Source organism: Streptomyces sp. NPDC047017, from assembly GCF_040644175.1.
Lineage (GTDB): Bacteria > Actinomycetota > Actinomycetes > Streptomycetales > Streptomycetaceae > Streptomyces.
In genome coordinates this window covers 475,014-588,426 of the sequence record NZ_JBEYVW010000001.1, presented here as the reverse complement: position 1 = coordinate 588,426, position 113,413 = coordinate 475,014, and the positions used below count along the sequence as shown (strand labels likewise).

The window sequence follows — 113,413 nt, the reverse complement described above, 5'->3', positions numbered from 1 at the left end:
GCCGCCGCCCAGGGCGACCACCTTGGGCTGGGCGCCCCGGCGGCGCGGCTTGGCGCCGCGCGCCTCGACGGGGCGGTTGGCCCGCCCGTCGGCCGCCGGGCGGCCGGCACGCGACTCGGGCACCACCCGGCGCAGTCGGCTCAGCCGCGGAGTACGTCCGGTCACTCGCGCCCCATGTCCCGGTGGACGACGACGGTCTCCACGCCCTCGGCCGCGAGCCGCGCCGCGAGCTTCTCCGACATGGCCACCGAGCGGTGCTTGCCGCCCGTGCAGCCGATGGCGATGGTGACGTACCGCTTGCCCTCGCGGCGGTAGCCGGCCGCGACCAGCCGGAGCAGCTCGGCGTAGCGGTCGAGGAACTCCTTGGCGCCGGGCTGGTTGAAGACGTACCCGGCGACCTCCTCGTTGATCCCGGTGTAGGGGCGCAGCTCGGGGACCCAGTGCGGGTTGGGCAGGAACCGCATGTCCGCGACGAGGTCGGCGTCGACCGGCAGGCCGTACTTGAAGCCGAAGGACATGACGGTGGCCCGCAGCTCGGGCTCCTCCTCACCGGCGAACTGGGCGTCCATCTTGGCGCGCAGCTCGTGCACGTTGAGGCTGGAGGTGTCGATGACGAGATCGGCGTCGCCGCGCAGCTCGCGCAGCAGCTCCCGCTCGGCGGCGATGCCGTCGACGATGCGGCCGTCGCCCTGGAGGGGGTGGGGGCGGCGCACCGACTCGAAGCGGCGCACCAGGGCCTCGTCGGAGGACTCCAGGAAGACGATCCGCCGGGTGACGTGCCGGGCCTCCAGGTCCGCGAGGGACTCGCGGAGGTTGTCGAAGAAGCGGCGGCCGCGGACGTCGACGACGACCGCGATGCGCGCGACATTGCCCTGCGAGCGGGCGCCCAGCTCCACCATGGTGGGGATCAGCGCGGGCGGCAGGTTGTCGACGACGAACCAGCCGAGGTCCTCCAGGCACTTGGCGGCCGTGGACCGGCCCGCCCCCGACATGCCGGAGATGATCACCAGTTCGGGGATGGCGGCGTCGGAGACGCCGTTCGAGTCGCTGCCCGTACCCACCTGTGCTCCGTGTTCCTGGACCGGCTGCTGTCCCTGGTCCTCGTGCGTGTGCTCGTGCGCCTGATCTCGTGGCGCCGTGTGCTGCGTCTCGTGCTCGGTCATGTCTCCTGCCCCCGTCGGTCGTCCGGGGCTCCCGCGGGTACGGGTTCCCCTGCGGCGTCCGCCGTCGCTGCGGGCGCCGTCTCTTCCACGTCTTCCATGATCTCTCCGGTCGCCGTGTTCACGGCGGGTGCGGCCGGGGCCGCCCGGGCCAGGGCCAGGGCGATCGTCTCGGCCGTCTTGCGGCCTATGCCGGGCACCTCGCAGATCTGGTCGATTGTGGCGGACCGCAGCCTCTTCACCGAGCCGAAATGCTTGAGCAGCGCCCGCTTTCGTGTCTCGCCGAGGCCGGGCACCTCGTCCAGGGGGCCGGCCCGGAAGCGCTTGGCGCGCTTGGTGCGCTGGTAGGTGATGGCGAAGCGGTGCGCCTCGTCGCGGACGCGCTGGAGCAGGTACAGCCCCTCGCTGCTGCGGGGCAGCACCACCGGGTCGTCGTCGCCGGGCAGCCACACCTCCTCCAGGCGCTTGGCCAGGCCGCACACGGCGATGTCGTCGATGCCCAGTTCGTCCAGGGCCCGCCGGGCGGCGGCGACCTGCGGCTGCCCGCCGTCGACGACGACGAGCTGCGGCGGGTAGGCGAAGCGCTTGGGGCGGCCGTCGTCCTCGGTGAGGGCGGCCGCGGGAGCACCGGGCGCGCCGTCCGGCGATCCGTCGGGGGTGATCCCGTCGGAGGCGGTCCCGTCGGCCGGGGCGGGCTGCTCGCCGTCGGCCCACTCGCCGGTCCGCTCCTTCTCGGCCAGATAGCGCCGGAAGCGGCGGGAGATCACCTCGTGCATGGAGCGGACGTCGTCCTGGCCCTCGAAGCCCTTGATCTGGAAGCGCCGGTACTCGCCCTTGCGCTGCAGGCCGTCCTCGAAGACGACCATGGAGGCCACCACGTCGTCGCCCTGGAGGTGGGAGATGTCGTAGCACTCGATCCGCAGGGGGGCGCTGTCCAGGCCGAGGGCGTCGGCGATCTCCTCCAGGGCGCGCGAGCGGGTGGTCAGGTCGGAGGCGCGCCTGGTCTTGTGCAGGGCGAGCGACTGGAGGGCGTTGCGCTGCACCGTCTCCATGAGGGCCTTCTTGTCGCCGCGCTGCGGGATGCGCAGGGAGACGCCCGAGCCGCGGCGGTCGGTGAGCCACTGCTGGACCGGTTCGAGGGGGTCGGGCAGGGCGGGGACGAGCACCTCCTTGGGCACGGCGTCGCCGCGCTCCTCGCCGTACAGCTGTTGCAGGGCGTGCTCGACGAGGGCGCCGGTGGTGATCTCCTCGACCTTGTCGGTGACCCAGCCGCGCTGGCCGCGCACCCGTCCCCCGCGCACGTGGAAGATCTGTACGGCGGCCTCCAGCTCGTCCTCGGCGACGGCGATGAGGTCGGCGTCGGTGGCGTCGGCGAGCACGACCGCGCTCTTCTCCATGGCCTTCTTCAAGGCGCCGATGTCGTCGCGCAGGCGGGCGGCCCGCTCGTACTCCATCTCCTCGGCGGCCTCCGTCATCCGCTGCTGCAGGCGGCGCAGGTAGGTGCCGGTGCGGCCGGCCATGAAGTCGCTGAACTCCTCGGCCAGCTCCCGGTGGTCCTCGGCGGAGATCCGGCCGACGCAGGGCGCGGAGCACTTGCCGATGTAGCCGAGCAGGCAGGGGCGGCCGGTGCGGGCGGCGTTCTTGAAGACGCCGGCCGAGCAGGTGCGCACGGGGAAGACGCGCAGCAGCAGGTCGACGGTGTCGCGGATGGCCCAGGCGTGCCCGTACGGCCCGAAGTAGCGCACGCCCTTCTTCTTGTGGCCGCGCATCACCTGCACGCGCGGGAACTCCTCGTTCATCGTCACCGCGAGGTACGGGTAGCTCTTGTCGTCGCGGTACTTGACGTTGAACCGGGGGTCGTACTCCTTGATCCAGGAGTACTCCAGTTGCAGCGCCTCGACCTCCGTGGACACCACCGTCCACTCCACGGACGCGGCCGTGGTGACCATGGTGCGGGTGCGCGGGTGGAGGCCGGCCAGGTCCTGGAAGTAGTTCGCCAGGCGCTGGCGCAGGCTCTTCGCCTTTCCGACGTAGATCACCCGGCGGTGCTCGTCGCGGAATCTGTACACCCCGGGGGAGTCCGGGATGTCTCCCGGCCTGGGGCGGTAGCTGGAGGGGTCGGCCATGTCTCACACCCTACTGGCGAGGTGTGACAGGGCGGCGAGCCTGTGGACAACGGGCGCGACGCCGCCACCACCCGCCGTACACGCGTACGACTACCTGCTGTGACCAGCCGTCTTCGGTCCGTGCCGCGCCCGGTCCGGCGGCCTTCGGATCGGCCGGCCGACGGGTACGGACTCGGCCAGCGGTGAGCCGTCGCCGGGCCGCGGGTGTTGTCGGGACTTGGTCAACACGCTTCAATGCGGGGGAAGTCGGGGCCCCGAACGACGGCGTACGGATGTGAAGGCGCCCCCTTCCGCCCGGCCGGCGGACGGCCCCGGCGACCCGCGTGCACGGCCTGACCAGCCGTTGTGCACCTTTCACAGAGAGGCCCGTGCAATGCCGCACGCCCCACAGCAGGCGGACGTCGCCACCGCGGAACTGGACACGGCCCTGCGGGGCGGCCCGTTCCATGTGGCGCTGCGCGCCGCGATCGCCGCCCGCGGGCTGCCGTTGCAGCGCGTGCAGCACCACCTGTCGCGTCAGGGGGTCAAGGTCGGCGTCACCAGCCTCAGCTACTGGCAGCAGGGCGCGCGCCGCCCGCAGCGCCCGGAGTCGCTGCGGGCCGTGCGGGCGCTGGAGGAGATCCTGCGGCTGCCCGAGGAGTCGCTGATCCGGTTGCTGGCCGACACCGCCGGCCCCCCGGCCGACCGGCGGCCCGCCGCCCGTTCCTACCGGTCGATCGTCGAGGCGTCGGACGTGCTGCGCCGGCTGCTGGCGGAGCTGGACGCCCCGCTCGACGGCGGGCTGCAGACCCTCGGGCACCACGAGCGGGTGCGGATCGGCCCCCGCCGGGAGCTGGCGGGGCGCGAGTCGCAGCACATCGTGCGCGCCCCCCGCGACGGCGCGGACCGTTTCGTGGCCGTCCACCACGGCGACCCGGAGTGCGCGCCGGAGCGCATGCGGGTGCACGCACTGGAGAACTGCCGCACCGGGCGCATCCGCCGGGATCACGAGACCGGGGTGCTCGTGGCCGAACTGCTCTTCGACACCCGGCTGCGGGCCGGCGGCACGTTCCTGTTCCGGTACGGCGTCGAGGACGGCACCGCGGGGGTGTCGCGCGAGTACGGGCGGGCCTTCGGCTCGGCGGGCGGGCAGTACGCGCTACAGGTGCGGTTCGACGCCGGCGCGCTGCCGGTGCGCTGCCGGCGGTTCACCCAGCAGTCGGTGGCGGCGCCGCGCAGCGGCAGCCAGGAGCTGGCGGTGAGCGAGCGGCACCGCTCGGTCCACCTCGTCGAGCCGCGGGTGCGCGCCGGCATCGTGGGGATCGGCTGGGACTGGGAGTGAAGGACGGCGGCGGGCGGCCGCCGGTGCTCAGGCGCCGGGGCCCGCGACGACCTTGCCGCCCTTCACCCGCACCGGCAGCTCGGGCAGCGGCCGGGTGGCCGGGGACTGCACCACCTTGCCGGTCGTGGCGTCGAACTGACTGCCGTGGCACGCGCACATCAGCGTCGTGCCCTCCAGCTTGCCGATCGGGCACCCCGCGTGCGTGCAGATCGTGCTGAACGCCTTCAGGGCGCCCTTGCCGTCCCGGCTGACGACCACGTTGTGGTCCCTGAAGAGCTTGGCGCCGCCCGCGGGGATCTCGCTCTCGGCCCCCAGGTCGACCGGTGCCGTCGGGGTGGCGGGGGCCGCCGAGCCGCCCCCGGGGCCGCAGGCGGCGAGCCCGAGTCCGGCGACGGGCGTGAGGGCCGCTCCTCGAAGGATCGTACGGCGGCTCGCGGAGGAACGGCCTGGCATGGGGACTCCAGTGGTCAAGGGGCTGTGCACCGCCGACGATACCCAGCGCCGCCGCCCGGCCGGTGGGCGGGTGGCGGCGCTGGATGAACGTCTGCGTGAGCGGGTCGCCGGGCCGCGTAAACGCTTGCGCAAGCGTTTACGCGGCCCGGCGGATGCGATACGGTCCCGGCCACGAGCACCGACAGGGGTGCCCGGGGAGGGTGCCCCGGGGAGGGGACGCGATGCCGACCATGGCCGATGTCGCACGGGGCGCGGGCGTCTCCGTGGCGACCGTCTCGCACGTACTGAACGGCACCCGCCCGGTCCTCCCGCACACCCGCCAGGCGGTGCTCGACGCGGTGGAGCGGCTCGGCTACACGCCCAACGGCCTCGCCCGCTCCCTGGTCACCTCCCGCACCCGCTCCATCGGGCTCGCGGTGTCCGCCGTCAGCAACCCCTACTTCACCGAGATCCTCCAGGGAGTGGAGGCCCGCGCCTTGGAGCACGGCTACAGCCTGCTCATCGCCGACCCGCACGACGACCCCGCCCACGAGCGCACGGTGGTCCAGCTCCTGCATGAGCGCCGCGTGGACGGCGTGATCGTCGCCGCCTCCGCCCAGCCGCGTGAACTCGTCGCCTACCTCACGCGGCACGGCGTACCGACCGTGTTCCTCGACCGGCTGGTCGGCACCGGCCCGGACGCCGGTCGGGGGACACCGGGTTTCGACCAGGTCTGCGCCGACAGCGCCGAGCCGACCGCCCTGCTCGTCACCCATCTCGCCGGTCTCGGGCACCGCAGGATCGGCCTGGTCGCGGGCCTGCCCGGGCTGAGCACCACCGCCGAGCGGATCACCGGGTACCGCCACGGCCTGGCCGCCGCCGGACTCCCCCACGACGAACGGCTCGTGGTGCACGGCGACTCGGCCGCGGACGGCGCGCAGCGGGCCACCGCCGCCCTGCTGTCCCTCGCCGTGCCGCCCACGGCCCTGATCACCGCCAACAACGCGATGACCATCGGCGCCCTGCGCGCCCTGCGCGCTCACGGCCTGTCCGTGCCGCACGACATGGCGCTGTGCTGCTTCGACGACTTCGACTGGGCCGACCTGTTCTCCCCCGGGCTGACCGCGATCGCCCAGCCCGGCCGGGACCTCGGCTCCCGCGCCGTCCAACTGCTCCTGGAGCGGCTGGCCGCGCCGGAGCGGCCCGCCCGCACGGTGCGCCTGCCCTGCGCCTTCGTCCACCGCACGTCCTGCGGTTGTCCCCCGCAGCCCGAGAGAGGAACCGACCCGTGATCGTCGTCGCCGGTGAGGCCCTGATCGATCTGGTACCGCAGGGCACGGGCGCCCTCGCGGACCTCAAGCCGGCGCTCGGCGGCGGCCCCTACAACACGGCCGTCGCACTCGGCCGCCTCGGCTCGCCCACCGCCTTCTGCTCCCGGACGTCCTCCGACGCCTTCGGCCGGGTCCTGCTCGACGGGCTGCGGCGGGCCGGGGTGGACGTCTCCGGGGTGCAGCGCGGCAGCGAGCCGACCACGCTGGCCGTGGCGACGGTGGGCGCCGACGGCTCGGCCGCGTACGCGTTCTACGTGGAAGGCACCGCCGACCGGCTGTTCACCGTGCCCGAAGCGCTGCCCGCCGGGACCCGGGCGGTGTCCTTCGGCACCTGTTCGCTCGTGCTGGAGCCGGGGGCGAGCGCCTACGAGAAGCTGCTGCGGACCGCCGCCGCCCAGGGCCTGTTCACCGCGCTGGACCCGAACATCCGGGCCGGGCTGATCCCGGACCCGGACGCCTACCGGGCGCGCTTTCGGGGCTGGCTGCCCTCGGTGTCGCTGCTGAAGCTCTCCGCGGAGGACGCGCGGTGGCTGGGCGGCACCCCGCGCGACTGGCTGGCCGCGGGACCCTCGGCGGTGGTGATCACCCATGGGGGCGACGGGCTCACCGCGTACACCCGGGACGGCGCGGAGCACTCGGTGCCGGGCAAGAAGGTGGAGGTCGTCGACACGATCGGTGCGGGCGACACCGTGAACGCGGCCCTGCTGCACGGCCTCACCGTGCGCGACGCGCTCTCGCCGGAGGGGCTCGCCGGGCTCGGCGCGACGGGCTGGACCGCGCTGCTGCGGTTCGCGGCCCGCGCGGCGGCGCTCACCTGCTCCCGGGCGGGCGCGGAGCCGCCGTACGCGTCGGAGCTGGCCGGGGCGTGACGGCGGGCGTCCTTTTGCTGTGAGCGGTTGATGTGAGCGGTTGACATGAGCGGGCGCCCCGCCGGAGAGTCCCGGCGGGGCGCCCGCTCGTGCCGTGCGGTGTCTCAGCTCTTGCGGGCCCGCGCGGTCTTCTTCGCGGCCCCGGTCTTCTTGGCCGCAACGGCCCCGGCCTTCTTGCTCGCCGTGCCGTCGGCGGCGGCCTTGGCGGTGGCCGTCCTGCGGGCCGTCGACGCGGCCGCCACCGCCTTCTTGGCGGCGGCCTTGCGCGGGGCCTTGACGGCCTTCACCGGCTGCGCGTCGCTGATCCGGTCGGCGCCCAGGACCTCCCGCAGGAACTTGCCCGTGTGGCTGGTCGGAACGCCGGCGACCTCCTCGGGCGTGCCCTCGGCCACGACGAGACCGCCGCCCGCGCCGCCCTCCGGACCCATGTCGACGATCCAGTCGGCGGTCTTGATGACATCGAGGTTGTGCTCGATGACGATGACCGTGTTGCCCTTGTCGACCAGGCCGGAGAGGACCGTCAGCAGCTTGCTGATGTCCTCGAAGTGCAGGCCGGTGGTCGGCTCGTCCAGGACGTAGACCGTGCGTCCGGTGGAGCGGCGCTGCAGCTCGCTGGCGAGCTTGACGCGCTGCGCCTCACCGCCGGACAGGGTGGTCGCGGACTGGCCGAGGCGGACGTAGCCGAGACCGACGTCCTTGAGGGTGTTCAGGTGCCGGGCGATGGCCGGGACCGCCTCGAAGAAGTCGGTGGCCTCCTCGATGGGCATGTTCAGCACGTCGGCGATGGACTTGCCCTTGTAGTGGACCTCCAGGGTCTCCCGGTTGTACCGGGCACCGTGGCAGACCTCGCACGGGACGTAGACGTCCGGGAGGAAGTTCATCTCGATCTTGATGGTGCCGTCGCCCGCGCAGTTCTCGCAGCGGCCGCCCTTGACGTTGAAGGAGAAGCGGCCGGGCAGGTAGCCGCGGACCTTCGCCTCGGTGGTCTCGGCGAACAGCTTGCGGACGTGGTCGAAGACACCGGTGTACGTCGCCGGGTTGGACCGCGGGGTGCGGCCGATGGGCGACTGGTCGACGTGCACGACCTTGTCGACGAGGTCGTCGCCGTCCACGCGCGTGTGCCGCCCGGGCACATTGCGCGCGCCGTTCAGCTCGCGGGCCAGGTGCGTGTACAGGATGTCGTTGACCAGGGTCGACTTGCCGGAACCGGACACGCCGGTGACGGCCGTGAAGACGCCCAGCGGGAAGGAGACGTCGATGTCCTGGAGGTTGTTCTCCCGGGCGCCGCGCACCGTGAGCTGGCGGGAGAGGTCCAGCGGGCGCCGCACGTCCGGCAGCGGGATGGACTTCCGGCCCGAGAGGTAGAGCCCGGTCTGCGACTCGGCGTTGTCGAGCAGTTCCTTGACGGAGCCGCTGTGCACCACCTTGCCGCCGTGCTCGCCCGCTCCGGGGCCGATGTCGACGATCCAGTCGGCGACCTTGATGGTGTCCTCGTCGTGCTCGACGACGATGAGCGTGTTGCCCATGTCGCGCAGCCGCACCAGGGTCTCGATCAGCCGGTGGTTGTCGCGCTGGTGCAGGCCGATGGACGGCTCGTCCAGGACGTACAGGACGCCGACGAGGCCGGAGCCGATCTGGGTGGCCAGGCGGATGCGCTGGGCCTCGCCGCCGGACAGGGTGCCGGCCGCGCGGTTCAGCGAGAGGTAGTCCAGGCCGACGTCGACGAGGAAGCGCAGCCGCTCGTTGACCTCCTTGAGGACGCGCTCGGCGATCTTCTTGTCGCGGGCGGTCAGCGTCAGCTCGCCGAGGAAGTCGGCGCAGTCGCTGATCGACATCCCCGAGACCTCGGCGATGGACTTGCCCATGACGGTGACCGCGAGGACGACCGGCTTGAGGCGGGTGCCCTCACAGCTCGGGCAGGGCACCTCGCGCATGTAGCCCTCGAAGCGCTCGCGGCTGGCGTCGCTCTCGGCCTCGCTGTGCCGGCGCTTGACGAAGGGCACCGCGCCCTCGAAGGGGGTGGTGTACACGCGTTCGCGGCCGTACCGGTTGCGGTAGCGGACCTCGATCTGGGTCTTGTGGCCGTACAGCAGGGCCTTCTTGGCGCGCTGGGGCAGGCCGGCGAAGGGGATGTCGGTGCGGAAGCCCAGCGCGTCGGCGAGGGCGCCGATCAGGCGGCTGAAGTAGTCCTTGGTGTGCCCGTGCGACCAGGGGTGGATGGCGCCCTCGTCCAGGGACTTGTCCGGGTCCGGGACGATCAGCTCCGCGTCGACCTCCATGCGCGTGCCGATGCCGGTGCACTCGGGGCAGGCGCCGAAGGGCGAGTTGAAGGAGAAGGAACGGGGCTCCATCTCCTCGAAGGACAGGTCGTCGTGCGCGCAGTACAGGTGCTCGCTGTACATGCGCTCGCGCTCGGGGTCGTCCTCGGGGAGGTCGACGAAGTCGAGGACGACCATGCCGCCGGACAGGCCGAGCGCGGTCTCCACGGAGTCGGTGAGGCGGCGCTTGGCGGAGTCCTTCACCGTGAGGCGGTCGATGACCACCTCGATGGTGTGCTTCTCCTGCTTCTTCAGCGTGGGCGGGCTGGACAGCTGGACGGTCTCGCCGTCCACGCGCGCGCGGGAGTAGCCCTTGGTCTGCAGGTCGGCGAAGAGGTCGACGAACTCGCCCTTGCGCTCGCGCACCAGCGGCGAGAGCACCTGGAAGCGGCTGCCCTCCGGCAGTTCGAGGACCTTGTCGACGATGGCCTGCGGCGACTGGCGCGAGATCGGGCGGCCGCACTCGGGGCAGTGCGGCTTGCCGATGCGGGCGAACAGCAGGCGCAGGTAGTCGTAGACCTCGGTGATGGTGCCGACCGTGGAGCGCGGGTTGCGCGAGGTCGACTTCTGGTCGATCGAGACGGCCGGGGACAGTCCCTCGATGAAGTCGACGTCGGGCTTGTCCATCTGGCCGAGGAACTGCCGGGCGTACGAGGAGAGTGACTCCACGTAGCGCCGCTGGCCCTCCGCGAAGATCGTGTCGAAGGCCAGGGAGGACTTGCCCGACCCGGACAGACCCGTGAAGACGATGAGCGAGTCCCGAGGCAGGTCGAGCGAGACGTTCTTCAGGTTGTGCTCGCGCGCGCCACGGACGATGAGACGGTCGGCCACGCCGGTCCGCACCTTTCTTGAGAGAAGTGACAGGGGCGGGGCCCCCGTGCTTCTTCAGACTAGGGGGAGCCACTGACAACGCCGGGCGGGATTCCCGGATGCGCCCGAGTGGGACAACAATCCCCGGCTCTCCAGCATGCCCGATGCCGCGTCCGAGCCTATAGCACGTGTATTCGATTTACGGCCTCGATCCGTCACCTTCACCCGAACGTGTGGCAGGGCTAGGGTCAGGCGCATGATGGATCACGCTCGTGACCTGGCGTCGGTACGTGACGCCACCGATCGACTGCTCACCGCTGTCGCCGCTCTGGACAACGCGGCTGTGACCGACCAGTCACGGTTGCCCGGCTGGACCCGCGGCCATGTCCTCGTCCACCTCGCCCGCAACGCCGACGCGCTCGTGAACGTCCTGGAGGGGCGCCCCATGTACGTCTCCGCCGAGGTGCGGGACGCGGACATCGAGCGGGGCGCCGCGCGCCCCCTGGCAGCCCAGCTCGCCGACGTCCGGGAGAGCGCGGCCCGCTTCCAGGCGACCGGGGACACGCCCGCCGACTGGTCGCGCACGGTGGAACTGCGCAACGGCGTCACCGACTCCGCGTCCCGGGTGCCGTTCCGGCGCTGGGCCGAGGTGGAACTGCACCACGTGGACCTGGGCATCGGCTACGAGCTGGAGGACCTCTCGGCGGAGTTCACGGAACGGGAGACCGACTTCCTCGCCGCGCGCTTCACCGGGCACGAGGACGTGCCGCCGACCGAGCTGCGGGCCGAGGACGGCCGGACCTGGACCACCGGGGGCGGCGCCGAGGGAGCCACGGTCGCGGTCGAGGGAACGGCCGCCGACCTGCTCGGCTGGCTCGCCGGCCGCCGCGAGGGTTTTGGGCTCACGGTGAAGGGCGGCACGCTGCCGTCACTGCCTCCGCTCTAGCCGCGCACGGCCCTCGGACCGGCGCGTCCAGCCCATGCGCGGCCCCCGGAGTGGCCCCTCGAAGCCCGTGCGCGGCCTCCGGGGCGGCTCGGAGACTGTCCGGCGGATCGGGCCCCGGCGGCGATAGGCTGATCACCATGACGTACAGCGGAGAGGTGACGGTCGGCGGCCCGGCGGACGTGCACGAGCTGAAAGACCTGATGATCACCAAGATCGCGGTCGGCCCGATGGACAACAACGCCTATCTGCTGCGCTGCCGGGCCACGGACGAGCAACTGCTGATCGACGCGGCCAACGACGCGCACACGCTGCTCGGCATGATCGGTGACGACGGCATCGCCTCCGTCGTCACCACCCACCGGCACGGCGACCACTGGCAGGCGCTGGCCGAGGTGGTCGCGGCCACCGGCGCGCGGACGTACGCGGGCCGGGACGACGCCGAGGGCATCCCGGTGCCGACCGACGTCCCCGTGGCGGACGGCGACACGGTCCGGGTGGGCCGGGTGGAACTCACCGCCCGGCACCTGGTCGGCCACACCCCGGGCTCGATCGCCCTGGTCTACGACGACCCGCACGGCCATCCGCACGTGTTCACGGGCGACTGCCTCTTCCCCGGCGGCGTCGGCAACACCTTCAAGGACACCGCGGCGTTCGCGAGCCTGATCCACGACGTCGAGACGAAGATCTTCGAGCCCCTGCCGGACGAGACCTGGGTGTACCCCGGACACGGCAACGACACCACGCTGGGCGCGGAGCGCCCGCATCTCCCCGAGTGGCACGCGCGCGGGTGGTGATCCGGGGCAGAGCGGGACGGGGCGGTGCGTGGGGTGCGGGCGGGTTCGCGCACCCCGTGTGAACGTTTCGCCCGCGCCGACGGCCCGCGCGCGCTCCCGGGCCGCCTCGTGGAGCGGTCGACTGGGACCAGCCCCGCACAGGAAAGACGGCTCCTGCGCGGCACGGGCCGCCGGTCTTCTTTTCCCCGCCCTCGACCGGCGGCCCCGGCCTGTGGGACGCGCACAGACGCCTTGAGGCGGCCGGTCATCCCGCTGTCCCGCTGGGCGCCGTTCCCGTCACCCGGCGGTCAGCGCGGCGATCCGCTCCACCGCGAACGCGTACCCCTGCACTCCGCAGCCGGCGATGACACCGTCGGCGCGCAGCGAGACGTAGGAGTGGTGCCGGAACGACTCGCGCCGGTGGACGTTGGAGATGTGCACCTCCACCACGGGCATCCCGTCGCAGGCGTTGAGCGCGTCCAGGACGGCGACGGAGGTGTGCGAGTAGGCGGCGGGGTTGATCACGATGCCGCAGTGGTCCAGCCGCGCCTCGTGGATCCAGTCGACCAGTTCGCCTTCGTGGTTGGTCTGGCGGAAGTCGACGGTGCCGCCGCGCGCGGCGGCCGTCCGCACGCACAGGGCCTCGACGTCCGCCAGCGTCTCGTGCCCGTAGATCTCCGGCTGCCGCTGCCCGAGCAGGTTCAGGTTGGGGCCGTTGAGGATCATGATCGGGGCGTCGGCAAGGGTGCGGGGCACGGTTCCTCCGGGTCCGTTCGCGGTACGGCGGCCGGCACGGCCGCCGCCGGCCCCGGTCTATCACGGCGTACCGGCCCGGCCTGCGGCTCTCCCCCGTCGTCCGGTGGTCTCAGGGGTTGATCGCCAGCTCCAGGTACGCGGCGAAGATCACCAGGTGGACCCCGCCCTGGAGCGGTGTGGCCCGGCCCGGCACCACGGTCAGCGAGCTGACCACGACCGTGAGGAGGAGCAGCAGCATGTGGGTGGAACCGAGGCCGAGCACCAGCGGCCCGGACAGCCATACGGAGGCCAGGGCGACGGCCGGGATGGTCAGGCCGATGCTGGCCATGGCGGAGCCCAGGGCGAGGTTGAGGCTGGTCTGCACCCGGTCGCGCCGGGCGGAGCGCAGTGCGGCGATGGTCTCGGGCAGCAGCACCAGCAGCGCGATGATCACACCGACGACCGCGTGGTGCAGTCCGGCGGACGCCACCCCGGACTCGATGGTGGGCGAGACGCCCTTGGCCAGCCCGACCACACCGATCAGGGCGAGGGCGAGCAGTCCCAGGCTGGTCCAGGCCGTCCGGGCGGAGGGCCGCCGCGCGTGGTCGTCGGAGTCGATCACGTCGCCCTGCCGGGTGATGGGCAGGAAGTAGTCGCGGTGGCGCACGGTCTGGGTGGTGACGAAGAGGCCGTACAGGATCAGGGAGGACAGCGCGGCGAAGGTGAGCTGGACGCCGGAGAACTCCGGGCCGGGCTTGCTGGTGGTGAACGTCGGCAGCACCAGGCTGAGGGTGGCCAGGGTCGCCACGGTGGCCAGGGCTGCGCCGGTACCCTCGGCGTTGAAGACGGCCGTGCGGTGGCGCAGCGAGGCGACCAGGAGGGACAGTCCGACGATGCCGTTGCAGGTGATCATCACGGCCGCGAACACGGTGTCCCTGGCCAAGGTCGCGCTCTTGGGTCCGCCGTCGAGCATCAGGGTCACGATGAGGGCGACCTCGATGACGGTGACGGCGATGGCCAGGACCAGGGAGCCGAAGGGTTCACCGACCCGGTGGGCGACCACCTCGGCGTGGTGCACGGCGGCGAGGACCGCGCCGGCGAGCACCAGGGTGACCAGGACGACGACCGCGACGGGCAGGCCGCGTCCCCAGGTGAGGGCCAGCAGGACGACCGCGAGCACCGGCACGATGGTCGTCCACGCTCCGGTGAGCGCCCTGAGCCGCGTGATCATGCTGTGATCGTCGCAGAGGTGCGCCCGGTTCGCATGCCGGTCGGTGTCCGGGCGGGCGTCCCCCGCACCGGGGCGGTGCGGGGGCCCGTGGCCGGGCGCGGTGCGGGGGCGGGGGCGGGCCGGCGCCTGGTGGTCAGGCATCGATGCTGTCCTTCCGGGTCTCGTCGTTCGGCTGCGTGCGCACCTCCTCGGCCGCGGCCTGCTTCCTGGTGGCCATCAGGCTGGTGACCGTGGTGACGATCAGGACCGCGCAGATCACGCCGAGGGAGACCGGGATGCTGATCTCCGGGACGTGGACGCCGGCCTCGTGCAGCGCGTGCAGCACGAGCTTGACGCCGATGAAGCCGAGGATGACCGACAGGCCGTAGGAGAGGTGGACCAGCTTCTTCAGCAGGCCGCCTATCAGGAAGTACAGCTGCCGCAGGCCCATCAGCGCGAAGGCGTTGGCGGTGAAGACGATGTACGGGTCCTGGGTGAGGCCGAAGATCGCGGGGATCGAGTCGAGGGCGAACAGCACGTCGGTGGTGCCGATCGCGAGCATGACGACCAGCATCGGCGTCATCACGCGCTTGCCGTTCTCCCGTATCCACAGCTTGGTGCCGTGGTACCGGTCGGCCACGCCGAAGCGGCGCTCGGCGGCCCTGAGCAGCTTGTTCTCCTCGAACTCCTCGTCGTCCCCGCCAGAGCGGGCCTCCTGGACCAGCTTCCAGGCGGTCCAGATCAGGAAGGCGCCGAAGAGGAAGAACACCCACGAGAAGCTCGCGAGGATCGCGGCGCCGGCGGCGATGAACACGGCCCGCAGCACCAGGGCTATGAGCACGCCCACCAGCAGCACCCGCTGCTGGTACTGCGAGGGCACGGCGAACTTCGCCATGATCAGGACGAAGACGAAGAGGTTGTCGACGCTCAGCGACTTCTCGGTGATGAAGCCCGCGAAGAACTCGCCGGCCGGCTGCCCGCCGCCGAATACCAGCAGGCCGAGGCCGAAGAGACCGGCCAGGGCGATCCAGACGGCGGTCCAGATCCCCGCTTCCTTGACGGACACGTCATGGGGCTTGCGGCCGATGAGGAAGTCGACCGCGATCAGGGCGGCCAGCCCGACGATGGTCAGGACCCACAGGGTCATCGAGATGTGCATGGGGTGCCTCCGGCGAGTACGTCACGGCGAATGTGTCAGCGTCGTCGCTGCCGGAGGTCTCTTCCGCCCGGGACGGGCCGGCGCCCCGGGATCCGGTCGGATCCGTAGTGACGGGTACGCCGCAGCAGGTAGGGAGTACTCCCCTCCGTACGGAAAACAGTACCCGAACCACCAAGAGAAGGTAAAGGGCTAGGCAAAGAAAGATTCAAAGCACCTGATCAAGGCCACTTTACCTGTTTTTGATGTTGGTCCGGTGCGCGGTCACCGGCTTCCCTCGCGGCGAGCCGACGCCACCTGCGCGAGCACCTGGTCGAGCACCTGGCTGCCCGGCGGGGCCAGCGGCGGCCGGTACGTCCAGGCGTGGCCGACCCACGGGTCGGCCAGGTGGTCGTCGGCCACGGGCGTGAGGCGCATCAGCGAACGCCACAGCGGGTCGAGCAACGGGCCGTAGGCGGACGCGTCCTCCCGGTCGGCCACCAGCATCAGGTGCACCCCGACGGCCGGACCCTCGTCCGCCAGGTACCGCAGCCGGGTGACCGCGCGGTCGTCGAAGCCGTGCGGGAAGTCGTTGACGATCAGCAGCTGCTCGGACAGGTCGAAGCCGGCCGGCAGCGCGTCGGGCGCACCGCCGCGCACCGCCATCTGCACCAGGTCCACCCGCCCGGTGAGCCGGCCCAGGACGTCCGACACCCCCGCCGCGCCCACCGCAGGCGGCGCGGCGAGCACACCGGCGCGCACCAGCGGGGCGAGCGGCCCCGCGGCGGAACCGGCCGGGTCGATGACGTGGACGCCGAACTCGCCCGCCGGGTACACGGCGAGCAGCCGGGCCGCGTGCGCCACGGCCGCCTCCATCGCGAGCAGCCGCAGGCTCCCCTCGTCGGGGAACGCCTCGCCGGACGGTCCCGAGCGGCCGCTGTCGATCCACAGGCCGCGCTCCAGCGGCAGCCGGACCAGCAGGGGGACGCGCAGGGACGGCGCCTCGGGCAGATGGAGGTCGCCGAGGCGGACCGCCATCGGGATCTCCATGGGCACCCGGTAGCCGTGCCAGACGGGGTTGTCCCAGCCCGCGTACGCCGGTGGCAGCGCCGGCTCGACCACTTCGGACTCGGCGGTGAGCTGGGTGAGGTCGCGGTCGAAGGCGGACGCGGCCTGACCGGTCAGCTGCGCGTGCCGGGCGCGGGCCGCCTCCCGGGCGGCCTCGCCCTGGCCGCCGATGCGGCTGCGCGGGTCGGACAGGGCCTGTTCGAGTTCCTTCTCCATCCGCGAGTCGGCGAAGTCGACGGCGCTGCGGTAGGCGGCGGTGGTGCGGGCCAGGTCCTCGAACATGCCCCAGACCTGGTTGTAGAGCCGTTCGTCCATGGACCATCCGGTCGCGTCCCCGGCGACGGGCCGGGCGGGCTGTCCCGCCGGGGTCTCGGGCGCGGACGGCCGGGGCGGGGGCGGGGCCGTCGTCTGCCGGCGCGGGTGGCTGTAGTCGATGGGGCCGCCTGTGGACGCCGCCGGCCGGGGGTCGGCGGGGGGCTGCGGCGCGTCCTCGCCGCCGAGGCGGGCAGGATGCGGAGTGCCCGGGTCCGGATACGGCGGCTGGACGGCCGGCTGTGCCGGGGCGCCGTCGGTCGGCCCGCCGTGCGGTGCGACGGGCTGCGCCGGGGCGGCCGGGCCCGGGTCCGCCGGGGGCGCGGCGGGTGCGGTGGGCTCGCCCTGGCCGGTGCCGGGGGCCGAGGCGAGGGCCTGCCGGGGCCGGTCGGCGGTCGTGGCACGCGGCGGCGGGGCGGCCACCGAGCGGGCCAGGCCCCCGGCCACCGCGTCGTCGACGGCGCCGGCCAGAGCGGACGCCTCCGGCAGGTGCTGGTCAGCGAGGAGTTCGGCGAGGCCGCCGGCGTAGCCCTGGCCGACCGCGCGCACCTTCCAGGCGCCCTGCCGCCGGTAGAACTCCAGGGCGATGACGGCGGTCTCGGCGTCCAGGCCGGTGAGGGTGTAGCTGGCCAGTTCGGTGCCGTCCAGGCCGGTGACGGCCACGAACGGGGCGGCGACCGAACCGAAACAGGCCGGGCTCTGGCTGCCTCGGGGCAGGGTGAGCAGCACGTCGACCCGGTGCACGGCCTCCGCCAGCGCGTCCAGGTCGACGGCGAGCCGGTGGTCGGCGGCCGCCTGCCGGGGCACTTCCAGGCCCGGCAGGACGGGAGCGCCCGGGTGGGCCACCCCGTCGGTGCCCCGGACCCTGCCCTGCTCGTCACTCGTCGTCAGCACGGCCGTCACCGGTGTGCCGGCCGAGATCCGGATTTCGAGGCGCGCCTCGGGAAGCGGGTGGTTCTGCCCCCGCACCAGCTCGGCCGTCATCGCCTTGCCCCCTGTGCCGTGTGGTGTGCCGCGTCCGACCGCTCTACAGGTGCGGCAGGATCGCCGGCATCAGGTCCTGGAAGGTGCGGCCGTTGGCCGGGGAGCCGAGGGCCGTCATCGTCCAGCCGGTGCCCGCGCGGTGCACCTTCGCCATGACCTGGGCGGTGTAGTTGCCGCCGCCGGCGAGGGTGTAGCGGGCGAGTTCCTGGCCGTTGGTCTCGTCGACCAGGCGGCAGAAGGCGTTCTGCACCTCCTGGAAGGTCTGGCCCGTGAAGGAGTTCACGGTGAAGACGATCTGGTCGATGTGGACCGGGACGCGCTGCAGGTCGACGAGGATCGCCTCGTCGTCGCCGCCCTGCCCGACGCCGCCGACGAGATTGTCACCGGTGTGGCGCACGGAGCCGTCGTCGCTGACCAGATGGCGGAAGAAGACGACGTCGACCGGCTGCTTGTCGGCGAAGAGCACGGCGGAGGCGTCGAGGTCGATCTCGCGGGTGCGCGAGCCGAACAGCCCGCGGCGGGGGGCCGCCTGCCAGCCGAGACCCATGCGGACCGCGGTCAGGCTGCCGCCGTCGTTCTTCTGCAGACTGATGGCCTGACCCTTGGTCAAGTTGACGGTCACGGCTGATTCCCCTCTCGAACTGCTCCCCTGTTGCCACGCGTTCGCGCGGTTGAATCAGAACCCTACGCAGAGGCACCGGCCCCGCCGCACACCGGTCCGCACTTTGTGTCGGTCTTGCAACACAGCGCGCACGCGGGCGTCGGCCGGGGCCGGTCCCGGCACCCGCCGAGGATCAGGCCAGGCCGGCCTCCCGCATCTGGCGCAGTTCCTTCTTCATCTCGGAGACCTCGTCGCGCAGCCGGGCCGCCACCTCGAACTGCAGCTCGGCGGCGGCCGCCCGCATCCGCTCCGTCATCTGCTCGATCTGCTCGGCGAGCTGCGCCGCGGGACGGTCGGTGGGCACCGTCTCGGCCGCCTTGCCCTTGGCGGACTTGCCGGCCTTCGCCGCCTTGGCGCCCTTGACCGCGTGGTCGGCGAGCGCGGGCACCGGGGTCTTCGCGCCCTTGCCGTCCTTGCCCTGGCGGTAGCCGGTGCCGAGCAGCTGCTCGGTGTCGACCTCCTCGCGGGCGATCTGCGCGACGATGTCGTTGATCTTCTTGCGCAGCGGCTGCGGGTCGATGCCGTGCGCCGTGTTGTAGGCGATCTGCTTCTCCCGGCGGCGGTTGGTCTCCTCGATGGCCTTCTCCATCGCCGGGGTGATCTTGTCGGCGTACATGTGGACCTGGCCGGAGACGTTGCGCGCCGCGCGGCCGATGGTCTGGATGAGCGAGGTGCCCGAGCGCAGGAAGCCCTCCTTGTCGGCGTCCAGGATGGCCACCAGGGACACCTCGGGCAGGTCGAGGCCCTCGCGCAGCAGGTTGATGCCGACCAGGACGTCGTACTCGCCCGAGCGCAGCTCGCGCAGCAGCTCGATACGGCGCAGGGTGTCGACGTCGCTGTGCAGGTAGCGGACCTGGATGCCCAGCTCCAGGAAGTAGTCCGTGAGGTCCTCGGCCATCTTCTTGGTGAGCGTGGTGACCAGGACACGCTCGTCCTTCTCGGTGCGTTGCCGGATCTCGTGCACCAGGTCGTCGATCTGGCCCTCGGTGGGCTTGACCACGACCTCCGGGTCGACGAGTCCGGTGGGGCGGATGATCTGCTCGACCTCGCCGTCCGAGCGCGACAGCTCGTACTGCCCCGGGGTCGCCGACAGGTACACCGTCTGGTCGATGCGCTTCTGGAACTCCTCCCACTTCAGCGGGCGGTTGTCCAGGGCGGAGGGCAGCCGGAAGCCGTGGTCCACCAGGGTGCGCTTGCGGGAGGCGTCGCCCTCGTACATCGCGCCGATCTGCGGGACGGTCACGTGCGACTCGTCGATGACGAGGAGGAAGTCGTCCGGGAAGTAGTCCAGCAGGGTGTTGGGCGGGGTGCCGGGCCCGCGGTCGTCGAAGTGCATCGAGTAGTTCTCCACGCCCGAGCAGGTGCCGATCTGGCGCAGCATCTCGATGTCGTACGTGGTGCGCATCCGCAGCCGCTGCGCCTCCAGCAGCTTGCCCTGCTTCTCCAGCTCGGCCAGCCGCTCCTTCAGCTCCTCCTCGATGCCCCGGACCGCCCTCTCCATCCGCTCGGGGCCGGCGATGTAGTGCGAGGCCGGGAAGACGTAGAGCTGCTGGTCGTCGCTGATGATCTCGCCGGTGAGCGGGTGCAGGGTGGACAGCGCCTCGATCTCGTCACCGAACATCTCGATGCGGACGGCCAGCTCCTCGTAGACCGGGAAGATCTCGATGGTGTCGCCGCGCACCCGGAAGGTGCCGCGGGTGAACGCCATGTCGTTGCGGGTGTACTGGATGTCGACGAAGCGGCGCAGCATCTCGTCGCGGTCGATCTCGTCGCCGACCTTGAGCGGGACCATGCGGTCGACGTACTCCTGCGGCGTGCCGAGGCCGTAGATGCAGGAGACGGAGGCGACCACGATGACGTCGCGGCGGGTGAGCAGCGAGTTGGTCGCGGAGTGGCGCAGCCGCTCCACCTCCTCGTTGATCGAGGAGTCCTTCTCGATGTAGGTGTCCGACTGGGGGACGTACGCCTCGGGCTGGTAGTAGTCGTAGTACGAGACGAAGTACTCGACGGCGTTGTTGGGCAGCAGCTCGCGGAACTCGTTGGCCAGCTGGGCGGCCAGGGTCTTGTTGGGCGCCATCACGAGCGTCGGGCGCTGGAGCTTCTCGATCATCCACGCGGTGGTGGCGGACTTGCCGGTGCCGGTGGCGCCGAGCAGGACGACGTCCTTCTCGCCGGCCTCGACGCGCCGGGCGAGCTCGGCGATGGCCTGCGGCTGGTCGCCGCTGGGCTGGTAGGGGCTGACGACCTCGAAGGGCGCCACCGTGCGTTCGATGTGGGAAACGGGCCGCATGTCATCCACCGTACGACCCGCCACTGACAACGGGCCCCGATCAGCGATTTCGCGGGGCGGCGGGACCGCGTCCGGCCGGGACGCGGCCGGCGCCGGCGACCGGGCGCGCGGCGGAATGCGTGAGGAATTCACGCGCCGGTACGCCCGGCTTGTGCTCGACGGTGACCCAGTCGGAACCGCCCGTGACCATCAGCGGGTCGAACAGGACGACGACCCCGGCCAGGAGCAGGAACGCGAGCGGACCGATCAGCATGGGCACGAGCAGGTCGGCCGGTGACTCACCGGACACGGGGCCGCCGCCGCTCGCGCCGTCCACATGGACGCCGAGGGCCGCCATGCCGGTGTAGTGCATGCCGCTGACCGCGAGACCCATCACGAGGCTCGCGCCCACGCTCCACAGCACTCCCCTGACCCGTCCGGCCGCCCAGAGGGCCGCGGTCGCGGCGACGACGGCTATGACGACGGACGCGCCGACGGTGGGGGTGTCGTAGGAGAGGGTGCCGTCGAACCGCATCCCGGCCATGCCCAGGTAGTGCATGGAGGCGATGCCCAGACCGGTGATCGTGCCCCCGGTGAACAGCGCCGAGCCGGTCGCGCCCCGGTAGCCGACGATGAAGACCCCGACGCCCACCATGACGACGGCCAGAACCAGGCTCGCGTACGTCGTCGGCCGGTCGTAGCTGATCGGCGCCCCTTCGACGGTGAAGCCCGTCATGGCGACGAAGTGCATGGTCCAGATGCCCGAGCCGATCGCCGCCGAGCCGAGGGCCAGCCAGCCGGGGCGCCAGGTGTGGGCGACGAGCAGGGCGCGGGTGGTGCAGCGCAGGCCGAGTGCACCACCCAGGCAGGCCATCAGGTAGGCCACCAGCGGGGTGACCAGCCCGTAGCTGAATCCGTCGACCGTGCCGTGCATGCGCGGCTGCCCTTCCGCCCTGTCGAGCCCCGGAATGTGATGACGCCACCCCGCCCTCCGACCCGGCCCCCGCGGAGCAGGGATGACGCAGCGAGTATGACTCCCGCCGGGAGGGGCGGACGATTTTCCGGCAAAGAGGCACGACCCTTCCCCACATGTGCGGCACCGGTGGAGCGGACGCGGGCAATCCCGTTCGATCGGTGACGTCCCGCGCGCGAACATCCGATCGTGACGCTCTGCTGTCATCCTGGCGCTGTCCGCGATCACTCCACATGAGGAGTCCGTATGCACGCGCGCGCAGTCGCCGCCACGACCACCGCACTCCTGGGAGCCTTGCTGCTGTCGCCCACGTCCGAGGTCCGGGCGGCCGGCACCCACGGGCGGCCCTCGGTCGTCGCCCACCGGGCCGGCGCCGCCTACGCCCCGGAGAACACGCTGCCCGCCCTCGACAAGGCGGCCTCGCTCGGCTTCTCCTGGATGGAGAACGACGTGCAGCGCACCAAGGACGGTGAACTCGTCGTCATCCACGACGACAGCCTGCGGCGCACCACCGACGTCGAGCGGGTCTTCCCCGGCCGGGCGCCGTGGAAGGTGAAGGACTTCACCGCCGCCGAGATCGCCCGGCTGGACGCGGGCAGCTGGTTCTCCCCCGCGTACGCGGGCACGCGCGTGCCGACGCTGGCGCAGTACATGCGCCGCGTCGAGCGCGACCACGAGAAGCTGCTCCTGGAGGTCAAGAACCCCGAGCTGTACCCGGGCATCGAACGGCAGACGCTGAAGGTGCTGTCCGACCAGGGCTGGCTGGACCACCGGCACCTGGCGGACCGGCTGATCGTGCAGAGCTTCAGCGCCGGCAGCGTGCGCACCGTGCACGACCTCGACCCGGGGATCACGACCGCCCTGCTGGGCAGCCCGGCCGTGACGGACCTGCCGCGCTGCGCGGGCTTCGCCGACCTGATCAACCCCTCCTACGGGACGCTGTCCGCCGGATACGTCTCCGCCGTGCACGCGGTACGCGGGCCGCACGGGCGCCCGCTGAAGGTGTTCACCTGGACGATCGACGACGCGGCCCGCGCCCGGACCGCGGCCGGGTACGGCGTCGACGGCATCATCACCGACAAGCCGGACGTCGTACGGACGGCCCTGACGGCCGCCTGAGCCGCCCCGCCGCCGCCCCTCGCCTCCGGTCGAACGCGCAGGTCAGCGGGCATTGTCAGTGGTGGGCCGTACCGTATTCACATGGACAGCCGAGAGCAGGACGAACGCGGCGGACAGCCGGTGGTGTGGACCGTGGCGGACACCGCCATCGGCCCGCTGCTGCTGGCCGCGACGCCCGCGGGTCTGGTCAACGTCGTCTTCCACGCCACCGGCCCGATACGCGACCGGGCGCTGGCCAGGCTCGCGTCCCGGCTGGGCACCGAGCCCGTCGAGGCGCCCGGTGCTCCGTTGCTCAGGGAGGCGATACGCCAGCTGGACGCCTACTTCGCGGGCGAGCGCCGGGACTTCGAGCTGCCGCTGGACTGGTCCCTGATCTCCGGCTTCAACCGGCAGGTGCTGCGTGAGCTGGCCGCCGGGGTGCCGTACGGCTCGGTCGTCGGGTACGGCGATCTGGCCGGGCGGGTCGGTCAGCCCGGCGCGGCCCAGGCGGTCGGCACGGCGATGGGCGCCAATCCGCTGCCGGTCGTCGTGGCCTGTCACCGGGTCGTCGAGCGCGACGGGGGCATCGGTGGTTTCGGTGGCGGCCTGGAGACGAAGCGCGCACTGCTAGCGCTGGAAGGGGTCCTGCCCCAGCCGCTGTTCTGAGCGCGGGCGGCCGGTTCCTCCTCGGTGCTACGCGTAGTGCCTGGCCTCGATGACGTTGCCGTCCGGGTCGCGGAAGTAGAAGCTGCGCCGCGCCTTCCCCCGGGCGCCGAAGGAGTCGTAGGAGAAGCCGGACACGGGCACGTCGGCTTCCTCCAGGCGGGTACGCAGGGCGTCGAAGGCGTCGGCGGGCAGGGACAGGCACACATGGTTCACCGGGTGGCCCGCGCTGCCGGCCGCGCCGGGCAGCACGTTCATGCTCCCGGCGGAATCGAGCGGCGCGAGGTCGAAGACGCTCTCGTCGTTGAGGCGCACGGAGGGGAAGGAGACCTTCCCGGCGGCGAACTCGGTGACCCTCAGCGGTTCGAGGCCGACGGTCTTCTCGTAGAAGCCGGCCGCGGCGACCGGGTCGCGCACCCACAGGACGACGTGGTCGAGACGTGTCGTGTTGTCCGTCATGTCTCCAGGCTGATGTCGTGCGGTCCGCACCGCAAGGGTTTGACCGGGTGTGCGGCCCGCCAGAGATGAGGGAGGAGCGACGGACGGAGGCAGGCACGTGCTGGTGGTGTCCGAGGAGGTACGGGAGGCGCTCGCCGCGCGGCGCCCCGTGGTGGCCCTGGAGTCGACGATCATCTCGCACGGGCTGCCACGCCCGCGCAATCTCCAGGTGGCGCTGGAGCTGGAGGAGGCGGTACGGCAGCAGGACGCCGTACCGGCGACCATCGCGGTACTGGACGGGCAACCGCATGTCGGCCTGGACAAGGGCCAGTTGGAGCGGGTCGCCAACGAGGACGGGATCCGCAAGCTGGGCCACCGCGACCTGCCGCTCGCCGTGGCCGCGGGGGCGAGCGGGGCGACCACGGTGTCGGCGACCGCGCTGCTGGCGGCCCTCGCGGGCATCCGCGTGTTTGCGACGGGCGGCCTCGGCGGGGTGCACCGGCAGTGGACGGTGACACAGGACGAGTCAGCCGACCTGGGGCTGCTGGCGCGCACCCGGATCACGGTCGTGTGCGCCGGGGTGAAGTCGATCCTGGACGTGCCGGCCACCCTGCAGCGGCTGGAGACGCTGGGCGTCGCGGTGGCCGGGTACGGCACGGACCGCTTCCCCGGCTTCTATCTGTCCGACTCCGGTCACCCGGTGGACTGGACGCTCAGTACGCCCGAGGAGGTGGCGGAGGTCATGCGGGCGCAGAAGACGCTGCGCGCTCCCGAGTCCGCGCTGATCGTCGCCAACCCGGTGCCGCGGGAGGAACAGCTGGACCCGGGGGTGCACGCGCGGGTGCTCGCCGACGCGCTGCGCGCGTGCGAGGAGCAGGGCGTCACCGGCCAGGCGGTCACCCCGTTCCTGCTGGACCACCTCGTGCGGCACACGGACGGCGCCTCCCTGGAGGCCAACCTGGCGGCCGTGCGCGGCAACGTGCGCCTGGCGGCGCGTATCGCCACGGCCTGGACGCGGGTGTGACGAGGGGCGCGGGCGGGGCGCTCCTGGTGGTCGGGGACGTGGTCACCGACGTCGTGGCACGACACCGGGGGCCGCTCGCGTCCGGCACCGACACGGCCGCCGCGATCCGGCTGCTGCCGGGCGGCGCGGGCGCCAACGTGGCCTGCTGGGCGGCCCACCACGGCTGTGCCGACGTACGGCTGCTGGGGCGGGTGGGCGCGGACACGGCCGCTTGGCACGAGCGGGAACTGGCCGCCTCGGGAGTGCGCCCCCGGCTCGTCGTCGATCCCGACGCGCCGACCGGGACGGTCGTCTGCCTGGTCGACACGGCGTCCGCGGCCGAGCGCACGTTCCTCACCGACAGCGGGGCGTCGCTGCGGCTGGAGCCCGGGGACTGGTCGGACGCCCTGCTCGACGGGGTGGCCCGGCTGCATCTGTCGGGTTATCTGCTGTTCTCCGGGTCCGGCCGGGCGCTGGTGAGGGTCGCCGTCGCCGCGGCCCGCGCGCGTGGTGTGCCGGTGAGCCTGGACCCGGCCTCGGCCGGCTTCCTCACGTCGCTGGGCATGGACCGCTTCCTGGCGCTCACCGAAGGCGTGGACGTCCTGCTGCCCAGTCGTGACGAGGCGTGCCTGCTGACCGGTCTGCCCGATCCGGCGGACGCGGCGGCCAAGCTGAGCCGCGTCTTCCCGCTGGTGGTGGCCAAGCGGGGCGCGGACGGCGCGCTGGTGGCCCGCTCGGGCGCCGTGTCCGCCCGCGTACCGGCGCTCCCCGCGGAACTTCGGGACACCACGGGCGCTGGCGACGCGTTCACGGGCGCGTTCCTCGCGACGCTGCTCACCGGCGCCGACGCCGAGGCCGCCGCGACGGAAGGCTGCCGGGCGGGCGCGCTGGCGGTGGCCCGGGTGGGCGGGAGACCTCCGGTGCGCGGGGCCGATGGTGACCCCTGATGCGGGTGCCGGCGGCCGGGCCGGCAGGTGGGCCCGGCGGGCGGTGAGTCAGTCAGTCAGTCAGGGCCCCGCTTCCCGCCCTTGCCTCATTTCTCATTCCTTATTCCTTGTGCCCCCAGGCCGAGATCATCGGGGCGGTCGCCAGGTCCATGGTGCCGGAGGCCACATGGTGCAGATGGCGGTCGATCTCCTCGTCGGTGGCCAGTCCCGCAGCGACGAGCCGGCCGCGGATCTGGCGGACCGTGGCGGACTCCAGGGCGGTGCAGGCCGCCGAGGTGAGCGGGAAGTAGGCGTCGGCCTCCACCCGGTGCAGCCCGGCCTCGCGCAGCAGGCGCGGCAGCCTGCGGCCGTACGACAGATCGGCTCCCCGGTCGGCGAGCAGCCGGCGGAAGCCGCGGCGCAGCCGGTTGGCCAGTTCCTCCGCCGGCCCGTGCTCGTCGGGGCAGAGCAGGGGCTGCAGGGCGGGGTCGGCGTCCTCCAGCAGCAGCCGCCCACCGGGACGCAACGCCTTGATCATGGAAGCCAACGCCCGTTCCCGGTCCGGCACATGGACCAGTACGAGCCGGGCGTGCACCAGGTCGAAGCCCTCCCCCGGCGGTTCCTCGGCGCCCACGTCGTGCACCCGGACCTCGACCGGCGGGCGGGCGGCCGCGGCGATCCGTGAGGTGTCGATGTCGGTCGCGACGACCCGGCCGGTGGGGCCGACCCGCTCCGCGAGCCAGGAGACGACGGAGGTACCGCCCGCCCCGACCTCCCAGCACCGCCACCCGCGCCGTACACCGAGCGCTTCCAGGTGCCGGAAGGTCGTGGGGTCGAAGAGGTGGGCGAAGGCGTCGAAGCGCTCGCCCGCCTCCGACTGCCGGTTGTCGAGCAGGTAGCCGTCGTCGCCGTGTGTCATGCCGCCATGGTCCCAGCCGCCCGGCGGGTCTCGGCGGGTCCCGGCGCGGCTGTGCGGGGTCTGTCCACAGCCGGGAACAAAGCGGAACATGCTGTTCCCACAGGCTCACTCGGTGTGACCGTCCGCCTGGCAGACTGATGTCGGACCCGGGCCACGAGAGCAGCGAGGAGGCCTTGGCGGCGGGTGCGCCGCGGCCGGGTCAGCCGTTCCAGGCGGGATGGCGCGGGTCGTCGGCACGGACCAGGACGTCCGCCGTGCCGGCCGGGTCGGTCTCGGCCTCGTAGCGCTCGAAGGCGGGCAGCGTCCAGTACTCCGCTTCGGGAGTACGTCGGCGCAGGGCGCCCGGGGAGAGGAGGACATGGACGCTGAAGTCGAAGGGGAACCAGTGCCGCAGGAGGAGGGGACCATGCAGCAACAGCAGCCCGCCGGGCGGGAGTCGGACGTAGGGACTGCGGGTCGCCCGGTCCGTGCCCGGGTCCCGCAGATCGGGCAGGACACGGCCGTCCGCGCCCGGTTCGAGGGGGCCGAAGACCTCACGCCAGAGGGCGCCGGTGTCGAGCCAGCCGTCATAGTACGCGTCCACGTCCCGGTGACCGTGTTCCAGCCGGAGGGAGGCCGGACGCAGAAAACCCTCGGCGCCGACGAGCAGCGACGGCCGGCCGCGCACACGCAGCGCCGCACAGACACGCTCGGCCAGATCACCGGGGCGGGCGGCCGGAGCACCGTCGAAAGCGATCCTCGGCCACGGACCGCCGTCACTCGGCTGGAGTCCGAGCAGCCGCTCGGCCAGGAGATCGCCGAGCCGTTCCCAGGTGATCGCTTCGAGTCGCACACGGACATGATGCGTCAGGGCAGGACACGGGGGTCGCCTCGGTCCCGGCCCCGGGTGCCCCGGGGCACGGTCCGGGGAATGAACCTGGCATGGCCCCGCTCCCCCTGTTCCCGCCCCGGCACGGGCTCCTCGTCATCCAGTCCGTGCGGAAGAAGCACTGCGCCGCGTGCCGTCGTGGACCGCTGCCGCTGCTGGTCCTCGAAGAGGGACGGCCCCGCTGCCTGGACTGCGCGGACCTCGGGCACCTGGTGTTCCTGCCGCGCGGCGATACCGCGCTGACCCGCAGGTCGCGGGAGGAGAGCACGCTGTCCGTCGTGGTCGTGCGGTTCAACCGGCGCAGGAGCCGCTACGAGCGGCAGGGTGTCCTCGTCGAGGAGACGGCGCTCGCCCGGGCCGAGGAACGATGCCTGGCGGACACCGAGGCACGCCGCCGGCGCCGGGCCCGGGACGCGCGGCGGCGGGCCGCACAGGACACGCGGTTCACGGAAGCGTTCGCCACGGAGATCCGGCGGCTGTTTCCCGGGTGCCCGGCCGACCGTGCCAGGACGATCGCCGCGCACGCCTCGGTGCGCGGCAGCGGGCGGGTCGGACGGAGTGCGGCGGGGCGTGCCCTGTCCGAGGAGGCGGTCACCTGGGCGGTGACGGCGTCCGTACGGCATCTGGACACGCCGTACGACCGGCTGCTCATGGAAGGGGTGGGCCGACGAGAGGCACGGCAGCAGATAGCGCCGCAGGTCGCGACCGTGCTGCGGGGGTGGCGGGCGCGGGAGGAGGGGAGGCGGGGGGTGGCTTGAGGTGGGGTGGGTGGCGGGGCCCGGGTCTTCGGCCGAGGCGAACGGGGGCTGCGTTGCCCCCGGAAGCCAGGGCAACATGGCGGAATGGCTGATCTGCTGTGGGACGACGTGAGCTGTTTCTTCGATCCGGAGCTGATGGGAACGTTGCCGGACGTGCATGTCCCGGACGCTTCGGTGGAGGACTGGCAGGAAGTCCTCGATCTCACTGCGGAGAAGGGCTGGAGATTCCGGTATACCGAGGGCCAGACAGTGCTGCCGGCCCCTCGGGCGGAGGCTGTGCTGTCCCGTACGGCGGATGACGATTGCCCGAGCCTGCGTGTCTGGCCGACTGCTGATGTGCTGGCGATCTTCCGTTTCTCTGCGGGTGAGGAGATCGATTTCGATGTCGACCTGCGGGGCTTCAGGGGCAGGAGAGACTCGATGTGTTCTGCGGCTTCTTGCGGGAGATCGGGCGGCGGTTGGGCAAGCCGGTGCTGATGCATCCGGAGGGTGACTCCGGCCACCCGGTGCTCGGCTTCGATGTCCAGGCTGACCGAGTCGTCCTCCTCGCGGAGCCGCTGGGCAGCCGGACATGACCCGAAGCCGGGGATCGCGGAACTGCGGCTCACCCCGCCCCCACGTATCGTGGCCGCAGGAGTGTCGCCCGAGGGCGCGAGTAGGTGACGGAGACGGCCATGGCCGATCCCAAGGGTTTCATGACCACGCCCCGCCGGGAGTGGCCCCGCAGGCCGGTCGGGGAGCGGGTCCGGGACTGGAACGAGGTGTATGTTCCGGGCGCGCTGCTGCCGATCGTCAGCGCGCAGGCCGATCGGTGCATGGACTGCGGTGTCCCGTTCTGCCACGACGCGTGCCCGCTGGGGAATCTGATCCCCGAGTGGAACGACCTGGTCTCCCGCGAGGACTGGCGGGCGGCGAGCGACCGGTTGCACGCCACGAACAACTTCCCGGAGTTCACCGGCCGGCTGTGTCCCGCGCCGTGCGAGGCGGGGTGCGTGCTGGCGATCAACCAGCCGGCCGTCACCATCAAGAACGTCGAGTGCGCCATCGCCGACCGGGCCTGGGAGGACGGTCTGACCCCGCCGCGCCCGCCGGAGCGCCTGTCGGGGCGGACGGTCGCCGTGATCGGTTCGGGGCCGGCCGGGCTGGCGGCGGCGCAGCAGCTGACCCGCGCGGGGCACACGGTCGCGGTGTACGAGAGGGACGACCGGCTCGGCGGCCTGATGCGGTACGGCATTCCCGAGTTCAAGATGGAGAAGCGCCATCTGGAACGGCGGCTGGAGCAGATGCGGGCCGAGGGGACGAAGTTCCGTACGTCCACGGTGGTCGGGCGGGACGTGGGGGCGGCGGAGTTGTGCGCGCGCTACGACGCGGTGGTGATCGCGACGGGGGCGACGGCCTGGCGTGAACTGGATGTGCCGGGGCGTGAGTTGGCCGGTATCCATCAGGCGATGGAGTACTTGCCGCCGGCCAACCGGGTGTGTGAGGGGGACATCGAGGTGTCGCCGCTGTCGGCGGCGGGCCGGCATGTGGTGATCGTGGGCGGTGGTGACACGGGGGCCGACTGCCTGGGTACGGCGGTGCGGCAGGGTGCGGCGTCCGTGACGCAGTTGGACATCTACGCCCGGCCCGGGGCGGAGCGGGACGAGGACAGCGAGCCGTGGCCGACGTATCCGAAGATGTACCGGCTCTCGGCGGCGCACGAGGAGGCCGGGGAGCTGCGGACGGCGCCCGCCGCGGACGCGGACGCACGGCTGTTCGCGGCGTCGACGCTGCGGTTCAGCGGCGACGGGCTGGGGCGGGTACGGGAGTTGCAGCTGACCGGGGTGGACGCGGGGCGGCGCCCGGTGCCGGGTGCCGAGCGGGTGCTGCCGGCCGATCTGGTGCTGCTCGCGCTCGGTTTCCTCGGGCCTGACCGGAAGGACGGGCTGATCGACCAGTTGGGGCTGGATCTCGCGCCGCGCGGCACGATCACGCGGGACGCGGGTTTCGCGACGAACGTTGCCGGGGTGTTCGCGGCGGGGGACGCGGCGCGCGGGCAGTCGCTGATCGTGTGGGCGATCGCGGAGGGGCGGGCGGTGGCGGCGGCCGTCGACCGGTATCTGACGGGGAGTTCGCGGCTGCCGGCGCCGATCGGGCCGTACGACCGGCCGATGGTGGTGTAGCGGCCGGTCCTGCCCGGCCCGTGCGACGTGCTGTGAGCAGTGGTGAAGAGATCGGGGGGTGTGGGGTGAGAGGTGGGGGTTCGTGTCGGTGTCGGTCGGTGTCAGTCTCAGGGGTCGTGCCAGGGAGCAGGCCGGGGGGCGGTCAGGAGAGCAGGAAGTCGGCGTCCCCTGCCTTGGCGCCTTCGATGAAGGCGGTCATCTCGTCGGTGGTGTAGATGAGGGCCGGTCCATCGGGGTCGGTGGACTGGCGTACCGCGATGCGGCCGTCGGCGAGCTTCATCGCCTCCAGGCAGTTGCCCCCGTTGCCGCCGCTCCACGGCTTGTGCCAGCCTTCGCTGCCCAGGTCCCGGGCGGGCATGCCGTTGTATATCCGCTCGCCGTGGATGCGCTCGCCGCGAAGTCGCGGCGCGGGCTTAGACGTGATGCGATCCATTCACAGCTCCTTGCGGAGATCCCGAAGGATCTCCTTCGTGCGATGTGCCGTAGCGGCCTGCGCCGCCATGCGGTCCATGACCTCGAGGTGGGTCGCCACCTCGCTGCGCGCGTCCAGGTAGACGGCTCCGGTCAGGTACTCGCTGTAGACCATGTCCGGGAGTTCGGGCATGGCGAATCGGAACAGCACGAAGGGCCCGTACGTGCCGGGGTGCGGCCCCGAGGAGAACGGGGCGATCTGCAGGGTCACGTTGGGCAGCTTCGTGGCGTCGAACAGTCTGTCGATCTGGGCGCGCATCACCTCCGGGCCGCCGACGGGGCGGCGCAGCGCGGTCTCGTCCAGTACGGCCCAGAAGCGGGGTGCGTCGGGGCGGGTGAGCAGGCTCTGGCGTTGCATGCGCAGCGCGACGTGGCGTTCGATGTCCTCGGGGCTGGTCTGGCCGACGGCGCCGGAGGTGAGCACTCCGCGCGCGTAGTCCTCGGTCTGCAGGAGGCCGGGTACGAAGTGGGGTTCGTAGGACCGTATGAGTGCGGCGGCGCCCTCCAGGCTGACGTACAGGGAGAACCAGCCGGGCAGGATGTCGTGGAACCGTTGCCACCAGCCGGGCCGGTTGGCGTCCTCGGCCAGTTGTACGAAGGCGTCGGCCTCGTCGTCGGGGACGCCGTACGCCTTCAACAGCAGTTGCAGGTAGGGGATTTTGAGGCCGACCTCGGCCGTTTCCATACGGCGGATGGTGGCGGCGGTGACGTGCAGGACGCGGGCGGCGTCCTCGCGCTTGAGTCCCGCGCCTTCCCGCAGGTCGAGCAGGCGTCGGCCGAGCACGACCTGTCCGACGGTCGGCGCGGACCGCGGTTCGCTCACTCTCCACCTCCATCAACGGGCTCCGGCGGGTCCGCACAACCGTGACGCGGCCGCCGGATCCTGACAGCCCTGCGGCGCCATTCGAAGATCTATTCGAAGTCCGGGGCGGATCTTCGTCGATCTCAATTGGCGCCGCGCGTCATGCTGTTGCGAGCAGTGTGCCACGGCCCTTCACCGCGTCATACAGCACTCTGCATTTTTCAGAGTGGCACTTGCCAAGTGTTCACGTCGAAGAGATAGTGGCAAGCGTGACTCCGTCCCCGTCCTTAGGAACAGACGCCGCCGCGGGCCCCCTCGCCCCCGGCGCCACCACGGGAGCGGGCCCTGCCGGGGCCGTTGCCGAGCGCCGGTTCCGGTTCGAACTGGCCGCGCATCCGGGTTCTCCCGCACGGGCCAGACAGCTGACCAGAGCCCGGCTCACCGGCTGGTCGGTGTGCGAGGACACGTGCGACACCGCGGCTCTGGTCGTCTCCGAGCTGGTCACCAACGCCATCGTGCACACCGCGAGCACGCAGGTCGTCTGCGAACTGCACGACGGCGACGATCTGGTGCGCATATCCGTGCACGACGAGGGCTGCGCGCCGGGTGAGCCGCGTCCCTCGCCGCAGCGGCCCGAGGAGGAGCACGGCCGTGGGCTGCTGCTCGTCGAGGCGCTGTGCCACGCCTGGGGCGCGCAGGAGCAGGGCACGGGACTGGTGGTGTGGGCGGACCTCCCGCGCACGACCGGCGCGGAGCAGGGCGCGCTCGGGGCGCTTGGCGCCCAGGAGGACTCGGAGACATACGGAACGCCGAGCGTCCAGGAAGTCTCGCAGACGTGCGGAACGCCGGGCGTCCAGGAAGCCACACAGACGTGCGGAACGCCGGGCGTCCAGGAGGTCCCGGAGACGTACGGAGTGCCGGCTGCCCGTGAGGTGCGGGGTGATCTCGGCTGGGGTGCGCGTCCGAAGCCGGGGCCGGCCCGCCGTCCGGGCCATGAGGACGAACCGCAGGCGGAGCAGGACGCGCACGGACGACAGCACGCACGACAGCACGAACCGCAGGGATCGGGGGCCGTATGGCTGTGAGCGGTGCCTCTGGCTCCGGTCAGATGATCTGCCTGGACACACTTGTGCGCCTGGGGCGCGCGGCGCACACGCCCGGCGCGTCCGGTCGGCCGGGCGGCTCCGGGCCGCCTCGTCGACTGTCCCTTCCCGACGGCATGACGGTCCCGCTGGGCTGCGACGCCGTGGCGGTGCCCGCCCGTTTCGGCTCCGAGCTGATGCCCCGGCTGCCCCGGGTCGGCTGCGTCTACGCCGACGAGACGCACTGGTGGTGGATCGTCCCGTCCGACTCGGACTACGCCCTGCGGTGGCCCGCCCCGGCGCACTACGCGACCGGCGCGATCCTGCCCGACACCGTGCGGGGCCGACTGCCCGTGCTCATCCATCAGCCCGACGGCACGGTCCCCTACACCCCGCCGATCCCGCTGTACCTGGCGCTGTGCCGGGTGACGGGCACGGCACCGGCCTGGTCCCGCCCGGTCAGCGCCTGACCTGAGCGCGGGGGGCTCCGGAGGGCGGCTGCGCGGGACCGCTGACGCAGGCCACCGGAGCGGCCCGGAGACCCCACGCGCCGGCCGATCGCGGCCGGGCGTCGTGCTCACGTCATCCAGAGAGCCCCGGGGAGCCGACGTCACTGTCGGCGCGTACCGTTCAGACGGTCACGGCGGCGGCGCTCTCGCCGCCTCGGACGATCACCAGGAACGTGTCCGTCGCGAGGTCCATCACGACCTCGGCGGGCAGGCCCTCCAGACGCCGCGCCTGTGCGAACTCCTCCGCCGGCCACGAGCCGCGTGGCCCGCCGGCCGGGAAGCGTTCGAGCACTGTTCGCCCGTTCACCCTGGCACCTCCATGTCGTGCTGTACTACTAGAGTTAAACGCCAAGCATGGGGCGTACGTCTCGCCCGGTGACTGTACTGAGACGCAGTTGACACGAGATCACTGCCTGAAGTGCGTCTCACCTCACACTTTCGGCGGATTCGATCGCCGTACGCGTCAACTCACGTACCTACGGTGAACCCCTGCGGGTCAGTGCGAGGAGTCCTTCCAGGCGCTCTCCATGGCCCGGGCGGGAATTTCGCCGGTCCGGGTGACCGCGTCGGCCAGGGTCGCCGGGGAGGTCGTGAGACCGGTCAGGACGTCGTCGATCTCCAGGAGGCCCGCGCGGGTGAGGAGTCCCTTGTCGTTGGTGGTCCACTCCCCTCGTGCGGCCAGGACCGCGTGAGCCGTCTGGGTCGCGGCGAGCGCGATGGCGCCGGCGACCTGTGTGAGGGACCCCTTGGGGGCGTGCCCGGCCCGCGCGTAGGCGAGGGTCGCCGTGGCCCTGCCGTACCAGTGTCCGGGCGCGGTGCGGCGCAGGGCGGGCGGGTAGGCGGCGGGGCGGGGCAGCTCGCCGCGCAGCACCCGGTTGATCGCGAGTTCCGCCACGACCAGATAGCTGGAGATCCCGGCGAGGTGGAAGAGCAGCGGCTCGACCCGGAACCGTCCCTGCTCGGCCTCGGCCGTCTCGTGCTCGCTGTCGGGGGTGTGCGTGCCCTGGGCGCGGGAGCCGCCGAGGGTCACGGCGCGGACTCCGGGGAGGGCGGCGAGGCGGTCGGCGGTGGCGTCGAGGAAGGACCGCTCCGGCTGCTCTGCCGCCTCCGGCCGGTCCGACCCGTCCCCGCTGTGCCGTCAATGCCTCCCCCGGCCCGTGGAGCGGTCGGCTCAACCGGCCGCGAAATCCGGATGCGTCCATGGCTCGGGGGCGCGCATCATCGGCGGGGCGCCGGCGTACGCCGCCGTGACCCGACCGTCTCAGGAGCCCTGTTGATCCAGCGCGTCACAGCCCCCGGTCTCTGCACACCGCCCGTGTACTCCCATGCCTGCGTCGTCGAGGCGGGCACGAAGCTGGCGTTCCTCGCCGGGTCCGTGCCGCTGGACGCCGAGGGGGAGCTGGTCGGGGCGGGGGACGCGGTCCGTCAGGCGGCACAGGGCATAGCCCATCTGACGGAGCAACTGCGGGCGGTCGGCAGCGATCTGACGCAGGTGGTCAGGACCGACGTGTACGTCGTCAGCAGCGAGTCCGCCGTGCTGGCGGACGTGTGGGACGTCGTCAAGGCGTCCGGGCTCGGTACGGGGCCGCACGCGTCGACGCTGATCGGCGTGGCCTGCCTCGGGTACCCCGGCCAGCTGGTGGAGATCACGGCGACGGCCGTCGTCGCGGTGCGGGACGGACGGCAGCAGGACGAACGGGAAGACAAGGAAGGCAAGGAAGGCAAGGAAGGCAAGGAAGATAAGGAAGGCAAAGAAGTCAAGAAGGGCAAGAAGAAGGAAGAGGCGGCGGGCGAGGTGGTTCTGCGGCGGGCGCACGGCTCCGACGCCCTGGCCGCCGCCGATGTCTGGCTGCGGTCCTTCGCCGCCGCGCTGCCCACCGTCGTCCGGCCGCACTCCGACGACGCGGTGCGCGCCTACTTCCGGGACGTGGTGGTGCCCTCGCACGAGACCTGGGTGGCCGAGGAGCCCGATGGGGCCGGGATCGTGGGCGTCATGGTGCTCGCCGACGACACGCTGTCCCAGCTCTACCTCGACCCGCGATGGCGGGGCCGGGGGCTGGGCGACCGGTTCGTCGCCCTGGCCAAGGAGCGCGGCCCGCGGGGGCTGGACCTGTGGACGTTCCAGGTCAACAAGCCCGCCCACCGGTTCTACGAGCGGCACGGTTTCGTCGCCGTCGAGCACACCGACGGCAGCGGGAACGAGGAACGGGAGCCGGACGTGCGGTACGTGTGGCGGCCGTGAGGCCGGTGCGCCCGCCCCGACCGTGAGGCCTGCCTCAGCGGCGGGCGCGGGCGTACGCGTCCGTCGCCGCCACCAGGGCGTCCGCCACGCCCGGGTGGCCCGCGCCGTGCCCGGCCTGGTCCACGACGACCAGTTCGCTGCCCGGCCACGCGTGGTGCAGGCGCCAGACGGTGCCGAGGAGGTTGCCGAGGTCCAGGCTGCCCTGCACGAGCGTGCCCGGGATGCCCGCCAGCAGGTGCGCGTCGCGCAGCACCACGCCCTCGTCGTTGCCCGCGCCGAGGAAGTGGTCGTTGCCGAAGTAGTGGGTGACGGTGCGGGCGAAGCCCATGCGGAACGCCGGGTCCTCGTAGCGTCCGACCGAGCGCGGCGGTGCGGGGATGATCGCGGTCTCCCAGTCGGTCCAGGCGCGGGCCGCCCGCGTTCGCACGGCCGGGTCGGGGGACTCGATGAGCCGGTTGCAGGCGGCCGCCAGGTTTCCGGCGCGTTCGTCCTCGGGGAGTTCGGCGAGGAACCGTTCGAACGCCTCGGGGAAGATCTTGCCCAGGCCGTGGGTGAGGAGGGCCACCTCGGGGTCGGAGCCGGTGGCGACTGCGGCGAGGACGAGTTCGGAGACGACCCCGGGGTGGGTCTGCGCGTACCGCAGGGCCAGCGCCGATCCCCAGGAGAGGCCCCAGACCAGCCACCGTTCGATGCCCAGGTGGTGGCGGAGCAGTTCCAGGTCGGCCATGACGCGCTGGGTCGTGTTGACGCTCATGTCGGTGTCGTACGCGCTCGCGTGCGGGGTGGAACGGCCGCAGCCGCGCTGGTCGAGCACCACGATCCGGTAGCGGGCGGGGTCGCAGTAGCGGCGGTGGTGGGGGGTGCAGCCGGAGCCGGGGCCGCCGTGCAGCATCAGGGCCGGCTTGCCGTCCGGGTTGCCGCAGGTCTCCCAGTACACGTGGTTGCCGTCACCGACGTCGAGCATGCCGTGGTCGTACGGTTCGGTCTCCGGATACACGCCCATGGGGGCACCGTAGTCGCGGCGGTAGGGCCGTGTCGTGTCATTTCGCGCGGTGCTCGTCCTGCGGGCGGGCCGGTGGCCGGGTCGGCAGTCCCGCCGCGTCCGCCGCGGTGCGCAGGACGTCGCGGAGCATGTCCGGGGTGAGCCGGCCGGTGAAGGTGTTGCGCTGGCTGACGTGGTAGCAGCCGAAGACGTCGAGGCCGTCGAGCGGCACCCGGGTGCCGTGGGCGAACGCGGGGCGGGGCCGGGGAACGGTCCATCCGGCGTCGGTGAACGCCGGCAGCGCGGCCTGCCAGCCGAACGCCCCGAGGACGATCACCGCGCGCAGGGTGGGCCGCAGCAGCCTCAGCTCCTGGACCAGCCAGGGCCGGCAGGTGTCGCGCTCGCCGGGCGTCGGCTTGTTGGCGGGCGGGGCGCAGTGCACGGGCGAGGTGACCCGCACCCCGTACAGTTCCAGGCCGTCGTCGGCGGTGACGGCGGTGGGGCGGCTGGCGAGGCCCACCTCGTAGAGCGCCTGGTAGAGCACGTCCCCGGAGCGGTCGCCGGTGAACATGCGGCCGGTGCGGTTGGCGCCGTGCGCGGCGGGGGCGAGGCCGACGATGAGCACACCGGCGTCGGACGGCCCGAAGCCCGGTACGGGCCGGCCCCAGTACGTCCAGTCGGCGAACGCGGCCCGTTTGGTGCGGGCCACCTCCTCGCGCCAGTCCACCAGGCGCGGACAGGCCCGGCATTCGGTGATCCGTCGGTCGAGCGCGGCGAGACTGCTGGTGTCCATGGCTCCACCGTAAATTCCCCCGATGTACGAGGACGAAGAGACTAGGGTCGAAGCCATGGCTTCCGGAGACGACATGGACCGCGACCAGGACAGGAGCGGAGGGGACGCGGAGGTGCCGCAGACATCCGCCGCCGTGGACCCCAAGATCGCCGCGGCTGTCGCCGCCGCTGAGGCGGCCGGTCCCGGCCCGGGTGAGACTGTGCGGATCGACAGCTGGATCTGGGCCGTCCGCCTGGTCAAGACCCGTTCCGTGGGCGCCACCGCCTGCCGGGGCGGGCATGTCCGGGTGAACGGCGAGCGGGTCAAGCCCGCCCATGCCGTGCGCGTCGGTGACGAGGTGCGGCTGCGGGGTGAGGGCCGGGAGCGGATCGTCGTGGTCACCCGGCTGATCCGCAAGCGGGTCGGCGCGCCCGTCGCCGCGCAGTGCTACATCGACAACTCGCCGCCTCCCCCGCCCCGCGAGGCCGTGGCCCCGATCGGGGTCCGCGACCGGGGTGCCGGCCGCCCGACCAAGCGGGACCGCCGCGAGCTGGAGCGGCTGCGGGACCTGGGCGGCCTGGACGGTCCGAGCGGCCCCGCCGGCCGGCCCCGGGACGACTGACGGGCCGTCCGGTCGGGTTCCCTCTGACCGCGCACTCCTTTCTGACCACGCACCCTTCTGACCGCCCCTCCCCTCTGGTCCGACCGCCCCCTCTCCCCTGGCGGTTCCGACCGGTCCGGTTCCGCCGGTCCTCGAACGCGGCGTCCGGTGGTCCGTGGCTCAGGCGTCCTCGCGCACCGCCCGTACCCAGATCCCGTCCTGCGTCAGATACCGGTCGACCCGCAGCCCCTCCTCCTTCAACGCCTCCTCGAACTGCTCTGTGCTCAGCGGGCGGGACAGGAACGTCTGCGTCCATGTGGCGTCCGAGAACTCGTACTCCGCGTGCACCGAGTTGGCGCCGTCCCCGACCGGCTCGGCGGACACGATCCGCACCGTGAAACCGGACGGGTCCACTCGCTCGCGCGGCAGATCGCTGTGGTAGTCCGCGCCCTCCCGCTGGATGAGCACGCAGCCGCCGGCCGCGACATGCCGGGCGCAGGTGCGCAGCAGTGCGCGCCGTGTCTCCGGGTCACCCGCGTGGACCAGGAACGAGGCGAGCATGACCACATCGAAGGTCTCCCCCAGGTCCAGGTCCTCGATGGGGCTGCGTATGGTCCGCGCGCCGCGCACCCGCTCCAGCATCTGCGGGGACTCGTCCACCGCCGTGACGGTGAAGCCGCGCTCCAGCAGCGGGTGGGTGACGCGGCCCACGCCGCAGCCGAGTTCCAGGATGTGCGCACCCGCGGGCACGGCCGCCGCGATGACGTCCGGCTCGGTCCCTACGGGCAGCCGTGTGTACAGCTCGACGGCGCAGCCGTCCGGGGTGATCGCGCCCGGTCCTGTTCCTTGATAGCCCTCACGCATGTTCAGTTCCATGACCCGACAACGCCCCGCGTCCGCACGCCCGTTCCCGCCCCGAACAGGTTCACCCGTCCGAGTGAGGCACGGCGGTCGAGGTGGTCCACAGCGGCGACTTCGTCCCTGTACGGCCGTGGCACCGGCGGTGCGAGTGAGCGCCTGTGGAGAACGTGCTCGCCGAAGAGTACGTTGAGAGAAGGAGTGGTGACCGGCGATGCGTACGGGTAGTGAGCCGACGACCGCGCGCAGTGCTCTGCGGGCGCGGTTCTGGCTGTGCCTGTGGGGGCTGGTCTGGGCGCTGTTCGGCACGGCGGTGTTCGCGCTGGTCGGGCGGACCGGCTGGGCGGTGGCCTGCGGGGTGCTGTGGCTGGTGATCGCCGTCGACTTCACGTTCGTCGTCCGGCACCTGCGCCAGGGCCCGCACTACCAGCCGGGGCCGGATGTCCCGCCGTACCGGCCGGCGGACGTCCCTCCGTACCGACAATCGGACGGCCCTCCGCACCAGCCGCCCGAGGAACACCGGGGCCGACGACCGCCCGACGGCCGAAACCGATAGCCGCCCCCGGCCCCTCGTCCCCCGCCGCCCCGGTCGCGCGCCGGAGCGTGCGCGCAGGAACACGCGCCGCGTGGAGCGCGGTGGCGGGTGACGGATGCGGACGGAGAAGGGCGCGCCTCAGCTGTCGAATCTGGCCCGCTGGAGGTACTCCGGGTTCGGGTCGAGCGCCGCCGCCAGCCGGAAGTGACGTCTGGCCTGGTCGGGGCGGCCCTGCCGCTCGTAGGTGCGGGCGAGCGCGAAGTGCGCGTACGCGTTGTCCGGTTCGCGCTCCAGGACGATGGTGAACTCCAGCTCGGCCGGTCTCAGTTGCGCGGCCGCGAAGAAGGCACGCGCGCGCAGCAGCCGGGCGGCCGTGTTCTCTGGGTGCCCGGCGATGACTGTGTCGAGCAGCTTCACCGCGCCCCGCGGGTCCCGCGCGGCGAGCAGCTGCTCGGCGGCGCGGAAGTCGATGACATGCGTCTCCGGAGTGCGTCCGGTGGAACCGCTGGTGTCGGGCACGGCAGAGTCCTTCCCTTGCTGGGAGGGTTCAACGCCCCGGCCGGGCAGCCGTATTCCTGCCCGCGCCCTTCCTGTCCGCACCACCTGCGCGCCGCCTCCGCACCGCCTGTGCCCTGTCTCCGCACCGCCTCGGCCCTGCCTCCGCACCGCCTGCGCGGCGGCGCGCGCGGCTATCCGCGGGCGCCGGTGCGCGGCGCGTGCGCCCTGCGCACGAGGTCGTCCCAGACCTCCCGCACCCGCCGGCCGAGCCGGTCCAGCGGTACGTCGTTGTCGATGACGATGTCGGCGATCTCCAGCCGCTGCTCGCGCGTGGCCTGGGCGGCCATGCGCGCGCGGGCGTCTTCCTCGGTCATGCCGCGCAGCCGTACGAGCCGGTCGAGCTGGGTGCCGGGGCTCGCGTCCACGACGATCACGAGGTCGTAGAGCGGGGCCAGGCCGTTCTCCGTGAGGAGCGGGACGTCGTGGACGACGACGGCGTCCTCGGCGGCGGCCTCCTCCAGTGCGCGGGAGCGGGCGCCCACCAGGGGGTGCACGATCGCGTTCAGGACGGCGAGCCGGTCCGGGTCGGCGAAGACGATCGAGCCCAGCCGGGGACGGTCCAGGCCGCCGTCCTCGGTGAGGATCTCCTGCCCGAACGCGTCGACGACAGCGGCGAGGCCGGGCGTGCCCGGCGCGACGACCTCGCGTGCGATGCGGTCGGCGTCGATCAGCACGGCCCCGCACGCGACGAGCAGCCGCGACACCTCGCTCTTACCGGCTCCGATGCCCCCGGTCAGGCCCACCTTCAGCATGAGCGGCAGCTTAGGGCCTGGCGGTGGCGGCGCGGACGGCGGGCGTCAGTTGTCGCCCTCCCGTTCGGCGAGGAACTTCTCGAACTCGCGGCCGATCTCGTCCGCGGAGGGGATCTCGACGGGTTCGGCGAGCATGTTGCCCCGGGTCTCCGCGCCCGCGGCGGCGTCGTACTGGTGCTCCAGGCCCTGGACGAGGGCGGTGAGTTCCTCGTCGCCCTCCCGGATCTGCCGGTCGATCTCCGTCTGGGTGCGGTGCGCCTCGGTGCGCAGGGCGTGGGCGACGCCGGGCAGCACCAGGCCGGTGGCGGCCGTGATGGCCTCCAGGGCGGTCAGGGCGGCGTCCGGGTAGGCGGAGCGGGCGATGTAGTGCGGTACGTGCGCGGCGACGCCGAGGACGTCGTGCCCGGCCTCCATCAGGCGGTACTCCACCAGGGCCTCGGCGCTGCCGGGCACCTGCGCCTCCTCGAAGGGGCTGCGGTGGCCCGGGACGAGGTCGCTGCGGTTGCCGTGCGGGGTCAGGCCGACCGGGCGGGTGTGCGGGACGCCCATGGGGATGCCGTGGAAGTTCACCGCGAGGCGGACGCCGAGGCGCTCCACGATCTGCTGGACCGCCGCCGCGAAACGCTCCCACTCCACGTCCGGTTCGGGGCCGGACAGCAGCAGGAAGGGCGCGCCCGTGGTGTCCTGGACGAGGCGGACCTCCAGGGTGGGCTCCTCGTAGGCGGTCCAGCGGTCGCGCTGGAAGGTGAGCAGCGGGCGGCGGGCGCGGTAGTCCACCAGCCGGTCGTGGTCGAAGCGCGCCACGACCTGGTGGGGCAGCGAGTCCAGCAGGCGCTCGACGATCTGGTCGCCGGCTTCCCCCGCGTCGATGTATCCGTCGAAGTGGTAGAGCATGACGAGTCCGGCCGACTCCTGGGCGAGCGCCATGTCGACGACCGCCAGCCCCTTCGGCTCCCATGCGTACAAACCCTGCGGATCAAGCACTGTGACCGCCCCTCCTCGTGTTCGTACGTTCACAACCAGGCGCGGGACGTGGGCATTCCCCCCGGACGGTGGAAGCGGTGAAGTCATCCTGCCGGGTGACGGCGGGCATGCCCGAGGGCCCGTACCTCGGAAGGTACGGGCCCTCGGGGACCATCGGCTCGGCTCAGCGGCCGGCCGTCACGCGGTCAGCTGAGCGGTCAGCTCTGGCCGCCGGCCAGCTTCTCGCGCAGCGCGGCCAGCGCCTCGTCCGACGCCAGGGCGCCGGAGGTGTCGCCACCCTCGGAGGAGTACGAACCGCCACCGGACGCGGCCGGAGCCGCACCCGCGGTGTCGCCACCCTCGGCAGCGGCCTTCTCGTCCGCCTCGCGGGACTTGATGACCTGCGCCTGGTGCTGCTCGAAGCGGGACTGCGCCTCGGCGTACTGGTGCTCCCACGCCTCCCGCTGGGTCTCGTAGCCCTCGAGCCAGTCGTTGGTCTCGGGGTCGAAGCCCTCGGGGTAGATGTAGTTGCCCTGGTCGTCGTAGGACGCGGCCATGCCGTACAGGGTCGGGTCGAACTCGACCGCCGACGGGTCGGCACCGAAGGACTCGTTGGCCTGCTTCAGCGAGAGGCTGATGCGGCGGCGCTCAAGGTCGATGTCGATGACCTTGACGAAGATCTCGTCGTTGACCTGGACGACCTGCTCCGGGATCTCCACGTGGCGCTCGGCCAGCTCGGAGATGTGGACCAGACCCTCGATGCCCTCGTCCACGCGGACGAACGCACCGAACGGCACCAGCTTCGTGACCTTGCCGGGCACGACCTGGCCGATCTGGTGGGTGCGGGCGAACTGCTGCCACGGGTCTTCCTGGGTCGCCTTCAGCGACAGGGAGACACGCTCGCGGTCCATGTCCACGTCGAGGACCTCGACGGTGACTTCCTGGCCGACCTCGACAACCTCGGACGGGTGGTCGATGTGCTTCCAGGACAGCTCGGAGACGTGGACCAGACCGTCGACGCCACCCAGGTCCACGAAGGCACCGAAGTTGACGATCGAGGAGACGACGCCGGAGCGGACCTGACCCTTCTGGAGGGTGGTGAGGAACGTCTGGCGCACCTCGGACTGGGTCTGCTCCAGCCAGGCACGGCGGGACAGGACCACGTTGTTGCGGTTCTTGTCCAGCTCGATGATCTTGGCCTCGAGCTCCTTGCCCACGTAGGGCTGGAGGTCGCGGACGCGGCGCATCTCGACCAGGGAGGCCGGGAGGAAGCCGCGGAGGCCGATGTCGAGGATGAGACCACCCTTGACGACCTCGATGACGGTACCGGTGACGATGCCGTCCTCTTCCTTGATCTTCTCGATGGTGCCCCAGGCACGCTCGTACTGGGCGCGCTTCTTCGAGAGGATCAGGCGGCCTTCCTTGTCCTCCTTCTGGAGGACCAGGGCCTCGATCTCGTCACCGACGGCGACGACCTCGTTCGGGTCGACGTCGTGCTTGATCGAGAGCTCGCGGCTCGGGATGACACCTTCGGTCTTGTAACCGATGTCGAGCAGGACCTCGTCCCGGTCGACCTTCACGATGACGCCGTCGACGATGTCGCCGTCGTTGAAGTACTTGATCGTCTCGTCGATCGCGGCGAGGAAAGCTTCCTCGTTACCGATGTCGTTGACCGCAACCTGCGGGGTGGTGGCGGTGGTCTCGGTGCTGCTCGTCATGTGGGAAAGGGCTCCGGTACGGACATTGAGTCGTAGGTACTGCTTACGCCGGGAGCCCGTTTCGCTCTGCAGAAGCCGGACAGCCAAGGAAGCGCCACCCAGAAACACTGTGGCGCCTCGACAACCGAGGGGACATACAACAGATGCGAGCGCAGCCTGCTACGTCTGAGGTGCGCAGGCCCGCAGCGCAACTTGTAGCATACGGGGGCAGCCGGGCAGGGTCAATGCGCGAAGCCGCACACCCGGGGCGGATCACCGCATACCCGGCACAGAACGTGTCTCCCGAGGCCATGCCGGCACCAGGACGCCCCTTTCGTACGGCGGCGCACCACCGAGGCGGGCCGTATGGAGCCGTACGGAAGAGCCCGCAGACTAGTACGAGGGAGCCGATCATCCAAGAGCCCGAACTGTCCGAACCGGAGGCCACCCGCCGCGCGGCCGGTGTCGCGGAGAGCGCCCGGGCCAACCGGGGCTGGTGGGACCGGAACGCGGACGAGTACCAGACCGAGCACGGCACGTTCCTCGGTGACGACCGCTTCGTGTGGTGCCCCGAGGGCCTGGACGAGGTGGAGGCGGAGCTGCTCGGCCCGCCGGAGGAGCTGAAGGACAGGGACGTCCTGGAGATCGGCGCCGGCGCGGCCCAGTGCGCGCGCTGGCTGGCCGCGCAGGGCGCCCGGCCGGTGGCCCTGGACCTGTCCCACCGCCAGCTGCAGCACGCGCTGCGCATCGGCGGGCCCTTCCCCCTGGTGTGCGCGGACGCGGCGGCGCTGCCCTTCGCGGACGGCTCCTTCGACCTGGCCTGCTCGGCGTACGGGGCGCTGCCCTTCGTCGCGGACCCGCGGCTGGTGCTGCGGGAGGTGCGGCGGGTGCTGCGGCCGGGCGGGCGGTTCGTCTTCTCGGTGACGCATCCCCTCCGGTGGTCCTTCCCGGACGAGCCCGGCCCGCAGGGGCTGTCGGTGTCCGCGTCCTACTTCGACCGCACGCCGTACGTGGAGCAGGACGACGACGGCGAGGCCGTCTACGTCGAGCACCACCGCACCCTCGGGGACCGGGTCCGCGACGTGGTGACCTCGGGTTTCCGCCTGGTGGACCTGGTCGAGCCGGAGTGGCCCGACTGGAACACCTCCGAGTGGGGCGGCTGGTCGCCGCTGCGCGGGCACCTGATCCCGGGGACGGCGATCTTCGTCTGCGAGCGGGACTGAAGCGGGACTGAGGGGGGCCGGACCGCCGGACCGGAGCAGAACTCAGCTGGGCCGGCCGGAGGGACGGTACGGACCGCGGCGGGTCGCGCCGACCCGCACCGGACCCGGTCATCGGATGCCGAAGCGCCCTCCACGCGCGCGTGGAGGGCGCTTCGGCATCCGTACGACACTGGAGGGCGTGATCCGTTACGACGCCCTGGACGCGCTGCCCGTGCGCGGTGCCCTGCCCGACCTGAACGCCGCCCTCGACGCGCACGGGACCGCCGTCCTGGTGGCGCCGCCCGGCACCGGCAAGACGACGCTGGTGCCGCTCGTCCTGGCCGGGCTGGCCGGCGAGGGGCCCGCCCGGCGGGTGGTGGTGGCCGAGCCGCGGCGGATCGCGGCGCGCGCGGCGGCCCGGCGGATGGCGTGGCTGCTGGGCGAGCGGCCCGGGCAGAGCGTCGGCCACACCGTCCGCGGGGAGCGGGTCGTCGGGCCGCACACGCGCGTGGAGGTCGTCACGACCGGTGTGCTGCTCCAGCGCCTCCAGCGCGACCCGGAGCTGTCCGGCGTCGACGTGGTGGTGCTCGACGAGTGCCACGAGCGGCATCTGGACGCGGACACGGCGGCCGCGTTCCTGTGGGACGTACGGGAGACGCTGCGGCCGGAGCTGCGGATCGTGGCCGCGTCGGCGACGACGGACGCGCGGGGCTGGGCGCGGCTGCTGGGCGGGGCGCCGGTGGTCGAGGCGGAGGGCGTCTCGTACCCGGTGGAGGTGGTGTGGGCGCCGCCCGCGCGCCCGGTGCGGCCGCCGCACGGCATGCGGGTCGATCCCGCGCTGCTCGCCCACGTGGGGTCGGTGGTGCGGCGGGCGCTCGCCGAGCGGGCGGGGGACGTGCTGTGCTTCCTGCCGGGCGTGGGCGAGATCGGGCGGGTCGCGGGCGGGCTCGGGGATCTCGGTGACGTGGAGGTGCTCCAGGTGCACGGGCGGGCTCCGGCGGCCGTGCAGGACGCGGTGCTGGCGCCGGGGCGGCGGCGCCGGGTGGTGCTGGCGACGTCGGTGGCCGAGTCGTCGCTGACGGTTCCCGGGGTCCGGGTGGTCGTCGACGCGGGGCTCGCGCGGGAGCCGCGCGTGGACCACGCGCGCGGGCTGAGCGCGCTGGCCACGGTCCGCGCCTCGCAGGCGGCCGGACGGCAGCGGGCGGGCCGCGCGGGGCGTGAGGGGCCGGGGGCGGTGTACCGGTGCTGGGCGGAGGCCGAGGACGGGCGGCTGCCGCGTTTCCCCGCGCCGGAGATCAAGGTGGCCGACCTGACGGCGTTCGCCCTCCAGGCGGCCTGCTGGGGCGATCCGGACGCCTCGGGCCTGGCGTTGCTCGACCCGCCGCCGGCCGGGGCCATGGCGGCGGCCCGGGCGGTCCTGACCGCCGTGGGAGCGGTGGACCGCGCCGGACGGGCCACGGAGCGCGGGCGGCGGCTGGCGCGACTGGGGGTGCATCCGCGGCTGGGACGGGCGCTGCTCGACGCGGACGGTGCGGACGGCAAGGGCGGCGGGGCCGGTGGGGACAGCGGGGCCGGTGGGGACGGCGCCGGTCGGGCAGGACGGGCGGGTGCGGCCGCGGAGGTGGTCGCGCTGCTCAGCGAGGAGGCGCCGCGGGAGTACGGCGACGATCTCGCCACCGCCGTACAAGGTGCGCGGCGCGGGGGTGACGCCTATGCCGGGCGGTGGCGCGCGGAGGTGCGGCGCCTGCGGGCCGCGGTGACGCAGGTGGCCCCCGCGGCCGCCGGGGACTTCGCCGCGCTGTCTGGCGCGGGGGCCGTGAGCGGGGCCGATGCCCGGTCCAGCGCGGGCGGCGGGCGCGGGTCCGGGGCTGGGGCTGGGGCTGGGGCTGGGGCCGAGACTTCTGGCGGACACGGGCCGGACGCGGTCACCGGAATGAGCCCTGGTGCCGGGCGCGAGCCCGGGGCCGGAGTGGGCCCGGGGGCCGAGTGCAGGGCTGGGGCGGAGCCTCCAGGCGGGCGCGGGGCCGACGCAGGCACCGGGGTGGACTTCCACGCCGGGGCGGGCTCGGGTGCCGGGCGCGGAGCCGGGGCAGGGTCTCCGGGCGGCCCCGGGGCCGACGCAGGTGCCGGGGCGGCGGCCTCTCGTGCCGGGCGCAGGCCCGGCGTGGGGGCGGGCTCGGGTGCCGGGCGCGGAGCAGGGACAGAGTCTCCGGGCGGCCCCGGGGCCGACGCAGGTGCCGGGGCGGCGGCCTCTCGTGCCGGGCGCAGGCCCGGCGTGGGAGCGGGCTCGGGTGCCGGGCGCGGAGCCGGGGTGGGGTCCCCAGGCGGGCGCGGAGCCGACGCAAGTGCCGGGGCGGCGGCCTCTCGTGCCGGGCGCAGGCCCGGCGTGGGAGCGGGCTCGGGTGCCGGGCGCGGGGCCGGGGTGGGGTCCCCAGGCGGGCTCGGAGCCGGGGCGGGCGCGGGGGCCGGTCGGGGGGCCGGGGGCGGGGACGGTGGTGTTGTCGGGGTGGTGGCCGCGTTGGCGTTTCCGGAGCGGGTTGCGCGGCTCGACGGTGGGTCGTATCTCATGGTGTCCGGTACGCGGGCCGAACTCGCCGAGGGGTCCGCGCTGCGCGGGGCGCCGTGGCTGGCCGTCGCGGTGGCCGACCGGCCGCTGGGCCGGGGGCACGCGCGCGTGCGGCTCGCCGCGGCGATCGACGAGGACGTCGCCCGGCGCGCGGCCGGTGCCCTGTACGAGGAGCGGGAGGAGGTCCGCTGGGCCGACGGGGACGTCGTCGCCCGGCGGGTCGAGCGGCTGGGCGCGGTGGAGCTGAAGGTACGTCCGCTCACCGGGCCCGATCCGTCGCTGGTCCGCGGGGCACTCCTGGAGGGGCTGCGGCAGGAGGGGTTCGGGCTGCTGCGGTGGTCGGCAGTGGCCAGTGTGCTGCGGCAGCGGCTCGCCTTCGTGCACCGGCGACTCGGGGAGCCCTGGCCCGACGTCTCCGACGACGCCCTGCACGCGCGCGTGGCGCAGTGGCTGGAGCCGGAGCTGGGCCGCGCCCGCAGACGCGCGGACCTGGCGCGGATCGACGCCGGGCAGGGGCTGTCCAGGCTGCTGCCGTGGGCCGGCGGCGAGGCCGCCCGGCTGGACGAGCTGGCCCCGGAGCGCATCACCGTGCCCAGCGGGTCCGCGGTCCGGGTCGACTACACGGACCCCGAGCGGCCCGTGCTGGCGGTGAAACTCCAGGAGATGTTCGGGCTGGACGCCTCGCCGGTGCTGGCCGGGGTGCCGGTCCTCGTGCACCTGCTCTCCCCCGCCGGGCGGCCGGTGGCGGTCACCGCCGACCTGGCGTCCTTCTGGCGCGACGGCTACACGGGCGTACGCGCGGAGCTGCGCGGCCGCTATCCCAAGCACCCGTGGCCGCAGGACCCGGCGACCGCGGAGCCGACCCGGCACACCAACGCCCGGCTCAGGCGCTGACCGGACCGCGGGTGCGCTGCGGCCGGCGCCCGGGCCGGGCGGTCGGGCGGGCCAGGGGCTGCGGCCAGGGGCTAGGAGGACGCGGAGGGGGTGGGCGAGGACGGCTCGGACGGGGCGCCGGTGGCCGCAGCGACCGTCAGCTCCACGGTCAGCGTCGCGCCGCCGGTGGTGGTGACGCGCAGCAGGAAGGTCCCGGTGGTGTCGTCCGCGTACAGCTTCGGCAGCACGAGCATGCCCTTGTCGTCGGTCCGCAGGTCCTTCAGGGTGCGTACGGGCTTGCCGTCGGCGTCCTTGAAGTAGGGGCCCTTGTCGTTCTCCGCCGGGTCGGTGGCGGACTTGACCAGGGTGGCGGTGGCGGCGACCTGGTCCGCGACGGCGCCCTTGTAGCTGGCCTTCACCTCGACCTGATCGGTGAACTCGCCGCCCGGGGTGCAGGTCAGCGGAGTGTCGCCGGTGCGGGTGAGGGTGTCGGCGGCGCGCGCGGTGACGGTGGCCGCGGAGTCGACACCGGCGACGGCACGGCCGACGACCACGGCCCGTACGGTGAAGTCGCCCGTCTTCTCGCCCGCCCGGAGCACCGGCGCGACGGCCGTGCCCGAGGCGTCGGTGACGAGGGTGGCGACCTTCTCGCCGCCGGTGAAGGTGGCGTCGGTGTCCCCGAGGATGGTGAACCGGACCCTGACCTTGGCGACCGCCTTGCCGGCCTTGGTCTCGGCACGGGCGCCGACCTTCTGCGTGAACGCCTTGCCGGCCATCGCGGTGAGCTTGTCCGCGCCCGCGGCCTTCAGGTGGTCCACGGTGTCGGTGGGCGTGGGAGGCGTGGTGGGCGGCGGGGTCGGCTTGGCCGGCGGCTTCGGCTTGGCGGGCGGCGTGGGCGACGGGCTGCCACCGGGCGTGCCCGGCGTGCCCGGCGTGGTGGGCTTGTGCGAGCCGCCGGGCGCGGGGACGGCCGGCGGCGTTGTCGTGGGCCCGGGGTACGTCCCGGCCGTGTCGTCGTTGCGGTGGGAGGGCAGCGTGCCGGCGCCGTCGGGGACCGAGTGGGTGCCCTTGCGGTAGTACTCCAGCCAGGACAGGACGGTGTTCAGGTAGTCCTGCGAGCGGTTGTAGCTGAGGATCGCGCTGCTGAGGTCGTCGTGGTCGGACAGGTTCCAGTTGTCGCGGCACAGGTAGTGGGCGGTGGCGAGGGCGGCGTCGTAGACGTTGTTGGGGTCGCTCCTGCCGTCGCCGTTGCCGTCCCGGCCCGCCCACTTCCAGGTGGAGGGGATGAACTGCATGGGGCCGACCGCGCGGTCGTGGGTGCTGTCGCCGTCGTAGAGGCCGTGGTCGGTGTCGGGGATGTTCGCGAAGCCGTTGCCGTCGAGGACCGGGCCGAGGATCGGTGTGAGCGTGGTGCCGTCGGCGCTCACCCGGCCGCCGTTCGCGTGGCCGGACTCGACCCTGCCGATGGCGGCGAGCAGCTGCCAGGGCAGGTTGCAGCCCGGCTTGGCGGTGCGCAGTTCCGCCTCCGCCTTCTTGTACGCGTCGAGCACGGTGGCCGGTATGCCCGCCTCGGACGGTGTGGTGGGCGCCGGGGCACCCGCCGTGGGCGACGGGTTGGGGCTGTTCAGCGGCGGGAGGTCCGTGAAGTAGTGCGTGTTGCCGGTCGCCGTGTCGTCGCCGGTGGTGACGGGGGCGGGCGCGGCGCCGGCGGCGGGCTGTCTCCCCTGGTCGCCCACGGCCGCCCCGGGACCCTCGGAAGCGGAGAGCGCCGCGACCGCCACCGCGGCCACGGCCGTGGTCGCCGCTCCCTTGTACAGCCTCCTGCCGAAATGCGCCGCCATGGAGTGACCCCCTCCCCGTGGACGCTCGCGCGCCCTTCTGTGCTTGCCCGTTCGCCCTGTTGTGACGGTTGACCCGCCGTACTGGTTGCCTTGGTGGAGCCATTCGGCTCTACGACCCAGGTGACCCTACGACAACTTCCTTTCCGCCGGGAGCGGTTCGTGTCCGGTTTTCACCGGTTGGCCATGTTCCGTTGCTCGGGCCGTCGACTTGGGGTGGCGAAGGGGGCACAGGGGGCGCCTGCGGGAGGGCAGGAGGGTGGGGCAGGAGAGGGGGCAGGAGAGGGGGGCTGGCGGGCCAGGGCGCGGTGATCGGGCGGCGGCGGACCAAGAGGGGGGTGGTTCTGGCCGCGTGGGCCGGGGTGCTGCCGGTGCCTAGCGGTCGCGGTGGCCCGGACGGTTCTGCCGGTCCCGGTCCCGGTTCCGGTCCCGGTGGGACCGCTGGTCGTGGCGGGTCCGCTCCGGGCGGGACTGCCGGCTGCGGCGGGACGTGGAATCCGGGCGGGAGTTCGCGTCGGGGCGGGGCTGTCCGTCGGGGCGGTGCTTCCGGTCCCGGCGGTCCCGCCGGTTGGGGCGGTCCGCGTGGTCCGCACGGCCTGGATGGGGCTCCCTCGGCGGTGGGCCGGCGGGGCGGTCCGGGGCGGGGGGCGGGGCCGCGACGAAGACGGTGACGGTACGGGCGCGGACCGGCCGCGGGATGCGGGCGGCGAGGAGCGCGGCGTAGCCACGGGTCAGGTCGGCCCACAGGCGCCAGGGCAGCGCGTCACCGGGGGTGACCCGGCGGCGGAGACCCGTCGCGGCATGCCGCAGGGTGGCCGCGAGGTCGGTGGGAATGCGGGCGGTGCTTGCGCCGGCCGCGAGGGCCGGGACCGGCGGGGGCGGCACGGCGGGGGCCGCGCCGACGGCTGTCTGGGATACCGCCGGCCGGTGGTTGAGCATGCGTATACCCATGCCCGCATCCTTGCTGGCCGGGAGGGCGAGTGCGTGTCGGCGGGGTCCACGTGAGTGACGGCCCGCACCGGCACCGGGCCGGGGCCCGCTCGCGGGCTCCTGGCCGGAGGGGGCCCGGGTCGCGGCCCGGACGCCTCGCCGTCCCGTTGCGAGACGCCTCGCCGTCCCGTTGCGATCGCTCGCACGGGGACCACGACGGTCGCCCGGCGTCCGGCGTCGGCCGCTCGGGGGTCCCTGGCCGGGCGGCGTCCGGGCCAGGGACCCGGACGCCTCGCCCTCCCCTCGCGGTCGCTCGCGAGGGGAGGGCAACGGTCGTCCGGCGTCCGGCGTTCCGGCGCGGCCCGGTGGTGGGTGCCGCGGGGCGTCTCAGTGGGCCGCCGACTCCCAGTCCCGGCCGACGCCCACCGAGACGTCCAGCGGGGCCCTGAGCCGCACCGCGCCGGACATCTCGCGGCGGACGATCTCCTCGGTCCGCTCGCGCTCGCCCGGGGCGATCTCCAGGACGATTTCGTCATGGACCTGGAGCAGCATCCGGGAGGTGAGGCCGGCCTCGCGCAGCGCCCGGTCCACGTTCAGCATGGCGATCTTGACGATGTCCGCGGCGGTGCCCTGGATCGGCGCGTTCAGGGCCATCCGCTCGGCCGCCTCGCGGCGCTGGCGGTTGTCGCTGTTGAGGTCGGGCAGGTAGCGGCGGCGGCCGAAGAGCGTCGCCGTGTAGCCGGTGGCGCGGGCCTCGTCGACCGCCCGGCGCAGATAGTCCCGTACGCCGCCGAACCGCTCGAAGTAGGCGTCCATCAGGGCGCGGGCCTCGGCGGCCTCGATGTTCAGCTGCTGGGAGAGGCCGAAGGCCGACAGTCCGTACGCCAGGCCGTACGACATGGCCTTGATCTTGCGGCGCATCTCCGCGTCGACGGCCGCGGGCGCGACGGCGAAGACCTGGGAGGCGGCCGTGGTGTGCAGGTCCTCGCCGGAGGTGAACGCCTCGATCAGGCCCGCGTCCTCGGACAGGTGGGCCATGACGCGCAGCTCGATCTGGCTGTAGTCGGCGGTCATCAGCGACTCGAAGCCCTCGCCGACCACGAAGCCGCGGCGGATGGCCCGGCCCTCGTCGGTGCGGACCGGGATGTTCTGCAGGTTCGGGTCGGTGGAGGACAGGCGGCCGGTCGCGGCGACCGTCTGGTTGAACGTGGTGTGGATGCGGCCGTCCGCCGCGATCGTCTTGATCAGGCCCTCGACGGTGACGCGGAGCTTGGCCTGCTCGCGGTGGCGGAGCATGATCACCGGCAGCTCGTTGTCGGTCTGGCCGGCCAGCCAGGCCAGGGCGTCGGCGTCCGTGGTGTAGCCGGTCTTCGTCTTCTTGGTCCTGGGCAGGGCCAGCTCGCCGAAGAGGACTTCCTGGAGCTGCTTGGGCGAGCCGAGGTTGAACTCGTGCCCGGCCGCCGCGTGCGCCTCCTTCACGGCCTGCTGCACCGCACCGGCGAACATCTGTTCCATGGCTTCGAGGTGGGGGCGGTCGGCGCCGATGCCGTGCCGCTCCATGCGGGCGAGCAGCGCGGAGGTGGGCAGCTCCATGTCGCGCAGCAGGTCCGCCGCGCCGACCTCCTGGAGGCGGCCCTCGAACGCCTCGCCGAGGTCGAGGACCGCGCGGGCCTGGATCATCAGCGCCTCGGCCTCGGCGGCCTCGTCGGCACCGAAGGCGAGCTGGCCGTCGGCCGCGGCGGCGGGCGCCAGCTCCCGGTGCAGGTACTCCAGGGACAGCGCGTCCAGGTCGAAGGAGCGGCGGCCCGGCTTGACCAGGTAGGCGGCGAGCGCGGTGTCCATGGTGACGCCCTCGACGGTCCAGCCGTGCTCCGCCATGACCCGCATGGCGCCCTTGGCGTTGTGGAACACCTTGGGCCGGGCGGCGTCGGCCAGCCAGGCCGCGAAGGCCCGCTCGTCGGCCTCGTCCAGCTGGGTGGGGTCGAACCAGGCGGCCGGGCCGCCGGGCGCGGCGAGCGCGACCTCGGCCACCGAGCCCGCGCCCAGCGCCCAGGCGTCGACGGTGGCGACGCCGAGGGTCCCCGTGCCGTGCTCGGTGAGCCAGCCGGCCAGCTCGCCGGCGCCGAGCACGGTGCCGTCCAGCTCGACGCCCTCCGTGGCGATCGGGGTGGTCTCGGCCTCCTCGGCGCCCGGGTCGACGGCGAAGAGCCGCTCGCGCAGCGACGGGTTGCGGATCTCCAGGGTGTCCAGGACGGTGGCGACGGCCTTGCGGTCGTACGCGGTGCGGGCGAGGTCGGTGACGGCCCTGGGCAGTTCGACGCCGCGCTCCAGCTCGGTGAGGCGGCGGTTGAGCTTGACGGACTCCAGGTGGTCGCGCAGGTTCTGCCCGGCCTTGCCCTTGACCTCCTCGGCGCGCTCGACGAGCTGGGCGAACGAGCCGAACTGGTTGATCCACTTCGCGGCCGTCTTCTCGCCGACGCCCGGGATGCCCGGCAGGTTGTCGGACGGGTCGCCGCGCAGCGCCGCGAAGTCGGGGTACTGGGCGGGCGTCAGCCCGTACTTCTCGACGACCTTCTCCGGGGTGAACCGGGTCAGCTCGGAGACGCCCTTGGTCGGGTACAGCACGGTGGTGTGCTCGGAGACCAGCTGGAAGGAGTCGCGGTCGCCGGTGACGATCAGCACCTCGAAGCCCTCGGCCTCGGCCTGGGTGGCGAGGGTGGCGATGATGTCGTCCGCCTCGAACCCCTCGACGGCGAAGCGGGAGGCGTGCATCGCGTCGAGCAGCTCGCAGATCAGCTGGACCTGCCCCTTGAACTCGTCCGGGGTCTTGGAGCGGTTCGCCTTGTACTCGGTGAACTCCTCCGAGCGCCAGGTCTTGCGGGAGACGTCGAAGGCCACCGCGAAGTGCGTGGGCTCCTCGTCACGCAGGGTGTTGGCCAGCATCGACGCGAAGCCGTAGATGGCGTTGGTCGGCTGGCCCGTCGCGGTGGTGAAGTTCTCCGCGGGCAGCGCGAAGAACGCGCGGTAGGCCAGCGAGTGCCCGTCCATGAGCATCAGCCGCGGACGGGTGCCGCCGGGGGAGGTCTCGGTCTTCTTCGATGCTGTCTCTGCCACGTCCCCGATCCTGCCACGTGCCACTGACAGTCGGCGGCGAGGCCGCGCACCGGCGGCCCGCGCCCCCGCCCCACGTCCTCACTCCGCCTCCTCGCGGTCACAGCCGGTCGCGCCCGGTCACACACCGTTCACCGGAGAATGCGCGCCACCCGGGCACGGGTCGGGGACACCGCCCGGCCGGGGGTGCGGTCACACCGGCCGGGATCGCCGTCACGCCCGGCCGGGACCGTTGTCAGTGCCTCGTGGGAGGATCGGAGACATCCGGGAGGACGGCCGGAGAGCACACCGCAGGCGCAGTCGAAGGGGAGGGCGCAATGGCCACGAAGCCGCCCAAGGGCGATCCGGTTCAGGACGCGCCGAAGGTCGCCGAGCCGCAGCACGCGGCGGCGGGACTGCCCGCCATCGGCCACACCCTGCGCATCGCCCAGCAGCAGATGGGTGTGCGCCGCACCGCGCTGACCCTGCTGCGGGTCAACCAGAAGGACGGCTTCGACTGCCCGGGCTGCGCCTGGCCCGAGCCGGAGCACCGGCACGCGGCGGAGTTCTGCGAGAACGGCGCGAAAGCGGTGGCCGAGGAGGCCACCCTGCGCCGGGTCACCCCGGAGTTCTTCGCCGCGCACCCCGTGGCGGACCTGGCCTCCCGCAGCGGGTACTGGCTGGGACAGCAGGGGCGCCTGACCCACCCCATGTACCTGCCGGAGGGCGCCGACCGCTACGAGCCGGTCACCTGGGAGCGCGCCTTCGGGATCGTCGCCGAGGAGATCGCCGCCCTCTCCTCCCCCGACGAGGCCGTCTTCTACACCTCCGGGCGCACCAGCAACGAGGCGGCGTTCCTCTACCAGCTGTTCGCCCGCGAGCTGGGCACCAACAACCTGCCCGACTGCTCCAACATGTGCCACGAGTCCTCCGGCTCGGCCCTGTCGGAGACCATCGGCATCGGCAAGGGCAGCGTCCTGCTGGAGGACCTCCACCAGGCCGACCTGATCATCGTGGCCGGCCAGAACCCGGGCACGAACCACCCCCGGATGCTCTCCGCCCTGGAGAAGGCCAAGGCGAACGGCGCGCGGATCATCAGCGTCAATCCGCTGCCCGAGGCGGGCCTGGAGCGCTTCAAGAACCCGCAGACCCCCAAGGGGCTGGCCGCCGGCGCCGCGCTCACCGACCTGTTCCTGCAGATCCGCATCGGCGGCGACCAGGCCCTCTTCCGCCTCCTCAACAAGCTGATCCTGGAGACCGGGGGCGCCGTCGACGAGCTGTTCGTGCGCGAACACACGCACGGCTTCGAGGAGTTCGCCGAAGCCGCCCGCGCCGCCGACTGGGACCAGACGCTCGCCGCGACCGGCCTGACCCGCGCGGAGATCGACCGGGCGCTGAGCATGGTGCTCGCCTCCAGGCGCACCATCGTGTGCTGGGCGATGGGCCTCACCCAGCACAAGCACTCCGTGCCGACCATCCGCGAGGTGGTCAACTTCCTGCTGCTGCGCGGCAACATCGGCCGCACGGGCGCCGGCGTGTGCCCGGTGCGCGGCCACTCCAACGTGCAGGGCGACCGCACCATGGGCATCTTCGAGCGGCCCGCGCCCGCCTTCCTTGACGCCCTGGAGAAGGAGTTCGGCTTCGCACCCCCGCGCGAGCACGGGTACGACGTCGTACGGGCCATCCGCGCGCTGCGCGACGGCGAGGCGAAGGTGTTCTTCGCCATGGGCGGCAACTTCGTCTCCGCCTCGCCCGACACCGACGTCACCGAGGCCGCCATGCGCCGGGCCAGGCTGACCGTGCACGTGTCGACCAAGCTCAACCGCTCCCATGTCGTCACGGGCGCGCGGGCCCTGATCCTGCCCACCCTCGGCCGCACCGAGCGGGACGTGCGCGGCGGCGGCGAGCAGTTCGTCACCGTCGAGGACTCCATGGGCATGGTGCACGCCTCGCGCGGCCGGCTGGAGCCCGCGAGCCGGCAGCTGCTGTCGGAGACGGCCATCGTCGCGCGGCTGGCCCGCCGGGTGCTGGGCGAGGACAGCGTGGTCCCGTGGGAGGAGTTCGAGCGGGACTACGCCGCGATCCGCGACCGGATCGCCCGGGTGATCCCCGGCTTCGAGGACTTCAACGCGCGCGTGGCCCGCCCCGGCGGCTTCGCGCTGCCGCACGCCCCGCGCGACGAACGCCGCTTCCCTACCGCCACCGGCAAGGCCAACTTCACCGCCGCGCCCGTCGAGTACCCCGAGTTGCCCGAGGGCCGGCTGCTGCTGCAGACGCTGCGCTCGCACGACCAGTACAACACCACGATCTACGGCCTCGACGACCGCTACCGGGGCATTCGCGACGGGCGCCGGGTGGTGCTGGTCAACCCGGAGGACGCCCGGCGGCTCGGGGTGGCCGACGGGTCGTACGTCGATCTGGTCGGCGAGTGGAAGGACGGCGTGGAGCGGCGGGCGAGCGGTTTCCGGGTCGTGCACTACCCGACCGCGCGCGGCTGCGCGGCCTCCTACTACCCGGAGACGAACGTCCTGGTGCCGCTGGACGCCACCGCGGACACCAGCAACACCCCGGCCAGCAAGTCCGTGGTGGTGCGTCTGGAACAATCGGCGGCCGACTGAGCGTTCGCTCAGTGACAGGGCCGGGCAGTGGCCGGCCGACGACGAACGGAACGGGTCCCATGGGCGAGCAGCAGCAGGTGAAGTTCCCGCAGGAGATCATCGACGAGTACGCCGCGCTCGGCGTGGACCTGCCCGCCCTGTTCTCCGCCGGACACCTCGGCACCCGGATGGGCGTCCAGATCGTGGAGGCGTCGCCCGAGCGGGTCGTCGGCACCATGCCGGTGGAGGGCAACACCCAGCCGTACGGGCTGCTGCACGGCGGGGCGTCCGCGGTCCTCGCCGAGACCCTCGGCTCGGTGGGCTCCATGCTGCACGGCGGCAGCTCCAAGATCGCCGTCGGTGTCGACCTGAACTGCACGCATCACCGCGGGGTGCGTTCCGGCCTGGTCACCGGCGTGGCCGGCCCGGTGCACCGGGGACGCTCGACGGCCACGTACGAGATCGTGATCAGCGACGAGGAGGGGCGGCGGGTGTGCACCGCCCGCCTGACCTGCCTGCTGCGGGACGTACGGCCGGAGGACGGCGACCAGGCACCGGCCACGGCCGGCTGAACGCGGCCCGCGGGCCCGGCCCGCCACCCGCGGTCCCGGGCCGCGGCCTCAGCCCACCGAGCACCGAGCACCGAGCACCGAGCACCGAGTCCTGAACTGACCGGCCCGTCAAGCCCGTTGCCCCGCCGCGCCGCGCGTCCTAGCGTCGGGGCATGAGGACGCGAGGTGCCATGCCCCCCGGGGGCTCCCGGGTGTCCCGTACGCGGGCTCCGGCGCCCATGAGCGGCGTCGGCCCCCTCGAACCGGGTGAGGGCACGCGCGCGTGGGGCGACGCGCCCGCCGCGGAGGACCCGCCCCGCGCCCCCACCGCGCCGGGGCAGCTGCCCGCCCGGCTGTTCGACCGGCTCCGGGCCCGGCGCCGCCGTACCGCCCTGGCCGCCGCAGCCGTCCTCGCCGCCCTCCTCGCCACCGGCGGCTACCTGTACACGACGCACGAACACGAGCACGGCCACCAGCACGAGCGCCAACCGCCGCCTCCCGCCGCCCCGTTCCCCTCCCAGGCCGTCGAGCTCACGTACCTGGAACCGGTGGCCACACCCCCCGGCGCCCCGCCCGGGAGCTTCAGCTTCGCCGTCCTGCTGAGTGTGGAATTCGGCCCTCCGGTCACCGTGACCCGGATGAACCAGCCCTATAGGGGACTTTTCCTCTCCTCCTCACCCCGCACCCCTTTCCGCACGCGGGCGGGCGCCGCCCGCAAGATCATCGTCACCATGCATGTCACAGAATGCGGGAAAGTTCCGGAGAACGCCGGATTCCCTTTCCTCGATGTAACCCTGCGTAATATTCGCGCAATACAGGTGCAGAGTTTCATCCTGGGATCACGCTATGCACACGCGCTCTCGGAGGCCCTGCGGGCCGCCTGTGGCAACGATTCCAGGTAATCACCAAAACACCTGACACGCCTGAACGCGGCCGCACGCGTCCTGCGGGTTCTCGAAATGCGGACCGGGCGAATCGGCCTGAATTCCACTGTTCCACCCACCCGGTACCGCTCTGTATTACGCCGTGTCATAACAAGAACGTCACAGCCTTGGCCAGACCCTCCTCCACGTTCCTCACCCACGCTTAGAGTCACGGCCAGTCACCGCGCGGCCGGAATACCCCTTCGGGCCGGCGATCGACTCGGCCGCTTCCAGGGGGGAGGGCCGTGCCAGGGAAAGGACTGATCGTGCGCCAACGTTCGCTCATCGCCATCACCGCCGCTCTGGCGGCCGGGGCACTCACCCTCACCGCCTGTGGCTCCCGGGACAGTGGCGACAAGGACAGCTCCGGCAGCGGTGGCACCACCGTCACCATCGGTGTCGACGCCCCGCTGACCGGCGACCTGTCCGCCCTGGGCCTCGGCATCAAGAACTCCGTCGACCTCGCGGTCAACAACGCCAACAAGAAAAGCTACGTCAAGGGCGTCACCTTCAAACTCGAAGCCCTCGACGACCAGGGCCAGCCCTCTTCCGGCCAGCAGAACGCGAGCAAGTTCGTCGCCGACAAGAACGTCCTCGGCGTCGTCGGACCGCTGAACTCCTCGGTGGCCGAATCCATGCAGAAGGTCTTCGACGACGCCAAACTGGTCGAGGTCTCCCCCGCCAACACCGGCCCCTCCCTCACCCAGGGCCCGGACTGGCGCACCAAGAAGGTCCGCCAGTACAAGTCGTACTTCCGCACCGCGACCACGGACGCCATCCAGGGCCCGTTCGCCGCCCAGTACGTCTTCAACGACGCCAAGAAGAAGAAGGTCTTCGTCATCGACGACAAGAAGACCTACGGCGCCGGCCTCGCCGGGACCTTCACCGACGAGTTCAAGAAGCTCGGCGGCCAGGTCGTCGGCACCGAGCACATCAACCCCGACACCAAGGACTTCTCCGCGGTCGCCACCAAGGTCAAGAACTCCGGCGCCGACGTCGTCTACTACGGCGGTGAATACCCGCAGGCCGGCCCGCTCAGCAAGCAGATCAAGGCGGCCGGCGCCAACATCCCGCTGGTCGGCGGCGACGGCATCAACGACGCCACCTACGCCAAGCTGGCCGGCCCCGCCGCCACCGGCGACCTCGCCACCTCCGTCGGCGCCCCGGTCGAGAAGCTCGACTCCGCCAAGCAGTTCGTCAGCGACTACAAGGCCGCCGGCTACAAGGAGGAGTACGCGGCCTACGGCGGCTACTCCTACGACTCCGCCTGGGCGATCATCGAGGCCGTCAAGAAGGTCGTCGACGACAACGGCGGCAAGCTCCCCTCCGGCGGCCGCGACAAGGTCACCGCGGCCATGCAGAACGTCTCCTTCGACGGTGTGACCGGCAAGGTCTCCTTCGACGAATACGGTGACGCCACCAACAAGCAGCTCACCGTCTACACGGTCAAGGGCGGCGCCTTCGCGCCCGTCAAGTCGGGCACCTTCACCGGCTGACCCGGTCCCCCACCGCTCAACAGCCGCGCGGGGCGCTGTTCCACTGGCGCCCCGCGCGGACTGGCATCCGGTCCCAACCGGTCACCACCGGTGACGACCGGTCACATCCGTCGAACATCCGAACGTCTCGGAGGACATGCGGTGAACGAACTGCCGCAGCAGCTGGTCAACGGCCTGCTACTGGGATCCATGTACGGGCTGGTCGCCATTGGCTACACGATGGTCTACGGCATCGTCCAGCTCATCAACTTCGCCCACGGCGAGATCTTCATGACCGGAGCCTTCGGCGCCCTCACGGTCTACGCGTACATCCTGCCCGACGGCACCACCATGTGGGTCGCCCTGCCCCTCATGCTCGTCGGCGCCGTCATCGTCGCCGTCCTGGTCGCCATCGGGGCGGAACGGTTCGCCTACCGGCCGCTGCGCACCGCCCCGCGCCTCGCGCCCCTGATCACCGCCATCGGCCTCTCCCTCGCCCTCCAGCAGGCCGTCTGGGCCTGGTACCCCGACGCGAAGTCCGCCCGCCCCTTCCCGCAGATCCCCGGCGGCCCCTTCCACATCGGCGACGTCACCATCCAGACCGGCGACATCTTCCTCCTCCTCGCCGCCCCCGTCAGCATGGCCGTCCTCGGCTACTTCGTCATGAAGACCCGCACCGGACGCGGCATGCAGGCCACCGCCCAGGACCCCGACACCGCCAAGCTCATGGGCGTCAACACCGACCGCATCATCGTCGTCGCCTTCGCCCTCGGCGCCGCGTTCGCCGCCGTCGGCGGCGTCGCCTACGGCCTCAAGTACGGCCAGATCGAATTCCGCATGGGCTTCATCCTCGGCCTCAAGGCGTTCACCGCCGCCGTCCTCGGCGGCATCGGCAACATCTACGGCGCCATGATCGGCGGCCTCGTCCTCGGCGTCGCCGAAACCCTCGCCACCGCCTACATCGCCGACATCCCCGGCATGGACAAGTTCGGCAGCAACACCTGGGCCGACGTCTGGGCCTTCGTACTCCTCATCCTCGTGCTCCTGTTCCGGCCCCAGGGCCTGCTCGGCGAGCGCGTCGCGGACAGGGCGTGACACCGATGACCACACAGACCACCGCACCCGAGACCCCCAGCGCCCCCACCACCGGCACCGGCGCCACCGGCCTCATCGCCCTCCCCGAACACATCGGCCGCGCCCTGGCCACCGCCGGCAGCGTCCTCACCCTCGCCGCCACCTTCCTCGCCTGGACCTGGACCACCGAGTTCCCCGGCGACCTCACCGTCTACGGCTACCCCGGCGGCCTGCAGACCCTCGTCCTCATCGGCGCCGCCCTCACCACCCTGCTCGCCCTCGCCTCCTACGGCGTCAAGGGCCTGCGCTGGCTCACCCCCGCCGGCGCCGACGCGGCCGTCAAACTCGCCGCCCTCGCCACCTTCGCCACCGCCTGGTACACCGTCATCGCCATCAGCACCGAACTCGGCGGCGTCGTCAACCTCGAACCCGGCGGCTATATCGTCGCCGTCACCAGCCTGGCCGCCCTCCTCGGCGCCCTCGCACTGCCCTTCCAGCGCCCCGAACCCGACCCCATCGACCCCGACAGCACCGACTGGGACAAGTTCAAGCACCGCCTCGGCCACGCCCGGGACACCACCAAGGCCGCCTTCACCTCCGGCAGCCCCCGCCCCCTGCGCGCCCTGCCGTCCTACGCCGAGATCCTCGTCATCGTCGCCGTCCTCGCCCTCGCCCTCGCCGTCTTCACCTACGGCATCGGCACCGAGTACGACGAACTCTTCGTCGGCTTCCTCATCCTGGCCTGCCTCGGCTTCGCCGCCCTCAACAAAGCCGGCCTCATCGCCCACGCGGCCCAGATCACCGCACGCCACCAGAACATCTCCATCTGCGGCGCCTTCCTCACCGCCGCCCTCTTCCCCTTCACCCAGACCGACGACCAGTACGCCACCCTCGGCGTCTACATCCTCATCTTCGCCACCGTCGCCCTCGGCCTGAACATCGTCGTCGGCCTCGCCGGACTCCTCGACCTCGGCTACGTCGCCTTCCTCGGCGTCGGCGCCTACGCCGCCTCCCTCGTCTCCGGCTCCCCCAACTCCCCCTTCCACGTCCACTTCCCGTTCTGGGCCGCCGTCATCGTCGGCGGACTCGCCTCCCTCGTCTTCGGCGTCCTCATCGGCGCCCCCACCCTGCGCCTGCGCGGCGACTACCTCGCCATCGTCACCCTCGGCTTCGGAGAGATCTTCCGCATCACCGCCAACAACCTCGACGGCACCTCCGGACCCGACCTCACCAACGGCTCCAACGGCATCTCCTCCGTCCCCAACCTCGACATCCTCGGCTTCGACTTCGGCAACCAGCACGACGTCGGCGGCTTCACCATCGGCCGCTTCGCCAACTACTTCTTCCTGATGCTGCTCATCACCGCCGTCGTCGTCCTCGTCTTCCGGCGCAGCGGCAACTCCCGCATCGGCCGCGCCTGGGTCGCCATCCGCGAGGACGAGACCGCCGCCCTCGCCATGGGCATCAACGGCTTCCGCGTCAAACTCATCGCCTTCGCCGTCGGCGCCTGCCTCGCCGGCCTCGCCGGCACCGTCCAGGCCCACGTCACCTACACCGTCACCCCCGAGCAGTACCTCTTCGCCGGCACCGTCCCGCCCAACTCCGCCTTCCTCCTCGCCGCCGTCGTCCTCGGCGGCATGGGCACCATCGCCGGACCCCTCATCGGCGCCTCACTGCTCTTCCTCATCCCCAACAAGCTGCAGTTCCTCGGCAACTACCAGCTCTTCGCCTTCGGCCTCGCCCTCGTCCTCCTCATGCGCTTCCGCCCCGAAGGCCTCATCCCCAACCGACGCCGCCAGCTCGAATTCCACGAAGAGGCCGACGCGCCCGCAGCCCTCGGCAAGACAGGGGCCTGACCACCATGACCACCGACACCACCCCCCAGGGCACCGCGCCCGGCGCCACCGCACCCGGCGCCACCGTCCTCGACGCACGCGGCGTCACCATGCGCTTCGGCGGCCTCACCGCCGTACGCGACGTCGACCTCACCGTCGGCAGCGGCGAGATCGTCGGCCTCATCGGCCCCAACGGCGCCGGCAAGACCACCTTCTTCAACTGCCTCACCGGCCTCTACGTCCCCACCGAGGGCGAAGTCCGCTACAAAGGCAGCGTCCTGCCGCCCAAATCCTTCAAGGTCACCGCCGCCGGCATCGCCCGCACCTTCCAGAACATCCGGCTCTTCGCCAACATGACCGTCCTGGAGAACGTCCTCGTCGGCCGGCACACCCGCACCAAAGAAGGCTTCTGGTCCGCCGTCCTGCGCGGCCCCGGCTTCCACCGCGCCGAAGCCGCCTCCCGCGCCCGCGCCATGGAACTCCTCGACTTCGTCGGCCTCGCCGGCAAAGCCGAACACCTCGCCCGCAACCTCCCCTACGGCGAACAGCGCAAACTGGAGATCGCCCGCGCCCTCGCCAGCGAACCCGGCCTGCTCCTGCTCGACGAACCCACCGCCGGCATGAACCCGCAGGAGACCCGCACCACCGAGGAACTCGTCTTCGCCATCCGCGACATGGGCATCGCCGTCCTCGTCATCGAGCACGACATGCGGTTCATCTTCAACCTCTGCGACCGCGTCGCCGTCCTCGTCCAGGGCGAGAAACTCATCGAGGGCGACAGCGCCACCGTCCAGGGCGACGAACGCGTCATCGCCGCCTACCTCGGCGAACCCTTCGAAGGCGCCCCCGGCGACGAGGAAGCCGCCGAAGTCGAAAGCGCCGAAGCGAACGCCGAGACGGCCGCCGACACCACCACAAAAGCGGCGCCCGGCAAGGAGAACGACCGATGACCACACTCCTCGAAGTCGAAGACCTCCGCGTCGCCTACGGCAAGATCGAAGCCGTCAAAGGCATCTCGTTCACCGTCGACGCCGGCCAGATCGTCACCCTCATCGGCACCAACGGCGCCGGCAAGACCACCACCCTGCGCACCCTCTCCGGCCTCCTCAAACCCGTCGGCGGCCAGATCAAGTTCAACGGCAAGTCCCTCAAAAGGGTCCCCGCCCACCAGATCGTCTCCCTCGGCCTCGCCCACTCCCCCGAAGGCCGGCACATCTTCCCCCGCATGACCATCGAGGACAACCTCCGCCTCGGCGCCTTCCTCCGCAAGGACCGCGACGGCGTCGAGAAGGACATCCAGCGCGCCTACGACCTCTTCCCCATCCTCGGCGAACGCCGCAAGCAAGCCGCCGGCACCCTCTCCGGCGGCGAACAGCAGATGCTCGCCATGGGCCGCGCCCTCATGTCCCGGCCCAAACTGCTCATGCTGGACGAGCCCTCCATGGGCCTGTCCCCCATCATGATGCAGAAGATCATGGCCACCATCGCCGAACTCAAGTCCCAGGGCACCACCATCCTGCTCGTCGAACAGAACGCCCAGGCCGCGCTCTCCCTCGCCGACCAGGGCCACGTCATGGAGATCGGCACCATCGTCCTGTCCGGCACCGGACGAAACCTCCTCCACGACGAATCCGTCCGCAAGGCCTACCTCGGCGAGGACTAGCCCGCCCCGCGCACACGGCGAGGCCCGCACCCCCTTCTCGGGGTGCGGGCCTCGCCGTACGTACGGAAACCCCGCGGCGCGCGCTCAGTCCTTCTCGGGCTTCTCCGACCTCTCGGGCTTCCCGCCCTTCGCCGCCTTCTTCTCCTCGCTGTCCTGGATGACCGCCTCCGCCACCTGCTGCATCGACATCCGGCGGTCCATCGACGTCTTCTGGATCCAGCGGAACGCCGCCGGCTCCGTCAGCCCGTACTCCGTCTGGAGCACCGACTTCGCACGGTCCACCAGCTTGCGCGTCTCCAGCCGCTGGGAGAGGTCCGCGACCTCCTTCTCCAGCTCCTTCAGCTCCGTGAACCGGGAGACGGCCATCTCGATCGCCGGCACCACGTCACTCTTGCTGAACGGCTTCACCAGATACGCCATCGCCCCGGCGTCCCGCGCCCGCTCCACCAGATCACGCTGCGAGAACGCGGTCAGCATCAGCACCGGCGCGATGCTCTCCTCGGCGATCTTCTCCGCCGCCGAGATACCGTCCAGCTTCGGCATCTTCACATCGAGGATCACCAGATCCGGCCGGTGCTCGCGGGCCAGCTCCACCGCCCGCTCACCGTCCCCGGCCTCACCGACGACGCTGTAGCCCTCCTCCTCCAGCATCTCTTTGAGATCCAGCCGGATCAGCGCCTCGTCCTCGGCGATGACGACACGGGTCGTCAGCGGAGGCACGTGCGACTTGTCGTCGTCGGACACGTCTACGGGCTGGGGCGACTCGGGGGCGGTCACGGGGGCGCTCCTTGTTCGGGCAGGCTGGGGGCTGCCTCTAGAGACTACCTAGCTGCGAGCTGATCTGGTCACCCGGTACACTCCTGACGGGTTCGCCAGCCGGGTTGGCGGAATGGCAGACGCTGATGTCTCAAACACATCTGTCCGAAAGGGCGTGCGGGTTCGAATCCCGCACCCGGCACACCGCAAAGCGGAGGATCACGTTCGCGTGATCCTCCGCTTTTTGCTGCGTGTCGCCACGCTCAGTCACGCAGTGTGCTCACATGAACCAGCACAGCACGCAAGTGCGACAGACGGCCCTGACGCTGTTGAGGGACGGCGCAAAGAATGCGGACGTGGCACGTCGGCTGAACGTGCCGCTCGGCACGATCGGCTACTGGAAGCACAGGGACCGGGCCACCCGAGGTGAGTGTCCGGGCAAGCACGACCCTGAGTGTCCACGCTGCGACGAAAGCGACCTGGATTCGGCGGCGTACAGCTATCTGCTGGGCCTGTACCTCGGCGACGGCCACATCAGCCACTACTCAGGGCACCGCGTGCCCAACTTGATGATCACATGTGCCGAGGCGTGGGCCGGGCTCATGGACGATTGCGAGAAGGCCATGCGGGCCGTGTTCCCCAGGAACTCTGTATGCCGGGTCCGTAGGACCGGGTGCCGCAACGTGAAGGTGTATTCCAAACACTTGCACTGCCTGTTCCCCCAGCACGGGCCCGGCAAGAAGCATGATCGCCACATTGCGCTCGAACCCTGGCAGCAGGACATCGTCGATGCTCACCCCTGGGAGTTCATCCGGGGACTCATCCACTCCGACGGATGCCGTATCACCAACTGGACGACTCGTCTCGTCGGCGGGGAGCGCAAGCGTTACGAGTATCCCCGGTACTTCTTCTCCAACAAGTCAGACGATATCCGGAAGCTCTTTACTGACACCCTCGACAAGGTCGGCGTCGACTGGACGACCCTGGCTCGCGGCAGCGACCCCTTCAACATCTCCGTCGCCCGCAAACCCTCCGTAGCCCTCCTCGACGCCCACGTAGGGCCGAAGTACTGAGGCGAGTGCTCTATCGCGGGCTGTCGTCCTCGGCGATGTGGTGGACGCGGACGAGGTTGGTGGAGCCGGGGACTCCGGGCGGGGAGCCCGCTGTGATGACGACCACGTCGCCCTTCTCGCAGCGGCCGTGGCGCAGCAGGAGTTCGTCGACCTGGTCGACCATCGCGTCGGTGGAGTCGACGCGGGGGCCGAGGAAGGTCTCGACGCCCCAGGTGGCGCTGAGCTGGGAGCGGGTGGCCGGTTCGGGGGTGAAGGCGAGGACGGGGATGGGTGAGCGGTAGCGGGACAGGCGGCGGGCGGTGTCGCCGGACTGGGTGAAGGCGACGAGGAACTTGGCGCCGAGGAAGTCGCCGATCTCGGCGGCCGCGCGGGCGACGGCGCCGCCCTGGGTGCGGGGTTTGGTGCGGTCGGTGAGTGGTGGCAGTCCCTTGGCGAGGAGGTCCTCCTCGGCCGCGGCGACGATCTTGGCCATGGTGCGGACGGTGGCGACGGGGTGCCGGCCGACGCTGGTCTCGCCGGACAGCATCACCGCGTCGGTGCCGTCGAGGACCGCGTTGGCGACGTCGGAGGCCTCCGCCCGGGTGGGGCGGGAGTTCTCGATCATGGAGTCGAGCATCTGGGTGGCGACGATCACCGGTTTGGCGTTGCGCCGGGCCAGGGCGACGGCGCGTTTCTGGACGATGGGCACGTGTTCGAGGGGCATCTCGACGCCGAGGTCGCCGCGGGCGACCATGATGCCGTCGAAGGCGGCGACGATGTCGTCGACGGCCTCGACCGCCTGGGGTTTCTCGATCTTGGCGATGACCGGGAGGCGGCGGCCCTCGTCGTCCATGACGCGGTGGACGTCGAGGATGTCCCGGCCGCTGCGGACGAACGAGAGTGCGATGACGTCGGCGCCGGTGCGCAGGGCCCAGCGCAGGTCGTCCTCGTCCTTCTTGGACAGGGCGGGCACGGAGACGGCGACGCCGGGGAGGTTGAGGCCCTTGTGGTCGGAGACGATGCCTCCGTCGAGGACCCGGGTGCGGACGCGGGGGCCGTCGACGGAGGTGACTTCGAGGGTGACCTTGCCGTCGTCGACGAGGATGCGTTCGCCGGGGGTGACGTCGTCGGCGAGGCCGGCGTGGGTGGTGCCGCAGGTGTGGCGGTCGCCTTCGACGCCTTCTTCGACGGTGATGGTGAAGGTGTCGCCGCGTTCGAGGAGTACGGGTCCTTCGCGGAAGCGGCCGAGTCGGATCTTCGGGCCTTGAAGGTCGGCGAGGACGCCGATGCTGCGACCGGTGGCGTCGGCGGCTTCGCGTACGTGCTGGTAGCGCTCCTCGTGTTCGGCGTGGCTGCCGTGGCTGAGGTTGAGGCGGGCGACGTCCATTCCGGCGTCGATCAGGGCTTTGATCTGGTCGTACGTGCCCGTGGCGGGTCCGAGGGTGCAGACGATCTTTGCTCGGCGCATGGTGTGAGCCTATGCCTTACCGATCGGTAGGGGTTTGGTGCGACGTGACTGCTCAACGGCCTTTGGGTGAACGCTGGTTGACAAGTGTTGAAGTGTGCGGGGTGGTGCGCCTCCGAGCGGTCGGCGGGTGGGCGGGTGGTGTCCGGGTGGTCGTGGCGGTGTCCTGACGTGTTTACAGTTTGGGCGGTTTCATGGTGAATCGCGCGTTGAGTTGCGCGGAGACGTGCTGCCGCTGGGGGCGCAGGTCGAGCGGGGCGGGCTCGTCGGGCGGGCCGCCGGGTGCTCCGTAGCCGGCGGCCCGCGACCGCATGGCTCCCGGGGCCGGCGGGAGGGAGGGTGCGCTCTCGGCGCCGATGTCGGCGATCTCGACCAGGGCGGCGAGGGTGGTGCCGAGTGCTTCGGCGTACTCCCTGGCGCGCTGGACGGCCTCGTGCACGGCTTGCCGGCGGGCCTGGCGGTGGGCGGGTGAGTCGGTCCTGAGTGCCCACCAGGGGCCGTCCACCCGGGTGAGGTCCAAGTCGGCCAGTCGGGTGGTGAGTTCGCCGAGGGCGGTGAAGTCGCAGAGTTCGGCGGTGAGGTGGACGGTGCCGTGGTAGGTGCGGACGCGTTCGCCGCGGCCGTGGCGGATGAGTTCGGGGGTGAGGGAGAGGGCGCCGGTTTCGAGGTGTTCGACGGCGGGGCCGTAGGATGTGAGGAGGTCGATGACGGTGGCGTTGCGCCGGTTGAGGTCGTCGAGGGCGGAGCGGCGGTCCCGGCCGCGGGCGGTGACGGTGATGCCGATGCGGGCGATCTCGGGGTCGACTTCGAGGTGGGCCTCGCCGCGGACGGCGATGCGGGGGGCGTCGGGGGTGCCGTAGGGGACGGCGGGGCCGGGTTCCTCGGGTGCGGGTGCGGTCATGGGGTCCATGGCGTCCACTGTGTCACCGGCCGCGGGCGGGTGTCTGCGGGGTGCCGGTCATCAGATCGCAACCTGTGGGGGCTGTTGCGTTTCGCCATGCCCCGGTCAGAATCTACGCGCGTCCATCTACGCGCGTCGTCGATCTCTCGCAAGTCGATCTTTCGTGAGTCGATCTCTCGCAGCCGATCTCTCGCTAGGAGAACCAGACATGGCGTTGAACCGCCGGAAGTTCCTGAAGAAGTCCGCCGTGACGGGGGCCGGGGTCGCGGTCGCCGGGGCGGCGGCTCCGACGGCACAGGCCGCCCAGCCGGTGGGCGCCGCCGCGCACGGGCACGGCCCGGACCGGCACGCCAAGCGGTACGCGCTGACCGTGCTGGGCACGACGGACCTGCACGGCCATGTCTTCAACTGGGACTACTTCAAGGACGGCGAGTACGCCGACGCGGCGGGCAACGCGCAGGGCCTGGCGCGCATCTCGACCCTGGTGAACCAGCTCCGCGAGGAGCGCGGGCGGCACAACACGCTGCTGCTGGACGCGGGTGACACCATCCAGGGCACCCCGCTGACGTACTACTACGCCAAGGTGGACCCGATCACCGCCAAGGGCGGTCCGGTGCATCCGATGGCGCAGGCGATGAACGCGATCGGGTACGACGCGGCGGCGCTGGGCAACCACGAGTTCAACTACGGCATCGAGACGCTGCGCAAGTTCGAGCAGCAGTGCGACTTCCCGCTGCTGGGGGCGAACGCGCTGGACGCGAAGACGCAGCGGCCGGCGTTCGCGCCGTACTTCTTCAAGAAGTTCCCTGTACACGGTGCCCCGCCGGTGAAGGTGGCGGTGCTGGGGCTGACCAACCCGGGCATCGCGATCTGGGACAAGGCGTACGTGCAGGGGAAGTTGACGTTCCCGGGTCTTGAGGAGCAGGCGGCCAAGTGGGTGCCGAAGCTGCGTTCGATGGGTGCGGACGTGGTGATCGTGTCGGCGCACTCGGGTACGTCGGGCCAGTCGTCCTACGGTGACCAGCTGCCGTACATCGAGGACGCGGCGGCGAACGTGGCCCGGCACGTGCCGGGGATCGACGCGATCCTGGTGGGGCACGCGCATCTGGAGATCCCGGAGCTGAAGGTCGTCAACGAGAAGACCGGCAAGACGGTGGTGCTGTCGGAGCCGCTGTGCTTCGCGGAGCGGCTCACCGTGTTCGACATCGAGCTGGCGTTCTCCCGGGGCCGGTGGCAGGTGGAGTCGGTCGCCGCGTCGCTGCGCAACTCGAACACGGTCGCGGACGACCGGCGGATCACCAAGCTGCTGGCCGATGAGCACAAGAAGGTCGTGCAGTACGTCAATCAGGTCGTCGGGCAGGCCACGCAGACGCTGACGACGGTGGACGCCCGGTACAAGGACGCGCCGATCATCGATCTGATCACCAAGGTGCAGGAGGACGTGGTGAAGTCCGCGCTGGCGGGCACCGCGTACGCCGCGCTGCCGGTGATCGCACAGGCGTCCCCGTTCTCGCGGACCTCGCAGATCTCGGCGGGCGATGTGACGATCCGGGACCTGTCGGGCCTGTACGTGTACGACAACACGCTGGTCGCGAAGCTGATGACGGGCGCGCAGGTGCGGGCGTACCTGGAGTACTCGGCGGGGTACTACACGCAGACGGCGCCGGACGCGGCGGTGGACGTGGACAAGCTGACGAACGCCGGGGGCCGTCCGGACTACAACTACGACTACGTCTCGGGGCTGACGTACGACATCGACGTGGCCCAGCCGGTCGGTTCGCGGATCAAGAACCTGACGTTCGGCGGGGCGGCGCTGGAGGACGCGCAGCAGTTCGTGCTGGCGGTGAACAACTACCGGGCCAACGGCGGCGGGGCGTTCCCGTACGTGGCGGCGGCCAAGGAGCTGTGGTCGGAGTCGACGGAGATCCGGACCCGGATCGCCGAGTGGGTGACGGCGAAGGGTGTGCTGGACCCGAAGGACTTCGCGTCGGTGGACTGGAAGCTGGTGCGGGGCGGTACGCCGGTGTTCTAGCGGTTCGGTGGTGAGCGGGCGGCCTCAGACTCCGTCGGCCAGGGGTGTCAGTGCGGTGATCTGGCGCCCGGCCGGGGTCTGGGGCCGTCGCTGGGTCAGGCCGAAGGTGGTGAAGGCGGTGCGGGCGGGCAGCGGGTAGGTGTCCTTGCCGGTGACGGAGTTGAGGATGGTGGCGCTGCGCCAGGCGGCGAGGCCGAGGTCGGGGGTGCCGACGCCGTGGGTGTGGAGTTCGGCGTTCTGGACGTAGACGTGGCAGCCGGTGGCGGTGACGGCGGGGTCGAGGACGAGCCGGTAGTGGTCGTCGATGTGGGGGCGTTCGGCGTCGTCGCGGTGCAGGTAGGGGTCGAGGGAGTCGAGCAGGGGGCTGAGGGGGCGCCGGCGGTGGCCGGTGGCGAGGACGACGGCGTCGGTGGTGAGGCGGGTGCGGGTGCCCTGCTGGGTGTGTTCGAGGTGGAGTTCGATGCGGTTGCCGGCGATGCGGCCCGCGGTGCGGACGCGGACGCCGGGGGTGAGGACGGTGTCGGGCCAGCCGCCGTGCAGGGTGCGGCGGTACAGCTCGTCGTGGATGGCGGCGAGGGTGTCGGCGTCGATGGCCTTGTGCAGCTGCCACTGGGCGGGGACGAGCCGGTCGCGGACGGCTTCGGGCAGGGCGTGGAAGTAGCGGGTGTAGTCGGGGGTGAAGTGTTCGAGGCCGAGCTTGGAGTACTCCATGGGGGCGAAGGCTTCGGTGCGGCCGATCCAGTGGAGCCGCTCGTGGCCGGCGGGGCGGTCGCGGAGCAGGTCGAGGAAGATCTCGGCGCCGGACTGTCCGGAGCCGACGACGGTGACGTGGCCGGCGGCGCGCAGCATGTCGCGGTGGGCGAGGTAGTCGGCGGCGTGCACGACGGGGGTGCCGGGGGTGGCGGTCAGCGGGCGCAGGGGTTCGGGGATGTGGGGTTCGGTGCCGATGCCGATCACGATGTTGCGGGTGTGGGTGCGGCCGAGGGCTTCGGCTCCGCCGTCGGCGTCGAGCTGGGTGAAGTCGACTTCGAACAGGCCGTGGCGGGGGTTCCAGCGGACGGTGTCGACCTGGTGGCCGTAGTGGAGGGCGGGCAGGTGGTCGGAGACCCAGCGGCAGTAGGCGTCGTACTCGGCGCGCTGGATGTGCAGGCGTTCGGCGAAGTAGAAGGGGAAGAGCCGCTCGCGTTCCTTGAGGTAGTTGAGGAAGCTCCAGTGGCTGGCGGGGTCGGCGAGGGTGACCAGATCGGCGAGGAAGGGGACCTGGACGCGGGCGCCGTCGATGAGCAGGCCGGGGTGCCAGCGGAAGCGGGGGCGCTGTTCGTAGAAGGCGGTGGAGAGTCCGGTCAGGGGGTGGGCGAGGGCGGCGAGGGAGAGGTTGAACGGGCCGATGCCGATGCCGACGAGGTCGCGGGGGGCGGTGGGGGCGGGGGCGGGAGTGGGGCCCGGGTGGTTGCCCGGTGGCTGGTCCATCGGTGGCTGGTCCATCGGTGGCTGGTTCATCGGTGGCTGGTTCATCGTGGGGTCGTTCCTTCCACCAGGGCGAGGAGGGCGGCCAGGTCGTCGGGCCGGGTGTGGGGGTTGAGGAGGGTGGTCTTGAGCCAGAGCCGGCCGTCGGGGCGGGCCCGGCCGAGGACGGCCCGGCCGTCGGTGAGCAGGGTGCGGCGTACGGCGGCGACGGTGTCGTCGGCGGCGCCGGTGGGGCGGAACAGGACGGTGCTGATGGTGGGCCGGTCGTAGAGGTCGAAGCCGGGGTGGGCGTCGACGAGGTCGGCGAAGGCGCGGGCGTGGGCGCAGACCTGGTCGACGAGGGCGCCGAGGCCGGTGCGGCCCAGGGTCTTGAGGGTGACGGCGATCTTGAGGATGTCGGGGCGGCGGGTGGTGCGCAGGGAGCGGCCGAGCAGGTCGGGCAGGCCGGCGTCGGTGTCGTCGTCGGCGTTGAGGTAGTCGGCGTGCTGGTGCAGGACGGTGAGGTCGGCGGGGTCGCGGACGGCGAGGAGTCCGGCGGCGACCGGTTGCCAGCCGAGTTTGTGCAGGTCGAGGGTGACGGTGTGGGCGGCGTCGAGGCCGGTGAGGCGGGCCCGGTGGCGGTCGCTGAAGAGCAGGCCGCAGCCGTGGGCGGCGTCGATGTGCAGGCGGGCGCCGTGGGCGGCGCAGAGCCGGGCGATCTCGGTGAGCGGGTCGATCAGGCCGGCGTCGGTGGTGCCGGCGGTGGCGGCCACGAGGAGCTGGCCGCGGGGGCCGGCGAGGTCGGTGAGGGCGGTGTCGAGGGCGGCGGGGTCGAGGGTGCCGGCGGGGGCCGGGACGGTCACGGGGTCGGGCAGGCCGAGCAGCCAGGCGGCGCGGGGCAGGGAGTGGTGGGCGTTGGCGCCGTGCACGAGGCGGACGCCGCCGCCGTGCTTCTCGCGGGCCAGCAGCAGGGCGAGCTGGTTGGACTCGGTGCCGCCGGTGGTGACGACGGCGTCGGCGAGGCCGGCCCGGTGGGCGAGTGCGCGGGTGACGAGGGTTTCCAGCGCGGAGGCGGCGGGGGCCTGGTCCCAGGAGTCCAGGGACGGGTTGAGGGTGCTGACGGCGAGGTCGGCGGCTGCGGCGAGGGCCAGTGGCGGGCAGTGCAGGTGGGCGGCGCACAGCGGGTCGGCGGGGTCGGCGGCGCCTTCGGCCAGCGCGTGCACGAGGACGCGCAGGGCCTGGGGGTCGCCGTGCTCGGGCAGGATGTCGCCGGCGGCGGCGCGCAGCCGGGCGGTGACGGCTTCGGGGCCGCCCGCGGGCAGCGGGCCGCCGCGGGCGCGCCGGCCGCTGTCGAGGGCGGCGAGCACAGTGTCCAGCAGGGGCCGCAGGGCGGCGGCTCCTTCGGGTCCGGAGGCGAGCCGGGTGTGCGGTGCGGGCGGGTGCGGAGTACTCATGGGGTGTCCTGGGGGCTGCGGGGGCGGGGACGTCCAGCGTGTCGGTCCGGTGTCCGGCGCGCCCGCGAAGCTCAACGATCGCAACCCTGGAGTGGGTACTGCCGTGCGGGGGTGAAGGGGGGAGGGTGGTGGGTGCGGGAGTGCGCGTGGCGCGGGCCCGGTCCGCCGGTGGCCGGGGCCGTGCGGGAGCGCGCGCCCGGGGCGGACCGGGCGCGCGGGCCGTGACCGGCGGCGCGGCGCCCTTCGGCGCTCCTGCTGTTCCCCCTTGCTCCCGCTGCTCCCGCTGCTCGCTGTTCCCCCTGCTCCCCCTACCTCCCCCTGCTCCCCCCTCCCCCCTCCCCCTACTGCTCTCGCTGCTCCTGTGCGTCCCGTACGCGCAGGGCCCGTGCGAGGTCGTCGAGTTGGTCGACGAGCCTGCGGCGCAGGGCGGGGACCGGGGCGCTCTCGCGCAGGCGGCTCTCGCCCAGGAGCAGATGGGTGACGTCGATGTCGTGGGCGGGGAAGGCCCAGTGGCCGGCGGCGTCGGCGATGGCGGGGCCGCGGCGGGCGGCGACGGCGATCGCGTCGTCGTAATAGCGCGGTACGTACTCCTGGACGAGGTCGGCCTGTTCGGGCTGCCAGAAGCCCTGCGCGGTGGCGGTGAACAGGTAGTTGGACAGGTCGTCGGAGGTGAACATCGCCTCCCAGGCGGCGCGTTTGGCGGCCGGGTCGGGCAGGGCTGCGCGGCAGCGGGCGGCACCCTCCTGGCCGGTGGCGGAGGGGTCGCGGGCGAGTTCGGCGGCGATGGCGGCCTCGTCGGTGGCGCCGAGGACGGCGAGCCGGGCCAGGACGCGCCAGCGCAGTGCGGGATCGAGTTCGGGGCCGCCGGGCACGGTGCCGTCGGCGAGCCAGGCGGCGATGGTGTCGGGGTGGGCGGCGGTGGCGATGAAGTGGCGTACGGCGATCAGGCGCAGGCCGGGGTGGTCGCCGTCCTCGGTGCGGCGGATGAGGTCGCGGCACAGGGCGGTGAGCGTGGCGAGCGCGGCGGGCCGCCGTCCGGGGCTCAGGTAGCGGTCGGTGAGCTGGGGGCCGGCGAAGGCGAGGACGCCCTGGACGAGGGCGAGGTCGGTCTCCTCGGGCAGGTGGGCGGCGGCCGCCGCCAGGTAGTCGGCGGGGTCGAGCGCGCCGTCGCGGACCATGTCGCGCAGGGTGTTCCAGACCACGGCGCGGGTGATCGCGTCGGGGATGCCGGACAGGCCGCGCAGGGCGGTCTCCAGGGAGGTGGCGTCGAGGCGGATCTTGGCGTAGGTCAGGTCGAGGTCGTTGGGCAGGACCAGGGCGGGCCGGATGCCGGGGCGGTCCTCGGGGGCGCTCTGGGGTACGTCGGTCTCGTAGCGTTCGCGCAGGGTCAGGGTGCGGCCGTCGGAGAGGTCGCGGTCGTAGACGCCGACGGTGACGCGGTGGGGGCGGCCGCCGTCGCGGTCGAGGGTGAGGGTCCACCGGCCGGGGCGGGCGCCGGTGGCCGCGGTGAGGGTGTCGACGCCGGTGGTGCGCAGCCATGCCTCGGCCCAGGCGTGCACGTCGCGGTCGGTGGCGGAGGCGAGGGAGTCGATGAAGTCGGCGAGGGTGGCGTTGGCGAACCGGTGCCGCCGGAAGTGGGTGTTGATGCCGGCGAGGAAGTCCCGCTCGCCGAGCCAGGCGACGAGCTGGCGCAGCGCGGAGGCGCCCTTGGCGTAGGAGATGCCGTCGAAGTTGAGCAGGGCGGAGGCGGTGTCGTGGACGGCGTCGGGGGCGACGGGGTGGGTGGAGGGGCGCTGGTCGGCGTCGTAGCCCCAGGACTTGCGGGCGACGCCGAAGTCGGTCCAGGTGCCGGTGAAGCGGGTGGCCTCGGCGGCGGTCTGGTAGCCCATGTACTCGGCGAAGGACTCGTTCAGCCAGATGTCGTCCCACCACTTGAGGGTGACGAGGTCGCCGAACCACATGTGGGCCATCTCGTGGGCGATGACCATGGCGCGGGTCTGGCGTTCGGTGTCGGTGACGGCGGAGCGGTAGACGAACTCGTCGCGGAAGGTGACCAGGCCGGGGTTCTCCATGGCGCCGGCGTTGAACTCGGGGACGAACGCCTGGTCGTAGGAGTCGAAGGGGTAGGGCTCGTCGAACTTCTCGTGGTAGCGGTCGAAGCAGGCGCGGGTGATGGCGAGGATCTCGTCGGTGTCGGCGTCCAGGTACGGGGCGAGGGAGCGCCGGCAGTGGATGCCGAAGGGCAGGCCGCGGTGTTCGGTGCGCACGGAGTGCCAGGGTCCGGCGGCGACGGCGACGAGGTAGGTGGAGACGCGCGGGGTGGTGGCGGCCTTCCAGACGCCGTCGCCGGTGTGCTCGGTGACGCCGTTGGCGAGGACGGTCCAGTGCCCGGGGGCCGTGACGGTGACGTCGAAGACGGCTTTGAGGTCGGGCTGGTCGAAGGCGGCGAAGACGCGCTGGACGTCGTTCATGAACAGCTGGGTGTAGACGTAGGTCTCGCCGTCGGAGGGGTCGGTGAAGCGGTGCATGCCCTCGCCGGTGCGGGAGTAGCTCATGCGGGCGTCGACACGCAGTTCGTGGGCGCCGGGGGCGAGGTTCTTCAGGGCGAGGCGGTTCTCGGTGAGGGCGCCGGGGTCGAGGGGCTGTCCGTCGAGGGTGGCGGAGCGCAGTTCGGCGGGCTTCAGCTCGATGAAGGTGTCCGTGGCGTCCTGGCCGGCGCGTACGGTGAACCGGACGGTGGTCAGGGAGCCGAAGGTGTCGTCCCCGCCGGTCAGGTCGAGGTCGACGGTGTAGCGGTGGACGTCGAGGAGCTGGGCACGGGTCTGCGCTTCGTCGCGCGTGAGTACGGACATGGACGCCATGCTGCCTGATGGCGGGGGCGGGGCACGAGGGGGTTCCGTGGACCGGCCCGGCGGGGCGGGCGGGTCGGTGGGGCGGTGGGGGGCGGTGCGGTGTGCTCGCGCGCGCCGGGCCGGGTCCGGCGCGCGCCGGGGGTAGTGCGGGACGCGCCAGGGTGGTGCGGGCCGGGCGCGGCCGGGGTCAGTGCGCCGTCGCCGGGCTGTCGCCGGTGTCCTCCGCGATGCGCTCGTGGTGGCGGATGACCTCGGCGATGATGAAGTTGAGGAACTTCTCGGCGAACGCCGGGTCGAGTTTGGCGTCCTCGGCCAGGGCGCGCAGGCGGGCGATCTGGCGGGACTCGCGGGCCGGGTCGGCGGGCGGCAGCTGGTGGGCGGCCTTGAGGTGGCCGACCTGCTGGGTCGCCTTGAACCGCTCGGCGAGCATGTGGACGACGGCCGCGTCGATGTTGTCGATGCTGTCGCGCAGCCGCGCGAGTTCCTGGCGGACGGCGGGGTCGACGCCGTCGTTTCCGGTGCTGCTGGTGTTGCTGGTGCTCATGGGGGTCAACCCTACGGGGTGGGGGCCGGCCCGCTCGTGCGCGGAGGGCGGCCGGACGGCGGGCTCGGCGCCGCGCCCGCCGCCGAGCCCGGGGAATCGGGGTGCGTTCCGCCTACAGTGGAGTGGGGTTCCGGCGTCTTTGGGGGTGCGGGGCGTGGCGAACGGCGGACCGGTCGAGCACGGGTTCCCGCATCTGGAGACGGTGCGGGCCGCGATCACGGCGCTGTACCGGCGGTTGTCGTACGAGTCGGTCCGGACGTTCGCGACCAGTGTGGCCCCGGTCGACGTGGCGTTCTGCGACACGGACGATCTGCATCTGGGCGCGCAGCGGGTGGCCCGGGAGCTGGTGCGGCACTACGGGCTGCCGGACGCGCGGCTGATCGTCGGGTTCCGGGAGATGACGCACGCGGCGAATGTGGAGCTGACGGCGGGGCCGGAGTACTTCGTCGAGCTGAACGACCGGTTCCGTACGCATCGCCGGGACATCGGGGCGGCGCTGGCGCACGAGGTGATGCACGTCTACCTGCACCGCCTGGACCTGTCCTTCCCCGGTACCCGGGACAACGAGATCCTCACGGACACGGCGGCGACGTACCTGGGGGCGGGCTGGCTGCTGCTGGACGCGTTCCGCGAGGACGGGGTGTCCTCGCAGAAACTGGGCTACCTCACGCCGGAGGAGTTCGGCTACGTGCTGGCCAAGCGGTCGCTGGTCTTCGGTGAGGACCCTTCGGCGTGGTTCACCAGTGCGCAGGGGTACGAGGCGTACGTCAAGGGGCTGGCCCGGGCCCGCCGCGACGGGCAGCAGCCGCCGCTGACGGCGGCGGGCTGGGCGGGCCGCCGCCGCTACGCCCGCGACCGGCGGCACGCCCAGGGCCACGGCGGCGAGGCGGAGCGGGAGCCGGGGGCGCCGTACTCCTTCTCGGCGTCCGGGCGGGAGCCGCTGCGGGTGTCGTTCCGCTGCCCGACCTGCCTGGAGCGGATCAGGGTGCCGGTACGGGGGCGGGTGCGGGCGCGGTGCGGGCTGTGCCGGACGGTGCTGGAGTGCGACACCTAGCCGACACCCGACACCCGGCTACCGACACCCGGCTACCGGCTACCGGCTACCGGCGTCAGGTCACGATCCCCTGGGCGCGGGCCGCCGTCAGCCACAGCGGGAACTCGGACAGGAGCCGGTCGCAGAGCCGGGCGTCGGACAGGCGGCGCGGGTCGCGGCCCGCCGGAAAGAATCCCGCGTTGTCGATGACGCTCCCCCATCCTCCGGGCGGGGGGACCCCCATCTCGCTTCGCTTGCCCGGCACGGCGAGTTCGTCGAGCCGGCGCAGGAAGCCGAACTGGTGGCCGCGAGCGTTGCCGAAGCCGATGAACTGCCAGAACAGCGGGAGCCCGGCGGCCTTGCACAGACAGCGCTCGGCGGCGGCCTTGCTGGAGGGGCCGCCGTCGGTCCGGAAGACGACCAGGGCCGGATCGGTGGCGCCGCAGTCGAGGTAGTGGTCGAGCACGGCGTCCATGGCGGCCTCGTAGTGGGTGCGGCCCATGCGGCCGAGGCCGGCGGCGGCGCGGCGGATGCTGTCCTGGTGGTCGTCGAGGGAGATCTCGGTGACCGCGTCGACGTCGGTGGAGAAGAACACCACCGGGACACGGCCGTCGTCGTCGAGGTGCGCGGCGAGGGAGAGCACCCGGTCGGCGAGCGCCCGCACGCTGCCGTCCTTGTCGTACGGGCTCATGGAGCCGGAGTGGTCGAGCACCAGGTAGACGGCGGCCCACAGCTCGTCGAGGCCGTGCTCGACGAGCGAGGTCCCCGCGCTCTTGTAGAGGCTGACCAGCGCGGGCGCGGCCTCCTCCACCCTGCTCAGGCTGATCGCGGCCATGTCCCGCTCCTTCGCTGGGGTCCTGGATCGAGGTCCGGGACGCCGGGGAGGGGCCGCCGGGCGGTTGCCGGACGTGCGGGCGGAGGAATACCGGACACGCGGGCCGGGGGGATGCCGACATGCGGCGGCGCCTGCCCGGTGTCCGGTCGGGGACGGGGCAGGCGCCGTCTCGGGGGGTCTGGAGGGAGTCGTCCCTCCAGATGACCCGCCCGTACGCCGTTGTACGGGACGTTTCGAGCGGCCGTGCGTCAGACCATCAGCGCGCGGTCCGTCGGACGGATCGGGGCCGGCAGGTCGCTGGCGCCCGCCAGGTACCGGTCGGCGCCGCGGGCGGCCGAGCGGCCCTCGGCGATCGCCCACACGATGAGCGACTGGCCGCGGCCCGCGTCACCGGCGACGAACACGCCGGGCACGTTGGTCTGGAAATCGGCGTCACGGGCGATGTTACCGCGTTCGTCGAGGTCCAGACCGAACTGGTCGACCAGGCCGTTGTCCCGGTCGGTGCCGGTGAAGCCCATGGCGAGGGTGACCAGCTGGGCGGGGATCTTGCGTTCGGTGCCCGGCTTCTGGGTCGGCCTGCCGTCGACGAAGGCGACTTCGGCCAGGTGCAGCCACTGCACGTTGCCGTCCTGGTCGCCCTCGAAGTGGGTGGTGGAGGCGGAGTAGATCCGCTCGCCGCCCTCCTCGTGGGCCGAGGTGACCTTGTACAGGAGGGGGAAGGTCGGCCAGGGCTGGTTCGTGGGGTGCCGCTCCTCGCCGGGGCGGGGCATGATCTCCAGCTGGGTGACGGAGGCCGCGCCCTGCCGGTGGGCGGTGCCCACGCAGTCCGCGCCGGTGTCACCGCCGCCGATGACGACCACGTGCTTGCCCTCGGCCGAGATCGGCGGGGTGACGAAGTCGCCCTCCTGGACCTTGTTGGACAACGGCAGGTACTCCATGGCCTGGTGGATGCCCTGGAGTTCACGGCCGGGGACGGGCAGGTCGCGGGCGGTGGTGGCGCCGACGGCCAGGACCACCGCGTCGTAGCGCTTCTTCAGTCCTGTGGCCGTGATGTCACGGCCGACCTCGACGCCGGTACGGAAGCGGGTGCCCTCCGCGCGCATCTGCTCGATACGGCGGTTGATGTGCCGCTTCTCCATCTTGAACTCGGGGATGCCGTACCGCAGGAGTCCGCCGACGCGGTCCGCGCGCTCGTAGACGGCGACGGTGTGCCCGGCCCGGGTGAGCTGCTGGGCGGCGGCCAGTCCGGCCGGGCCCGAGCCGACCACGGCGACGGTCTTGCCGGACAGGCGCTCGGGGATCTGCGGGGCGACGTCCCCGCCCTCCCACGCCTTGTCGATGATCGAGACCTCGACGTTCTTGATGGTGACCGGCTGCTGGTTGATGCCGAGCACGCACGCCGACTCGCACGGGGCCGGGCACAGGCGGCCGGTGAACTCCGGGAAGTTGTTCGTGGCGTGCAGCCGCTCGGAGGCGGCCGCCCAGTCCCCGCGGTAGGCGTAGTCGTTCCACTCGGGGATGAGGTTGCCGAGCGGACAGCCGTTGTGGCAGAAGGGGATGCCGCAGTCCATGCACCGGCCGGCCTGCTTGCTGATGATCGGCAGCAGCGAGCCGGGGACGTAGACCTCGTTCCAGTCCTTCGTGCGCTCGTCGACCGGGCGGGAGGTGGCGACCTCGCGGCCGTGGTTCAGGAAGCCCTTCGGGTCAGCCATTGATCGCCGCCTCCATCATCTTCTCGGTGATCTCGGTCTCGGTGAGACCGGCTCGCTCGGCGGCGTCCTTGGCGGCGAGCACGGACTTGTACGTGCTGGGGATGATCTTGCTGAAGCGGTCGGCGGCCGCGGTCCAGTCGGCGAGCAGCCGGGCGGCGACGGTGGAGCCGGTCTCCTCGGCGTGGCGGCGCACCACGTCGTGCAGCCACTGCCGGTCCGTGTCGTCCAGGGGCTGGACGGCGTCGAGGTTGCCGGCGTTGACGTTGTCGCGGTCCAGGTCGATGACGTACGCGATGCCGCCGGACATGCCGGCCGCGAAGTTGCGGCCGGTCTCGCCGAGGACGACCGCGTGGCCGCCGGTCATGTACTCGCAGCCGTGGTCGCCCACGCCCTCGGAGACGACGGTCGCGCCGGAGTTGCGGACGCAGAACCGCTCGCCGGTGCGGCCGCGCAGGAACATCTCGCCGCCGGTGGCGCCGTAGGCGAGGGTGTTGCCCGCGATGACGCTGTACTCGGCGAGGTGGTCGGCGGCGCGGTCGGGGCGGACCACGATGCGGCCGCCGGACAGGCCCTTGCCGACGTAGTCGTTGGCGTCGCCCTCCAGGCGCAGGGTGATGCCGCGCGGCAGGAAGGCGCCGAAGGACTGGCCGGCCGAGCCGGTGAAGGTGATGTCGACGGTGTCGTCGGGCAGGCCGGCGCCGCCGAACTTCTTCGTCACCTCGTGGCCGAGCATGGTGCCGACCGTGCGGTTGATGTTGCGGATGGCGACCTGGGCGCGTACCGGCTGGGCGTCGGTGGCGCCGGGCGCGGCCAGGGCGTCGGCGGCGAGCCTGATCAGCTCGTTGTCGAGGGCCTTCTCCAGGCCGTGGTCCTGGGCGACGACCTGGTGGCGTGCCGCGCCCTCGGGCAGCTCGGGCACGTGGAACAGCGGCTCCAGGTCCAGGCCCTGCGCCTTCCAGTGGTCGACCGCGCGGGCCACGTCGAGGACCTCGGCGTGGCCGACGGCCTCCTCGATGGAGCGGAAGCCCAGCTCGGCGAGGAGTTCGCGGACCTCCTCGGCGATGAACTGGAAGAAGTTCACCACGTACTCGGCCTTGCCGGCGAAGCGGTCGCGCAGCACCGGGTTCTGGGTGGCGATGCCGACCGGGCAGGTGTCCAGGTGGCAGACGCGCATCATGATGCAGCCGGAGACGACGAGCGGCGCGGTCGCGAAACCGAACTCCTCGGCGCCGAGGAGCGCGGCGATGACGACGTCGCGGCCGGTCTTGAGCTGGCCGTCGGTCTGCACGACGATCCGGTCCCGCAGGCCGTTGAGCAGCAGGGTCTGCTGGGTCTCGGCCAGGCCCAGCTCCCAGGGGCCGCCCGCGTGCTTGAGCGAGGTGAGCGGGGAGGCGCCGGTGCCGCCGTCGTGGCCGGAGATCAGCACGACGTCCGCGTGGGCCTTGGACACACCGGCCGCGACCGTGCCGACGCCGACCTCGGAGACCAGCTTCACGTGGATGCGGGCGGCCGGGTTGGCGTTCTTGAGGTCGTGGATCAGCTGGGCCAGGTCCTCGATGGAGTAGATGTCGTGGTGCGGCGGCGGGGAGATCAGGCCCACGCCGGGCGTGGAGTGCCGGGTCTTGGCGACCCACGGATAGACCTTGTGGCCGGGCAGCTGGCCGCCCTCGCCGGGCTTGGCGCCCTGGGCCATCTTGATCTGGATGTCGTCGGAGTTGACGAGGTACTCGCTGGTCACGCCGAAGCGGCCGGAGGCGACCTGCTTGATGCTGGACCGGCGTGCCGGGTCGTACAGGCGCTCGGGGTCCTCGCCGCCCTCACCGGTGTTGGACTTGCCGCCCAGCTGGTTCATGGCGATGGCGAGGGTCTCGTGCGCCTCCTGGGAGATGGAGCCGTACGACATGGCGCCGGTGGAGAACCGCTTGACGATCTCGGAGACCGGCTCGACCTCGTCCAGGGGGATCGGCTGCCGGCCGGAGCTGCCGTCCTTGTTCGTCTTCAGGGCGAACAGGCCGCGCAGCGTCATCAGCCGCTCGGACTGCTCGTTCACCCGGCCGGTGTACTGCTTGAAGATGTCGTAGCGGCCCGAGCGCGTGGAGTGCTGGAGGCGGAAGACGGTCTCCGGGTCGAACAGGTGCGGTTCGCCCTCGCGGCGCCACTGGTACTCGCCGCCGATGTCCAGGGCGCGGTGCGCCGGGGCGATGCCGGTGGCGGGGTAGGCCTTGGCGTGGCGGGCGGCGACCTCCTTGGCGACGACGTCGATGCCGACGCCGCCGATCTTGGTGGTGGTGCCGTTGAAGTACTTCTCCACGAAGCCGTCGTCCAGGCCCACGGCCTCGAAGACCTGGGCGCCGCGGTAGGAGGCGACGGTGGAGATGCCCATCTTGGACATGACCTTCAGGACGCCCTTGCCGAGGGCGTGGATGAGGTTGCGGATGGCCGGCTCGGGCTCGCTGCCGGGCAGGAAGGTGCCGGCCCGGACGAGGTCCTCGACGGACTCCATCGCCAGGTACGGGTTGACGGCGGCGGCGCCGTAGCCGATGAGCAGGGCGACGTGGTGGACCTCGCGGACGTCGCCGGCCTCGACCAGCAGGCCCACGTGGGTGCGCTGCTTGGTGCGGATGAGGTGGTGGTGGACGGCGGCGGTGAGCAGCAGCGAGGGGATCGGCGCGTGCTCGGCGTCGGAGTGCCGGTCGGACAGGACGATCAGGCGGGCGCCGTTGTCGATGGCGGCGTCGGCCTCGGCGCAGATCTCGTCGATGCGGGCGGCCAGCGACTGGCCGCCGCCGGAGACCCGGTAGAGGCCGGAGAGGGTCGCGGCCTTGAAGCCGGGCATGTCGCCGTCGGCGTTGATGTGGATGAGCTTGGCCAGCTCGTCGTTGTCGATCACCGGGAAGGGCAGCACCACGGACCGGCAGGAGGCCGCGGTGGGTTCGAGCAGGTTGCCCTGCGGGCCCAGCGAGCTGCGCAGGGAGGTGACCAGTTCCTCGCGGATGGCGTCCAGCGGCGGGTTGGTGACCTGCGCGAACAGTTGGGTGAAGTAGTCGAAGAGCAGCCGGGGGCGCTCGGAGAGGGCGGCGATGGGTGAGTCGGTGCCCATGGAGCCGATCGGCTCGGCGCCGGACTTGGCCATCGGCGCGAGCAGGACGCGCAGCTCCTCCTCGGTGTAGCCGAAGGTCTGCTGGCGGCGGGTGACCGAGGCGTGGGTGTGGACGATGTGCTCGCGCTCGGGCAGGTCGCCCAGCTCGATCTCGCCGGCCTCCAGCCATTCGGCGTACGGGTTCTCGGCGGCCAGGGACGCCTTGATCTCGTCGTCCTCGATGATGCGGTGCTCGGCGGTGTCCACGAGGAACATGCGGCCGGGCTGCAGGCGGCCCTTGCGCACGACCCGGGCGGGGTCGATGTCGAGGACGCCGACCTCGGAGCCGAGGACGACCAGGCCCTCGTCGGTGACCCAGTAGCGGCCGGGGCGCAGGCCGTTGCGGTCGAGCACGGCGCCGACCTGGGTGCCGTCGGTGAAGGTGACGCAGGCCGGGCCGTCCCAGGGCTCCATCATCGTGGAGTGGTAGCCGTAGAAGGCGCGGCGGGCCGGGTCCATGGAGGCGTGGTTCTCCCAGGCCTCCGGGATCATCATCAGCACGGAGTGCGGCAGCGAGCGGCCGCCGAGGTGCAGCAGCTCCAGGACCTCGTCGAAGGAGGCGGAGTCGGAGGCGTCGGGGGTGCAGATCGGGAAGACCCGCTCCAGGTTCCCGTCGCCGCCGAACAGCCGCGAGGCGAGCTGGGACTCGCGGGCCACCATCCAGTTGCGGTTGCCCTTGACGGTGTTGATCTCGCCGTTGTGGGCGACGAACCGGTAGGGGTGGGCGAGCGGCCAGCTCGGGAAGGTGTTCGTGGAGAAGCGGGAGTGGACGAGCGCGACGGCCGAGGCGAAGCGGCGGTCGGACAGGTCCGGGAAGAAGGGCTCCAGCTGGCCGGTGGTCAGCATGCCCTTGTAGACGATGGTGCGCGCGGACAGCGAGGGGAAGTAGACCCCGGCCTCGCGTTCGGCGCGCTTGCGCAGCAGGAACGCCTTGCGGTCCAGGGCGATGCCCTCGCTGGTGCCGTCGGCGACGAAGACCTGCCGGAAGGCGGGCATGGTGGAGCGGGCGGTGGCGCCGAGGAGTTCGGGGGCGACCGGGACCTCGCGCCAGCCGAGGACGGTCAGGCCCTCGTCGGCGGCGATCGTCTCGATGCGCGAGACGGCGTCCTCGGTGCCGTCCTCGGGCAGGAAGGCGATGCCGAACGCGTAGGCGCCGGCGGCCGGCAGCTCGAATCCGGCCACCTCGCGCAGGAACGCGTCGGGCACCTGGGAGAGCAGGCCCGCGCCGTCGCCCGAGTCGGGCTCGGAGCCGGTGGCGCCGCGGTGCTCCAGGTTGCGCAGCACCGTGAGCGCCTGCTCGACCAGCGCATGGCTCGCCTCGCCGGTGAGGGTGGCCACGAAGCCGACGCCGCAGGCGTCGTGCTCGTTGCGGGGGTCGTACATACCCTGCGCAGCAGGGCGAGCATCCATGAACGACCAGTTCCGGCCATTCGAGGAATGCTGGGACGGCTGGCGCGGCGTACGCATCGGCTCTCCCGTCGTCGTCATTGGCATGTGCTGGTGCCGAGGGACGACGTTGGCCCTCTGCGGAGAAGTGCGAAATTTCGTGCAGGTTACATGATGGAGCGGTTCTCGGGAAGCGGATACTCCGTTCCAGCATGCGGACACCGGAGGGGTCGGCGGCGGGGGTTCCGCGCCCGGCGGTGGAGGCTTTCACGGGGGGCCGGCAGGGGCGGGAATCGGTCAGATCCGTGCCCATCGGCCCGCAGGAGGAGCGGGCGACGACATCCTCGCCCACCCCGTGGGGGTGCGCGGTGGGCCTCATTGCCCACAGCGCTTACGGCTCATGCCCGGTGGTCACGCGATCGAAACCAGCGGGTAACGGCTACTTATGCGACCCGACGCATAAGTTCCAGCCTGGTCATCCTACGGCCGTACCGAACAGGGTGCCCAGGGCGTACGTCACACCGGCGGCGGCACCACCCAGGGCAAGCTGCCGCAAACCGCTGTACCACCAGGTGCGCGCGGTCACCTTGGCGACCACCGCGCCGCAGCCGAACAGGCCGAACAGGGCGAGCAGCACGGCCGGCCACAGCACGGAGGCACCCAGCAGGTAGGGCAGCAGCGGGAGCAGGGCGCCCAGCGCGAAGGAGCCGAAGGAGGAGACGGCGGCGACCAGCGGGGAGGGCAGGTCGCCGGGGTCGATGCCCAGTTCCTCGCGGGCGTGGATCTCCAGGGCCTGCTCCGGGTCGGCCGAGAGCTGGCGGGCCACCTCGCGGGCGAGGGCGGGCTCGACGCCCCGCGCCGCGTACAGCGCGGCCAGCTCGTCCTCCTCGTCCTGCGGGTGCTTGCGCAGCTCGCGCCGCTCGACGTCCAGCTCGGCCTCGACCAGCTCGCGCTGCGAGGCGACGGAGGTGTACTCGCCGGCCGCCATGGAGAAGGCGCCGGCGGCCAGGCCCGCCAGGCCGGTGAGCACGATGGTGTGCCGGCTGACGTCGCCGCCCGCGACACCGGTCATCAGGGCGAGGTTGGAGACCAGGCCGTCCATCGCGCCGAAGACCGCCGGGCGCAGCCAGCCGCCGTTCACATCGCGGTGCGTGTGATTGTCGCGGTGCGCCTCGTGCAGGGTCGCTTCGGTGTCGAGGATGGCCATGAGAGTCCCCCAGGAAGATTAGGCTTGGCTTACTTTTGGACAAGTTCTATTCTTTGACAACACTGAACCTACGCCGGAATCTTCCCGCCCGCCAGCAAGGAAAGGCTCCGCTAACCTGCGCCTTTACCTTTTCTTGCTCATTCGTGCCATCCTCCGCACAGATGTCGTACGGGTGACGCCGACACCGGCGAGGCTGTGTCGCGCCGCGGACCGGGGACACCTCCCCCCAGGGGTGCCGCGCCCTCACCGGCGCCCTGGAGAGGAGCGCCCGCGATGGCACCGACCACCGGACTCCCCCCGGTCGCCCTGCGCGAACGGGCCCAGGGCGCGCTGCTCGGCCTCGCCGTAGGGGACGCCCTCGGGGCGCCCGCGGAGAATCTGCGGCCCTCCGAGATCCGCGCCCGCTGGGGCCGTATCACCGGCTACGTCTCCGAACGCCCGGCCGGCACCGACGACACCGAGTACGCCCTCTTCTCCGGCCTGCTGCTCGCCCGGCACGGCTCCGCGCTCACCCCGGCCCATGTGGAGGCGGCCTGGCACGAGCACATCGCCGGCCGGGCCGAGGGGCCCTTCCGCGGCGCCGGGTTCAGCGAGCGCGGCACCCTGGAGAACCTGCGCCGCGGCCTTGCCGCACCCGTCTCCGCCCAGCACCGGCACGCCTGGAGCGACGGCCTGGCGATGCGGGCGGCGCCCTTCGGGGTGTTCGCCGCCGGTCGCCCCGCCGAGGCCGCCCGGCTGGTCGCGGTGGACGGCTCGGTCAGCCACGAGGGCGAGGGCATCCACGGCGGCCGGGCCGTGGCGGCCGGGGTGGCGGCGGCGATGGCGGGCGCGCCGCCGGTCGCGGTGGTGGCCGCCGCGCTCGCCGTCGTCCCGGACGACTCCTGGACGGCCCGCTCGCTGCGCCGGGCCACGGCCGCCGCCCGCCGCGGCGAACGCGCGGTCCGCTCCGCCGTGGTCATCGCCGGCTACCCCTGGTCCGACCTGGCCCCCGAGGCGGTCGCCCTCGCCTTCGGCGCGTACGCGGCGGCCGACGGCGATTTCCGCGAGGCGGTGCTCACCGCCGTCAACATGGGCCGGGACGCCGACACCACGGCCGCGGTCGCGGGCGCCCTGGCGGGCGCCACCCAGGGCGTGGCCGCCATCCCCCGGGAGTGGGCGGCGGCCATCGGCCCGGCCCGGGGCAGCTGCCTGCCCTCGATGCGGGGGCGCCACGTCCTGGACGTGGCGGACCTCCTGACGGACCGCGCGCACTCCACACCGCCCAGGCCGACCGGAACTCCGACACACCGAACACTCGTACGCCCCGACAGCCGCCCGGAGACAGCCACACCGGCAGCCGTACGGCCGGACACCCCCGTTCCTGCTCCGGCCCCCGCACAGCCGGACACCCCCGTTCCCGCTCCGGCCCCCGCACAGCCGGACACCCCCGTTCCCCCTCCGGCCCCCACCGAGGAAGGGGCACCGCGGACGCCCGTACGCCCCGGCCCCCGGCCCGAGAGGCCCGCTCCTGCCGCCGTACGGCCCGACGCTCCCGCCCCTGCCGCAGCGGTGCTGTCTCCAATGCCCGTACGATCCGACCCTCCGCCCGAGCCATCCGCCCCCGCCGCCATACAGCCGGACACCCCCGCCCTCACCGGACACGCTCCCGCCCAGCCGCCCCCTCTCCCTCTGCCCGACCCCGCCCAGCCGCTCCCCCTTCCCCTGCCCGAGCCCGTACCGGCCCCGCAGCCCTCCGCCTCGCCCTCCCCCACCCCCGCCGCCTACGTCCTCACCGCCGATGACGGGGAGGTGGCCCCGTGAGCGGGGGGCGGCGGGTGGAGGGGATGTTGCTGGGGCTGGCCGCGGGGGACGCCGCCGGGTGGCCGGCCGCGCGGCACCGGGCCGCCCGGATGCCCGAGTGGACACGTCGGCTCACCCGTGAGCTGGACGCCTTCGCCGAGCAGAACGCGACGACCACCCTGCCCGTGCCCATCGCCCTGAACCAGCCCCCGCAGCCACTGCGCCTCGGCCCCTCCGACGACGCCGAGTGGGCCGTGTTCGCGGCGGAGGCCGTCCTGCGGGCCGGGGACGACGACGCGTTCGGCGACCTCAGCCGGGACCGCCGGATACGTGCCGCCCTCGACCTCACCTGGAACACCCTGGCGAGCGAGGTCGCCGCCGCGGCCGACCGCGCGCCCGAGATCGAGTCGGCGGTGCTGCCGCTGCGCGCCCGTATCTCCGTCCGGGCCGGTCTCGGCAACCTCGCCACCGGACTGCGCCCGCCCGCCACCGGCCACGACAACCCGCACTACTTCGACGACGCCGCCTGCGTACGGGCCTGCGCCCTGGCCGCCGCCCACCCGGGCGATGCCCGGCGCGCCGCCGAGCTGGCCGAGTTCGACGCCCGTTACACCCAGGACGGCGACGGCGTGCACGGCGCCCGGGCGATGGCGGCGGCGCTCGCCCTGGCCCTGGCCGGGACGGACGTCACGGAGTGTGTCACGGCCGCGCTCGCCGAACTCCCCGAGGAGACGGAGATCGGCCGCAACGCCCGGCACGCGCTGGAGCTGGCCGCGCGCGGCGACGGCGCGTTCACCCTGGTGCCGCTGCTCGAACACCAGATCGTCGACCATGTCTACAGCTACGGCGTCGCCGCCGCCGAGACCGTCCCGGTCGCCCTCGCCCTGACCGCCGCCGCGAGCGGCCGGATCGCCGAGGCGCTGCCCGCCGCGGCCTGCCTGTCCCGGGTCGCCGACTCCGCCCCGGCTCTTGCGGGCGCGCTCACCGGCGCGCTGGGCGGCGCCGAGGCGGTCCCGCTGTCCTGGCGGGAGGCGTGCCGCACCCTGTCCGGCTGTGTCCTGCCCCGCCTCACCGGCACCGATCTGGTGGAACTCGCCGGACTGCTGGAAGCCGCGCAACCGGCCCTGCCAGGAGGATGATTCGGGGCATGACGGCCACAGAGGAAGAAACCCCGGATACCGGCTGCCAAGCCGCGAGTCTGGACGAACGGATCACCGGCGCGCTGGTCGGCGCCGCGGTCGGTGACGCGCTCGGCGGTCCCGTCGAGGGCTGGTCCCCCGACCAGATCGCACAGCGCCACGGCGGCCGGGTGCGGGGGATCGTCGGCCCCTGGCACGGCGACGAGTGGCGCACCGCCCGGCCGATCGCGCCGTACCACAAGGGCGACGGCCATGTCACCGACGACACCTTGATGACGCACGCGCTGATCCGGGTGTACGCGCGGGTCCGCGACCACCTCGACGCCTACGGCGTCGCCGGCCACCTCGTGCCGGACCTGATGACGAACCCGCGCTGGATCCCGGAGCTCGAAGCCGAGGCGCTGCCGCTGCACCGGGTCTTCCTGGCCGAGAAGTGGCTGGTGGCGCGGTTGCACTACGGCCATGTGGACCCGCGCGAGGCCGGCGTAGGCAACATCGTCAACTGCGGTGCGGCGATGTACATGGCCCCGGTCGGCCTGGTCAACGCCGCCCATCCGCGGGGCGCGTACGCGGAGGCCCTGGACATCGCGGGCGCCCACCAGTCGTCGTACGGGCGGGAGGCGGCGGGCGTCCTGGCGGCCGCCGTCGCCGCGGCCTGCGCACCGGGCGCCACACCCGACTCGGTGGTGGCGGCCGCGCTGGCCCTGGCCAAGGACGGCACCCGGACGGCGATCGAGAAGGTGTGCGAAGTCGCCGTCCGCCACGACGACTTCGAGGCGGCGCTGGAACCGCTGCGGGCGGCCGTCGCGCCGTACGACACGGTCGGCCCGGACTACCGCAGCCCCTCGCTGGGCGCCCGCCGCCCCTCCCGGCTGCACGCGATCGAGGAACTGCCCGTCGCGCTGGGCCTGCTGGTGGTGGCGCGCGGCGACTTCCGCCGGGCCGTCCTCGGCGCGGTGAACTACGGCCGCGACTGTGACTCCATCGCGACCATGGCCGGGGCGCTGGCGGGCGCGCTGGGCTCACCGGTGCCCGGCGAGTGGGCGGAGACGGTGGCCGGGGCCAGCAGGCTGGACCTGTGGGCGCCGGCCCGCGAACTGGCCGCGGTGGCCCGGGAGGTCTTCGAGAAGGACGTACGACGGCGGCGGGCGCACGAGCGGGCGTTCACCGCGATGGGAGGCCCCGGATGCTCCGACTGACCTGGGTCCAGCCGGAGGACCTGCTCGGCCACGAACTGCGCCAGGCGGCGCAGGACGGCCGCGAACCGGCTGCGGTCGCGGCGCGGTGGCGGGCGGCGGCCGGCCCGGACGCGCCGGACCGCGCGGGCGCCTCCCCGCAGCCCGTCTCGCGCTATCTGCGCCTGCTCGCCGAGGACCTGCTCGACGAACTGGCCGAACTGCCCAGCAGCCTGGCGGAGGCGGAGCCGACCGGCCTGCCCGCGATCAGGGCACTGTGCCCGCACTGGCCGGTACGCGCGGGCGGCACCGGGGCTTGCGCGGGCGACGCCGGCTCTCGCGCGGACGGCACCGCCCCCTCCGCTTCCTCCCCCTCCCCCGCCCCCTCCCCGGAACGTCTCGAAGCCGCCTGGCTGGGCCGGGCCGCCGGCTGCCTGCTGGGCAAGCCCGTCGAGAAACTGCCCCTCGACGGCATCCGCGAGCTGGCCCGCGCCACCGGGAACTGGCCGCTGACCACGTGGTTCACGGCCCGGGGCGTCCCCGAGGACCTGGCCGCCCGGCACCCGTGGAACCGCCGCTCCGCGGCCACCTCCCTCGCCGAGAACATCGACGGCATGCCCCAGGACGACGACCTGGACTACCCGCTGCTCAACCTGCTCCTGCTGCGCCGCCACGGCCGCGGCTTCACCACCGCCGACGTGGCCCGCCTGTGGCTGGAGGAACTGCCCGCCGGACGCGCCTTCACCGCCGAACGCGTCGCCTACCGCAACCTGCTGCTCGGCATCGAGCCCCCGCGCACCGCCCGCCACCGCAACCCGTTCCGCGAGTGGATCGGCGCCCTGATCCGCGCCGACGTGCACGGCTGGACCAACGCGGGCGACCCGGGCGCCGCCGCCGCGCAGGCGCACCGGGACGCCGTCCTCACTCACACCGCCAACGGCGTCTACGCGGCGATGTTCGCCGCCGCGGTGATCGCCGCCGCGGCCGGCGGCGGCCAGGACGTGCACGCCTGCCTGGCCACCGGCCTGACCGTGGTGCCGCCCGGCTCCCGGCTGGCCCGCGCGGTCCGGCACGCCGTCCGCCTGGCCGGCGAGCACGAGGACTTCGACACCGTGGTGGACGCCCTGCACACCGCCCACGCCGGCTGCCACTGGGTGCACGCCGTGCCGAACACCGCCCTGATCGCCGCCGCCCTCACCCACGCGGGCGGCGACTTCACGGGCTCCGTCTGCCGGGTCGTCGCGGGCGGCTGGGACACCGACTCCAACGGCGCCACCGCCGGATCGGTCGCCGCCCTCCTCGCCGGTTCCCCCGCCGCCCTCCCCGACCGCTGGACCGCGCCGCTGAAGAACCGGCTGGCCACCACCGTCGCCGACTTCGACGGCATCGGCTTCGACGCCCTGGCCCACCTCACCCACCAGGAGGCGGCCCGCCCATGACACCGCCCCCGCCCGCCCCGCCGCTGGCGGGCCTGCGCGTCCTGGACCTCGCCACCCTGTTCGCCGGGCCGATCGCCGCCACCATGCTCGGCGACTTCGGCGCCGAGGTCATCAAGGTCGAGCACCCCGCCAAGCCGGACCCCGCGCGCGGCCACGGCCCGGCCAAGAACGGCGTCGGCCTGTGGTGGAAGCTGCTCGGCCGCAACAAGCGCGCCATCACCCTGGACCTGTCCCGGCCCGGCGGGCGCGCGACCCTGCTGCGGCTGGCCGCCGGCGCCGACGTGATCATCGAGAACTTCCGGCCCGGCACGCTGGAGCGGTGGGAGCTGGGCTGGCCGGAGCTGTCGGCGGCCAACCCGCGCCTGGTCCTCGCCCGGGTCACCGCCTTCGGCCAGTTCGGCCCGTACGCCGGCCGGCCCGGCTTCGGCACCCTTGCGGAGGCGATGAGCGGCTTCGCCGCGATCACCGGCGAGCCGGACGCGCCGCCGACCCTGCCGCCCTTCGGGCTCGCCGACTCGATCGCGGGCCTGGCCACGGCGTACGCGGTGATGACTGCGCTCGCGGCCCGGGAACGCACCGGCGCGGGCCAGATCGTCGACATGGCGATCATCGAGCCGATCCTGACCGTGCTGGGGCCGCAGCCCCTCTGGTACGACCAGCTCGGCTACGTCCAGCCCCGCACCGGCAACCGCACCCAGAACAACGCCCCGCGCAACACCTACCGCACCCGCGACGGCACCTGGCTCGCCGTCTCCGCCTCGGCGCAGTCGGTGGCCGAGCGGGTGCTGCGCCTGGTCGGGCGCCCCGAGCTGATCGACGAGCCGTGGTTCGCGACCGGCACCGGACGGGCCGCGCACGCCGACGTGCTCGACGAGGCGGTCGGCGGCTGGATCGCCCGGCACACCCGCACCGAGGTCATGTCCGCCTTCGAGAAGGCGCAGGCGGCCGTCGCGCCGATCCAGGACGTCCGGGACGTGGTGGCCGACCCGCAATACCAGGCCCTGGGCACCCTCACCACGCTGCACGACCCCGAGCTGGGCCGGATGCGGATGCAGAACGTGCTGTTCCGGCTGTCCGCCACCCCGGGCGCGATCCGCTGGGCGGGCCGCCCGCACGGCGCGGACACCGAGGCGGTGCTGACCGAGCTGGGCCTGACCCCCGAGGAGCTGGCCGCGCTGCGCGCGGAGGGCGCGCTGTGACGGCCACCGCCCTCTTCCCGCTCACCTGGCTCTACGTCCCCGGTGACCGGCCACGGGTCGTCACCAAGGCCCTCACCAGCGGCGCCGACGTGGTCGTCATCGACCTGGAGGACGCGGTCGCCCCGGACCGCAAGGAGTACGCCCGCGCCGCCACCGCCGAACTGCTCACCGAGCCGCCGCCGGTCCCGGTCCACGTACGCGTCAACGCCGTCGACGGCCCCCTGGCCGCCGCCGACCTCGCGGCCGTGACCCCGCGCCCCGGCCTGGCCGGCCTGCGCCTGCCGAAGGTGACCTCCCCGCACCAGGTGATCCACATCGCCCGGCAGACGGAGGACGCGGAGACGGGCGGGGCCGGGCACGGTGCTCGGCTCGGGGCCGGCCCGGAGCCCGCGGCCAGGCCGGCTGCCGGACCCACGCGCGTGTCCGGGCCCGCCTCCGGGGCGGGAACCGGAGTCGCGTGCGGGGTCACGGTCCGGCCGAGGGCGGGGGCCGGGCCCCCGTTGTACGCCTTGCTGGAGACCGCGCTGGCCGTCGAGCACGCCTACGCCATCGCCTCCGCGCACCCGGCGCTGCGCGGTGTCTCGATCGGTGAGGCGGATCTCCGTGCCGACCTCGGGGTACGGCAGGACGCCGGGCTCGACTGGTGCCGGGCCCGGGTGGTCGTCGCGGCCCGGGCGGCGGGACTCGCCCCGCCCGCGCAGTCCGTGCACCCCGACATCCGGGACCTGGAGGGACTGGCGGCCTCCTGTGCCCGCGGTCGCGCCCTGGGGTTCCTCGGCCGCGCGGCCATCCACCCCCGCCAGCTCCCCATCATCGAACGCGCCTACCTGCCGACCGACCGGGAGCTGGAGGAGGCCGAGACGATCGTCGAGGCGGCCACCGCGGAACCGGGCGCGCAGGCGCTCGCGGACGGCCGTTTCGTCGACGCGGCGGTGGTCGCGGCGGCCCGGCGGACCCTGGCCCTGTCCCGCCGGTGCTGACGCCCCGCCCCGCCCCGCACGGGTGAGGGCGCCCCCGGAGTCCGGGGGCGCCCTCACCCATGTACGGCCGGCGCTACTTCGCCGAGCCCGCCTCGTCCTTCACACCGGCTTCATCGGCACCGGCGGCGTCGGCATCGCCGGTCTCCGTGCCGCCGCCGTCCGGCGCGGTCTTCTTCGCGGCCGTGTCCTGCGCCGCCTCCGCGGACCCGGTCCCGGCCTCCGCCTTCGCCGGCGCCGGCACCTTGTCGCCGGCCTCGTCGGACGGCTCCGCCGCCGTCTCCGCGGCCTCCTCGCCCTCGGGCATGCCCCGCTCGACCTGGGCCTCGCGGCCCGGCCGCTTCTTGGCGGACACCCAGATGCAGACCACCGCGGCGAGGAAGACGGCCATCGCCGTCCAGTCGTTCAGCCGCAGGCCCAGGATGTGGTGGGCGTCGTCGACGCGCATGTACTCGATCCAGCCGCGGCCCACGCAGTACGCGGCGACGTACAGCGCGAACGCCCGGCCGTGGCCCAGCGTGAAGCGGCGGTCGGCCCACAGGACCAGGAAGCCGACGCCCACGCACCACAGCGACTCGTAGAGGAAGGTCGGGTGGTAGTACCCCGGGACCCGGCCGTCCGTGGACGAGGTGATGTGCAGCGCCCACGGAACGTGCGTCTCCCGGCCGTACAGCTCCTGGTTGAACCAGTTGCCCCAGCGGCCGATCGCCTGGGCGAAGGCGATGCCCGGCGCGACCGCGTCGGCGTAGGCGGGCATCGGGACGCCCCGGCGCCGGGCGCCGATCCACGCGCCCAGCGCGCCGAGCGCGATCGCGCCCCAGATGCCGAGGCCGCCCTGCCACACCTTGAAGGCGTCCACCCAGTCACGGCCGTCGCTGAAGTACAGCTCGTAGTCCGTGATCACGTGGTAGAGCCGGCCGCCGACCAGGCCGAACGGCACGGCCCAGACCGCGATGTCGGCGACCGTGCCGGCCCGGCCGCCCCGGGCGATCCAGCGCTTGTTGCCGAGCCACACGGCGACGAAGACGCCGATGATGATGCAGAACGCGTAGCCGCGCAGCGGAATGGGCCCGAGGTGGACCACGCCCTGCGACGGGCTGGGAATGTAGGCAAGTTCCATGGCAGGGTCGACGCTACCGCAGCCGGAGCGGGCCCACGCCGGGCATCCGGGCTACGGGTCCATAACAGGCGGCCGTTCCCCAGTCCCGCCGCGCACCCTGCCGCAACGCTCTCACCTGGCCCTTACCCGTCCCTTGCCCACCGCTCGTCCCTTGCCCACCGCTCGCACCTGGCCCGCCGCTCATCCCCTGGCCGCCGCCTCGACGGTCTGCTTCAGCTTCGCCGGGGTCATCGACCGGTCCTCGACGATGTTCTTGCCGTTCAGCAGGACGGTCGGGGTGCCCGAGAAGCCGCCGGACTGGAACGCCTGGTGGGACTTGTCGACCCAGGCGTCGTGCGTGCCGCCCTCGACGCACTTGCGGAAGGCGGGGGTGTCCAGGCCGTTCACCTTGCCGGCCAGCTGGATCAGCTTGGCGTTGCCCGCGTAGGCGTCGTCGGTCTCCTTGGGCTGGTTCTCGTACAGCACGTCGTGGTAGGCGGGGAACTTGCCCGCGTCCTGGGCGCAGGCGGCGGCGTTGGCCGCGCGCAGCGAGCCGGTGCCGCCGAGGTTGCCGTCGATGAGCCGGGCCAGGTGGTACTCGACGCGGAGCTTGCCGGAGCCGGTCAGCTCGTGGATCGTCGGCCGGTACGCCGCCTCGAACGCCTGGCAGGCGGGGCAGCGGAAGTCCTCCCACACGGTGAGCGTCGACCTGGCGCCGTCCTTGCCGACCGCGATGGCGAGGCTGTCCTTGCCCTGCGCGCCCGAGGGCGCCACGACCGGTCCGGCGCTCGGCTTCCCGCTCTTGCCGGAGTGCGCGGCGAGCACGCCGATCACGGTGGCCAGGCCCAGCACGCAGACCACACTGACGGCCACGATCAGGGTGCGCCGCCGCCGCTCCCCGGCCTTCTGCTTCTCGCGCTCGGCCGCCAGCCGCTGCCGGGCCGGGCGCTGCTCGTCATGGTTCTTCTCGCTCACACCACCAGAACGAACCGGGGAGGCGCCTCGCGCCTCCCCGGTCCCAGGTCCACCCGTTCGGGTGAGCGGGTGTGGTGTCAGACCTGTCCGCGCACCCCGCGCGCCAGCTCGCCCGCCAGTGTGCGGACGGCCTCGACACCGGCCGCGTGGTCCGGGGCGTCCAGCATCCGCTTGACGAACGCCGAGCCGACGATCACGCCGTCGGCGAAGCCCGCGACCTCGGCGGCCTGGGCCGGGGTGGAGACCCCGAGGCCGACGCAGACGGGCAGGCCGGTGCCGGTGGCGCGGGTGCGCCGCACCAGGTCCTGGGCCTGCGCGCCGACCGACTCGCGGGTGCCGGTGACGCCCATGAGGGAGGCGGCGTAGACGAAGCCGGAGCCGGCCTCGGTGATCTCGGCGAGCCGTTCGTCCCGGCTGCTGGGCGCCACCACGAAGACGGTCGCCAGGCCGTGCTTGCCGGCGTGCTCGCGCCACAGCGCGGACTCCTGGACCGGCAGGTCCGGCAGGATGCACCCGGCGCCGCCCGCCTCGGCCAGCTCGGCGGTGAACCGCTCCACGCCGTAGCGGTCGATCGGGTTCCAGTACGTCATGATGAGGACCGGCTTGCCGGTGGCGGCGTGGGCCTCGCGGACCGTGCGCAGCACGTCGGCGATCCGCACGCCGCCGCGCAGCGCGATGTCGTCGGCGGTCTGGATGACCGGGCCGTCGAGGACGGGGTCGCTGTGCGGCAGGCCGACCTCCACGATGTCCGCGCCGCCGTCGAAGGCGGCCTTGACCGCCTCGATGCCGCCGTCCACGGTCGGGAACCCGGCCGGCAGGTAGGCGATGAGCGCGGAGCGGTCCTCCGCCCGGGCGGCGGCGAGGGTGTCGGACAGAAGCTGGATGGTGCCGCTCACTTGGCGTCCCCCTCGATCTCGGCGGTGTCGGCCGCGTCGGCGGCCACCTCGGCGTCGGTGTCGTACAGGCCGAAGTAGCGGGCGGCGGTGTCCATGTCCTTGTCGCCGCGCCCGGAGAGGTTGACGACGATCAGGCCGTCCGGGCCCAGTTCCCGGCCGGCCTCCAGGGCGCCGGCCAGCGCGTGGGCGCTCTCGATGGCCGGGATGATGCCCTCGGTGCGCGACAGCAGGCGCAGGGCCTGCATGGCGGCGTCGTCGGTGACCGCCCGGTACTCGCCGCGGCCGGAGTCCTTGAGGTAGGAGTGCTCGGGGCCGATGCCCGGGTAGTCGAGGCCGGCCGAGATGGAGTACGGCTCGGTGATCTGGCCCTCGTCGTCCTGCAGGACGTAGGAGCGGGAGCCGTGCAGCACGCCGGGCTCGCCGGCGGTCAGGGTGGCGGCGTGCTCGCCGGTCTCCACGCCGTGGCCGGCCGGTTCGCAGCCGATCAGGCGGACGCCCTCGTCGGGGATGAAGGCGTGGAAGAGGCCGATGGCGTTGGAGCCGCCGCCCACGCAGGCGATCGCGGCGTCCGGCAGCCGTCCGGCGCGCTCCAGAATCTGGCGGCGCGCCTCCACGCCGATGACCCGGTGGAAGTCGCGGACCATGGCCGGGAACGGGTGGGGTCCCGCGACGGTGCCGAACAGGTAGTGGGTGCGGTCGACGTTGGCGACCCAGTCGCGGAACGCCTCGTTGATGGCGTCCTTGAGGGTGCGGCTGCCGGACTTCACGGCGACGACCTCGGCGCCGAGCATGCGCATCCGGGCCACGTTGAGCGCCTGGCGCTCGGTGTCGATCTCGCCCATGTAGACGGTGCATTCCAGGCCGAAGAGCGCGCAGGCGGTGGCGGTGGCGACGCCGTGCTGGCCGGCGCCGGTCTCCGCGATCACCCGGGTCTTGCCCATGCGCCGGGTGAGCAGCGCCTGGCCGAGCACGTTGTTGATCTTGTGGGAGCCGGTGTGGTTGAGGTCCTCGCGCTTGAGGAAGATCCGGGCGCCGCCGGCGTGCTCCGCGAAGCGCGGCACCTCGGTCAGGGCGCTGGGCCGTCCGGTGTAGTGGACGAGCAGGTCGTCCAGCTCGCGGGCGAAGGCGGGGTCGGACTTGGCCTTGTCGTACTCGGCGGCGACCTCGTCCACGGCGGCGACGAGCGCCTCCGGGATGAACTTGCCGCCGTACGCGCCGAAGTAGCCGTCGGCGCTGGGGACCTGGCCTTCCGGGTCAGGGAAGAAGCAGTTGCTGGGCATGCCGGTACCTCACGGTGAGTGCGTAGGAGAAGACACTGTTCGCCGTGGGGCCGGGAGGCGTCCGCCGGGCGCGCGCCGTCAGTGCTGCCGCGCGCCCGCGCGGCACCGGCCGCGCGGCGGAGGGGCTCCCGCGCCCCTGGCGGGGCGCCGCTGCCATCGCATGCCGTTGACCTGGCCCGGCTCGTCCCCGATCACGTACCGCACCCGGCGGCCGTGCACCCGGCGGGCGGGCGCGCGGCAGCCCCGGGGCCGGCAGCCGCGCGCGAGGCGGGCGTACCGGTCGGTGGCGGTCACGGTGGTCAGGAAGGTCATCGCAGCCGATTCTACCGGCGGGTCAGCCGCGGCCGTGCCGCAGCGCGGGGTGCGCTCCGGCGGCGACGAGGTCGGCGACGGCGGTCCTCGGGTCGCGGCCGGTGACCAGCGACTCGCCGACCAGGACCGCGTCGGCGCCGGCGTTGGCGTAGGCGATCAGGTCGTGCGGGCCGCGGACGCCGGACTCGGCGACCTTGACGATATGGCCGGGGATCTCCGGTGCCACCTGCTCGAAGGTGTCGCGGTCGACTTCCAGGGTGCGCAGGTTGCGGGCGTTGACGCCGATCACCTTGGCGCCGGCGTCCACCGCGCGCTCGACCTCCTCCTCGTCGTGGACCTCGACGAGCGGGGTGAGCCCGATGGACACCGCGCGCTCGATCAGCGACTCCAGGGCCGGCTGGTCGAGGGCGGCGACGATCAGCAGGGCGAGGTCGGCGCCGTAGGCCCGGGCCTCCCATAGCTGGTACGACGTGACGATGAAGTCCTTGCGCAGGACCGGGATGTCCACCCGGGCGCGCACGGCCTCCAGGTCGGCCAGCGAGCCGCCGAAGCGGCGCTGCTCGGTCAGCACGGAGATGACGGCGGCGCCGCCGGCCTCGTAGTCGGCGGCGAGTCCGGCCGGGTCGGCGATCGAGGCCAGCGCGCCCTTGGACGGGCTGGAGCGCTTCACCTCGCAGATGACCTTGACGCCGTCGCCGCGCAGGGCGGCCACGCCGTCCTTGGCGGCCGGCGCCTTGGCCGCGCGCTCCTTGAGCTCGTCGAGGCTGACGCGCGCCTGCCGCTCCGCAAGGTCGGCACGGACTCCGTCGATGATCTCGTCGAGCACACTCACGCGAGCGGCCCCCTTCCAGACGGTGGGATGTTCCAGCGGGTCGAGCGGCCTCCGGTGGACCGCCTGTCGGCGGATCGTGCGGATCTGGCGGATCAAGCGGGCGGAACCGGTGGTCACTGCGATGGTATCCGCAGCGGGGGCCTGGACCCGCATCAGGCCGACCGCGGTCCCATTACCTGGACGGACCGGGAACGATCAAGGATGCAGCCGGTCGCCGAACGGCAGGTTCCGGACAACGGTGAAGGCGGCGAAGAGCACGACCGCGCACCACAGGTGCACCGGCGCGGGATCGATCCGCAGCCGCCGCCCGCGGGCCGCGGCGACGGCCCAGGCGGTCCACAGCACGGCGCAGGCCAGATAGCCGGCGACCGCCAGAGCGTTGTCCTGGAGGGCGGCCAGGAGGTCGCCGTGGACGACGGCGTGGGCGCTGCGCAGCCCGCCGCAGCCGGGGCAGTACAGGCCGGTGTAGCGCAGCAGGGGGCAGGCGGGGTAGTGGCCGGGCTGGTTCGGGTCCACCGCCCCGACGTAGGCGAACGCCCCGGCGGTGGCCGCCAGGACGGCGGCGGGGACGGCGAGCCGTCCGAGGACGGCGCGGGGGCCCGTGGGCACCGGCGCCGGGTCGTCGTGGGTGTACCGGGGGCGGGGGATGGGCGTCCGGCCGCGCGTCACCCGGTGGCTGTCGGCGTTCACCCCTCGCATTCTGCCCGGCGCCCGGCGCGCCCGCGCGACGCGTGAGGGGCGGCACCGGGCCGCCCCTCCACGTCGCTCGTGCGGTCCGTGGACCGCCGGTGTCAGCCCTTGGCGCCGGCCGGCTCGCCCTGGCCCGCGATCTGGTGCACCGGGTGCTCGTTCTTCTGGCCGAGGCCCATCATGCGCATGATGCCGCCGACGACACCGCCGAGGAGCGTGATGCCGAGGCCGGCCCAGAAGCCGGCCGGCTGGGCGGCGACCATGCAGGCGCCCGCGACCAGGAAACCGATGAAGGCGATGATGACACCGGTCCAGGCGGCCGGGGTGTGACCGTGGCTGCTGCCCGCCATGACTTGCTCCTCGTTGCTTGTACGTGTCTGAGCCGGACGCTCGCCCCCATTGTCCCGTACCCGTGCACGCGACGTGAGCGGGGGTGGCTCCTCGCGCACCCGTTTCATCACAACGGGCAGCCGGAGGTGGCCGGGCGGCGGTCAGGCCGGTCCGGTGCCGGTGGGGTCCTCGCCGCGGTCCAGGGCCTTCCAGAGGTCCTCGGGGCGGTCCGGGTCGACGGGCTTGGGCGCGCGCGGGCGCGGTGCCCCGGAGCGCTCGTAGCGGCCGGACATGGCGGGCCACGACCGGCCGTAGCGCAGGGCGAGCAGTCCGGCGAGCAGGAGGAGCACCCCGCCGGCCACCGCGACGTAGGGCCAGCCGGTGTGGCTGAGCGAGGCGGCGGTCGCGGCGGTGTCGCCGGACGCCTGCGCGGCCTTCTCGTCGAGCGCGCCGCCGTCCCGGGCGCCGGTCAGGGCGGCCGCGACGGTGCCCGCGCCGGAGAGCGCGAGCAGCGCGGCGACCAGGAGGCGGCCGGAGCGGCGGACGGCGAAGACGGCGACGAGGGCGGCCAGGCCCACTATGGCGAGCGCCGCGGGCACGCCCGTGACCTCGCTGCCCTTGGCGGTCAGCGGGAAGGCCCCGCCGGCCACCGTCGCGGTGCCCTCCGCCCAGCGCTGCCGGGAGGCCAGCAGCGCCACGGCCGCGCCGAGCGCGCCGCACAGCAGGGCGACGGCGAGGCTGCGGCGGCCGGCGCGGGCACGGCCGGCGGCTTCGGTACGGGGGTGAGGTACGGCAGTCACGTACTCCACTATCGCGTGCGGGCCGGGCCGGCGGTCACCCGGGGTTGGGTGAGATGCGCCCCACCGCCTGCCCCAGCGCCTCCCCCGCCGCCGCGCTGCCGCCTTACGGAGTCAGCCGGTTGGCGGTGTGCACCGCGCGCAGCACCGCCGCGGCCTTGTTGCGGCACTCGGTGTCCTCGGCCACCGGGTCGGAGTCCGCGACGACCCCGGCGCCCGCCTGGACGTAGGCGGTGCCGTCGCGCAGCAGGGCGGTGCGGATGGCGATGGCGGTGTCGGAGTCGCCGGCGAAGTCCAGGTAGCCCACGCAGCCGCCGTACAGTCCGCGCCGGGACGGCTCCAGCTCGTCGATGATCTGCATCGCGCGCGGCTTGGGCGCGCCGGACAGGGTGCCGGCCGGGAAGCAGGCGGTGAGCACGTCGAAGGCGGTGCGGCCGGCCGCGACCCGGCCGGTCACGGTGGACACGATGTGCATGACGTGCGAGTACCGCTCGATGGACATGAAGTCGACGACCTCGACGGAGCCGGGCTCGCAGACCCGGCCCAGGTCGTTGCGGCCGAGGTCGACGAGCATCAGGTGCTCGGCGCGCTCCTTGGGGTCGGCGAGGAGTTCGTCGGCGAGGGCCTGGTCGTCCCGCGGGGTGGCGCCGCGCGGCCGGGTGCCGGCGATGGGGTGGACCATGGCCCGCCCGTCCTCGACCTTCACCAGGGCCTCCGGCGAGGAGCCGACGACGTCGAACCCGTCGAAGCGGAAGAGGTACATGTACGGCGAGGGGTTGGTGGCCCGCAGCACCCGGTAGACGTCCAGCGCGCCGGCCGTGCAGGGCGTCTCGAAGCGCTGCGAGGGGACGACCTGGAACGCCTCGCCCGCGCGGATGCGCTCCTTGACGTCCTCGACGGCTGTCCGGAAGTCCGCGCCGCCCCACAGCGCGGTGTACTCGGGCAGCTCGGAGGGCGGCAGCGCGGCGGGCGGCTGGGCGACCGGCCGGGACAGGTCGGCCTGCATCGCGTCGAGCCGGGCGACGGCGTCCGCGTACGCCTCTTCGACGCCGGTGTCCAGGTCGTTGTGGTTGATCGCGTTGGCGATCAGGAGCACCGTGCCGTCCCAGTGGTCGAGGACGGCGAGGTCGGAGGTGAGCAGCATGGTCAGCTCGGGCAGCCGCAGGTCGTCCCGCCCGCCGGGGCCGATCTTCTCCAGGCGGCGCACGATGTCGTAGCCCAGGTAGCCGACCATGCCGCCGGTGAAGGGCGGCAGGCCCAGGTCGTGGGCGAGGTCGCGCGGGGTGTGCAGGGCCTCGACGGTGGCCCGCAGGGCGGCCAGCGGGTCGCCCTCGACGGGGACGCCGACCGGCGGGGTGCCCAGCCAGTGGGTGCGGCCGTCGCGCGCGGTGAGGGTGGCGGAGCTGCGCACGCCCACGAAGGAGTACCGGGACCAGGAGCGGCCGTTCTCCGCGGACTCCAGCAGGAAGGTGCCCGGGCGCTCGGCGGCGAGCTTGCGGTACAGCGCGACGGGCGTGTCGCCGTCGGCGAGGAGCTTGCGGGTGACCGGGATGACGCGGCGGTCGGCGGCGAGCTTGCGGAAGGTGTCGAGGTCCATGGCGGCCGACCCTACTGAGCCGCGGCCGGGGTGCCGCAATCCGCTCCGCCCGCCGCCTCGCCCGCCGCGGCGCCCGCCGCCTCGCTCCCGGGGACGCCGTCCTTGAGCAGCACGTCGGCGTCGAAGCAGGTGCGCTCGCCGGTGTGGCAGGCCGCGCCGATCTGGTCGACCCGGACCAGCAGGGTGTCGGCGTCGCAGTCGAGCGCGACGGACTTGACCCACTGCACGTGCCCGGAGGTGTCGCCCTTGACCCAGTACTCCTGGCGGCTGCGCGACCAGTAGGTGCAGCGGCCGGTGGTCAGCGTGCGGTGCAGCGCCTCGTCGTCCATCCAGCCGAGCATGAGCACCTCGCCGGTGTCGTACTGCTGGGCGATCGCGGGCAGGAGTCCGTCGGCGCCGCGCTTGAGGCGCGCGGCGATCCCGGGGTCGAGGCTGCTGGGCCGGGGCGTGCCGGTCGTGCTGGTCATGGGTGCCATTGTGCCGCGCGCGGCCGGGGCGCGGGGCGGCGGTCCGGTGGGCGGACCGGTCGGGCGGTCGTAGGCTGAGCCCATGTCGACCTTTGCCAAGCGTGAACGGCTCCTGCTCGCCGACCTCTTGGAGACCGCCGGTCCGGATGCGCCGACCCTCTGCGAGGGCTGGCGCACCCGTGACCTGGCCGCGCACGTGGTGGTGCGCGAGCGGCGGCCGGACGCGGCCGGGGGCGCGCTGATCAAGCCGCTCGCCGGCCGGCTGGAGAAGGTGCTGGAGGAGTACGCCGCGAAGCCGTACGAGGAACTGATCCAGCTGATCCGCACCGGACCGCCGCGGTTTTCGCCCTTCCAGCTCAAGCAGGTGGACGAGGCGGCCAACACCGTCGAGTTCTACGTGCACACGGAGGACGTGCGGCGGGCGCAGCCCGACTGGTCGCCGCGCGAGCTGGACGCGGTCTTCCAGGAGGCCCTGTGGGCGCGCCTTGAGCGCACCGCGCGGCTGCTGGGCCGGGGCATCCCGACCGGCCTGGTGCTGCGCCGCCCCAACGGTCAGACGACCGTCGCCCACCGGGGCACGCCGGTGGTGACGGCGACGGGCGAGCCGGCCGAGCTGCTGCTGTTCGCGTTCGGCCGGCAGAGTGCGGCCCGGGTGGAGCTGGAGGGCGAGCAGGACGCGATCGCGAAGGTGTCGCAGACCAAGCAGCTGGGGTTCTGAGCCGCTAGCGGACGGGGTGGCCCGCTTCCCGCAGGGTGTCCTTGACCTGGCCGATGCGCAGGTCGCCGAAGTGGAACACGGAGGCGGCCAGGACCGCGTCCGCGCCGGCGGCGACGGCCGGCGGGAAGTCGGTGAGCCGCCCGGCACCGCCGGAGGCGATCACGGGCACCGTGACGTGCTTACGGACGGCGGCGATCATCTCCAGGTCGTAGCCGTCCTTGGTGCCGTCGGCGTCCATGGAGTTGAGCAGGATCTCGCCCGCGCCCAGCTCGGCCGCGCGGTGCGCCCACTCCACCGCGTCGATGCCGGTGCCCCGGCGGCCGCCGTGGGTGGTCACCTCGAACGAGCCGGACCCGGTACGGCGCGCGTCGACCGACAGGACCAGCACCTGGCGGCCGAAGCGCTCGGCGATCTCCCGGATCAGGTCCGGGCGGGCGATCGCGGCCGTGTTGACGCCGACCTTGTCGGCGCCGGCCCGCAGCAGCCGGTCCACGTCCTCGGCGGTGCGCACGCCGCCGCCGACCGTGAGCGGGATGAACACCTGTTCGGCGGTACGGCGGACCACGTCGTAGGTGGTCTCGCGGTCGCCGGAGGACGCGGTGATGTCCAGGAACGTCAGCTCGTCGGCGCCCTCGGCGTCGTACACCTTGGCCATCTCGACGGGGTCGCCCGCGTCGCGCAGGTTCTGGAAGTTGACGCCCTTGACGACCCGGCCGCCGTCCACGTCCAGGCAGGGGATGACTCGGACCGCCAGGGTCATGAATCCACGGCTCCTCGGAATGCCTCTAGTTCTACTTCGACCAGGATGCGCGGGTCGACGAAGCCCTGCACGACCAGCAGGGTCGCGGCCGGACGCACGGCGTCGAACAGCTCCTTGTGGGCCCGGCCCACCTCGTCGGCGTCCCGGACATGGGTCAGGAACATCCGGGTCCTGATCACCGACTCGACACCGAGCCCGAACCGGCCGATCGCCTCCACCGCGTTGGCGAAGGCGGTCCTCGCCTGCTCGTACGGGTCGCCCTCGCCGTACAGGACCTCGCCCCGGAAGGCGGTGGTGCCCGCCACCAGGACGCGGTCGCCGGCCGCCACGGCACGCGCGAAGCCGAAGCTCTCTTCCCAGGGACTCCCGCTCTGCACGCGCCGTACGGCATCGGTCGTCATGACGACACTTCCTCCAGGGCCTCTTCCAGCGTGAACGCCTTCGCGTAGAGGGCCTTCCCGACGATCGCGCCCTCGACACCGAGCGGCACGAGGCCGGCGAGGGCCCGCAGGTCGGCCAGGGAGGAGACGCCGCCGGAGGCCACCACGGGGCGGTCGGTGACCGCGCAGACGTTCTTCAGCAGCTCCAGGTTGGGGCCCTGCAAGGTGCCGTCCTTGGCGATGTCGGTGACGACGTAGCGGGCGCAGCCCTCCTTGTCGAGGCGGTCCAGCGTCTCGTAGAGGTCGCCGCCGTCGCGGGTCCAGCCGCGGCCGCGCAGCGTGGTGCCGCGGACGTCCAGGCCGACCGCGATCTTGTCGCCGTGCCCGGCGATGACCCGGGCGACCCACTCGGGGGTCTCCAGGGCGGCGGTGCCGAGGTTGACGCGGGTGCAGCCGGTGGCGAGGGCGGCGGCGAGGGTGTCGTCGTCGCGGATGCCGCCGGACAGCTCGACCTTGATGTCCATGGCCTGCGCGACCTCGGCGATCAGGGCGCGGTTGTCGCCGGTGCCGAACGCGGCGTCGAGGTCGACCAGGTGCAGCCACTCGGCGCCGGAGCGCTGCCAGGCGAGCGCCGCCTCCAGCGGGGAGCCGTAGGAGGTCTCGGTCCCGGACTCGCCGTGCACGAGGCGGACGGCCTGGCCGTCGCGGACGTCGACGGCGGGGAGGAGTTCGAGCTTCGAAGCCATCAGAGGGTTCCGATCCAGTTGTTCAGCAGCTGCGCTCCGGCGTCGCCGGACTTCTCGGGGTGGAACTGGGTGGCCCACAGGGCGCCGTTCTCCACGGCGGCCACGAAGGGCCTGCCGTGGGTGGCCCAGGTGACCTTGGGGGCGTGCAGCACCGCGTTGTGCGTCTCCAGGCGCCAGTCGTGGACGGCGTAGGAGTGCACGAAGTAGAAGCGGGCGCCGGCGTCCAGGCCGGCGAACAGCTCGGAGCCGGCGGGCGCCTCGACGGTGTTCCAGCCCATGTGCGGGACGACGTCGGCCTCCAGCGGGGCGACCGTGCCGGGCCATTCGTCCAGGCCCTCGGCCTCCACGCCGTGCTCGATGCCGCGGGCGAAGAGGATCTGCATGCCGACGCAGATGCCCATGACCGGGCGGCCGCCGGACAGCCGGCGGTCGATGATCCAGTCGCCGCGGGCCTCCTTGAGGCCGCGCATGCAGGCGGCGAAGGCGCCGACGCCGGGCACCAGCAGGCCGTCGGCGTTCATCGCGGCGTCGAAGTCACGGGTGATCTCGACCTCGGCGCCGGTGCGGGCCAGCGCCCGCTCGGCGGAGCGGACGTTGCCGAAGCCGTAGTCGAAGACGACGACCTTCCTGGCGGCGCTGCCGGTGGTCAATTCCACACCTCCAGCCGCATCACGCCCGCCACGAGGCACATCGCGGCGGCGATGGACAGCAGCACGATCAGGCTCGTGGGCATCTTCTGCTTGACGAAGGAGACGATGCCGCCGACCAGGAAGAGGCCGACGACGATCAGGATGGTGGACAGGCCGTTCATGGGGTTAGAGGGCGCCCTTCGTCGACGGCAGGATGCCGGCCGCGCGCGGGTCGCGCTCGCTGGCGTAGCGCAGCGCCCGGGCCAGCGCCTTGAACTGGCACTCCACGATGTGGTGCGCGTTGCGCCCGTAGGGCACGTGCACGTGCAGGGCGACCTGGGCCTGGGCGACGAAGGACTCCAGGATGTGCCGGGTCATCGTGGTGTCGTACTCGCCGATCATCGGCGCCATCTTCTCGGGCTCGGTGTGCACGAGGTAGGGGCGGCCGGAGAGGTCGACGGTGACCTGGGCGAGGGACTCGTCCAGCGGGACCGTGCAGTTGCCGAAGCGGTAGATGCCCACCTTGTCGCCGAGCGCCTGCTTGAAGGCGGCGCCGAGCGCGAGGGCGGTGTCCTCGATGGTGTGGTGGGAGTCGATGTGCAGGTCGCCGTCGGTCTTCACGGTCAGGTCGAACAGACCGTGCCGGCCGAGCTGGTCGAGCATGTGGTCGTAGAAGCCGACGCCGGTGGCGATGTCGGTCCGGCCGGTGCCGTCGAGGTCGATCTCGACGAGGACCGAGGTCTCCTTGGTGGTGCGCTCGACGCGCCCGATGCGGCTCATCCGCTGTGCTCCCATTCCTTCTTGAGATCGCGCACCGCGTCGAGGAACGCGTCGTTCTCGGCCGGGGTGCCGGCGGTGACCCGCAGCCAGCCCGGTACGCCGTTGTCGCGGACCAGGACCCCCCGGTCGAGGATCCGCCGCCAGGCGTCGTGCGCGTCGGCGAACCGTCCGAACTGGATGAAGTTCGCGTCCGACTCGGTGACGTCGTAGCCGGTGGCGCGCAGTTCGCGCACCAGCCGGTCGCGTTCGTCCTTGAGCTGCTCGACGTACTTGAGCAGCGTGCCGGTGTGCTCCAGGGCGGCCAGGGCGGTGGCCTGGGTGACCGCCGAGAGGTGGTACGGCAGGCGGACGAGCTGGAGGGCGTCCACGACCGCCGGGTGCGCGGCGAGGTAGCCGAGGCGCAGCCCGGCGGCGCCGAACGCCTTGGACATGGTGCGCGAGACCACCAGGCAGGGCCGGCCGGCCAGCAGCGGCAGCAGGGAGGCCCCGTGGCTGAACTCGACGTACGCCTCGTCCAGGACGACCATGGTCGGCTTCACCGCCTGCGCGGCCTCGTACAGGGCGAGGACCGTCTCGGGGGCGACCGCGGTGCCGGTGGGGTTGTTGGGGCTGGTGATGAAGACGACGTCGGGCCGGTGCTCGGTGATCGCGCGCGCGGCGGCGGCCGGGTCGATGGTGAAGTCCGTGCCGCGCGGGCCGGAGATCCAGCCGGTGCCCGTGGAGCGCGCGATGAGCGCGTGCATCGAGTACGAGGGCTCGAAGCCGATCGCGGTGCGGCCGGGGCCGCCGAAGGCCTGGAGCAGCTGCTGGATGACCTCGTTGGAGCCGTTGGCCGCCCAGACGTTCTCGACGCCGACCCGGTGGCCGCCGCTGTCGGTGAGGTAGCGGGCGAGCGCGGTGCGCAGCTCGACCGCGTCCCGGTCCGGGTAGCGGTTGAGGTCGCGGGCCGCCGCGCGCACCCGCTCGGTGATCCGCTCGACCAGTTCGTCGGGCAGCGGGTAGGGGTTCTCGTTGGTGTTCAGCCGTACGGGGACGTCCAGCTGGGGCGCGCCGTAGGGGGACTTGCCGCGCAGCTCGTCCCGTACGGGGAGATCGTCGATGCCGAAGTTCACTTGCCCGCCGGTACCTTCCAGCCGAACCGCGCCTTGATCGCCGCGCCGTGCGCGGGCAGGTCCTCCGCCTCCGCCAGGGTGACCACGTGGTGGGCGACCTCGGCGAGGGCCTCGCGGGTGTAGTCCACGATGTGGATGCCGCGCAGGAAGGACTGGACGGACAGGCCCGAGGAGTGGCAGGCGCAGCCGCCGGTGGGCAGCACGTGGTTGGAGCCGGCCGCGTAGTCGCCGAGCGAGACGGGTGCCCAGGGGCCGATGAAGACCGCGCCGGCGTTGCGCACTCGGTCGGCGACGGCGGCGGCGTCGGCGGTCTGGATCTCCAGGTGCTCGGCGCCGTAGGCGTCGACGACCCGCAGGCCCTCGTCCACGCCGTCGACCAGGACGATCGCGGACTGCTTGCCGGACAGGGCCGGGCGGATCCGGTCCTCGATGTGCTTGGTGGCCGCGACCTGGGGTGCCAGCTCCTTCTCCACCGCGTCCGCCAGCTCGGCGGAGTCGGTGACCAGCACGGCGGCGGCCAGCGGGTCGTGCTCGGCCTGGCTGATCAGGTCGGAGGCGATGTGCGCCGGGTCGGCGGTGGCGTCGGCGAGGACCGCGATCTCGGTCGGGCCGGCCTCGGCGTCGATGCCGATCCGGCCGGTGAAGTAGCGCTTGGCGGCGGCGACCCAGATGTTGCCGGGGCCGGTGACCATGTCGGCGGGCGGGCAGGACTCGGTGCCGTAGGCGAACATCGCCACGGCGGTGGCGCCGCCGGCCGCGTACACCTCGTCGACGCCGAGCAGGGCGCAGGCGGCCAGGATCGTCGGGTGCGGCAGGCCGTCGAACCCGGCCTGGGCCGGGGAGGCGAGCGCGATGGACTCGACGCCGGCCTCCTGGGCGGGCACGACGTTCATGACCACGGAGGACGGGTAGACCGACCGGCCGCCGGGCGCGTACAGGCCGACGCGTCCGACCGGCACCCACTTCTCGGTGACCGAGCCGCCGGGCACGACCTGGGTGGTGTGCGTGGTGCGGCGCTGCGCGCGGTGGACCAGGCGGGCGCGGCGGATGGACTCCTCCAGGGCGGCCCGCACGGCGGGGTCCAGCTGCTCCAGGGCCTCCTTGATCGCCTGGGCCGGAACCCGTACGGACGTCAGCCGCACCCCGTCGAATTTCTCGGCGAAGTCGATCAGTGCCGCGTCACCGCGATGATGCACGGCCTCGCAGATCGGACGCACCCTGTCCAGGGCGGCCGCGACGTCGAAGTCGGCTCGGGGCAGCAGGTCACGCAGGGCGGGGCCCTCGGGAAGGGCGTCGCCGCGCAGATCGATTCGGGAGATCACGGTTCCAATTCTCTCAGACCGCGCTCGAAGGACGTTCGCCCGTATCAGTGGCTGATACGGAACCCCGCAGGCACCGTGTTCCGGCCTTCCCCGGCCACCCGGAAGATCACCTTCACGTTCCGCGTTCAGAGCGTCACGCAACGGGCATCACCGGTTGTACAAAACGACAGAACTCAGGGGTAGCCGGGAAAGAAGGGAAGCACCGTGACCGAGGGTACCGGCGGCCGTGCCGGGGACCTGCCGGACGACCTGACCGACGTCGAGGCCGGGATGTGGCAAGCCTTCCGCAACGGCAGCGTGTACGACCTGAGCGTCGGGGACGCGCTGGCGGACGATCCGCACGGCGGCCGTCCCTGGGGACCCGAGCGCAGCGTGCGCGCGCGGGTGGTGTGCTGGCTGGCACTGGACGGACCGCCCGCGCTGGCCGGGCGGGTGGCGTCGCTGAAACTGACCGGACTGCTGATCACCGGCACCCTGGATTTGGCCGGGGGCACGGTGTCGCCGTACATGGAACTGACGGGCTGCCGGTTCGAGAACGAGATCCTGCTGCCCGAGGCCCGCTTCACCACCCTGCGGCTGGTGGACTGCGCGGTGCCCCGGCTGGAGGCGGCCCGGGTGCAGACCGAGGGCGACCTGCATCTGCCGCGCTGCCGCTTTCTGCGCGGGATCCGGCTCACCGACGCGCGGATCGGCACGGACCTGCTGCTCAACGAGGCGGTGGTGCACCACGACCGGGCCGGCCGGGCGATCGCCGCCGACGGTATGAAGGTCGGCCAGGACCTCCAGGCCGAACTGCTCCAGACGCACGGCGAGATCAGCCTGCGCAGCGCCGGGATCGGCGTGTCGCTGAGCCTGCGCGGCGCGAGACTGGCCGGCCCGTACACGCGGTTCGCGCTGAACGCGCCCCAGCTGACCGTGGGCCGCACCCTCTACCTGACCCCGGCGGGCATCGGCTCCGGGCTGGTGAGCGGGGTGACCCCGGCGCGCGGCACCCGGCTGCAGTTCTTCTCCTGCCAGGGCGGGGTGCGCCTGGACGACGGCCGGTTCGGCGAGGCCGTCGACCTGGAAGGGGCCCGGTTCTCGTTCCTGGACGACATGGCGCTGTCGCTGCGCCGGGTGCAGGCGCCCGAGCTGCGCTTCCTGGGGGCGCGGCTCAAGCGCGGCCAGGTGGTGCTGTCCGGGGCGCGGATCATCACCCTGGTGGACCGGGCGGACAGCTGGCCGGGCCCCGGCTGCCTGCACATGGGCGGCTTCGTCTACGAGAATCTGGTGCCGCGCGGCCCGTTCCCGCTGACCGAGCGGCTGAACTGGCTGGCGGCGGCGACCGCCGAGTACAACCCGGAGCCGTACGAGCGGCTGGCCGCGGTGCTGCGGGCGGCCGGCGAGGACGAGGACGCGCGCGAGGTGCTGCTCGCCAAGCAGCGCCGCCGCCGCGAGACGCTGCCGCCGGCGGGCAAGCTGTGGGGGTACGTCCAGGACGGCACGGTGGCCTACGGGTACCGGCCGGCCAGGGCGGCGGTGTGGATGGCGGTGCTGTGGGCGGCCGGCTCGTTCGCCTTCGCGCACGCCGGCCATCCCCCGGTCGACCCCGCGAACCACCCGCAGTGGAACCCGGCCCTGTTCGCCCTGGACCTGCTGCTGCCGGTGGTCGACCTGGGCCAGGCGAGCCAGTGGGAACTGCGCGGCCCCTGGCAGTGGCTGGCGGCGGCGATGGTCCTGCTGGGCTGGACCCTGGCCACCACGGTGGCGGCGGGGGCGACACGGCTGCTGCGGCGGAACTAGGGCCTGGTGCGCGGCCTGGGTACCGGTTCGGCTTGGGTACTGGCGGCCTGGGTACTGGTCGGTGGCCGGACGGGTGCGCGCCGCCCGAACATTTGTTGAACGATCACCTTTTTACCGTATCTTGACCGGCCGCCGTGCAACTTTCCCCGGCTTGCCGCAACCCTCTGGCGCTCCCCGGGCGGCGGACTTTCAATGGTCGACACCATGGCTCTGCTGCCCCCCTTCATCCGCCCCACCCGGATGGCACGAATCGCCCCGCGCGACGCCGTCCGGCTCCCCGGCGCGGGCCTGCCCGCCGACGACGACGTCCTGCTCGACGCGCCCGACGAGCACCTGGGCCTGGCGCTGGTCGCCGCCGCCCAGGGCACCTACACCGCCGCCGCCGCGCTGCTGGCCGCCACCCGGGAAGAGGCCGCCTGGGAGGACCGCGACCGGTACGTGCTGCGGCTGGCCGCGTTCGCCCGGTCGCGGCCCGAGTGGCTGGACACCTGGCGGACCGCCGCCCCGTACGACGGCGACGCGCTGCTGGTCGCCGCCCAGCTCGCCGTGGACCGCGCCTGGCCCTCGCCGGGCCGCGCCGAACTGCTGCGCGAGGTCAGCCCGCTGATCACGGCCGCCGCGCGCGCCGAGGGCCGCGACCCGGTGCCCTGGCGGGTGGCGCTCGACCACGCGCGCGGCAGCCGCGCCGGGCATCGCTACTTCGGGGAGCTGTGGGAGGCCGCGGTCCGCCGCGCCCCGCACCACCACGGCTGCCATGTGGCCGCCCTGCGCTACCTGGCCGCCTTCCGGAGCGGCTCGCACCGCGAGTGCTTCGACTTCGCCGACCGGGCCGCGCAGGACGCCCCGGCCGGCTCGCTCGTGCAGGCGCTGCCGCTGCGGGCGGCCTTCGCCTACCTCACCGACGGGCGCGGGCCCGAGGTGGAGCGGGCCCGGCTGGACGCGGCGGCGGACCGGGCGATCGAGCTGTCCGCCCGCCTCCCGGCGGCCACGGCGCGCCCTGCGGAACTGCGCAACCTGCTGGCGTACGTCCTGATCCGGCTCGGCCGGCCCGAGGACGCGCTCGCCCAGTGGCGCCTCCTGGGCCCGTACGCCACCTCGTTCCCCTGGGACCGGTTCAGCGACGACCCGCTGGGACTGTTCCTGACGACGCGCGCCGAGGCGGCCGCGGCACCCTCCGGCCCGGCCGCCCAGCCGCCCGGAACCGGGCGCGGCGTACGGGTCCGGCCGCGCGGCCATTAGGCTCTTGCGCCGTGACCACCGTCCGGCTCCCCCTCTTCCCGCTGAACTCCGTGCTGTTCCCGGGGCTCGTACTGCCCCTGAACGTGTTCGAGGAGCGGTACCGCGCCATGATGCGCTCTCTGGCGAAGACGCCCGAGGACGAACCGCGCCGGTTCGCCGTCGTGGCGATCCGCGACGGCCACGAAGTGGCCCCGACCGCGCCGGGCATGCCCGATCCGACCGCCCGGCCCGAGCGCGGCTCGGCCGCCGGGTTCGGCTCCGATCCGGTACGGGCCTTCCACGGCGTGGGCTGCGTGGCGGACGCGGCGACGATACGGGAGCGCGCCGACGGCACCTTCGAGGTGCTGGCGACCGGGACGACCCGGGTGCGGCTGCTGTCGGTGGACGCCTCCGGGCCGTTCCTCACCGCGGAGCTCGAAGAGCTGCCCGAGGAGCGCGGCGACGAGGCGGGCGCGCTGGCCGAGGGGGTGCTGCGGTCCTTCCGGCAGTACCAGAAGCGGCTGGCGGGCGCCCGGGAGCGGTCGCTGGCCGCGGGCGCGGAGCTGCCGGACGAGCCGAGCGTGGTGTCGTATCTGGTGGCCGCGGCGATGGTGCTGGACGTCCCGACCAAGCAGCGGCTGCTGCAGGCGCCGGACACCTCCTCGCGGCTGCGCGACGAGCTGAAGCTGCTGCGCTCGGAGACCGCGATCATCCGCAGCCTGCCGTCGCTGCCCGCCGGGGAGCTGACCAGCGGCCCGACCAGCTTCAACTGAGCCCCGAGGGAGACGCGCCGCGATGGCGAAGAAGGCGAAGAAGCAGCAGTCCGCGGGGACGCCCGCGACGGTCGCCCTGACCGCGGCGGGCGTGGCGCACACCGTCCACGCCTACGAGCACGATCCCGCCCACCCCTCCTACGGCGAGGAGGCAGCCGAGGCGATGGGCGTGTCCCCCGAACGGGTGTTCAAGACGCTGGTCGCGGACGTGGACGGCGCGCTGACGGTGGCCGTGGTCCCGGTCGCGGGCTCCCTGGACCTCAAGGCCCTCGCGGCGGCGGTCGGCGGCAAGCGCGCGGCCATGGCCGACCCGACGCTCGCCGAACGCACCACCGGCTACGTCCGCGGCGGCATCAGCCCCCTGGGCCAGCGCAAGAAGCTCCCCACGGTCCTGGACGCCTCCGCCTCCACCCACCCCACCATCTGCGTCTCGGCGGGCCGCCGCGGCCTGGAGGTCGAACTCTCCCCCGACGCCCTGGCCCACCTGACGGACGCGGTACGGGCTCCGATCGGACGGACGGCGGGGTGAGGCCGCGGCGGTTTTACGGCCTCGGCGGTCTGAGGGCCTCGGCGGTCTGATGACTGCGGCGGCCTGCCCGCCCCGCGGCTCTGACGGCCGCGGCGACCTGACAGCCGCACCCGCCTGACAGCTCCGCCGACCTGACCGCCTCGGCGTCTGACGGCCTC

The 113,413-nt window shown here is 72.9% G+C and carries 99 protein-coding genes, 1 tRNA gene and 2 pseudogenes (1 of these 102 running past the window's edge); 43 read left to right on the top strand and 59 right to left on the bottom strand.

Going from position 1 to position 113,413, the window contains the following annotated elements; all coding sequences use genetic code 11:
• The 3 genes in view from yvcK to uvrC are tightly spaced (each overlapping or abutting the next) and all read right to left on the bottom strand, a layout consistent with a single transcriptional unit that may run on beyond the window.
• Positions 1-165, bottom strand: partial view of a uridine diphosphate-N-acetylglucosamine-binding protein YvcK gene (gene yvcK / locus ABZ858_RS02790; protein ID WP_361371595.1) — the 5' end (the start) only. 930 nt of this gene lie to the left of the window's left edge; 165 of the gene's 1,095 nt are visible here — the first part of the coding sequence; it begins with the start codon at positions 163-165; its stop codon lies beyond the left edge, outside the window.
• A complete protein-coding gene (gene rapZ / locus ABZ858_RS02785) occupies positions 162-1,163 on the bottom strand; it encodes an RNase adapter RapZ (RefSeq protein WP_361371592.1) in 1,002 nt (333 codons plus the stop codon). The genes yvcK and rapZ overlap by 4 nt, the downstream gene beginning before the upstream one ends.
• On the bottom strand, positions 1,160-3,286 hold the full coding sequence (uvrC, locus tag ABZ858_RS02780) for an excinuclease ABC subunit UvrC (RefSeq protein WP_361371589.1): 2,127 nt from the start codon (positions 3,284-3,286) through the stop codon (positions 1,160-1,162). Before uvrC ends, rapZ begins: the two co-directional genes overlap by 4 nt.
• A 373-nt stretch (positions 3,287-3,659) precedes the next feature.
• Here uvrC and ABZ858_RS02775 point away from each other — a divergent pair, with 373 nt between their 5' ends.
• Entirely contained in the window at positions 3,660-4,607 is a 948-nt protein-coding gene (locus tag ABZ858_RS02775; protein ID WP_361371586.1) for a hypothetical protein, read from the top strand.
• A gap of 27 nt (positions 4,608-4,634) precedes the next feature.
• Here the strand turns inward: ABZ858_RS02775 and ABZ858_RS02770 are convergent, their stop codons facing one another.
• Entirely contained in the window at positions 4,635-5,060 is a 426-nt protein-coding gene (locus ABZ858_RS02770; protein ID WP_361371583.1) for a Rieske 2Fe-2S domain-containing protein, read from the bottom strand.
• 221 nt (positions 5,061-5,281) lie between these two features.
• Between ABZ858_RS02770 and ABZ858_RS02765 the strand changes: the two genes are divergently transcribed.
• Both ABZ858_RS02765 and ABZ858_RS02760 read left to right on the top strand, forming a co-directional pair.
• Entirely contained in the window at positions 5,282-6,331 is a 1,050-nt protein-coding gene (locus tag ABZ858_RS02765; protein WP_361371580.1) for a LacI family DNA-binding transcriptional regulator, read from the top strand.
• Positions 6,328-7,239: a carbohydrate kinase gene (locus tag ABZ858_RS02760; protein ID WP_361371577.1), complete on the top strand. Its 912-nt coding sequence runs from the start codon at positions 6,328-6,330 to the stop codon at positions 7,237-7,239. Before ABZ858_RS02765 ends, ABZ858_RS02760 begins: the two co-directional genes overlap by 4 nt.
• A gap of 104 nt (positions 7,240-7,343) precedes the next feature.
• On the opposite strand, the gene uvrA is transcribed toward ABZ858_RS02760, so the two are convergent.
• Positions 7,344-10,388, bottom strand: a complete 3,045-nt coding sequence (gene uvrA, locus ABZ858_RS02755; protein ID WP_361371574.1) for an excinuclease ABC subunit UvrA — start codon at positions 10,386-10,388, stop codon at positions 7,344-7,346.
• Between the two features lie 235 nt (positions 10,389-10,623).
• Between uvrA and ABZ858_RS02750 the strand changes: the two genes are divergently transcribed.
• Together ABZ858_RS02750 and ABZ858_RS02745 are read left to right on the top strand one after the other, a co-directional pair.
• Positions 10,624-11,313: a maleylpyruvate isomerase family mycothiol-dependent enzyme gene (locus ABZ858_RS02750; protein WP_361371571.1), complete on the top strand. Its 690-nt coding sequence runs from the start codon at positions 10,624-10,626 to the stop codon at positions 11,311-11,313.
• Between the two features lie 137 nt (positions 11,314-11,450).
• The gene (locus ABZ858_RS02745; RefSeq protein WP_361371568.1) at positions 11,451-12,107 is read left to right on the top strand and encodes an MBL fold metallo-hydrolase; all 657 of its coding nucleotides are present in this window, start codon (positions 11,451-11,453) and stop codon (positions 12,105-12,107) included.
• A 276-nt stretch (positions 12,108-12,383) separates the two neighbouring features.
• Here the strand turns inward: ABZ858_RS02745 and aroQ are convergent, their stop codons facing one another.
• From aroQ to ABZ858_RS02710, 7 genes are all read right to left on the bottom strand, one after another.
• A complete protein-coding gene (gene aroQ / locus ABZ858_RS02740; RefSeq protein ID WP_361371565.1) occupies positions 12,384-12,842 on the bottom strand; it encodes a type II 3-dehydroquinate dehydratase in 459 nt (152 codons plus the stop codon).
• A gap of 109 nt (positions 12,843-12,951) precedes the next feature.
• A complete protein-coding gene (locus ABZ858_RS02735) occupies positions 12,952-14,052 on the bottom strand; it encodes an ionic transporter y4hA (protein ID WP_361371963.1) in 1,101 nt (366 codons plus the stop codon).
• Between the two features lie 133 nt (positions 14,053-14,185).
• The gene (locus ABZ858_RS02730; protein ID WP_361371562.1) at positions 14,186-15,190 is read right to left on the bottom strand and encodes a TerC family protein; all 1,005 of its coding nucleotides are present in this window, start codon (positions 15,188-15,190) and stop codon (positions 14,186-14,188) included.
• Between the two features lie 261 nt (positions 15,191-15,451).
• On the bottom strand, positions 15,452-17,530 hold the full coding sequence (locus ABZ858_RS02725; RefSeq protein WP_361371559.1) for a TerD family protein: 2,079 nt from the start codon (positions 17,528-17,530) through the stop codon (positions 15,452-15,454).
• Positions 17,531-17,573: 43 nt separating this feature from the next.
• On the bottom strand, positions 17,574-18,152 hold the full coding sequence (locus tag ABZ858_RS02720) for a TerD family protein (RefSeq protein WP_361371556.1): 579 nt from the start codon (positions 18,150-18,152) through the stop codon (positions 17,574-17,576).
• A gap of 172 nt (positions 18,153-18,324) precedes the next feature.
• A complete protein-coding gene (gene uvrB / locus ABZ858_RS02715) occupies positions 18,325-20,481 on the bottom strand; it encodes an excinuclease ABC subunit UvrB (protein ID WP_361371553.1) in 2,157 nt (718 codons plus the stop codon).
• Positions 20,482-20,521: 40 nt separating this feature from the next.
• Positions 20,522-21,394 carry an MHYT domain-containing protein gene (locus ABZ858_RS02710; protein ID WP_361371550.1) on the bottom strand — a complete coding sequence of 291 codons (873 nt, stop codon included), beginning with the start codon at positions 21,392-21,394 and terminating at the stop codon, positions 20,522-20,524.
• 285 nt (positions 21,395-21,679) lie between these two features.
• Here ABZ858_RS02710 and ABZ858_RS02705 point away from each other — a divergent pair, with 285 nt between their 5' ends.
• Together ABZ858_RS02705 and ABZ858_RS02700 are read left to right on the top strand one after the other, a co-directional pair.
• Positions 21,680-22,552, top strand: coding sequence for a glycerophosphodiester phosphodiesterase family protein (locus ABZ858_RS02705; RefSeq protein WP_361371547.1), 873 nt, complete (start codon positions 21,680-21,682; stop codon positions 22,550-22,552).
• Between the two features lie 81 nt (positions 22,553-22,633).
• Complete coding sequence (locus tag ABZ858_RS02700; RefSeq protein WP_361371544.1) at positions 22,634-23,197, top strand: methylated-DNA--[protein]-cysteine S-methyltransferase; 564 nt, start codon at positions 22,634-22,636, stop codon at positions 23,195-23,197.
• A 27-nt stretch (positions 23,198-23,224) separates the two neighbouring features.
• Here the strand turns inward: ABZ858_RS02700 and ABZ858_RS02695 are convergent, their stop codons facing one another.
• Positions 23,225-23,653: a VOC family protein gene (locus tag ABZ858_RS02695; RefSeq protein WP_361371541.1), complete on the bottom strand. Its 429-nt coding sequence runs from the start codon at positions 23,651-23,653 to the stop codon at positions 23,225-23,227.
• A 97-nt stretch (positions 23,654-23,750) separates the two neighbouring features.
• Here ABZ858_RS02695 and ABZ858_RS02690 point away from each other — a divergent pair, with 97 nt between their 5' ends.
• Positions 23,751-24,656, top strand: coding sequence for a pseudouridine-5'-phosphate glycosidase (locus tag ABZ858_RS02690; RefSeq protein ID WP_361371538.1), 906 nt, complete (start codon positions 23,751-23,753; stop codon positions 24,654-24,656).
• Positions 24,653-25,582: a sugar kinase gene (locus ABZ858_RS02685; RefSeq protein ID WP_361371535.1), complete on the top strand. Its 930-nt coding sequence runs from the start codon at positions 24,653-24,655 to the stop codon at positions 25,580-25,582. The genes ABZ858_RS02690 and ABZ858_RS02685 overlap by 4 nt, the downstream gene beginning before the upstream one ends.
• A gap of 100 nt (positions 25,583-25,682) precedes the next feature.
• Here ABZ858_RS02685 and ABZ858_RS02680 read toward each other — a convergent pair whose 3' ends face one another.
• Complete coding sequence (locus ABZ858_RS02680; protein WP_361371532.1) at positions 25,683-26,480, bottom strand: methyltransferase domain-containing protein; 798 nt, start codon at positions 26,478-26,480, stop codon at positions 25,683-25,685.
• A 199-nt stretch (positions 26,481-26,679) separates the two neighbouring features.
• On the bottom strand, positions 26,680-27,312 hold the full coding sequence (locus tag ABZ858_RS02675; RefSeq protein ID WP_361371529.1) for a uridine kinase: 633 nt from the start codon (positions 27,310-27,312) through the stop codon (positions 26,680-26,682).
• Between the two features lie 89 nt (positions 27,313-27,401).
• Here ABZ858_RS02675 and ABZ858_RS02670 point away from each other — a divergent pair, with 89 nt between their 5' ends.
• From ABZ858_RS02670 to ABZ858_RS02660, 3 genes and pseudogenes are all read left to right on the top strand, one after another.
• Complete coding sequence (locus ABZ858_RS02670; RefSeq protein ID WP_361371526.1) at positions 27,402-28,106, top strand: DUF2293 domain-containing protein; 705 nt, start codon at positions 27,402-27,404, stop codon at positions 28,104-28,106.
• 84 nt (positions 28,107-28,190) lie between these two features.
• Positions 28,191-28,681: pseudogene (locus ABZ858_RS02665) on the top strand (hypothetical protein).
• Positions 28,682-28,780: 99 nt separating this feature from the next.
• On the top strand, positions 28,781-30,268 hold the full coding sequence (locus tag ABZ858_RS02660; RefSeq protein WP_361371523.1) for a glutamate synthase subunit beta: 1,488 nt from the start codon (positions 28,781-28,783) through the stop codon (positions 30,266-30,268).
• Positions 30,269-30,410: 142 nt separating this feature from the next.
• On the opposite strand, the gene ABZ858_RS02655 is transcribed toward ABZ858_RS02660, so the two are convergent.
• Together ABZ858_RS02655 and ABZ858_RS02650 are read right to left on the bottom strand one after the other, a co-directional pair.
• Positions 30,411-30,701 (bottom strand): DUF397 domain-containing protein, encoded by a 291-nt coding sequence (locus ABZ858_RS02655; RefSeq protein ID WP_361371520.1) that lies wholly within the window; start codon positions 30,699-30,701, stop codon positions 30,411-30,413.
• Positions 30,702-31,562 (bottom strand): helix-turn-helix transcriptional regulator, encoded by an 861-nt coding sequence (locus tag ABZ858_RS02650; protein WP_361371517.1) that lies wholly within the window; start codon positions 31,560-31,562, stop codon positions 30,702-30,704.
• Positions 31,563-31,774: 212 nt separating this feature from the next.
• On the opposite strand from ABZ858_RS02650, the gene ABZ858_RS02645 reads away from it, so the two are divergent.
• Positions 31,775-32,626 (top strand): ATP-binding protein, encoded by an 852-nt coding sequence (locus ABZ858_RS02645; protein WP_361371514.1) that lies wholly within the window; start codon positions 31,775-31,777, stop codon positions 32,624-32,626.
• A complete protein-coding gene (locus ABZ858_RS02640; protein ID WP_361371511.1) occupies positions 32,617-33,093 on the top strand; it encodes a hypothetical protein in 477 nt (158 codons plus the stop codon). The genes ABZ858_RS02645 and ABZ858_RS02640 overlap by 10 nt, the downstream gene beginning before the upstream one ends.
• 160 nt (positions 33,094-33,253) lie before the next feature.
• On the opposite strand, the gene ABZ858_RS02635 is transcribed toward ABZ858_RS02640, so the two are convergent.
• Positions 33,254-33,439, bottom strand: a complete 186-nt coding sequence (locus ABZ858_RS02635) for a hypothetical protein (protein WP_361371509.1) — start codon at positions 33,437-33,439, stop codon at positions 33,254-33,256.
• 189 nt (positions 33,440-33,628) lie between these two features.
• Positions 33,629-34,162, bottom strand: coding sequence for a hypothetical protein (locus ABZ858_RS02630; protein WP_361371506.1), 534 nt, complete (start codon positions 34,160-34,162; stop codon positions 33,629-33,631).
• Between the two features lie 111 nt (positions 34,163-34,273).
• Between ABZ858_RS02630 and ABZ858_RS02625 the strand changes: the two are divergent.
• Positions 34,274-34,738: pseudogene (locus tag ABZ858_RS02625) on the top strand (Rid family hydrolase); the annotation flags it as partial.
• A 189-nt stretch (positions 34,739-34,927) separates the two neighbouring features.
• Positions 34,928-35,374, top strand: coding sequence for a GNAT family N-acetyltransferase (locus ABZ858_RS02620; RefSeq protein ID WP_361371960.1), 447 nt, complete (start codon positions 34,928-34,930; stop codon positions 35,372-35,374).
• 34 nt (positions 35,375-35,408) lie between these two features.
• Here ABZ858_RS02620 and pip read toward each other — a convergent pair whose 3' ends face one another.
• Both pip and ABZ858_RS02610 read right to left on the bottom strand, forming a co-directional pair.
• On the bottom strand, positions 35,409-36,377 hold the full coding sequence (gene pip, locus ABZ858_RS02615) for a prolyl aminopeptidase (protein WP_361371503.1): 969 nt from the start codon (positions 36,375-36,377) through the stop codon (positions 35,409-35,411).
• Between the two features lie 37 nt (positions 36,378-36,414).
• Entirely contained in the window at positions 36,415-37,149 is a 735-nt protein-coding gene (locus tag ABZ858_RS02610; RefSeq protein ID WP_361371500.1) for a uracil-DNA glycosylase, read from the bottom strand.
• Between the two features lie 55 nt (positions 37,150-37,204).
• On the opposite strand from ABZ858_RS02610, the gene ABZ858_RS02605 reads away from it, so the two are divergent.
• A complete protein-coding gene (locus tag ABZ858_RS02605; protein ID WP_361371497.1) occupies positions 37,205-37,750 on the top strand; it encodes an RNA-binding S4 domain-containing protein in 546 nt (181 codons plus the stop codon).
• Positions 37,751-37,909: 159 nt separating this feature from the next.
• On the opposite strand, the gene ABZ858_RS02600 is transcribed toward ABZ858_RS02605, so the two are convergent.
• Positions 37,910-38,605, bottom strand: coding sequence for a class I SAM-dependent methyltransferase (locus tag ABZ858_RS02600; RefSeq protein ID WP_361371494.1), 696 nt, complete (start codon positions 38,603-38,605; stop codon positions 37,910-37,912).
• Positions 38,606-38,801: 196 nt separating this feature from the next.
• On the opposite strand from ABZ858_RS02600, the gene ABZ858_RS02595 reads away from it, so the two are divergent.
• A complete protein-coding gene (locus tag ABZ858_RS02595) occupies positions 38,802-39,143 on the top strand; it encodes a DUF6343 family protein (protein WP_361371491.1) in 342 nt (113 codons plus the stop codon).
• Positions 39,144-39,260: 117 nt separating this feature from the next.
• Here the strand turns inward: ABZ858_RS02595 and ABZ858_RS02590 are convergent, their stop codons facing one another.
• The 4 genes from ABZ858_RS02590 to rpsA all read right to left on the bottom strand — a co-directional run bounded on the left by ABZ858_RS02590 (position 39,261) and on the right by rpsA (position 43,113).
• Complete coding sequence (locus tag ABZ858_RS02590; RefSeq protein ID WP_361371488.1) at positions 39,261-39,641, bottom strand: tetratricopeptide repeat protein; 381 nt, start codon at positions 39,639-39,641, stop codon at positions 39,261-39,263.
• Between the two features lie 170 nt (positions 39,642-39,811).
• Positions 39,812-40,432, bottom strand: a complete 621-nt coding sequence (gene coaE, locus ABZ858_RS02585; protein WP_361371485.1) for a dephospho-CoA kinase — start codon at positions 40,430-40,432, stop codon at positions 39,812-39,814.
• Between the two features lie 45 nt (positions 40,433-40,477).
• Positions 40,478-41,416, bottom strand: a complete 939-nt coding sequence (locus tag ABZ858_RS02580) for a PAC2 family protein (protein WP_361371482.1) — start codon at positions 41,414-41,416, stop codon at positions 40,478-40,480.
• Positions 41,417-41,613: 197 nt separating this feature from the next.
• Positions 41,614-43,113 carry a 30S ribosomal protein S1 gene (gene rpsA / locus ABZ858_RS02575; protein ID WP_361371479.1) on the bottom strand — a complete coding sequence of 500 codons (1,500 nt, stop codon included), beginning with the start codon at positions 43,111-43,113 and terminating at the stop codon, positions 41,614-41,616.
• 224 nt (positions 43,114-43,337) lie between these two features.
• Here rpsA and ABZ858_RS02570 point away from each other — a divergent pair, with 224 nt between their 5' ends.
• On the top strand, positions 43,338-44,315 hold the full coding sequence (locus ABZ858_RS02570; RefSeq protein ID WP_361371477.1) for a class I SAM-dependent methyltransferase: 978 nt from the start codon (positions 43,338-43,340) through the stop codon (positions 44,313-44,315).
• Between the two features lie 178 nt (positions 44,316-44,493).
• Entirely contained in the window at positions 44,494-47,754 is a 3,261-nt protein-coding gene (locus ABZ858_RS02565) for an ATP-dependent helicase C-terminal domain-containing protein (protein WP_361371470.1), read from the top strand.
• Between the two features lie 71 nt (positions 47,755-47,825).
• On the opposite strand, the gene ABZ858_RS02560 is transcribed toward ABZ858_RS02565, so the two are convergent.
• The 3 genes from ABZ858_RS02560 to polA all read right to left on the bottom strand — a co-directional run bounded on the left by ABZ858_RS02560 (position 47,826) and on the right by polA (position 53,615).
• Positions 47,826-49,574 carry a lytic transglycosylase domain-containing protein gene (locus ABZ858_RS02560; RefSeq protein WP_361371467.1) on the bottom strand — a complete coding sequence of 583 codons (1,749 nt, stop codon included), beginning with the start codon at positions 49,572-49,574 and terminating at the stop codon, positions 47,826-47,828.
• A 372-nt stretch (positions 49,575-49,946) separates the two neighbouring features.
• The gene (locus tag ABZ858_RS02555; protein ID WP_361371464.1) at positions 49,947-50,522 is read right to left on the bottom strand and encodes a hypothetical protein; all 576 of its coding nucleotides are present in this window, start codon (positions 50,520-50,522) and stop codon (positions 49,947-49,949) included.
• A gap of 366 nt (positions 50,523-50,888) precedes the next feature.
• The gene (gene polA / locus ABZ858_RS02550) at positions 50,889-53,615 is read right to left on the bottom strand and encodes a DNA polymerase I (protein WP_361371461.1); all 2,727 of its coding nucleotides are present in this window, start codon (positions 53,613-53,615) and stop codon (positions 50,889-50,891) included.
• Between the two features lie 314 nt (positions 53,616-53,929).
• Between polA and ABZ858_RS02545 the strand changes: the two genes are divergently transcribed.
• The 8 genes from ABZ858_RS02545 to ABZ858_RS02510 all read left to right on the top strand — a co-directional run bounded on the left by ABZ858_RS02545 (position 53,930) and on the right by ABZ858_RS02510 (position 63,709).
• Positions 53,930-56,209, top strand: coding sequence for an FdhF/YdeP family oxidoreductase (locus ABZ858_RS02545; RefSeq protein WP_361371458.1), 2,280 nt, complete (start codon positions 53,930-53,932; stop codon positions 56,207-56,209).
• Positions 56,210-56,268: 59 nt separating this feature from the next.
• Positions 56,269-56,760 (top strand): hotdog fold thioesterase, encoded by a 492-nt coding sequence (locus tag ABZ858_RS02540; RefSeq protein ID WP_361371455.1) that lies wholly within the window; start codon positions 56,269-56,271, stop codon positions 56,758-56,760.
• Positions 56,761-56,978: 218 nt separating this feature from the next.
• Complete coding sequence (locus ABZ858_RS02535) at positions 56,979-57,641, top strand: hypothetical protein (RefSeq protein ID WP_361371957.1); 663 nt, start codon at positions 56,979-56,981, stop codon at positions 57,639-57,641.
• Positions 57,642-57,928: 287 nt separating this feature from the next.
• Positions 57,929-59,158: a branched-chain amino acid ABC transporter substrate-binding protein gene (locus ABZ858_RS02530; protein WP_361371452.1), complete on the top strand. Its 1,230-nt coding sequence runs from the start codon at positions 57,929-57,931 to the stop codon at positions 59,156-59,158.
• A 141-nt stretch (positions 59,159-59,299) separates the two neighbouring features.
• Positions 59,300-60,232 (top strand): branched-chain amino acid ABC transporter permease, encoded by a 933-nt coding sequence (locus tag ABZ858_RS02525; RefSeq protein WP_361371449.1) that lies wholly within the window; start codon positions 59,300-59,302, stop codon positions 60,230-60,232.
• 5 nt (positions 60,233-60,237) lie between these two features.
• Positions 60,238-62,067: a branched-chain amino acid ABC transporter permease gene (locus ABZ858_RS02520; protein ID WP_361371446.1), complete on the top strand. Its 1,830-nt coding sequence runs from the start codon at positions 60,238-60,240 to the stop codon at positions 62,065-62,067.
• A 5-nt stretch (positions 62,068-62,072) separates the two neighbouring features.
• On the top strand, positions 62,073-62,996 hold the full coding sequence (locus ABZ858_RS02515; RefSeq protein WP_361371443.1) for an ABC transporter ATP-binding protein: 924 nt from the start codon (positions 62,073-62,075) through the stop codon (positions 62,994-62,996).
• Positions 62,993-63,709: an ABC transporter ATP-binding protein gene (locus ABZ858_RS02510; protein ID WP_361371440.1), complete on the top strand. Its 717-nt coding sequence runs from the start codon at positions 62,993-62,995 to the stop codon at positions 63,707-63,709. Before ABZ858_RS02515 ends, ABZ858_RS02510 begins: the two co-directional genes overlap by 4 nt.
• A gap of 84 nt (positions 63,710-63,793) precedes the next feature.
• Here the strand turns inward: ABZ858_RS02510 and ABZ858_RS02505 are convergent, their stop codons facing one another.
• On the bottom strand, positions 63,794-64,486 hold the full coding sequence (locus ABZ858_RS02505) for a response regulator (protein WP_361371437.1): 693 nt from the start codon (positions 64,484-64,486) through the stop codon (positions 63,794-63,796).
• Positions 64,487-64,584: 98 nt separating this feature from the next.
• Between ABZ858_RS02505 and ABZ858_RS02500 the strand changes: the two genes are divergently transcribed.
• A tRNA-Leu gene (locus tag ABZ858_RS02500) sits at positions 64,585-64,667 on the top strand.
• A gap of 82 nt (positions 64,668-64,749) precedes the next feature.
• Positions 64,750-65,538, top strand: coding sequence for a helix-turn-helix domain-containing protein (locus ABZ858_RS02495; RefSeq protein ID WP_361371434.1), 789 nt, complete (start codon positions 64,750-64,752; stop codon positions 65,536-65,538).
• 10 nt (positions 65,539-65,548) lie between these two features.
• Here the strand turns inward: ABZ858_RS02495 and pyk are convergent, their stop codons facing one another.
• Complete coding sequence (pyk, locus tag ABZ858_RS02490) at positions 65,549-66,985, bottom strand: pyruvate kinase (protein WP_361371431.1); 1,437 nt, start codon at positions 66,983-66,985, stop codon at positions 65,549-65,551.
• Between the two features lie 172 nt (positions 66,986-67,157).
• Positions 67,158-67,883: an SIMPL domain-containing protein gene (locus ABZ858_RS02485; RefSeq protein WP_361371954.1), complete on the bottom strand. Its 726-nt coding sequence runs from the start codon at positions 67,881-67,883 to the stop codon at positions 67,158-67,160.
• 208 nt (positions 67,884-68,091) lie between these two features.
• On the opposite strand from ABZ858_RS02485, the gene ABZ858_RS02480 reads away from it, so the two are divergent.
• Positions 68,092-69,915: a 5'-nucleotidase C-terminal domain-containing protein gene (locus tag ABZ858_RS02480; protein WP_361371428.1), complete on the top strand. Its 1,824-nt coding sequence runs from the start codon at positions 68,092-68,094 to the stop codon at positions 69,913-69,915.
• A gap of 24 nt (positions 69,916-69,939) precedes the next feature.
• Here ABZ858_RS02480 and ABZ858_RS02475 read toward each other — a convergent pair whose 3' ends face one another.
• The 4 genes from ABZ858_RS02475 to ABZ858_RS02460 all read right to left on the bottom strand — a co-directional run bounded on the left by ABZ858_RS02475 (position 69,940) and on the right by ABZ858_RS02460 (position 76,211).
• Positions 69,940-71,385 carry a SidA/IucD/PvdA family monooxygenase gene (locus ABZ858_RS02475; protein ID WP_361371951.1) on the bottom strand — a complete coding sequence of 482 codons (1,446 nt, stop codon included), beginning with the start codon at positions 71,383-71,385 and terminating at the stop codon, positions 69,940-69,942.
• Positions 71,386-71,426: 41 nt separating this feature from the next.
• Positions 71,427-72,815, bottom strand: a complete 1,389-nt coding sequence (locus ABZ858_RS02470) for an aminotransferase class V-fold PLP-dependent enzyme (protein WP_361371425.1) — start codon at positions 72,813-72,815, stop codon at positions 71,427-71,429.
• Between the two features lie 341 nt (positions 72,816-73,156).
• A complete protein-coding gene (pepN, locus tag ABZ858_RS02465; protein WP_361371422.1) occupies positions 73,157-75,676 on the bottom strand; it encodes an aminopeptidase N in 2,520 nt (839 codons plus the stop codon).
• A gap of 178 nt (positions 75,677-75,854) precedes the next feature.
• Positions 75,855-76,211 carry a chorismate mutase gene (locus ABZ858_RS02460; protein WP_361371419.1) on the bottom strand — a complete coding sequence of 119 codons (357 nt, stop codon included), beginning with the start codon at positions 76,209-76,211 and terminating at the stop codon, positions 75,855-75,857.
• 154 nt (positions 76,212-76,365) lie between these two features.
• On the opposite strand from ABZ858_RS02460, the gene ABZ858_RS02455 reads away from it, so the two are divergent.
• Complete coding sequence (locus tag ABZ858_RS02455) at positions 76,366-77,265, top strand: hypothetical protein (RefSeq protein ID WP_361371416.1); 900 nt, start codon at positions 76,366-76,368, stop codon at positions 77,263-77,265.
• Between the two features lie 55 nt (positions 77,266-77,320).
• Here ABZ858_RS02455 and ABZ858_RS02450 read toward each other — a convergent pair whose 3' ends face one another.
• The 4 genes from ABZ858_RS02450 to ABZ858_RS02435 all read right to left on the bottom strand — a co-directional run bounded on the left by ABZ858_RS02450 (position 77,321) and on the right by ABZ858_RS02435 (position 85,523).
• Positions 77,321-78,079 (bottom strand): VWA domain-containing protein, encoded by a 759-nt coding sequence (locus ABZ858_RS02450; protein ID WP_361371413.1) that lies wholly within the window; start codon positions 78,077-78,079, stop codon positions 77,321-77,323.
• A 248-nt stretch (positions 78,080-78,327) separates the two neighbouring features.
• Entirely contained in the window at positions 78,328-79,791 is a 1,464-nt protein-coding gene (locus tag ABZ858_RS02445; protein WP_361371411.1) for a glutamate synthase subunit beta, read from the bottom strand.
• Positions 79,784-84,313 (bottom strand): glutamate synthase large subunit, encoded by a 4,530-nt coding sequence (gene gltB / locus ABZ858_RS02440; protein WP_361371408.1) that lies wholly within the window; start codon positions 84,311-84,313, stop codon positions 79,784-79,786. Before gltB ends, ABZ858_RS02445 begins: the two co-directional genes overlap by 8 nt.
• Before the next feature lie 478 nt (positions 84,314-84,791).
• Positions 84,792-85,523, bottom strand: coding sequence for a VIT1/CCC1 transporter family protein (locus ABZ858_RS02435; RefSeq protein ID WP_361371405.1), 732 nt, complete (start codon positions 85,521-85,523; stop codon positions 84,792-84,794).
• Positions 85,524-85,796: 273 nt separating this feature from the next.
• Between ABZ858_RS02435 and ABZ858_RS02430 the strand changes: the two genes are divergently transcribed.
• The 6 genes from ABZ858_RS02430 to ABZ858_RS02405 are packed head-to-tail and all read left to right on the top strand — an operon-like array spanning position 85,797 to position 93,234.
• Positions 85,797-87,323, top strand: coding sequence for an ADP-ribosylglycohydrolase family protein (locus ABZ858_RS02430; RefSeq protein WP_361371402.1), 1,527 nt, complete (start codon positions 85,797-85,799; stop codon positions 87,321-87,323).
• Between the two features lie 23 nt (positions 87,324-87,346).
• Entirely contained in the window at positions 87,347-88,441 is a 1,095-nt protein-coding gene (locus tag ABZ858_RS02425) for an ADP-ribosylglycohydrolase family protein (RefSeq protein WP_361371948.1), read from the top strand.
• Between the two features lie 8 nt (positions 88,442-88,449).
• Complete coding sequence (locus ABZ858_RS02420) at positions 88,450-89,640, top strand: ADP-ribosylglycohydrolase family protein (RefSeq protein ID WP_361371399.1); 1,191 nt, start codon at positions 88,450-88,452, stop codon at positions 89,638-89,640.
• Positions 89,628-91,055, top strand: a complete 1,428-nt coding sequence (locus ABZ858_RS02415) for an ADP-ribosylglycohydrolase family protein (protein WP_361371396.1) — start codon at positions 89,628-89,630, stop codon at positions 91,053-91,055. The genes ABZ858_RS02420 and ABZ858_RS02415 overlap by 13 nt, the downstream gene beginning before the upstream one ends.
• Positions 91,052-92,254, top strand: coding sequence for a CoA transferase (locus tag ABZ858_RS02410; RefSeq protein WP_361371393.1), 1,203 nt, complete (start codon positions 91,052-91,054; stop codon positions 92,252-92,254). The genes ABZ858_RS02415 and ABZ858_RS02410 overlap by 4 nt, the downstream gene beginning before the upstream one ends.
• On the top strand, positions 92,251-93,234 hold the full coding sequence (locus ABZ858_RS02405) for an aldolase/citrate lyase family protein (RefSeq protein ID WP_361371390.1): 984 nt from the start codon (positions 92,251-92,253) through the stop codon (positions 93,232-93,234). Before ABZ858_RS02410 ends, ABZ858_RS02405 begins: the two co-directional genes overlap by 4 nt.
• 73 nt (positions 93,235-93,307) lie before the next feature.
• Here ABZ858_RS02405 and lgt read toward each other — a convergent pair whose 3' ends face one another.
• From lgt to hisI, 11 genes are all read right to left on the bottom strand, one after another.
• On the bottom strand, positions 93,308-94,351 hold the full coding sequence (gene lgt / locus ABZ858_RS02400; protein WP_361371387.1) for a prolipoprotein diacylglyceryl transferase: 1,044 nt from the start codon (positions 94,349-94,351) through the stop codon (positions 93,308-93,310).
• A gap of 180 nt (positions 94,352-94,531) precedes the next feature.
• Complete coding sequence (locus ABZ858_RS02395; RefSeq protein ID WP_361371384.1) at positions 94,532-95,305, bottom strand: thioredoxin domain-containing protein; 774 nt, start codon at positions 95,303-95,305, stop codon at positions 94,532-94,534.
• Between the two features lie 77 nt (positions 95,306-95,382).
• Positions 95,383-96,201, bottom strand: coding sequence for a tryptophan synthase subunit alpha (gene trpA, locus ABZ858_RS02390; RefSeq protein WP_361371381.1), 819 nt, complete (start codon positions 96,199-96,201; stop codon positions 95,383-95,385).
• Positions 96,198-97,481: a tryptophan synthase subunit beta gene (trpB, locus tag ABZ858_RS02385; protein WP_361371378.1), complete on the bottom strand. Its 1,284-nt coding sequence runs from the start codon at positions 97,479-97,481 to the stop codon at positions 96,198-96,200. The genes trpA and trpB overlap by 4 nt, the downstream gene beginning before the upstream one ends.
• A gap of 78 nt (positions 97,482-97,559) precedes the next feature.
• On the bottom strand, positions 97,560-97,793 hold the full coding sequence (locus tag ABZ858_RS02380; RefSeq protein WP_361371375.1) for a tryptophan synthase subunit(beta): 234 nt from the start codon (positions 97,791-97,793) through the stop codon (positions 97,560-97,562).
• 22 nt (positions 97,794-97,815) lie between these two features.
• Complete coding sequence (gene trpC / locus ABZ858_RS02375; protein ID WP_361371372.1) at positions 97,816-98,625, bottom strand: indole-3-glycerol phosphate synthase TrpC; 810 nt, start codon at positions 98,623-98,625, stop codon at positions 97,816-97,818.
• A gap of 195 nt (positions 98,626-98,820) precedes the next feature.
• Complete coding sequence (locus tag ABZ858_RS02370) at positions 98,821-99,324, bottom strand: DUF2752 domain-containing protein (protein ID WP_361371370.1); 504 nt, start codon at positions 99,322-99,324, stop codon at positions 98,821-98,823.
• Positions 99,325-99,416: 92 nt separating this feature from the next.
• Positions 99,417-99,665: an HGxxPAAW family protein gene (locus tag ABZ858_RS02365; protein WP_361371367.1), complete on the bottom strand. Its 249-nt coding sequence runs from the start codon at positions 99,663-99,665 to the stop codon at positions 99,417-99,419.
• 141 nt (positions 99,666-99,806) lie between these two features.
• Positions 99,807-100,454, bottom strand: a complete 648-nt coding sequence (locus tag ABZ858_RS02360; RefSeq protein WP_361371364.1) for a TIGR02234 family membrane protein — start codon at positions 100,452-100,454, stop codon at positions 99,807-99,809.
• A 94-nt stretch (positions 100,455-100,548) separates the two neighbouring features.
• The gene (locus tag ABZ858_RS02355; RefSeq protein WP_361371361.1) at positions 100,549-102,039 is read right to left on the bottom strand and encodes an anthranilate synthase component I; all 1,491 of its coding nucleotides are present in this window, start codon (positions 102,037-102,039) and stop codon (positions 100,549-100,551) included.
• An 11-nt stretch (positions 102,040-102,050) separates the two neighbouring features.
• Positions 102,051-102,506, bottom strand: coding sequence for a phosphoribosyl-AMP cyclohydrolase (gene hisI / locus ABZ858_RS02350; RefSeq protein WP_361371358.1), 456 nt, complete (start codon positions 102,504-102,506; stop codon positions 102,051-102,053).
• Between the two features lie 82 nt (positions 102,507-102,588).
• On the opposite strand from hisI, the gene ABZ858_RS02345 reads away from it, so the two are divergent.
• On the top strand, positions 102,589-103,224 hold the full coding sequence (locus ABZ858_RS02345; RefSeq protein WP_361371355.1) for a TIGR03085 family metal-binding protein: 636 nt from the start codon (positions 102,589-102,591) through the stop codon (positions 103,222-103,224).
• 4 nt (positions 103,225-103,228) lie between these two features.
• On the opposite strand, the gene hisF is transcribed toward ABZ858_RS02345, so the two are convergent.
• From hisF to hisD, 8 genes are read right to left on the bottom strand one after another with little or no spacing between them, the layout of a single operon-like run.
• A complete protein-coding gene (gene hisF, locus ABZ858_RS02340) occupies positions 103,229-103,984 on the bottom strand; it encodes an imidazole glycerol phosphate synthase subunit HisF (protein ID WP_361371352.1) in 756 nt (251 codons plus the stop codon).
• Positions 103,981-104,385, bottom strand: coding sequence for a RidA family protein (locus tag ABZ858_RS02335; protein WP_361371349.1), 405 nt, complete (start codon positions 104,383-104,385; stop codon positions 103,981-103,983). Before ABZ858_RS02335 ends, hisF begins: the two co-directional genes overlap by 4 nt.
• Positions 104,382-105,110 carry a bifunctional 1-(5-phosphoribosyl)-5-((5-phosphoribosylamino)methylideneamino)imidazole-4-carboxamide isomerase/phosphoribosylanthranilate isomerase PriA gene (gene priA / locus ABZ858_RS02330; protein WP_361371346.1) on the bottom strand — a complete coding sequence of 243 codons (729 nt, stop codon included), beginning with the start codon at positions 105,108-105,110 and terminating at the stop codon, positions 104,382-104,384. The genes ABZ858_RS02335 and priA overlap by 4 nt, the downstream gene beginning before the upstream one ends.
• Positions 105,110-105,766 carry an imidazole glycerol phosphate synthase subunit HisH gene (gene hisH, locus ABZ858_RS02325; protein ID WP_361371343.1) on the bottom strand — a complete coding sequence of 219 codons (657 nt, stop codon included), beginning with the start codon at positions 105,764-105,766 and terminating at the stop codon, positions 105,110-105,112. Before hisH ends, priA begins: the two co-directional genes overlap by 1 nt.
• Positions 105,757-105,921 (bottom strand): hypothetical protein, encoded by a 165-nt coding sequence (locus ABZ858_RS02320; protein WP_361371341.1) that lies wholly within the window; start codon positions 105,919-105,921, stop codon positions 105,757-105,759. Before ABZ858_RS02320 ends, hisH begins: the two co-directional genes overlap by 10 nt.
• A gap of 4 nt (positions 105,922-105,925) precedes the next feature.
• Positions 105,926-106,519, bottom strand: a complete 594-nt coding sequence (gene hisB, locus ABZ858_RS02315) for an imidazoleglycerol-phosphate dehydratase HisB (protein ID WP_361371339.1) — start codon at positions 106,517-106,519, stop codon at positions 105,926-105,928.
• A complete protein-coding gene (locus tag ABZ858_RS02310) occupies positions 106,516-107,631 on the bottom strand; it encodes a histidinol-phosphate transaminase (RefSeq protein WP_361371336.1) in 1,116 nt (371 codons plus the stop codon). Before ABZ858_RS02310 ends, hisB begins: the two co-directional genes overlap by 4 nt.
• Complete coding sequence (gene hisD, locus ABZ858_RS02305) at positions 107,628-108,953, bottom strand: histidinol dehydrogenase (protein ID WP_361371333.1); 1,326 nt, start codon at positions 108,951-108,953, stop codon at positions 107,628-107,630. The genes ABZ858_RS02310 and hisD overlap by 4 nt, the downstream gene beginning before the upstream one ends.
• A 204-nt stretch (positions 108,954-109,157) precedes the next feature.
• Here hisD and ABZ858_RS02300 point away from each other — a divergent pair, with 204 nt between their 5' ends.
• From ABZ858_RS02300 to ybaK, 4 genes are all read left to right on the top strand, one after another.
• The gene (locus tag ABZ858_RS02300; RefSeq protein WP_361371330.1) at positions 109,158-110,735 is read left to right on the top strand and encodes an oxidoreductase; all 1,578 of its coding nucleotides are present in this window, start codon (positions 109,158-109,160) and stop codon (positions 110,733-110,735) included.
• A 192-nt stretch (positions 110,736-110,927) separates the two neighbouring features.
• The gene (locus ABZ858_RS02295) at positions 110,928-111,974 is read left to right on the top strand and encodes a hypothetical protein (protein WP_361371327.1); all 1,047 of its coding nucleotides are present in this window, start codon (positions 110,928-110,930) and stop codon (positions 111,972-111,974) included.
• A gap of 11 nt (positions 111,975-111,985) precedes the next feature.
• Positions 111,986-112,726, top strand: a complete 741-nt coding sequence (locus ABZ858_RS02290) for an LON peptidase substrate-binding domain-containing protein (RefSeq protein WP_361371324.1) — start codon at positions 111,986-111,988, stop codon at positions 112,724-112,726.
• A gap of 22 nt (positions 112,727-112,748) precedes the next feature.
• On the top strand, positions 112,749-113,255 hold the full coding sequence (ybaK, locus tag ABZ858_RS02285; RefSeq protein WP_361371322.1) for a Cys-tRNA(Pro) deacylase: 507 nt from the start codon (positions 112,749-112,751) through the stop codon (positions 113,253-113,255).
• Positions 113,256-113,413 lie beyond the last annotated feature (158 nt).

What these genes read in the sequence shown, in the direction of transcription:
- ABZ858_RS02730 (WP_361371562.1), bottom strand. Translation starts at nt 15,190, where the DNA reads ATGCACATCTCGATGACCCTGTGGGTCCTGACCATCGTCGGGCTGGCC.
- ABZ858_RS02415 (WP_361371396.1), top strand. Translation starts at nt 89,628, where the DNA reads ATGCTCCGACTGACCTGGGTCCAGCCGGAGGACCTGCTCGGCCACGAA.
- ABZ858_RS02435 (WP_361371405.1), bottom strand. Translation starts at nt 85,523, where the DNA reads ATGGCCATCCTCGACACCGAAGCGACCCTGCACGAGGCGCACCGCGAC.
- ABZ858_RS02410 (WP_361371393.1), top strand. Translation starts at nt 91,052, where the DNA reads ATGACACCGCCCCCGCCCGCCCCGCCGCTGGCGGGCCTGCGCGTCCTG.
- coaE (WP_361371485.1), bottom strand. Translation starts at nt 40,432, where the DNA reads ATGCTGAAGGTGGGCCTGACCGGGGGCATCGGAGCCGGTAAGAGCGAG.
- ABZ858_RS02700 (WP_361371544.1), top strand. Translation starts at nt 22,634, where the DNA reads ATGGACAGCCGAGAGCAGGACGAACGCGGCGGACAGCCGGTGGTGTGG.
- ABZ858_RS02445 (WP_361371411.1), bottom strand. Translation starts at nt 79,791, where the DNA reads ATGGCTGACCCGAAGGGCTTCCTGAACCACGGCCGCGAGGTCGCCACC.
- ABZ858_RS02560 (WP_361371467.1), bottom strand. Translation starts at nt 49,574, where the DNA reads ATGGCGGCGCATTTCGGCAGGAGGCTGTACAAGGGAGCGGCGACCACG.
- ABZ858_RS02345 (WP_361371355.1), top strand. Translation starts at nt 102,589, where the DNA reads ATGTCGACCTTTGCCAAGCGTGAACGGCTCCTGCTCGCCGACCTCTTG.
- ABZ858_RS02600 (WP_361371494.1), bottom strand. Translation starts at nt 38,605, where the DNA reads ATGGAACTGAACATGCGTGAGGGCTATCAAGGAACAGGACCGGGCGCG.
- hisI (WP_361371358.1), bottom strand. Translation starts at nt 102,506, where the DNA reads ATGACCAGCACGACCGGCACGCCCCGGCCCAGCAGCCTCGACCCCGGG.
- ABZ858_RS02370 (WP_361371370.1), bottom strand. Translation starts at nt 99,324, where the DNA reads ATGCGAGGGGTGAACGCCGACAGCCACCGGGTGACGCGCGGCCGGACG.
- trpB (WP_361371378.1), bottom strand. Translation starts at nt 97,481, where the DNA reads ATGCCCAGCAACTGCTTCTTCCCTGACCCGGAAGGCCAGGTCCCCAGC.
- ABZ858_RS02655 (WP_361371520.1), bottom strand. Translation starts at nt 30,701, where the DNA reads ATGGATCGCATCACGTCTAAGCCCGCGCCGCGACTTCGCGGCGAGCGC.
- ABZ858_RS02570 (WP_361371477.1), top strand. Translation starts at nt 43,338, where the DNA reads ATGCGCGAAGCCGCACACCCGGGGCGGATCACCGCATACCCGGCACAG.
- hisF (WP_361371352.1), bottom strand. Translation starts at nt 103,984, where the DNA reads ATGACCCTGGCGGTCCGAGTCATCCCCTGCCTGGACGTGGACGGCGGC.
- ABZ858_RS02515 (WP_361371443.1), top strand. Translation starts at nt 62,073, where the DNA reads ATGACCACCGACACCACCCCCCAGGGCACCGCGCCCGGCGCCACCGCA.
- ABZ858_RS02355 (WP_361371361.1), bottom strand. Translation starts at nt 102,039, where the DNA reads ATGGACCTCGACACCTTCCGCAAGCTCGCCGCCGACCGCCGCGTCATC.
- ABZ858_RS02535 (WP_361371957.1), top strand. Translation starts at nt 56,979, where the DNA reads ATGAGCGGCGTCGGCCCCCTCGAACCGGGTGAGGGCACGCGCGCGTGG.
- ABZ858_RS02660 (WP_361371523.1), top strand. Translation starts at nt 28,781, where the DNA reads ATGGCCGATCCCAAGGGTTTCATGACCACGCCCCGCCGGGAGTGGCCC.
- uvrC (WP_361371589.1), bottom strand. Translation starts at nt 3,286, where the DNA reads ATGGCCGACCCCTCCAGCTACCGCCCCAGGCCGGGAGACATCCCGGAC.
- ABZ858_RS02710 (WP_361371550.1), bottom strand. Translation starts at nt 21,394, where the DNA reads ATGCACGGCACGGTCGACGGATTCAGCTACGGGCTGGTCACCCCGCTG.
- ABZ858_RS02295 (WP_361371327.1), top strand. Translation starts at nt 110,928, where the DNA reads ATGGTCGACACCATGGCTCTGCTGCCCCCCTTCATCCGCCCCACCCGG.
- pip (WP_361371503.1), bottom strand. Translation starts at nt 36,377, where the DNA reads ATGGGCGTGTATCCGGAGACCGAACCGTACGACCACGGCATGCTCGAC.
- ABZ858_RS02365 (WP_361371367.1), bottom strand. Translation starts at nt 99,665, where the DNA reads ATGGCGGGCAGCAGCCACGGTCACACCCCGGCCGCCTGGACCGGTGTC.
- pyk (WP_361371431.1), bottom strand. Translation starts at nt 66,985, where the DNA reads ATGCGCCGAGCAAAGATCGTCTGCACCCTCGGACCCGCCACGGGCACG.
- ABZ858_RS02750 (WP_361371571.1), top strand. Translation starts at nt 10,624, where the DNA reads ATGATGGATCACGCTCGTGACCTGGCGTCGGTACGTGACGCCACCGAT.
- ABZ858_RS02485 (WP_361371954.1), bottom strand. Translation starts at nt 67,883, where the DNA reads ATGACCGCACCCGCACCCGAGGAACCCGGCCCCGCCGTCCCCTACGGC.
- ABZ858_RS02770 (WP_361371583.1), bottom strand. Translation starts at nt 5,060, where the DNA reads ATGCCAGGCCGTTCCTCCGCGAGCCGCCGTACGATCCTTCGAGGAGCG.
- ABZ858_RS02640 (WP_361371511.1), top strand. Translation starts at nt 32,617, where the DNA reads ATGGCTGTGAGCGGTGCCTCTGGCTCCGGTCAGATGATCTGCCTGGAC.
- ABZ858_RS02480 (WP_361371428.1), top strand. Translation starts at nt 68,092, where the DNA reads ATGGCGTTGAACCGCCGGAAGTTCCTGAAGAAGTCCGCCGTGACGGGG.
- ABZ858_RS02540 (WP_361371455.1), top strand. Translation starts at nt 56,269, where the DNA reads ATGGGCGAGCAGCAGCAGGTGAAGTTCCCGCAGGAGATCATCGACGAG.
- gltB (WP_361371408.1), bottom strand. Translation starts at nt 84,313, where the DNA reads ATGTACGACCCCCGCAACGAGCACGACGCCTGCGGCGTCGGCTTCGTG.
- ABZ858_RS02475 (WP_361371951.1), bottom strand. Translation starts at nt 71,385, where the DNA reads ATGGACCAGCCACCGGGCAACCACCCGGGCCCCACTCCCGCCCCCGCC.
- ABZ858_RS02430 (WP_361371402.1), top strand. Translation starts at nt 85,797, where the DNA reads ATGGCACCGACCACCGGACTCCCCCCGGTCGCCCTGCGCGAACGGGCC.
- uvrB (WP_361371553.1), bottom strand. Translation starts at nt 20,481, where the DNA reads ATGCGGCCCGTTTCCCACATCGAACGCACGGTGGCGCCCTTCGAGGTC.
- ybaK (WP_361371322.1), top strand. Translation starts at nt 112,749, where the DNA reads ATGGCGAAGAAGGCGAAGAAGCAGCAGTCCGCGGGGACGCCCGCGACG.
- pepN (WP_361371422.1), bottom strand. Translation starts at nt 75,676, where the DNA reads ATGGCGTCCATGTCCGTACTCACGCGCGACGAAGCGCAGACCCGTGCC.
- ABZ858_RS02495 (WP_361371434.1), top strand. Translation starts at nt 64,750, where the DNA reads ATGAACCAGCACAGCACGCAAGTGCGACAGACGGCCCTGACGCTGTTG.
- priA (WP_361371346.1), bottom strand. Translation starts at nt 105,110, where the DNA reads ATGGCTTCGAAGCTCGAACTCCTCCCCGCCGTCGACGTCCGCGACGGC.
- ABZ858_RS02555 (WP_361371464.1), bottom strand. Translation starts at nt 50,522, where the DNA reads ATGGGTATACGCATGCTCAACCACCGGCCGGCGGTATCCCAGACAGCC.
- ABZ858_RS02610 (WP_361371500.1), bottom strand. Translation starts at nt 37,149, where the DNA reads ATGGACACCAGCAGTCTCGCCGCGCTCGACCGACGGATCACCGAATGC.
- ABZ858_RS02450 (WP_361371413.1), bottom strand. Translation starts at nt 78,079, where the DNA reads ATGGCCGCGATCAGCCTGAGCAGGGTGGAGGAGGCCGCGCCCGCGCTG.
- ABZ858_RS02380 (WP_361371375.1), bottom strand. Translation starts at nt 97,793, where the DNA reads ATGACCTTCCTGACCACCGTGACCGCCACCGACCGGTACGCCCGCCTC.
- ABZ858_RS02320 (WP_361371341.1), bottom strand. Translation starts at nt 105,921, where the DNA reads ATGAACGGCCTGTCCACCATCCTGATCGTCGTCGGCCTCTTCCTGGTC.
- ABZ858_RS02775 (WP_361371586.1), top strand. Translation starts at nt 3,660, where the DNA reads ATGCCGCACGCCCCACAGCAGGCGGACGTCGCCACCGCGGAACTGGAC.
- ABZ858_RS02670 (WP_361371526.1), top strand. Translation starts at nt 27,402, where the DNA reads ATGGCCCCGCTCCCCCTGTTCCCGCCCCGGCACGGGCTCCTCGTCATC.
- ABZ858_RS02705 (WP_361371547.1), top strand. Translation starts at nt 21,680, where the DNA reads ATGCACGCGCGCGCAGTCGCCGCCACGACCACCGCACTCCTGGGAGCC.
- ABZ858_RS02725 (WP_361371559.1), bottom strand. Translation starts at nt 17,530, where the DNA reads ATGACGGCCGAGCTGGTGCGGGGGCAGAACCACCCGCTTCCCGAGGCG.
- ABZ858_RS02735 (WP_361371963.1), bottom strand. Translation starts at nt 14,052, where the DNA reads ATGATCACGCGGCTCAGGGCGCTCACCGGAGCGTGGACGACCATCGTG.
- ABZ858_RS02595 (WP_361371491.1), top strand. Translation starts at nt 38,802, where the DNA reads ATGCGTACGGGTAGTGAGCCGACGACCGCGCGCAGTGCTCTGCGGGCG.
- ABZ858_RS02695 (WP_361371541.1), bottom strand. Translation starts at nt 23,653, where the DNA reads ATGACGGACAACACGACACGTCTCGACCACGTCGTCCTGTGGGTGCGC.
- lgt (WP_361371387.1), bottom strand. Translation starts at nt 94,351, where the DNA reads ATGGAACTTGCCTACATTCCCAGCCCGTCGCAGGGCGTGGTCCACCTC.
- ABZ858_RS02680 (WP_361371532.1), bottom strand. Translation starts at nt 26,480, where the DNA reads ATGACACACGGCGACGACGGCTACCTGCTCGACAACCGGCAGTCGGAG.
- rpsA (WP_361371479.1), bottom strand. Translation starts at nt 43,113, where the DNA reads ATGACGAGCAGCACCGAGACCACCGCCACCACCCCGCAGGTTGCGGTC.
- ABZ858_RS02425 (WP_361371948.1), top strand. Translation starts at nt 87,347, where the DNA reads ATGTTGCTGGGGCTGGCCGCGGGGGACGCCGCCGGGTGGCCGGCCGCG.
- ABZ858_RS02520 (WP_361371446.1), top strand. Translation starts at nt 60,238, where the DNA reads ATGACCACACAGACCACCGCACCCGAGACCCCCAGCGCCCCCACCACC.
- ABZ858_RS02420 (WP_361371399.1), top strand. Translation starts at nt 88,450, where the DNA reads ATGACGGCCACAGAGGAAGAAACCCCGGATACCGGCTGCCAAGCCGCG.
- ABZ858_RS02605 (WP_361371497.1), top strand. Translation starts at nt 37,205, where the DNA reads ATGGCTTCCGGAGACGACATGGACCGCGACCAGGACAGGAGCGGAGGG.
- ABZ858_RS02510 (WP_361371440.1), top strand. Translation starts at nt 62,993, where the DNA reads ATGACCACACTCCTCGAAGTCGAAGACCTCCGCGTCGCCTACGGCAAG.
- hisB (WP_361371339.1), bottom strand. Translation starts at nt 106,519, where the DNA reads ATGAGCCGCATCGGGCGCGTCGAGCGCACCACCAAGGAGACCTCGGTC.
- rapZ (WP_361371592.1), bottom strand. Translation starts at nt 1,163, where the DNA reads ATGACCGAGCACGAGACGCAGCACACGGCGCCACGAGATCAGGCGCAC.
- ABZ858_RS02460 (WP_361371419.1), bottom strand. Translation starts at nt 76,211, where the DNA reads ATGAGCACCAGCAACACCAGCAGCACCGGAAACGACGGCGTCGACCCC.
- ABZ858_RS02335 (WP_361371349.1), bottom strand. Translation starts at nt 104,385, where the DNA reads ATGACGACCGATGCCGTACGGCGCGTGCAGAGCGGGAGTCCCTGGGAA.
- ABZ858_RS02545 (WP_361371458.1), top strand. Translation starts at nt 53,930, where the DNA reads ATGGCCACGAAGCCGCCCAAGGGCGATCCGGTTCAGGACGCGCCGAAG.
- ABZ858_RS02470 (WP_361371425.1), bottom strand. Translation starts at nt 72,815, where the DNA reads ATGAGTACTCCGCACCCGCCCGCACCGCACACCCGGCTCGCCTCCGGA.
- ABZ858_RS02745 (WP_361371568.1), top strand. Translation starts at nt 11,451, where the DNA reads ATGACGTACAGCGGAGAGGTGACGGTCGGCGGCCCGGCGGACGTGCAC.
- ABZ858_RS02765 (WP_361371580.1), top strand. Translation starts at nt 5,282, where the DNA reads ATGCCGACCATGGCCGATGTCGCACGGGGCGCGGGCGTCTCCGTGGCG.